Source organism: Synechococcus sp. W60.1 (assembly GCF_047461575.1).
Classification (GTDB): Bacteria; Cyanobacteriota; Cyanobacteriia; order Thermostichales; family Thermostichaceae; genus Thermostichus.
The window spans coordinates 114,748-229,432 of the sequence record NZ_JANSHL010000003.1; the positions used below are offsets into that span (position 1 = coordinate 114,748).

At 59.0% G+C, this 114,685-nt stretch carries 101 protein-coding genes, 2 tRNA genes, 1 pseudogene and 1 other annotated feature (2 of these 105 running past the window's edge); of the genes and pseudogenes, 48 read left to right on the forward strand and 56 right to left on the reverse strand.

What is annotated here, in order from left to right; genetic code table 11:
• Together NW805_RS04435 and NW805_RS04440 are read left to right on the forward strand one after the other, a co-directional pair.
• Positions 1–1,170 carry the 3' portion of an ATP-binding protein gene (locus tag NW805_RS04435; protein WP_414421771.1) on the forward strand. It extends 54 nt beyond the left edge of the window, so 1,170 of the gene's 1,224 nt are visible here — the last part of the coding sequence; the start codon falls outside the window, past its left edge; the stop codon is at positions 1,168–1,170.
• A gap of 49 nt (positions 1,171–1,219) precedes the next feature.
• Complete coding sequence (locus NW805_RS04440) at positions 1,220–2,896, forward strand: NAD+ synthase (RefSeq protein ID WP_414421772.1); 1,677 nt, start codon at positions 1,220–1,222, stop codon at positions 2,894–2,896.
• Between the two features lie 236 nt (positions 2,897–3,132).
• On the opposite strand, the gene NW805_RS04445 is transcribed toward NW805_RS04440, so the two are convergent.
• Both NW805_RS04445 and NW805_RS04450 read right to left on the reverse strand, forming a co-directional pair.
• Complete coding sequence (locus NW805_RS04445) at positions 3,133–3,285, reverse strand: chlorophyll a/b-binding protein (RefSeq protein ID WP_011429120.1); 153 nt, start codon at positions 3,283–3,285, stop codon at positions 3,133–3,135.
• Positions 3,286–3,401: 116 nt separating this feature from the next.
• Positions 3,402–4,286, reverse strand: coding sequence for a penicillin-binding transpeptidase domain-containing protein (locus NW805_RS04450; RefSeq protein WP_414350373.1), 885 nt, complete (start codon positions 4,284–4,286; stop codon positions 3,402–3,404).
• Positions 4,287–4,405: 119 nt separating this feature from the next.
• Here NW805_RS04450 and NW805_RS04455 point away from each other — a divergent pair, with 119 nt between their 5' ends.
• The 9 genes from NW805_RS04455 (at position 4,406) to carA (ending at position 18,247) form a co-directional block, all read left to right on the forward strand.
• Positions 4,406–4,630 carry a photosystem I reaction center subunit IV gene (locus tag NW805_RS04455; protein ID WP_011432873.1) on the forward strand — a complete coding sequence of 75 codons (225 nt, stop codon included), beginning with the start codon at positions 4,406–4,408 and terminating at the stop codon, positions 4,628–4,630.
• Positions 4,631–4,676: 46 nt separating this feature from the next.
• Complete coding sequence (locus NW805_RS04460; protein WP_414421773.1) at positions 4,677–5,516, forward strand: DNA-formamidopyrimidine glycosylase; 840 nt, start codon at positions 4,677–4,679, stop codon at positions 5,514–5,516.
• An 86-nt stretch (positions 5,517–5,602) separates the two neighbouring features.
• Positions 5,603–6,226, forward strand: a complete 624-nt coding sequence (locus tag NW805_RS04465; RefSeq protein WP_414421774.1) for a pentapeptide repeat-containing protein — start codon at positions 5,603–5,605, stop codon at positions 6,224–6,226.
• Between the two features lie 104 nt (positions 6,227–6,330).
• Positions 6,331–6,927, forward strand: coding sequence for a response regulator (locus NW805_RS04470; RefSeq protein ID WP_414421775.1), 597 nt, complete (start codon positions 6,331–6,333; stop codon positions 6,925–6,927).
• Positions 6,928–7,082: 155 nt separating this feature from the next.
• On the forward strand, positions 7,083–14,432 hold the full coding sequence (gene hpsA, locus NW805_RS04475) for a hormogonium polysaccharide biosynthesis protein HpsA (RefSeq protein WP_414421776.1): 7,350 nt from the start codon (positions 7,083–7,085) through the stop codon (positions 14,430–14,432).
• A gap of 57 nt (positions 14,433–14,489) precedes the next feature.
• Positions 14,490–15,242 (forward strand): prepilin-type N-terminal cleavage/methylation domain-containing protein, encoded by a 753-nt coding sequence (locus tag NW805_RS04480; protein WP_414421777.1) that lies wholly within the window; start codon positions 14,490–14,492, stop codon positions 15,240–15,242.
• Between the two features lie 50 nt (positions 15,243–15,292).
• Positions 15,293–16,438, forward strand: coding sequence for a type II secretion system protein J (locus tag NW805_RS04485; RefSeq protein WP_414421778.1), 1,146 nt, complete (start codon positions 15,293–15,295; stop codon positions 16,436–16,438).
• A 14-nt stretch (positions 16,439–16,452) separates the two neighbouring features.
• Complete coding sequence (locus tag NW805_RS04490; RefSeq protein ID WP_414421779.1) at positions 16,453–16,998, forward strand: Tfp pilus assembly protein FimT/FimU; 546 nt, start codon at positions 16,453–16,455, stop codon at positions 16,996–16,998.
• Between the two features lie 61 nt (positions 16,999–17,059).
• Complete coding sequence (gene carA, locus NW805_RS04495; RefSeq protein WP_414421780.1) at positions 17,060–18,247, forward strand: glutamine-hydrolyzing carbamoyl-phosphate synthase small subunit; 1,188 nt, start codon at positions 17,060–17,062, stop codon at positions 18,245–18,247.
• A gap of 2 nt (positions 18,248–18,249) precedes the next feature.
• Here the strand turns inward: carA and NW805_RS04500 are convergent, their stop codons facing one another.
• The 6 genes from NW805_RS04500 to NW805_RS04525 all read right to left on the reverse strand — a co-directional run bounded on the left by NW805_RS04500 (position 18,250) and on the right by NW805_RS04525 (position 24,946).
• Positions 18,250–19,782 carry a UDP-N-acetylmuramoyl-L-alanyl-D-glutamate--2,6-diaminopimelate ligase gene (locus NW805_RS04500; RefSeq protein WP_414421781.1) on the reverse strand — a complete coding sequence of 511 codons (1,533 nt, stop codon included), beginning with the start codon at positions 19,780–19,782 and terminating at the stop codon, positions 18,250–18,252.
• A 60-nt stretch (positions 19,783–19,842) separates the two neighbouring features.
• On the reverse strand, positions 19,843–21,606 hold the full coding sequence (locus NW805_RS04505; RefSeq protein WP_414421782.1) for an ABC transporter ATP-binding protein: 1,764 nt from the start codon (positions 21,604–21,606) through the stop codon (positions 19,843–19,845).
• A gap of 59 nt (positions 21,607–21,665) precedes the next feature.
• Entirely contained in the window at positions 21,666–22,844 is a 1,179-nt protein-coding gene (locus NW805_RS04510) for a 1-deoxy-D-xylulose-5-phosphate reductoisomerase (RefSeq protein ID WP_414382951.1), read from the reverse strand.
• Between the two features lie 388 nt (positions 22,845–23,232).
• Complete coding sequence (locus tag NW805_RS04515; RefSeq protein ID WP_414421783.1) at positions 23,233–23,727, reverse strand: RNA-guided endonuclease InsQ/TnpB family protein; 495 nt, start codon at positions 23,725–23,727, stop codon at positions 23,233–23,235.
• Entirely contained in the window at positions 23,699–24,568 is an 870-nt protein-coding gene (locus NW805_RS04520; RefSeq protein WP_414421784.1) for an RNA-guided endonuclease InsQ/TnpB family protein, read from the reverse strand. Before NW805_RS04520 ends, NW805_RS04515 begins: the two co-directional genes overlap by 29 nt.
• 78 nt (positions 24,569–24,646) lie before the next feature.
• Entirely contained in the window at positions 24,647–24,946 is a 300-nt protein-coding gene (locus NW805_RS04525) for an AAA family ATPase (protein ID WP_414382948.1), read from the reverse strand.
• 199 nt (positions 24,947–25,145) lie between these two features.
• Here NW805_RS04525 and NW805_RS04530 point away from each other — a divergent pair, with 199 nt between their 5' ends.
• The 3 genes from NW805_RS04530 to NW805_RS04540 all read left to right on the forward strand — a co-directional run bounded on the left by NW805_RS04530 (position 25,146) and on the right by NW805_RS04540 (position 28,379).
• A complete protein-coding gene (locus tag NW805_RS04530) occupies positions 25,146–26,423 on the forward strand; it encodes a trypsin-like serine protease (protein ID WP_414421785.1) in 1,278 nt (425 codons plus the stop codon).
• Between the two features lie 358 nt (positions 26,424–26,781).
• On the forward strand, positions 26,782–26,967 hold the full coding sequence (rpsU, locus tag NW805_RS04535; protein WP_011432857.1) for a 30S ribosomal protein S21: 186 nt from the start codon (positions 26,782–26,784) through the stop codon (positions 26,965–26,967).
• Positions 26,968–27,185: 218 nt separating this feature from the next.
• Positions 27,186–28,379, forward strand: a complete 1,194-nt coding sequence (locus NW805_RS04540; protein WP_414421902.1) for an RNA-guided endonuclease InsQ/TnpB family protein — start codon at positions 27,186–27,188, stop codon at positions 28,377–28,379.
• Here the strand turns inward: NW805_RS04540 and NW805_RS04545 are convergent.
• The gene (locus NW805_RS04545) at positions 28,351–29,586 is read right to left on the reverse strand and encodes a TonB family protein (protein ID WP_414421786.1); all 1,236 of its coding nucleotides are present in this window, start codon (positions 29,584–29,586) and stop codon (positions 28,351–28,353) included. The two genes, NW805_RS04540 and NW805_RS04545, sit on opposite strands and share 29 nt — an antisense overlap.
• Before the next feature lie 373 nt (positions 29,587–29,959).
• Here NW805_RS04545 and NW805_RS04550 point away from each other — a divergent pair, with 373 nt between their 5' ends.
• A complete protein-coding gene (locus NW805_RS04550; protein WP_414421787.1) occupies positions 29,960–31,042 on the forward strand; it encodes a Rieske 2Fe-2S domain-containing protein in 1,083 nt (360 codons plus the stop codon).
• A gap of 57 nt (positions 31,043–31,099) precedes the next feature.
• Here NW805_RS04550 and rplL read toward each other — a convergent pair whose 3' ends face one another.
• The 10 genes from rplL to NW805_RS04600 all read right to left on the reverse strand — a co-directional run bounded on the left by rplL (position 31,100) and on the right by NW805_RS04600 (position 36,676).
• A complete protein-coding gene (gene rplL / locus NW805_RS04555) occupies positions 31,100–31,510 on the reverse strand; it encodes a 50S ribosomal protein L7/L12 (RefSeq protein WP_414329114.1) in 411 nt (136 codons plus the stop codon).
• 63 nt (positions 31,511–31,573) lie between these two features.
• The gene (gene rplJ / locus NW805_RS04560) at positions 31,574–32,137 is read right to left on the reverse strand and encodes a 50S ribosomal protein L10 (RefSeq protein WP_011432851.1); all 564 of its coding nucleotides are present in this window, start codon (positions 32,135–32,137) and stop codon (positions 31,574–31,576) included.
• Between the two features lie 58 nt (positions 32,138–32,195).
• Positions 32,196–32,355 (reverse strand) — a sequence feature (ribosomal protein L10 leader region).
• Between the two features lie 78 nt (positions 32,356–32,433).
• Complete coding sequence (gene rplA / locus NW805_RS04565; RefSeq protein ID WP_414421788.1) at positions 32,434–33,144, reverse strand: 50S ribosomal protein L1; 711 nt, start codon at positions 33,142–33,144, stop codon at positions 32,434–32,436.
• A gap of 106 nt (positions 33,145–33,250) precedes the next feature.
• On the reverse strand, positions 33,251–33,676 hold the full coding sequence (gene rplK, locus NW805_RS04570) for a 50S ribosomal protein L11 (RefSeq protein ID WP_011432849.1): 426 nt from the start codon (positions 33,674–33,676) through the stop codon (positions 33,251–33,253).
• Positions 33,677–33,685: 9 nt separating this feature from the next.
• Positions 33,686–34,351 (reverse strand): transcription termination/antitermination protein NusG, encoded by a 666-nt coding sequence (gene nusG, locus NW805_RS04575; RefSeq protein ID WP_011432848.1) that lies wholly within the window; start codon positions 34,349–34,351, stop codon positions 33,686–33,688.
• A 62-nt stretch (positions 34,352–34,413) separates the two neighbouring features.
• Positions 34,414–34,686 carry a preprotein translocase subunit SecE gene (secE, locus tag NW805_RS04580; RefSeq protein ID WP_414407344.1) on the reverse strand — a complete coding sequence of 91 codons (273 nt, stop codon included), beginning with the start codon at positions 34,684–34,686 and terminating at the stop codon, positions 34,414–34,416.
• A 103-nt stretch (positions 34,687–34,789) separates the two neighbouring features.
• Positions 34,790–35,167 carry a hypothetical protein gene (locus NW805_RS04585; RefSeq protein ID WP_414421789.1) on the reverse strand — a complete coding sequence of 126 codons (378 nt, stop codon included), beginning with the start codon at positions 35,165–35,167 and terminating at the stop codon, positions 34,790–34,792.
• A gap of 3 nt (positions 35,168–35,170) precedes the next feature.
• Positions 35,171–35,926: a tRNA (guanosine(37)-N1)-methyltransferase TrmD gene (gene trmD, locus NW805_RS04590; protein ID WP_414342776.1), complete on the reverse strand. Its 756-nt coding sequence runs from the start codon at positions 35,924–35,926 to the stop codon at positions 35,171–35,173.
• A 5-nt stretch (positions 35,927–35,931) separates the two neighbouring features.
• The gene (locus NW805_RS04595; protein ID WP_414329472.1) at positions 35,932–36,330 is read right to left on the reverse strand and encodes a hypothetical protein; all 399 of its coding nucleotides are present in this window, start codon (positions 36,328–36,330) and stop codon (positions 35,932–35,934) included.
• Positions 36,331–36,481: 151 nt separating this feature from the next.
• A complete protein-coding gene (locus NW805_RS04600; protein WP_414329471.1) occupies positions 36,482–36,676 on the reverse strand; it encodes a hypothetical protein in 195 nt (64 codons plus the stop codon).
• Between the two features lie 156 nt (positions 36,677–36,832).
• On the opposite strand from NW805_RS04600, the gene NW805_RS04605 reads away from it, so the two are divergent.
• From NW805_RS04605 to NW805_RS04620, 4 genes are all read left to right on the forward strand, one after another.
• Positions 36,833–37,975: a 5-(carboxyamino)imidazole ribonucleotide synthase gene (locus NW805_RS04605; RefSeq protein WP_414421790.1), complete on the forward strand. Its 1,143-nt coding sequence runs from the start codon at positions 36,833–36,835 to the stop codon at positions 37,973–37,975.
• On the forward strand, positions 37,972–38,421 hold the full coding sequence (locus NW805_RS04610; protein ID WP_414351012.1) for a hypothetical protein: 450 nt from the start codon (positions 37,972–37,974) through the stop codon (positions 38,419–38,421). The genes NW805_RS04605 and NW805_RS04610 overlap by 4 nt, the downstream gene beginning before the upstream one ends.
• A 6-nt stretch (positions 38,422–38,427) precedes the next feature.
• Entirely contained in the window at positions 38,428–38,961 is a 534-nt protein-coding gene (gene rimI, locus NW805_RS04615) for a ribosomal protein S18-alanine N-acetyltransferase (RefSeq protein WP_414421791.1), read from the forward strand.
• A gap of 559 nt (positions 38,962–39,520) precedes the next feature.
• The gene (locus NW805_RS04620) at positions 39,521–41,107 is read left to right on the forward strand and encodes a mechanosensitive ion channel (protein WP_414421792.1); all 1,587 of its coding nucleotides are present in this window, start codon (positions 39,521–39,523) and stop codon (positions 41,105–41,107) included.
• Between the two features lie 87 nt (positions 41,108–41,194).
• Here the strand turns inward: NW805_RS04620 and cydB are convergent, their stop codons facing one another.
• Both cydB and NW805_RS04630 read right to left on the reverse strand, forming a co-directional pair.
• Positions 41,195–42,244, reverse strand: coding sequence for a cytochrome d ubiquinol oxidase subunit II (cydB, locus tag NW805_RS04625; RefSeq protein WP_414421793.1), 1,050 nt, complete (start codon positions 42,242–42,244; stop codon positions 41,195–41,197).
• 193 nt (positions 42,245–42,437) lie between these two features.
• Positions 42,438–43,871 carry a cytochrome ubiquinol oxidase subunit I gene (locus NW805_RS04630; RefSeq protein WP_414421794.1) on the reverse strand — a complete coding sequence of 478 codons (1,434 nt, stop codon included), beginning with the start codon at positions 43,869–43,871 and terminating at the stop codon, positions 42,438–42,440.
• A gap of 490 nt (positions 43,872–44,361) precedes the next feature.
• Here NW805_RS04630 and mfd point away from each other — a divergent pair, with 490 nt between their 5' ends.
• The 3 genes from mfd to NW805_RS04645 all read left to right on the forward strand — a co-directional run bounded on the left by mfd (position 44,362) and on the right by NW805_RS04645 (position 49,667).
• The gene (mfd, locus tag NW805_RS04635; protein WP_414421795.1) at positions 44,362–47,838 is read left to right on the forward strand and encodes a transcription-repair coupling factor; all 3,477 of its coding nucleotides are present in this window, start codon (positions 44,362–44,364) and stop codon (positions 47,836–47,838) included.
• 120 nt (positions 47,839–47,958) lie between these two features.
• Complete coding sequence (locus tag NW805_RS04640; protein WP_414421796.1) at positions 47,959–48,897, forward strand: ABC transporter ATP-binding protein; 939 nt, start codon at positions 47,959–47,961, stop codon at positions 48,895–48,897.
• Positions 48,888–49,667, forward strand: coding sequence for an ABC transporter permease (locus NW805_RS04645; protein WP_414421797.1), 780 nt, complete (start codon positions 48,888–48,890; stop codon positions 49,665–49,667). The genes NW805_RS04640 and NW805_RS04645 overlap by 10 nt, the downstream gene beginning before the upstream one ends.
• Positions 49,668–49,685: 18 nt before the next feature.
• Here the strand turns inward: NW805_RS04645 and NW805_RS04650 are convergent, their stop codons facing one another.
• Positions 49,686–50,213 (reverse strand): TM2 domain-containing protein, encoded by a 528-nt coding sequence (locus NW805_RS04650; protein ID WP_414421798.1) that lies wholly within the window; start codon positions 50,211–50,213, stop codon positions 49,686–49,688.
• A 252-nt stretch (positions 50,214–50,465) separates the two neighbouring features.
• Here NW805_RS04650 and NW805_RS04655 point away from each other — a divergent pair, with 252 nt between their 5' ends.
• Both NW805_RS04655 and NW805_RS04660 read left to right on the forward strand, forming a co-directional pair.
• Positions 50,466–50,741 (forward strand): hypothetical protein, encoded by a 276-nt coding sequence (locus tag NW805_RS04655; RefSeq protein ID WP_414421799.1) that lies wholly within the window; start codon positions 50,466–50,468, stop codon positions 50,739–50,741.
• 80 nt (positions 50,742–50,821) lie between these two features.
• Positions 50,822–51,796, forward strand: a complete 975-nt coding sequence (locus NW805_RS04660) for an ABC transporter permease (RefSeq protein WP_414421800.1) — start codon at positions 50,822–50,824, stop codon at positions 51,794–51,796.
• Between the two features lie 13 nt (positions 51,797–51,809).
• On the opposite strand, the gene NW805_RS04665 is transcribed toward NW805_RS04660, so the two are convergent.
• From NW805_RS04665 to NW805_RS04675, 3 genes are all read right to left on the reverse strand, one after another.
• Positions 51,810–52,352, reverse strand: coding sequence for a MarR family winged helix-turn-helix transcriptional regulator (locus NW805_RS04665; RefSeq protein WP_414421801.1), 543 nt, complete (start codon positions 52,350–52,352; stop codon positions 51,810–51,812).
• Positions 52,353–52,595: 243 nt separating this feature from the next.
• Positions 52,596–52,913: a hypothetical protein gene (locus NW805_RS04670; RefSeq protein WP_414421802.1), complete on the reverse strand. Its 318-nt coding sequence runs from the start codon at positions 52,911–52,913 to the stop codon at positions 52,596–52,598.
• Positions 52,914–53,079: 166 nt separating this feature from the next.
• The gene (locus tag NW805_RS04675) at positions 53,080–55,446 is read right to left on the reverse strand and encodes a DUF3488 and DUF4129 domain-containing transglutaminase family protein (RefSeq protein ID WP_414421803.1); all 2,367 of its coding nucleotides are present in this window, start codon (positions 55,444–55,446) and stop codon (positions 53,080–53,082) included.
• 183 nt (positions 55,447–55,629) lie between these two features.
• Here NW805_RS04675 and uvrA point away from each other — a divergent pair, with 183 nt between their 5' ends.
• The 5 genes from uvrA (at position 55,630) to NW805_RS04700 (ending at position 63,148) form a co-directional block, all read left to right on the forward strand.
• Positions 55,630–58,533, forward strand: a complete 2,904-nt coding sequence (uvrA, locus tag NW805_RS04680; RefSeq protein WP_414421804.1) for an excinuclease ABC subunit UvrA — start codon at positions 55,630–55,632, stop codon at positions 58,531–58,533.
• 223 nt (positions 58,534–58,756) lie between these two features.
• Positions 58,757–59,530, forward strand: coding sequence for a hypothetical protein (locus NW805_RS04685; protein WP_414421805.1), 774 nt, complete (start codon positions 58,757–58,759; stop codon positions 59,528–59,530).
• Entirely contained in the window at positions 59,527–61,002 is a 1,476-nt protein-coding gene (locus tag NW805_RS04690; protein ID WP_414421806.1) for a WD40 repeat domain-containing protein, read from the forward strand. Before NW805_RS04685 ends, NW805_RS04690 begins: the two co-directional genes overlap by 4 nt.
• Before the next feature lie 50 nt (positions 61,003–61,052).
• The gene (locus tag NW805_RS04695) at positions 61,053–62,372 is read left to right on the forward strand and encodes an NAD(P)/FAD-dependent oxidoreductase (protein ID WP_414421807.1); all 1,320 of its coding nucleotides are present in this window, start codon (positions 61,053–61,055) and stop codon (positions 62,370–62,372) included.
• A gap of 65 nt (positions 62,373–62,437) precedes the next feature.
• On the forward strand, positions 62,438–63,148 hold the full coding sequence (locus NW805_RS04700; RefSeq protein WP_414421808.1) for a glycerophosphoryl diester phosphodiesterase membrane domain-containing protein: 711 nt from the start codon (positions 62,438–62,440) through the stop codon (positions 63,146–63,148).
• A gap of 58 nt (positions 63,149–63,206) precedes the next feature.
• On the opposite strand, the gene mnmA is transcribed toward NW805_RS04700, so the two are convergent.
• Positions 63,207–64,313, reverse strand: coding sequence for a tRNA 2-thiouridine(34) synthase MnmA (gene mnmA, locus NW805_RS04705; protein ID WP_414421809.1), 1,107 nt, complete (start codon positions 64,311–64,313; stop codon positions 63,207–63,209).
• Between the two features lie 103 nt (positions 64,314–64,416).
• Positions 64,417–65,166 carry a HEAT repeat domain-containing protein gene (locus NW805_RS04710; RefSeq protein WP_414421810.1) on the reverse strand — a complete coding sequence of 250 codons (750 nt, stop codon included), beginning with the start codon at positions 65,164–65,166 and terminating at the stop codon, positions 64,417–64,419.
• A gap of 226 nt (positions 65,167–65,392) precedes the next feature.
• Here NW805_RS04710 and NW805_RS04715 point away from each other — a divergent pair, with 226 nt between their 5' ends.
• Complete coding sequence (locus NW805_RS04715) at positions 65,393–66,277, forward strand: hypothetical protein (protein WP_414421811.1); 885 nt, start codon at positions 65,393–65,395, stop codon at positions 66,275–66,277.
• 188 nt (positions 66,278–66,465) lie between these two features.
• Here NW805_RS04715 and NW805_RS04720 read toward each other — a convergent pair whose 3' ends face one another.
• On the reverse strand, positions 66,466–67,053 hold the full coding sequence (locus NW805_RS04720) for a hypothetical protein (protein WP_414421812.1): 588 nt from the start codon (positions 67,051–67,053) through the stop codon (positions 66,466–66,468).
• 307 nt (positions 67,054–67,360) lie between these two features.
• On the opposite strand from NW805_RS04720, the gene NW805_RS04725 reads away from it, so the two are divergent.
• Positions 67,361–68,302 (forward strand): hypothetical protein, encoded by a 942-nt coding sequence (locus tag NW805_RS04725; protein WP_414421813.1) that lies wholly within the window; start codon positions 67,361–67,363, stop codon positions 68,300–68,302.
• Positions 68,303–68,349: 47 nt separating this feature from the next.
• Here NW805_RS04725 and NW805_RS04730 read toward each other — a convergent pair whose 3' ends face one another.
• From NW805_RS04730 to selD, 3 genes are all read right to left on the reverse strand, one after another.
• Positions 68,350–69,486 carry an ABC transporter permease gene (locus NW805_RS04730; RefSeq protein WP_414421814.1) on the reverse strand — a complete coding sequence of 379 codons (1,137 nt, stop codon included), beginning with the start codon at positions 69,484–69,486 and terminating at the stop codon, positions 68,350–68,352.
• A gap of 142 nt (positions 69,487–69,628) precedes the next feature.
• Complete coding sequence (locus NW805_RS04735) at positions 69,629–70,126, reverse strand: hypothetical protein (protein ID WP_414421815.1); 498 nt, start codon at positions 70,124–70,126, stop codon at positions 69,629–69,631.
• A gap of 143 nt (positions 70,127–70,269) precedes the next feature.
• Complete coding sequence (selD, locus tag NW805_RS04740; RefSeq protein WP_414421816.1) at positions 70,270–71,337, reverse strand: selenide, water dikinase SelD; 1,068 nt, start codon at positions 71,335–71,337, stop codon at positions 70,270–70,272.
• Between the two features lie 117 nt (positions 71,338–71,454).
• Between selD and NW805_RS04745 the strand changes: the two genes are divergently transcribed.
• Complete coding sequence (locus tag NW805_RS04745; protein ID WP_414421817.1) at positions 71,455–74,952, forward strand: DNA polymerase III subunit alpha; 3,498 nt, start codon at positions 71,455–71,457, stop codon at positions 74,950–74,952.
• Positions 74,953–74,989: 37 nt separating this feature from the next.
• Here NW805_RS04745 and NW805_RS04750 read toward each other — a convergent pair whose 3' ends face one another.
• The 9 genes from NW805_RS04750 to NW805_RS04790 all read right to left on the reverse strand — a co-directional run bounded on the left by NW805_RS04750 (position 74,990) and on the right by NW805_RS04790 (position 81,277).
• On the reverse strand, positions 74,990–75,256 hold the full coding sequence (locus NW805_RS04750; RefSeq protein ID WP_414381901.1) for a glutaredoxin family protein: 267 nt from the start codon (positions 75,254–75,256) through the stop codon (positions 74,990–74,992).
• A gap of 9 nt (positions 75,257–75,265) precedes the next feature.
• Positions 75,266–76,093: a carbon-nitrogen hydrolase family protein gene (locus NW805_RS04755; protein WP_414329233.1), complete on the reverse strand. Its 828-nt coding sequence runs from the start codon at positions 76,091–76,093 to the stop codon at positions 75,266–75,268.
• Positions 76,094–76,133: 40 nt separating this feature from the next.
• Positions 76,134–76,355, reverse strand: a complete 222-nt coding sequence (locus NW805_RS04760) for a DUF2839 domain-containing protein (protein WP_414329235.1) — start codon at positions 76,353–76,355, stop codon at positions 76,134–76,136.
• 133 nt (positions 76,356–76,488) lie between these two features.
• Positions 76,489–77,244, reverse strand: coding sequence for an anti-sigma factor domain-containing protein (locus NW805_RS04765; RefSeq protein ID WP_414421818.1), 756 nt, complete (start codon positions 77,242–77,244; stop codon positions 76,489–76,491).
• The gene (locus NW805_RS04770; protein ID WP_414421819.1) at positions 77,241–77,822 is read right to left on the reverse strand and encodes a sigma-70 family RNA polymerase sigma factor; all 582 of its coding nucleotides are present in this window, start codon (positions 77,820–77,822) and stop codon (positions 77,241–77,243) included. The genes NW805_RS04765 and NW805_RS04770 overlap by 4 nt, the downstream gene beginning before the upstream one ends.
• 298 nt (positions 77,823–78,120) lie before the next feature.
• Positions 78,121–78,921: a DUF4394 domain-containing protein gene (locus NW805_RS04775; RefSeq protein ID WP_414421820.1), complete on the reverse strand. Its 801-nt coding sequence runs from the start codon at positions 78,919–78,921 to the stop codon at positions 78,121–78,123.
• A gap of 254 nt (positions 78,922–79,175) precedes the next feature.
• The gene (locus NW805_RS04780; RefSeq protein ID WP_414349888.1) at positions 79,176–79,958 is read right to left on the reverse strand and encodes an ABC transporter permease; all 783 of its coding nucleotides are present in this window, start codon (positions 79,956–79,958) and stop codon (positions 79,176–79,178) included.
• A 17-nt stretch (positions 79,959–79,975) separates the two neighbouring features.
• Positions 79,976–80,719 (reverse strand): class I SAM-dependent methyltransferase, encoded by a 744-nt coding sequence (locus NW805_RS04785; RefSeq protein ID WP_011432803.1) that lies wholly within the window; start codon positions 80,717–80,719, stop codon positions 79,976–79,978.
• 30 nt (positions 80,720–80,749) lie between these two features.
• On the reverse strand, positions 80,750–81,277 hold the full coding sequence (locus tag NW805_RS04790) for an FHA domain-containing protein (protein WP_011432802.1): 528 nt from the start codon (positions 81,275–81,277) through the stop codon (positions 80,750–80,752).
• A 391-nt stretch (positions 81,278–81,668) separates the two neighbouring features.
• Here NW805_RS04790 and NW805_RS04795 point away from each other — a divergent pair, with 391 nt between their 5' ends.
• The 5 genes from NW805_RS04795 (at position 81,669) to NW805_RS04815 (ending at position 85,412) form a co-directional block, all read left to right on the forward strand.
• Positions 81,669–82,313 carry a DUF3038 domain-containing protein gene (locus NW805_RS04795; RefSeq protein WP_414341745.1) on the forward strand — a complete coding sequence of 215 codons (645 nt, stop codon included), beginning with the start codon at positions 81,669–81,671 and terminating at the stop codon, positions 82,311–82,313.
• Between the two features lie 73 nt (positions 82,314–82,386).
• Positions 82,387–83,334, forward strand: coding sequence for a DUF4335 domain-containing protein (locus tag NW805_RS04800; RefSeq protein WP_414421821.1), 948 nt, complete (start codon positions 82,387–82,389; stop codon positions 83,332–83,334).
• A 398-nt stretch (positions 83,335–83,732) separates the two neighbouring features.
• Entirely contained in the window at positions 83,733–84,770 is a 1,038-nt protein-coding gene (locus NW805_RS04805; protein WP_414421822.1) for a CobW family GTP-binding protein, read from the forward strand.
• A 91-nt stretch (positions 84,771–84,861) separates the two neighbouring features.
• On the forward strand, positions 84,862–85,188 hold the full coding sequence (locus tag NW805_RS04810; RefSeq protein ID WP_238376924.1) for a hypothetical protein: 327 nt from the start codon (positions 84,862–84,864) through the stop codon (positions 85,186–85,188).
• Positions 85,189–85,190: 2 nt separating this feature from the next.
• A complete protein-coding gene (locus NW805_RS04815) occupies positions 85,191–85,412 on the forward strand; it encodes a hypothetical protein (RefSeq protein WP_011432797.1) in 222 nt (73 codons plus the stop codon).
• A gap of 45 nt (positions 85,413–85,457) precedes the next feature.
• On the opposite strand, the gene guaA is transcribed toward NW805_RS04815, so the two are convergent.
• Complete coding sequence (guaA, locus tag NW805_RS04820) at positions 85,458–87,008, reverse strand: glutamine-hydrolyzing GMP synthase (protein WP_414421903.1); 1,551 nt, start codon at positions 87,006–87,008, stop codon at positions 85,458–85,460.
• A 420-nt stretch (positions 87,009–87,428) separates the two neighbouring features.
• Between guaA and NW805_RS04825 the strand changes: the two genes are divergently transcribed.
• The 3 genes from NW805_RS04825 (at position 87,429) to NW805_RS04835 (ending at position 89,681) form a co-directional block, all read left to right on the forward strand.
• Positions 87,429–88,418 (forward strand): hypothetical protein, encoded by a 990-nt coding sequence (locus tag NW805_RS04825; protein ID WP_414421823.1) that lies wholly within the window; start codon positions 87,429–87,431, stop codon positions 88,416–88,418.
• The gene (gene rsmG, locus NW805_RS04830; RefSeq protein ID WP_414421824.1) at positions 88,415–89,197 is read left to right on the forward strand and encodes a 16S rRNA (guanine(527)-N(7))-methyltransferase RsmG; all 783 of its coding nucleotides are present in this window, start codon (positions 88,415–88,417) and stop codon (positions 89,195–89,197) included. The genes NW805_RS04825 and rsmG overlap by 4 nt, the downstream gene beginning before the upstream one ends.
• 196 nt (positions 89,198–89,393) lie before the next feature.
• On the forward strand, positions 89,394–89,681 hold the full coding sequence (locus tag NW805_RS04835) for an RNA recognition motif domain-containing protein (protein WP_414329140.1): 288 nt from the start codon (positions 89,394–89,396) through the stop codon (positions 89,679–89,681).
• Between the two features lie 75 nt (positions 89,682–89,756).
• On the opposite strand, the gene NW805_RS04840 is transcribed toward NW805_RS04835, so the two are convergent.
• The gene (locus NW805_RS04840) at positions 89,757–90,590 is read right to left on the reverse strand and encodes a metal ABC transporter permease (protein ID WP_011432792.1); all 834 of its coding nucleotides are present in this window, start codon (positions 90,588–90,590) and stop codon (positions 89,757–89,759) included.
• 24 nt (positions 90,591–90,614) lie between these two features.
• Positions 90,615–91,376, reverse strand: coding sequence for a metal ABC transporter ATP-binding protein (locus tag NW805_RS04845; RefSeq protein ID WP_414421825.1), 762 nt, complete (start codon positions 91,374–91,376; stop codon positions 90,615–90,617).
• A 63-nt stretch (positions 91,377–91,439) separates the two neighbouring features.
• Between NW805_RS04845 and NW805_RS04850 the strand changes: the two genes are divergently transcribed.
• The 4 genes from NW805_RS04850 (at position 91,440) to NW805_RS04865 (ending at position 96,430) form a co-directional block, all read left to right on the forward strand.
• Entirely contained in the window at positions 91,440–92,375 is a 936-nt protein-coding gene (locus tag NW805_RS04850) for a metal ABC transporter solute-binding protein, Zn/Mn family (RefSeq protein WP_414421826.1), read from the forward strand.
• 72 nt (positions 92,376–92,447) lie between these two features.
• On the forward strand, positions 92,448–94,253 hold the full coding sequence (gene aspS / locus NW805_RS04855; protein WP_414421827.1) for an aspartate--tRNA ligase: 1,806 nt from the start codon (positions 92,448–92,450) through the stop codon (positions 94,251–94,253).
• 219 nt (positions 94,254–94,472) lie between these two features.
• Positions 94,473–95,249: an enoyl-ACP reductase FabI gene (gene fabI, locus NW805_RS04860; protein WP_011432788.1), complete on the forward strand. Its 777-nt coding sequence runs from the start codon at positions 94,473–94,475 to the stop codon at positions 95,247–95,249.
• 32 nt (positions 95,250–95,281) lie between these two features.
• Positions 95,282–96,430 (forward strand): AI-2E family transporter, encoded by a 1,149-nt coding sequence (locus tag NW805_RS04865; RefSeq protein WP_414421828.1) that lies wholly within the window; start codon positions 95,282–95,284, stop codon positions 96,428–96,430.
• Positions 96,431–96,583: 153 nt separating this feature from the next.
• Here the strand turns inward: NW805_RS04865 and NW805_RS04870 are convergent, their stop codons facing one another.
• From NW805_RS04870 to NW805_RS04880, 3 genes are all read right to left on the reverse strand, one after another.
• Positions 96,584–97,483, reverse strand: a complete 900-nt coding sequence (locus NW805_RS04870) for a sulfatase-like hydrolase/transferase (RefSeq protein WP_414421829.1) — start codon at positions 97,481–97,483, stop codon at positions 96,584–96,586.
• Positions 97,471–97,881, reverse strand: coding sequence for a hypothetical protein (locus tag NW805_RS04875; RefSeq protein WP_414421830.1), 411 nt, complete (start codon positions 97,879–97,881; stop codon positions 97,471–97,473). Before NW805_RS04875 ends, NW805_RS04870 begins: the two co-directional genes overlap by 13 nt.
• A gap of 298 nt (positions 97,882–98,179) precedes the next feature.
• Positions 98,180–98,251 (reverse strand) — tRNA-Val (locus NW805_RS04880).
• 156 nt (positions 98,252–98,407) lie between these two features.
• Between NW805_RS04880 and NW805_RS04885 the strand changes: the two genes are divergently transcribed.
• Positions 98,408–99,166 (forward strand): segregation/condensation protein A, encoded by a 759-nt coding sequence (locus NW805_RS04885; protein WP_414421831.1) that lies wholly within the window; start codon positions 98,408–98,410, stop codon positions 99,164–99,166.
• Here NW805_RS04885 and NW805_RS04890 read toward each other — a convergent pair.
• The 3 genes and pseudogenes from NW805_RS04890 to NW805_RS04900 form a co-directional block, all read right to left on the reverse strand.
• The gene (locus NW805_RS04890) at positions 99,163–100,356 is read right to left on the reverse strand and encodes an RNA-guided endonuclease InsQ/TnpB family protein (RefSeq protein WP_414421832.1); all 1,194 of its coding nucleotides are present in this window, start codon (positions 100,354–100,356) and stop codon (positions 99,163–99,165) included. The two genes, NW805_RS04885 and NW805_RS04890, sit on opposite strands and share 4 nt — an antisense overlap.
• A 286-nt stretch (positions 100,357–100,642) precedes the next feature.
• Positions 100,643–100,933, reverse strand: a pseudogene (locus NW805_RS04895) (DUF6679 family protein); the annotation flags it as partial.
• A 115-nt stretch (positions 100,934–101,048) separates the two neighbouring features.
• Positions 101,049–102,476 (reverse strand): folate/biopterin family MFS transporter, encoded by a 1,428-nt coding sequence (locus NW805_RS04900; protein WP_414349870.1) that lies wholly within the window; start codon positions 102,474–102,476, stop codon positions 101,049–101,051.
• Positions 102,477–102,935: 459 nt separating this feature from the next.
• On the opposite strand from NW805_RS04900, the gene NW805_RS04905 reads away from it, so the two are divergent.
• Positions 102,936–103,847: an alpha/beta fold hydrolase gene (locus NW805_RS04905; protein WP_414421833.1), complete on the forward strand. Its 912-nt coding sequence runs from the start codon at positions 102,936–102,938 to the stop codon at positions 103,845–103,847.
• On the opposite strand, the gene NW805_RS04910 is transcribed toward NW805_RS04905, so the two are convergent.
• Entirely contained in the window at positions 103,844–104,299 is a 456-nt protein-coding gene (locus NW805_RS04910; RefSeq protein ID WP_414381947.1) for an HHL1-like protein, read from the reverse strand. The genes NW805_RS04905 and NW805_RS04910 overlap by 4 nt on opposite strands.
• 144 nt (positions 104,300–104,443) lie before the next feature.
• On the opposite strand from NW805_RS04910, the gene NW805_RS04915 reads away from it, so the two are divergent.
• A tRNA-Pro gene (locus NW805_RS04915) sits at positions 104,444–104,517 on the forward strand.
• A 42-nt stretch (positions 104,518–104,559) separates the two neighbouring features.
• On the opposite strand, the gene NW805_RS04920 is transcribed toward NW805_RS04915, so the two are convergent.
• The 5 genes from NW805_RS04920 to NW805_RS04940 form a co-directional block, all read right to left on the reverse strand.
• Entirely contained in the window at positions 104,560–107,151 is a 2,592-nt protein-coding gene (locus NW805_RS04920; protein ID WP_414329859.1) for a DUF3536 domain-containing protein, read from the reverse strand.
• 295 nt (positions 107,152–107,446) lie between these two features.
• Entirely contained in the window at positions 107,447–108,493 is a 1,047-nt protein-coding gene (mraY, locus tag NW805_RS04925; RefSeq protein WP_414421904.1) for a phospho-N-acetylmuramoyl-pentapeptide-transferase, read from the reverse strand.
• A 148-nt stretch (positions 108,494–108,641) separates the two neighbouring features.
• On the reverse strand, positions 108,642–111,017 hold the full coding sequence (locus NW805_RS04930) for a phosphoketolase (RefSeq protein WP_414421834.1): 2,376 nt from the start codon (positions 111,015–111,017) through the stop codon (positions 108,642–108,644).
• A 111-nt stretch (positions 111,018–111,128) separates the two neighbouring features.
• Positions 111,129–112,244, reverse strand: a complete 1,116-nt coding sequence (locus tag NW805_RS04935) for a pentapeptide repeat-containing protein (RefSeq protein WP_414421835.1) — start codon at positions 112,242–112,244, stop codon at positions 111,129–111,131.
• Between the two features lie 23 nt (positions 112,245–112,267).
• Positions 112,268–112,642: a DUF1257 domain-containing protein gene (locus tag NW805_RS04940; RefSeq protein ID WP_011432773.1), complete on the reverse strand. Its 375-nt coding sequence runs from the start codon at positions 112,640–112,642 to the stop codon at positions 112,268–112,270.
• Between the two features lie 918 nt (positions 112,643–113,560).
• On the opposite strand from NW805_RS04940, the gene NW805_RS04945 reads away from it, so the two are divergent.
• Positions 113,561–114,520, forward strand: a complete 960-nt coding sequence (locus tag NW805_RS04945; RefSeq protein ID WP_011432772.1) for a sigma-70 family RNA polymerase sigma factor — start codon at positions 113,561–113,563, stop codon at positions 114,518–114,520.
• 9 nt (positions 114,521–114,529) lie between these two features.
• Here NW805_RS04945 and gcvT read toward each other — a convergent pair whose 3' ends face one another.
• Positions 114,530–114,685: the 3' portion of a glycine cleavage system aminomethyltransferase GcvT gene (gene gcvT, locus NW805_RS04950; RefSeq protein ID WP_414421836.1), read on the reverse strand. 969 nt of this gene lie beyond the right edge of the window; only the last 156 of its 1,125 coding nucleotides appear in the window; its start codon lies beyond the right edge, outside the window — the gene reads right to left on this strand; the stop codon is at positions 114,530–114,532.

Genomic DNA, 114,685 nt, shown 5'->3' on the forward strand with positions numbered 1-114,685 from the left:
CGGGCAACTCTGGACGAAAAGCAGATCTTGCAGACGGTTGTGAACGAGCTGGGAAAATTTTTGGGTGTTCTTTTTTGCAATGTCGGCCTTTACGATAGCCGCCGAACCTACTCCCTGATCAGCTATGAATACACGACGCTTTCGACCTCTGGGGTCGGGGCTCGGGTTTGGATGAGAGATTTTCCCCTCTTCTACGAACAGCTATGGCGAGGCTGGTGCTTTCAACTGTGCGCTCGGGATCGCCAACGGGATCCCAACACTCTGCCCCCCTATCTGACCAAGCTGGCCTGCCCCATTGCGGACGATCAGGGCATTCTTGGGGATCTGTGGCTGGCCCGGCCCCCTGAGGAGAGTTTTAGCGATTGGGAAATTGATTTGGCTCAGCAAATGGCGGCCCAGTGTGCGATTGCCCTGCGACAGGCCAGGCTCTACCTCAGCAGCCAGGCTCAGGTGACGGAATTGAAAAAACTCAGCCAAATTAGGGATAACTTCCTGGCCGCCGTCTCCCATGAGCTGCGCACTCCCCTTACCAGCATTAGCCTCTCGGTTCACCTGCTGAAACTGAGCCATCAAGTTTCTCCTCTCACCCCCAAGCAAATCCAGTATCTTGAGGTTCTGGAGCAGGCGTGCGAGCGAGAGATCTCCCTAATTAACGATCTTCTGGATCTACAAACTTTGTTGGGCGATAGGCTTAAGCTGCCCTCTGAGAAGGTTAACTTGCCTTTCCTTTTGGCACCTCTCATCAATCGGTTCCAAGACCAGATGCGCAAGCGGCAGCAAACTCTACAAGTTCACTGGGATCCCCACCTGCCCTATCTGCACACCCATCCCCGCCTGTTGGAACGCTTGGTCTGTGAGCTTTTGACTAATGCCCACAAATTCACGCCCGCCGGCGAACACATTGTCCTAGAGGCTGTTGCTTTAGGTTCCGACCGCTGGGAGCTGCGCTTGACCAACACGGGCACCACCATTCCCCTCGAAGAACAAGAACGCATTTTCGAGCAGTTTTATCGCATCCCCCACTCGGATCCCTGGCAGCAGGGGGGAACAGGCTTGGGATTGGCTCTGGCCCAAGCCATTGCCAACCACTTGGGCGGCTCTTTGCAGGTGGAAAGCACTGCCCACCAAACCACGTTTATTCTTCGCTTGCCCGCAGCAGAATCTTGTTGACGATTCGGTTTGGGCCACTTATGGTGAGATTTACCATATGGGGGGCAGGGTGAAGGTAGCGCTGTTGCAGTTGAACTACACTGTCGGCGATCTGAGCGGAAATGCTGAGCGCATCCGTTCAGCGGTTGAGGCAGTGGCGGCGGCGGGAGCAGAGTTGGCCATCACCTCCGAGCTGGCGTTGCTGGGATATCCACCCCGCGATTTGTTGCTCTATCCGGCCCTGGTCGAGAGGGCAAGCCAGGTTTTGCAGCACTTGGCCAGCCGGTTACAGGCCAGCATTCCGGTAGTCGTGGGATCCGTGCAGCCCAATCCTCTGCCTGAGGGTCGGCCCCTTTACAATGCTGCTGCCTGGCTGGAGGGGGGCCAGATCCGCCATTGGTTCCAGAAGTCGCTCTTGCCCACCTACGATGTCTTCGACGAAGATCGCTATTTTGAGCCGGGATCCCAGCCCCAACCCATCGAGTACCGTGGCCGCCGCCTGGGCTTTACCATTTGTGAAGACATTTGGAACGACCGCGACTTTTGGCAGCACCGCCGCTACCACTGGGATCCGGTGGAAGAGATGGCCCGCTGCGGTGCCGACCTGCTGATTAACCTCTCGGCCTCCCCCTTCAGCCTAGGCAAACAGAAGTTGCGGGTGGAGATGCTGGGATCCCTGGCCCGCAAGCACGCCCTGCCCATTCTCTACGTCAATCAAGTGGGGGGCAACGACGACCTCATCTTCGATGGGGCCAGTTGTGCCGTGGATCGCCGGGGTCGGGTTGTGGCCCAAGCCGCTGCCTTTCAGCCGGATCACCTCATCCTGGATGTGGACGAGTTGACCCAGTCTCCCAACCCAGACCAGAATCCACCAACTACGGGATCCCGCTGGCCGACCGAGCCGGAAGCTGAGCTGTACGAGGCGTTGGTTTTGGGCACCCGCGATTACGTCAGCAAATGTGGCTTTCGCGAGGTGGTATTGGGCCTGTCGGGAGGGATCGACTCTGCCGTAACTGCTGTGATCGCCGCCGATGCCTTGGGGCCGGAGCGGGTGCTGGGGGTGCTCATGCCCTCTCCCTATTCCAGCCCTGGCAGCCTGACCGACGCCTACCAACTGGCGCAAAACCTGGGGATCCCGACCCTGAAGCTGCCGATTCAGTCCATCATGGAGAGCTACCACCAGCTTTTGGCAGAGCCCTTTGCCGGCCTCCCCCCAGACATCACGGAAGAAAACCTGCAATCTCGCATTCGCGGCACCCTCCTCATGGCCCTTTCCAACAAGTTCGGGCGGCTGCTGCTGACCACAGGCAACAAATCAGAGCTAGCAGTGGGCTACTGCACCATTTACGGGGATATGTCCGGCGGCCTGGCGGTGATTTCCGATGTGCCCAAGACCTGGGTGTACCGCTTGGCTCGCTGGATCAACCGACAGCAGGAGCGGATCCCGCTTGCTACTCTGACCAAGCCCCACTCAGCGGAATTGCGACCCGGCCAACAAGATAGCGACAGCTTGCCCCCCTACGATTTGCTGGACAAGATCCTGCAGCGGCACATCGAGCAGCATCAATCCAGCCCCGAGTTGGTGGCTCAAGGGTTCGAACCCGACATCGTGCAGCAGGTGCTGCGGCTGGTTCAAAAAGCCGAGTTCAAGCGACACCAAGCTCCCCCTGGGCTACGCATTACCGATCGCGCCTTCGGCACCGGCTGGCGGATGCCAATCGCCAAGCGTCAAGAAGGGATCATCTAATGGAACTAGTGGGATACCCTCACACCAGCTCCTCCCTCAGAGGGAGAAAGGGAAAGATTCGGCGCTGTCGGAATTGCTTGGAGTAGTTGGTGCCCGCTCAAGCCTTGTTGCCATTCAGAACGGCTACAACTGGTGCAGTCACGCTTCCTGCTCAATACCCTGCTCAATACAATAAAGAAAGGGCCTGCAAGCCAGCAGACCCAAGGAAAAGCCAAAAGGCGGTAAGTTGAGGTCTCTCAGATCAGGCCCAGCCAGGAAGCAACGCCTTGGCCCGTCACCGCTTCGATGACAATGGCCAACACGAAGCCAATCATGGCAGCCCGACCGTTGAGGCGCTCGGCATACTCGTTAAAGCCAAACTTGGGCTCAGACAAATTGGGGTTAGACATGAGAACCTCCAGGGTAGATGGGAACGATGGCGAGTGGGATCCGTAAAGAACGAAAACGAGAACGGCACTTGACCTTCAGTATAGTTTGCATTTCTTCATGATCGCAAGCAAGGCGGTCACCCGCTGCCGATGGCGGCGATGATCTGCCGCGCCAGGGGAATGGCCGCCTCATAGGCTTTGCCCTGATGCAGGTGCAGCACCAGCGTCCAGTTGGGATCCGGCAGGGGCCAAAAGGCCAGCAACCAGGCTTGAAAATCTTCTGCCCAGAGAATTGGTCGTCCTCGTCGTTGAGGATTGAGGATGGTGCCAGACTTGGCTGCCACTGGGATCCCTTCTGGGGCAATGCCGCGACAGGTGCCCGCTGTTGCCGCCAGGCTCATGCCAGCATGGAGAGCCTCCCAAATCCAAGCCGGTAAAGAGAAAGCGGGCAGAGAGACCTCGCCAGAAAGGGGTACACCTCGGCGGGCAATCACGCCCCCATAAACCAACAGCTCCCAGGGATCCACCGGCCCAGCCAGACCGGTCGCCAAGAGCGGAGCCGGAGTTGTATTCTGCACACTCCCTAGGCCGAAGCGCCGCAGCCACTCCACCAGGGTATCGGCCCCCAGCTCCCAGCCCAACTGGTAAAAATGCACGTTGCAAGAGTGGGCCAGGGCCTGGCGCAAGTTCAAAGCCCCATGGCCGCGGGGATCCCAGCAGGGTAGCCGGCCCAACCCCAATTGCGGCGGCGGATCCCACCAACCCGGGCAGTGGATCAAGCGCTCCCCAGAGCTGATCCCGGTCTGCAGAGCAGCGGCGGCAACGGCGCATTTGACGGTTGAGCCAGGGCTGGCCCTGATTCTGGAAGCCTGCTCCGGCTGCCAAACCCTTGTTAAACGACCGGTGTTCAGGTTGAGGACGGCGGCAAAATCGCGCGGATGGGGCAGCCCTGCAGATTTCCCCTGCAAGCCCCAGGTCAAAGCAGAACCCAACAGCCAGGCTCCACAGGTGCGACGGTTCATCTGCTGTTGGCCCCGAAAACCCAGCCAGACAAAAGCGGATCCCTGTTACAAAAATTCGGAAATCGCAGCCTTCTCACGGACTAGGGTAATCTGAGTTCAGGTCAATGGAGATAACCCTCATGGCAATTCAGCGTGGTGCCAAAGTCCGTGTGCTGCGGAAAGAATCCTACTGGTACCGGGATGTGGGAACGGTTGCGGCGGTGGATACCAGCGGCATTCTCTACCCGGTGATCGTCCGCTTTGACAAGATCAACTACTACAACATCAACACCAACAACTTCCGCGAAGATGAACTGGAAGTGTTGGAAGCTCCCAAAGCCAAGGCCAAAGCTGCGGCCAGCTAAGCCAAAGTTCTGATGCCGGGGACTGTGTTCTTGAGCAAGTCGTTCTGTGCCTGAACTGCCGGAAGTTGAAACAGTTCGGCAAGATTTGCAACGCCTCACCTTGGGGCCGCGGATACTTGCGGTGGAGGTGCTCCTGGCCCGCACCATTGCCTACCCTGCAGGGGAGATGTTTGGGCGGAGCTTGATTGGCACCCGTTTTACCCAGTGGCAGCGGCGAGGAAAGTATCTCCTGGGATCCCTGGATTCGAGAGCTGTTCTGGGTGTGCATCTGCGCATGACCGGGCAGTTGCTCTGGGTGCAGGGATCCACCCCTTTATCAGCTCACACTCGTGTTCGTTTGGCCTTCGAGGAAGGGTGGGACTTGCGCTTTGTGGATCAGCGCACCTTTGGCCAGATGTGGCTGGTGCCTGCCGGTGTTGAGCTGGAGGCGGTGATCCCCACCCTGCAGACTTTGGGGCCGGAGCCCTTTTCGCCAGCTTTTTCTGAGGCCTATTTCCAGGCTGCCCTGCAGAAGAGCCGCCGTCTTATTAAAACCGCGCTGCTGGATCAATCGCTGGTAGCCGGGGTGGGCAACATTTACGCCGACGAAGCCCTGTTTCTGAGCGGCATTCACCCTTTGACGCCAGCAGTTCAGCTTTCGGATGTGGCCAAGGCACGCCTGCGAGAAGCTTTGATCGAGGTGTTACGGGCCGGGCTGGAGCAGCGGGGCACCACCTTGCGGGATTACCGGGATCTGCGTGGGCTCAACGGCAACTATCAAGGGCAAGCGTGGGTGTACGGTCGGGAAGGGGATCCCTGTCGCGTCTGTGGCCATCCGATTCGGCGGATCAAGCTGGCAGGGCGTTCGGCCCACTTTTGCCCCCGCTGCCAGCCGCAACAGAGCTAGTGGCGCTCCTCAAGATATGGGGGATCCCTGGGGAAATGGGCCAGAGCGGCTACCATCAGCAGTAGGAGGGGATCCCGGTGAAAACCATGGGATGGGCACGGCTCCAACCTGTAAAGCCCTTGATGAGGGGAAGTCGCCTCTGGTCGGGAGCGCTGTTGGCGCTGGGGATCCCGACGGCTGCGGCCTTTGCCCAACTGGAGTTGGATGCCCAACTGGGCCGATCCCAAATTGTTTCTCCCAGCAAAGATTGCCCCGCCTGCGACCTGACGGGGGCAGAACTGCCGGGAGCTGACCTCAGGGGGGCCAACCTAAAAGAAGCGATCCTCAGACAGGCCAATCTCCAAGCTGCCGACCTCTCCCAAGCGATCCTCAACTTGGCCGATTTGAGAGGGGCCAATCTGAGTGGCTCAGCTCAGGCAGGGGCTTTCTTGTGGGAAGCCGATCTGGCGCAGGCCAACCTGCAGCAGACAGATCTGACGGGTGCCAATCTGCAGGTGGCCAACTTAAGCGGGGCCGACTTGCGTCGAGCCATCCTCACCGGCGCCGACCTCACAGGGGCCAAGTTACACAATGCCGATCTGCGGGGGGCCGACCTGCGAGGCGCTTTTCTGGAGGGGGCGGATCTGACCGGCGCCCTGTACAATGCCCAAACCCGGCTGGATCCCACCTTTGACCCCCAGGCCCGCGGCATGGTCTTGGTGAAGCCATAACCCCCCTCTCCCCAAGGGAGAGGGGCTGGGGGTGAGGGCGCTTTATTTGGGATCCCCCCTTGGGCAGATTAAAACCAGCACCCCCTCGGCTGGGATCCCCTGCCATGACTTCCCCTGTCCGCGTTCTCATTGCCGACGATCATCCCCTCTTCCGGCTGGGGCTGAAGTTTGCCCTGCAAGCCCAAGGATTTGAGGTGGTGGCCGAAGCCGAGACGGGATCCCAGGCCGTCCACCATTGTCGCAGTTGCCCCATCGACGTAGCCATTTTGGATGTGCGCATGCCGGATGGGGATGGGATCGCCGCCTGCCAGCAAATCACCGAGCTGGGCCTGCCGGTGGTGGTGGTGTTGATGACCACCTTTCAGGAGCCTGCCCTGATCGAGGCAGCTCGCCGTGCTGGGGCCAAAGGCTACCTTTCCAAAGAAACCGACCCGGCGGAATTGGCCCGCGTCATCCGGCAAATTGTGGCTGCTCCCCAGCAAGACTGGCTGCCCGCCCAACAAGAGCTGCCCAAGCTCACCCCCCGCGAGCTGTGTGTGCTGCAACTGATGAAGGAGGGCCTGGCCAACAAGCAGATTGCCCGCCGCCTGGGCCTGAGCATCGAAACTGTCAAAGAATACGCCAGCACCGCCTACCGCAAGCTGGATGCCAGCGACCGCGTCACCGCCCTCCTCAAGGCGCAACAACTGGGGATTTTGTGAAAGGATATTGAGGATTCTTAAGAATCTTGCAGAGAGGGGGCTGGCAGCTCCCCCCAGCGGTGGGGATGTCCGAAACTCCGGATCCCTTGCATACTGTTGCTATCTTGGCATCTGCCCAAGTGCCCCTTCTCACCTGCGTTATCTGAGATACGGCCATGTCTGCTCCTTCCCCGCTGCTGCTCAAACTTGTCTTGCGCCTGCTCAGCTCCTTGAAGGTAGAGGTGAAGCGGCGCCAGATGCGAGAGCGCGGTTTCGTCCTGCCGGTCGCTATCTTGATCGTGCTGGTCTTGAGCTTGGTGACGGTGGGTCTGCTGACCCGCTCGACCCAGCGCAGCATCCAAACCCAGGTGGAACGGGCAGGGCAAACCGTCAGCCGGCAACTGAATGCCGCCATCGACCGGGCCAGGGCCAAGATCGAATATCTGGTACGGGATCCTCGCCTTCCCGCCGGTACCCCCACCGATGCGCAGCTTGTCGCAGCCTTGATTAATGACGGGGAGGAAGAACTAATCCCTAGGGATGAGAATAATCCCTACATCCTCCCCGATGAAACTCAGTTTGTGATCGGAAGCAACATTCAGCAAGTGCGGGCGCCAGCCTGGTGGTTTTTGGTGGACACCGACAACAACGGCGTCAACGACTCCGTAACCGCCTATACCATCCTTAACACCCGTCGGGCTGCCGGCATCGGCTTTGAGGCTAACCTGACGGATACCGAGCGGGCGCGGCGGCTGCTGATCCGCAGTGGGCCACTGCAGGGTTCGGCCTTGGCGGGGTGTACCGATTCTCCGGCTGAACAGACGGTCAACCCCAACGTGGGGGATTGGTTCCAGGTTGGCTCTGCGTTGTACAAGCCCTTTCAAGTCTATGCCGTCACCTTGCCTATTGCGGGTGCCGACTCCACCACCCGCGCCATTTCGGCTTTGCAATTCCAGCAGGATCGGAAGCGGGATCTGCTGAACAAGTGGGGGGCCTTCAGCCGCGGCGACCTAGAGTTTTTCTTCACCCCCGGCTACAACTGGAACGGCGCCATCTACGCCGGCGGCAGCCTTTTCTTCCGCTATGCCCCCAACAACTTGTTCCGGGCTTTCACCATCAGCTCGGAGCAATCCTGCTTCTACATGCCCTCTGACAACTCTGAGATCACTGCCTTTGGAGAGCTGGTGGCAGGGGCCATTGGCTACGCCGGCCAGCAGGTGAGCGATACTCTGATTTTCGATGTTCACTCTGGCCAGCAAAACGTAGCGCCAAATGTGCTGGCTCGGTTGAACAACCAAAATTTTGACTCGGTGCAGAACCAGGTAGAGCCAGAAAATGTGGCGCTGGATCCCTTGGAGCTCCACCTTTTCGGTCGCATTCGCACCCGGGGATCCTATGCTCCAGATGCGGCGAGGTGGGCGGCTTCTCCTCTCAACGCCAAGAACCCTCTCAGCCCTGGGCGGATCAAGGCCGGTGGTTTTCAGGCTGGTGCCGACCAGGTCTGCCCTCCCTATGTAGACGATGTCTATCGGGCCGACAACCGCTTTGGCCCCAAGGCCAGCTATGACCGTCCACCGGTCGAACCTGACCCGCAGAGGGGCTGCGACGTGGACACCTTTGCTCAGAGGTTTGGTGTCGGTGCCGGTAGCCCGATTCCTGCTGATGCCAGGAACAACCAGAATGAGTCTTTGACCGAGGACAACCCACCCCCAGGCGCCCTTTCCGAGGTGGGCTTGGATGGCTATTGGGAGCGGCGGGCCCGTGTGGAAGGTCTGCGGGTGATTGTGGGGCAGCGGCTGGAACTAACCCGCACCGATTCTTTGCCTTTGCCTCTGGTGCCGTCTGGGGATCCCAACGATCCCACCAAGCTGCAGGCCATTTTCATCAGCAACGAGGCGCGGCAACGGCTAACCCTGCGAGATAACCCAGCGGCAGTGCAGGCTACAGCCGTTTACCACTACAGCCACCGAGATGGGCGCTTCCCCATTGCTTGCCTGGCCACGGTAGCCCACCCCGGCTCTCCCTGGAGCTTGCAGCGGGCTTCTACTTTCCCCACCGGCGACCAGCGCACCCAACTGGGCATCAACTTCTTCACCGGGCAGGGCACCAATGTCTGGGAATATGACCCAACCCCGATGCAGGCTCGGCTAGCTCGGGGCACCTCCTTGTGGACGGCCCTCACCAACCTGGCCAATTTTGCCGGCGATCCTGACGGGGCCTATCCACCCAGACAGGAGCCAGTCCGCATTCACCCGGATCCGTTTATTACGGCCTTTGGCAACTTCTCGGAGCTGCGGCGGGTTATTGATATCGTCAACCGAGGCACCTCTGTTAACCAACTGAGCCTAGCTGACCAAACCACCCTGCAAACGGCAGGCTGCATGTTGGGCATGCTGGCCGACAACATGCTCCGCATTGAGGCGGCTGCCAATGCCGGGGATCCAGCGGCTCAAACCCTCTGGAACGACATTCAAGCCAGCCGAGCTGGGAACCGAGAGGCGGCCAATCGGTTTTATCTGCCGCTGCGCTACATCTTCCCGACCACCAGTTTCAACCAGACGGATACCCTGGAAACGGAGCGGCGCAGCGCTTACTCCTTCCTTCCGAGCACAGTCAGCTATCAGGCTGTAACCAACTTAAACGAGGTTGCTCTGGAGCCCCGTTCTGGAATTGGCAACTGGGCTTTGCCCCATGCCCCAGCCAATTGCACTGCTGCTGGCCCCAATAGCAACCAATTTGATCTCATTCGGATTGGTAACGAGTGTCATCGCGTGCCCTTCAAAGATTCCGTCTTTTACGATGGCCGCGAGGCAATGGCGGTGCGGGCCCTCAACATCGACCTGGCCCTGCTGACCAACAACGTCAACGGACAGAAGAACGGGTTGATCAACGGAGATACTTGGCTGCCTGCCGGCATTGGCGAGAACCGAGAAGGGGGGATTTTCTACACCTTCCGGGAAGATGCCGTGCGGGAAGATGCCATTGCCCGCCCACCTTTGGGCACCTTTAGCACTTATCTGACCAACTGGCGCAACAAGAATGCCAGCGGCGACTTGGGTAGTGCTGGCATCATGAACGCCGGCCAGCCGGGTCGCGACACGGCCAATGGCCAAACGGTCTGGGATCCCCCTGTTTCCGATGCCGGACTTAGCCCTAAGCCGGTGGACTACTACGCGGATCCGGATCGGCGGCCCTACGGCTTCCGGCTGCGCAACGGGGCAGTGTTGGCCCGCAGTGTGTTTAACCCCAGTGGCGACATCAAGCCTACTGAAGCTCTCTTTGGCTTGTCCTTCATTTCCGATAACCCTGTCTACATCCAAGGGGACTTTAACCTGCATCAGACAAGGGACGGGAGACGGCTAGAGGAGTTCACCACCCTCCTTGAGTTCGACCCGCAAACTGGCCTCTACAGCAACTTCTACGGGCGGCGGCGGGCCAATGAAAACCGGCGCTTTGCTCGGGTGGTAGACCCAAACAATAGCCGGGAGCCTGCCGATCTCTGGCGGCCCAGCGAGGTCTTGGGCGACTCGGTGAACATTCTCTCTGCCGACTTCTGCGATGGCAGCATTGATGATGCCTTTGTCCAGGATGGCACCCTCAATGGCGGCGGCAGCAACTATGTGGCTGGCCAAGACTTCGCCGATGGACGGGCCTCAGCACCTCGCCGCAGCGACTACTACGGCTGCAGCGGGGATAACCTAGGGGCCAACACCTCCTTCCTCAACCAAGCGCTGGTGATCCGGGGCAACAACTGGCCGGCTCCGGATCCGAATAGCGCTGGTGCTGGCGTTCTGCGCTTTGACAACACCAACGGGGCCCAGAACCTGGGCGACAACCTCAACCAGCCGGGTTGGCCGGATGTGTTTGCCCGCGACACCATTCTGGCTCCCTTCGACAACGCCGATTCGGATCCCAATAACGATGACAGAACGGCGGGCGGTGGCGTGCCGGCAGTGCGGCTCTTGCGGGCACCCGATACGGGCTATGCCAACTTTGGGGTGCGCATCTCGGCTTTGGGCAACCCGGTGCTGGATACCTCCCGCTGGCTGCTGGTGGCTCCACTTGGGCCTTGCCCCGAGCCTGAAGGAGGCGGTGGCCTATTGGCCGAGTACTACAACGGCTGGCTGACCAGCCCGCAGAACCAGTACAACCGCAACACAGGGTTTGCCACCAGCGGAGCCGTAGGCCCCCTGCCTCCAGCCGCCCAAGAGGCCAACCTGCCCTACCTGCGGGCAGTGCGCTGGCCGGATCCGGTGTTCCCGGCGCAAGGAGTGCCTAATGCCATTGGTCAGTACAACAATGGCTATACCACCAATGCGCCTACCTGTAATCCAAGTGGCACCAACGACCAACGCTGGGCCTGCGTGCGCAATGCTATCGATAACCCGACCAACCTGGCCCCCTTTGCCCGCAGCGGTAGCGGTTTCCCCTCTTGGGGAGGCTTCCAGTACTTTTTTGGCACTAGCACATTGCTGAACTCTCACTCGCCTTTCAAGCGTTTGCTATATAGTAACTTCCCCACTTGCAACGGCTCTTTGTCTGACATCCTGCAGCCCCTTTGCCGCTTGTCGGCGCCGGCTGGCACCCCAGATCGACGGGATCGCGGCGACTGGTTCTGGATGCCCAGTTGTGGGGAGGCCGGTGGCAACAACAGCCTCATCGACGCGGATGACCTCAACTTTCCAAGTCACTTCAACTTCCAGCGTTCCTGTTGGCGGCGTAGAAGTGGGGGCGGGCCAAATGGCAACAACAACGGCAACGACTTTTTCGTGGTGCGCTGGGTAGGGGAGCTGTATCCCCGTTGGCCTGGCCTACAGAGCTACCGCATTCTCAACGGCGACGACGGCGTGCGGCTGATCATTCGACGGCGGGACGGCTCCAGTGCCACTTTTGTCAACAATGGAGCCTGGAACGGAACTCCGCTCAGCCTAGGGCCCAATGCTGCGGGTGCCGAAGCCTGGCAGGATAGCGGCAATAACCTGGTCACCCTGCGATTAGAGCTGGAGTGCGCGGATCCATCCCAGCCCTCGCCCTACTTAATAGAGATCCAAACTTACGAAAATACCGGCGGTGCCTCCCTGCGCTTTGCCACCCGCGATGGCAGCGATCTAGAAGACTACGACCTGCGGTACCTGAAGCCGCTGCAGGGGGTAAACCAACCTTGCCAGCCGGATCCGCTGAAGCCTTTGGCACCCAACCAGAAGTACTGCGCAACCCCCCTCAACTGCGATCCCATCTGGACAGGCTGGACTCCTGCGTGTGACCCCAACATCTGTCAGCAAACCACTATTACCCAAACCAGAACTGCCACCTTGCCTGCCGGTTGCCCTGGCACTCCGCCAACACCGCAAACTCGGACGATCACCTGCTACCCTCAGTACAACTACGGGCCTTGGTCAGAGTGGACGCCTCAGTGTACCCAGCAGCAGCAGTGTAGCGGCACCAGCATCACCCAAACCCGCAGCCGCACGGTAACGCCGCTCTGTACCAGCCAAAGCCCCTTCACCGAAACCGAAACCCGAGCCTTTACCTGCCAGCCTCCGGGGGCTACCTGCACCTACACAGACTGGACTCCTCAGTGTACGGTGGCCAACGGCGGCCTGACCATAACTCAGACCCGCACCGAAACCTGCACCTCGATTTGCGGAACCACCACCAGGCAGCAAACCCAGACGGTCACCTGCCAGAAGATCTGCAACTACAACTGGGGACCTTGGTCGCCGGCCAGTTGCGATGAGGTCATCGACCAAATCGCCTGCGGCACAACCAAAACCTTTACCCAAACCCAGACGGGCACCCTCATCGCCAGCACCAGCAGCCCAACCTGCTCGCGCACTGCAACGAAGACCCAATCTTTGACCTGTCAAGGGCGGCCTTGCGGGCCGGGTACTTTTGCGCCTGAGGCTCCCGGCAAGAGCCCCTTCGGCGAGTGGATGGCGGCCAAGCCTAACACGGTGGAGCTGCGCCCTGTCCACGAAATCCAAGCCGATCCAGAGCCGGAGACGATCGGCGTGAACACGGTGGCCAAGGCTTCTACTGAAGGCGTGACCATTGCTCTGGAGCCGCAGCTCTCGCCGGTGCTGGAGGTGAAGGCGGGAGTGCCCAAGCCGCCCAAGTGGCCCAACCCTGCCGAGGCTCTGCAGGCGGCCTTCAATTGGATGTTTGGTGAGCCCGCCTATGCTGCCCGCGCCGGACTGAGAGGCAATTTGCTCTCCAGCCAGATCGCCAACCCCAGCAAAGAACCCGGCATTCGCCCTGCCGAGAGTGGTGCTTCTCCGATTTCCGGAACTCTTAGCCTAGGCACCGACGACTGGGCGCGGCAACTGCGGCGGCGATTGCTCAATCCCAATGGAACTGTTCGCTGTGACTCAGAAGAAAAGGTCACTCCCACCGACGGTGGCTTCTGGGTGCCGGGGGTATTTCGCCCCAACTTCAACGACCGCTTCAAGTACACCGCCTACACCGGTGACAGCCGACCCAGCACTCTGCGTACCTCTCCTAAAGGTGCCGATCCTACCTTCGAGGATCTCAACAAGAATGGCATTTGGGATCTGGAGGAGCCTTCAAATGTTTTGGAGCGGGATCCACTGTTTGGGTTAGACTTGCCGGATCGGCCAGAGCTAGAGATCCAACCCCAGATGGCGCTCAACCCTTACGCCCGCGTCAACAAAAGCGCCGCGACCCAAGCCTACACTCCCGCGTCCAAGTATGCGGACGGATACTACATTAACCACAAGGGCAGTGAAGATATTCGCAATGGCCTCTGCTTCTACGTCAAGCCCAACGGCAACACCATCCAGGTGCAGGTTGATCGGGATGGCGGCAGTGGCAATAAACCGGAGTGGGTGGACGTAGAGCCCTTCACCCTGGATCTGAACAAGCCCACCACCGGCTTTGCAGGCAGCAACCCCGTGCTGGGGGTGATCCTGGACGAGGTGACCCGTCGGCCCATTCCGATCCCGCGCTTCCAGGAGCTGGCCCCAGCCGCAGCCGACTTGAACCAGCGCCGCCGCAACGACAACGGCACCCAAAACCGGCAGCTCCAGCCGGCCAGGGAAACGCGGGTAAATGCCATTGCCATCAGCGGTGTGATCCCGTCTCGGCGGGATCAGACGGGCGGGGGCATGCACAACTTCCTGCGCCTCAACGAGCTGTGGAGAGATGTCAACCTCTTTTTCAGCGGCTCGATGATCCAGCTCAACTACAGCACCTATGCTACCGGCCCCTTCCTGCAGCACAGCTTTGAGCCACCCGATCTGGTAGCCGATCCAACCTTTGTGCGGGGCTACGACTACTACTACCCACCCAACCGCCGCTTCGGCTACGATGTGGGCCTGCAAATTGCCCGTCGTCCCAGCGCGGTGTCGGCTCGCTTCCAATTCCCCTCCAATGCCCGCACTGAGTTCTTGCGGGAGTTGGATCCTCAGGATCCGTACGTGCGGCGGCTGCGCTGCGCACTCCAGAATCAGCCGGGTGTGCAGTTGGATCCGTCTGCCCGGATTGGTGGCTGCGAGGAGTTTAACTGATATTGACCTGGCCGGTCAGGGGCAGATTTAGGGTAGGGGCAGAAGAGGGAGGGATCCATGAACAAGTGGCGGCTTTGGCAGCAACACCAAGCGGAGGGTTTCACCCTCATTGAAGTCTTGGCTTCGGTCGTCCTCGTGGCCCTGGCCATGGCCGCCCTGGCCCCTACCCTCACGGTAATTGCTTACCGGCGCGCCATGAGCGAGCGGGTGGAGCTGGCCAACCGCCTAGCCCAGGAAGAGGTAGACCGCATCCGCACTCTGGTGGATATCGAGCTGGCTGCCAACCCTCGCGCTTTTGAGGATCCGGATCAACTGGCCCGTCTGCCCAGGGTGGGAGCCAACCCGCTGGCAAATACCCCACCTCCCACCAACATGGACACAGAGGGGAACAACTATTCCATTCGCGTGGCTCGGGTTCAAGTGCCGGGGCGTAACCCCGAAGAATACGTCATCCAAACCTTCCGCGACGCAGGGGCACCTTGCATCGACCGGCGCGAAAACAGGGTCATTCAGGGGGTTCCCTGCAGCTTTCGCATGGGGGTGAGGGTTTACCACCGCTTTTCTTTTGATCCAAACACTCGGCAAGCTCTTCCTGGCCTGCGCGCTGAGACGGTCTCCGCCAATCAGAACTTGGCCAATGCCGATGTTTGGCTCTTTCCCATGGCCAGCTCGATTGTAGAAGTCAACCTGGCCGCCAATTTGGGGGATGTTTGCCGCGCCGTTTTGGCCGATGTTCAAGCCAGAGGTGGAACACCGACCAACAACTGCAATGCCTTCCCGCTGCCCAGCCCAAGCCCTACCTCGCTTTGAAGCGACGGGTAAGCTCCTCCTGCAGGCTCACAAAAAGGTGGTGTTTTCCTATGTTCAAGGTTTTTCGCCACAGGGTTTACCAGAGTGCGGGGTTTACCCTCATTGAGCTGTTGGTCTCACTGCTGGTTGCCTCCATCTTTCTCCTGGCCACCGCGATGATTGTCATCGAGACGATGCGGCTGGATCGGGAAGAGACGGGCCGCACCCAGGTGCAGGCGGAGCTGACGCAGGCCATGGAATATATCCAGCAAGATCTGGCGGAGGCTCTCTACATCTATAACGACACCGAACGGCCCAGTGACCCTCAACAGCCCCCCGGAGATGGGATCCCGGATGTTATCCAGCGGCTTTACGAGCCGGGCTGGATCCGGCGACCCGCGGGCGCTATTCCGGTTGTTGCTTTTTGGAAGCTGGAGCCGATCCCGCAAGGATGCTACGCGGGCAACCCCACCTTACAACAGATCCGAGAAGGCCGTGCCACCTTGCCCGCCGAACCACCTCCTGAGTTTCCGCGCACAAACGGTAGAAATGCGGATTGGGAAACCCTTGTCAGCCGCCGCGGCATCTACACCTTGGTTGTGTACTACCTGCGCCGCAACTACAACAACGCTGGCAACTTGGAGGATGGTTCAACAACTCCCTGGGAGGGCAACGCGCGGATCGACCGTTTTGAATTGCGACCCTTCAACATTCAGGGTCAAAACAACTGCGCCGGTCGCAGCCCGTTCTTTGTTGAGGATCCCGATCCGTTCCGAGATGGTTTCCTTGCTTGGCCTTCCGAGCAAGCTCGAGCGCGCCAAATCCCCATTGCCGGCAGGGCAGATGGCCCCCGCCTGACAACTTTGGTCTCCAACATCTTCAGCAGCCGGGAGGGAAGTCCGCAGGTTGCGCCCCTCTGCCCGCAGGGCTATGCCTTTGGCGGCGGCAGACCCAACGGCGTCACCTTCTCGGGGTTGGGAAATAACCAAAACGACGTGGGCTTCTACGTTTGCGTGCGGCAAAGCCCCGGTGCTGACCGACCGCAGGATGTGATCATCAACATCACTGCCACGGCCATGGAGCGTGCCAATCCCGGTCTCTTCCGCCGCTACATCCAGGACGCTACCAGCGTCGATATCTCACAGGTGTCGCGCTACCTGCTGCCGCTGCAAACTCGGGTCTTCGCTCGTGGTGTTATCAACCGTCCGCTCTCCTAGGGGGAATGTCCACCATGTTGGCCTTGGAGAAAAAAGCAATTGGCCGAGCTCAGCCTTTTCGATCCCGGGGCTTTACGCTGACAGAAGTCCTAGCGGTGGTGGTCATCATCGGCATCCTGGCCGTGCTGGCCGTTCCCTCTGGGATCAACATCTGGGCGCGGATCCAGCTTGAGGATGCGCAGAACAGGGTGGAGCGAGCCTTGCGCACTGCCCGCACTAACGCCAGAGCCTCTCTCCTGGGCCGAGCTTGGGTGGTGGGGGTGGACAATTCAGAGCCAAACGTGCCGACTCTGGTTATCCAGGATGAGGAGGGCCTCTGCGATGAACCTACCCCCTGTCAGCGGCTACGCCTGAACAATTTTGTAACTGTAGCCAACACCTTCAATGACGGAAGGGCGGTTTTTGAATCCGATGGCCGCGCCCGTCAACTGGGTCGCTTTGTGGTCAGCAGCACCTACTCTCAGGGAGAAAACCGCTGCGTGGTGGTGATCACCTTGATAGGCACTATCCTCAAGGACAACGACCCGGCTTGTGCAAGTAGAACAGATGCAGAAGACTAGCCAGGCTTGCAACCTTCTTGAAAGAGGGTAGGATGGTCAGGCCGATGTTTTTGGGTGGAGCATGGCTTCTCCTTCCCTGATCCCTCAGGAAAAAACTTTCCCTTGGCAGGCTCGTCAGCCTGCTTTGCTGGTGCTGGCGGATGGCACTTCCTTTGCCGGTTGGTCTTTTGGGGCGCCGGGCACGGCGGTGGGCGAGGTGGTGTTTAACACGGGCATGACCGGCTACCAGGAGGTGATTACCGACCCTAGCTACCGGGGGCAGATGGTTACCTTCACCTGTCCGGAGCTGGGAAATACCGGAGTCAATGAGCTGGACGAAGAATCGGCTCGGCCCCAAGTCGCGGGGGTGATTGCCCGCAATGTGTCTCGCCTGGCCAGCTCCTGGCGGGCTACATCCACCCTCCCCGAATACCTGCAACGATATGGGATCCCGGCCATTGCTGGGTTAGATACGCGGGCTTTGGCACGGCGGCTGCGCTCTCAGGGGGTGATGAACGGGGCCCTTTCCACGGAGACTTTGGATCCCCAGGTTTTGTTGGAGCGGGTGCGCCAGGCTCCTTCCATGCAGGGGTTGAGCTTGGTGGCGGAAGTTACTACTCCCCAACCCTACGAGTGGCTGGAGCCTACGCCTGCCGATTGGGACTATGGCCGCAGCCAAGGGATCCCAGTGCCGGAGCCGCCCCTGCGGGTGGTGGCCTTGGATTTCGGCGTTAAGCGCAACATTCTGCGCCGCCTTACCCGCTATGGCTGTCGGGTGATGGTGTTGCCGGCCAATGCCAGCCCGGAGCAGATTTTGAGTTACAACCCCGATGGGATCTTCCTCTCCAATGGGCCAGGGGATCCCGCCGCTGAGACGACTGCCATCCGCACCACGCAAGCGCTGCTGCAAACCGGGAAGCCCCTATTTGGGATCTGCCTGGGCCATCAGATTCTCAGTTTGGCCCTAGGGGGATCCACCTACAAGCTCAAGTTTGGCCATCGGGGCCTCAACCATCCCTGTGGGCTGGACAAGCAAGTGGAGATCACCAGCCAGAACCACGGATTTGCGGTGGATGCCGCTTCGATCCCCGCCGATGGGGTGGTAATCACCTACCTCAACTTGAATGACCGTACCGTGGCCGGGATCCGCCACCGTCACCTGCCCCTGTTTTCCGTGCAGTATCACCCGGAAGCCAGCCCCGGCCCCCACGACGCCGATCACCTCTTCCGCGAGTTCGTGGAGCTGATGCTGCAGCACCGCTCCCGTTAGCCTCACCCCCGGCTTTTTTCCCTCAGGGCCAGGGCGGCGCGGGCTTCTTCTCGGTCGTCGAAGTGAATCTTCTCGGTGCCCAGGATCTGGTAGTCCTCATGGCCTTTGCCGGCAATGACCACCGTATCCCCTGGCTGGGCTGCGAGGATGGCCAGGCGAATGGCCTGCCGCCGATCCACCTCCACCGCCCTGGGGGATCCAGGGATCCCGGCCAAAATATCCCGTAGGATCTGCTGGGGATCTTCGGTGCGGGGGTTGTCGGAGGTAACGATCACCTGATCGGCCCAGGTGGCGGCAATGCGGCCCATCTGCGGTCGTTTGCCCCGATCCCGATCCCCGCCACAGCCAAAGACGCAGATAAGTTGCCCTTGCACCTGGGATCGCAGGGCCTTGAGCAGGTTTTCCAGGCCGTCGGGGGTGTGGGCGTAGTCCACAACTACCGCGATATCCTGCCCCGGCAGGGTCACCCGCTCCATCCGCCCCGGTACGCCCGGAAAGTGGGGCAGGGCCGACTGGATGATCTCGACAGGGATCCCCAAGTGCAGGGCTACCCCCACCGCCGCCAGCAGGTTGGCCAGGTTGAAGGATCCCACCAGGGGGGCTGCCACGGCAAAGGCGCCAGAGGGGGTGTGGAGCGTCGCCTGTAAGCCGTTGGGGTGCAATTGAACGTTGCTGGGCCAGAGGCCGGGGATCCCTTCCAGAGGCTGCAGCGAGTAGGCCCAGGGCTGCAGATCGGGCCGAATGGCTTGCAAGAGCCGCCGTCCCCCAGCATCGTCGGCGTTGATCACCGCCCGCCCTTGGAGATACTCCTGTCGGAAGAGGGTGGCTTTGGCCTGCCAGTAGTTCTCCATGCTGCCGTGGAAATCCAGGTGATCCTGGGTAAGGTTGGTCCAGACGGCAGCGGCAAAGGAACACCCCCACACTCGATCTTGAGCCAATGCGTGAGAGCTCACTTCCATCACGGCCACCTCTGCCCCGACTTGGTGGGCCTGCCGCAGGCTGCGCTGCAGCTCTAGGGGAAAAAGGGTGGTGTGGGAGGCCACTTCGCCATAGCCAGGCCAGCGGTTGTACAGAGTGCCCAGCAAAGCCGCGGAGCGGCCGGCAGCTTGCACCAAATGTTCGATTAAGTGGGTGGTGGTGGTTTTGCCATTGGTGCCCGTCACCCCCACCAAGGTCAGTTGGCGGGCGGGAAACCCATAGAAAGCTGCCGCCACCTGGGCCACGGCCCTGTTCAGGCTGGCGCGAGGCAAAACCAGGACGGGCTGACTTCCCCATCCAGCCTCTCCGCTGACGCTCTCCCACGCCTCTTGGGAAATGAGGGCCGCCACTGCCCCTGCCGCCAGGGCTTGGGCCACGAAGCTACCTCCATCCACGCGGGATCCCGGCATCCCCAAGAAGAGATCCCCCGGCTGTACCTGGCGAGAGTCGGCACAGAGGCCCCAGACCTGCACCCCCTCCAGGGATCCCTGGGCCAATTGAGGCTGGATCCCAGCTTGGTGGAGCAATTTGGACAAAGTGATCCCAGCAGTTTCCATTGTTGCCACTCCCCACAGCTTTGCCGGTTAGGGTAGCGGCCAGGGATTGCCGCCGTCAAATTAGGCCAGGGCTTCCTCCAGCTTTTGCTTGGCCCACAGAGAAGCGTAGAGGCCCTTCTCGTCCGCCAGCAATTCGGCATGGGATCCCTTCTGCACAAGGCGGCCCTGGTCCATCACCCAAATCTGATCGGCCTCCACCGCAGCCGTGAGGCGATGGGTGATGAAGATCACCGTTTTCTGGGCCGTGGTCTGGCGCAGATGGCGGAGGATGGCTTGGGCCGTCTGATTGTCCACGCTGGAGAGAGAGTCATCCAGGATCAAGATGGGAGCATCCACCAGCAAAGCCCGGGCCAAGGCCACCCGCTGTCGCTGGCCACCGGAGAGGGTAATGCCCCGCTCTCCCACCAGAGTGTCGTAGCCCTTGGGAAAGTTGAGGATCTCGGCGTGGATGTGGGCGGCTTTGGCAGCCCATTCCACCTCCCAATCTTCGGCATCCGGCTTGCCGTAGCGAATGTTATCCCGGACCGTGGCGCTGAACAGGAAGCTCTCCTGGGGCACATAGGCAATGGCCCGCCGCAGGGATCCCAGTTGCAGACGGGTGATATCCCGCCCATCCAAAAACAGTTGCCCCGGCTGGATCTCCAGCAGCCGAGGAAGGGCATTGGCCAGAGTGGACTTGCCCGCCCCAATCGGCCCCACCACCGCCACCATCTGGCCCGGTTCTATGCAAAAGTGCAAATCCTCTAGAGCCGGAGCTGCCGCAGGGCCGGCGAAGGCAAACGCGAGACCTCTGGCCTCGAGGCGACCCTGCACCCTCTCCAGAGGCAACGGCAAAGCGCCTGGGGCGTCTCGGATGGTGGGTTCTACCCCCAACAGAGCATCGATCCGCTCCAAGCTGACCTGCCCCCGCTGGTAGGCCGTGATGGTGAAGCCCAGCAGGGCGGTGGGAAATACCAACCGTTCCACGTAGAGGGTGAGGGCCGAAAAATCCCCGATGGTCAGCGTCCCTGCCGCAATCTGCGGCCCCCCCACCGCCAGCAGTAGCAACAAACTGAGGCTGACCAGCGCCACCAAAGAGGGGAAGAGCAAGTTGCGGGTGAGGGCTAAGCGTAAATTGGCCTGCAGCAGCCGCTGGTTCTGGCGGCGAAACCCCTGCTGCTCGTGCTGTTCCTGGCTGTACACCTTGATCAGGGCAATGCCGTTCAGGTCCTCTTGAATGAGATCGCTCAGATCCGCCAACTCCTGCTGCACCTGGAGCTGCTCCTGCTGCAGGCGGTTGCTGCTCAACTTCACCAGCACCAACATCACCGGAAACACCGACAGCGCCAAGATGCTCAGACGGGGCTCGATGCCAAACATGGCGGGCAAGGTGGTGGCATAGGCAAAGATCGTGTTGGCCAAATTGAGTAGGGCAAAGCCCAACAGGCGGCGGATGTTTTCCACATCGCTGGTGATGCGGGTGAGAATGTCCCCAATGGTCTGCTGGGCAAAGTAGGAAGGCTGCAGGGTGAGCAAATGCTCGAAGATGGCTTGCTTGAGGTGAAACTCCACCTGCCGTCCCACCCCAAACATCCACACCCGCGAGGCAATGCGAATGCCCATCATCAGGCTGGAGACGACCAGCACCGTCAAGGCGTAAAGGGCAATGCGCCGGGCCGACAAAGTGGCCAGGTTCTGGCTGAGGTCATCGATGACCAGCTTGACGTACCAGGGCAGGAACACCCCCAGGCCATTGACCAAGAGCAGGGATCCAATGCCCAACCCCACCTGTCGTCGATAGGGGCGCAGATAATGGGCCAATTGTCGGAGATGGGATCCGGTCACTCACTTGCTCCCTGCATCCTCTTCCACTCTAGCGTTCAGCCGGATCCCCCCGGTAGGGATCAGACCAGAACCTGAGCCGGGGCTTGCTGGGCCAGTTGCGCCGTTTCCCGCCGTGCCCAGGCATCTGCCTGCAAAATGTCCTCCAGGCTGGGATCGGCAATGACTTGATGCCGCTCACAAACCCGCTCCAAGAGACGGGGAATATCCAAAAAACGGATGCGCTCCTGCAAGAACAGGGCCACCGCCGCTTCGTTGGCCGCATTCAACACTGCCGGCAGCGTTCCCCCCCTCCGTCCAGCGGCATAGGCCAACTCCATGCAGGGGTACTTGCGGTGATCCGGAGCCTTAAAGGTGAGGGATCCCAGCTTGACCAAATCGAGGGGATCCCAGGGGGTGGCCAGGCGTTCCGGCCAACTGAGGCCGTAGAGGATGGGCAGGTGCATGTCCGGCCAGCCCAACTGGGCCAGAACCGAGGTATCGGCCAGCTCGATCAGGGAGTGGACAATGCTCTGCGGGTGGATGAGGATGTCGATGTGGTCGTAGTCCAGGCCGAAGAGCCAGTGGGCCTCGATCACCTCCAGGCCCTTGTTCATTAGGGTAGCCGAGTCGATGGTGATTTTGCGCCCCATCACCCAATTGGGATGCTTGAGGGCATCGGCCAGGGTGACCTGATCCAATTTTTCGGCAGGCCAATCCCGAAAGGCGCCACCCGAGGCAGTCAACAGGATTCTTCGCAGGGATCCCGCGGGCACCCCCTGTAAACACTGGAAAATGGCCGAATGCTCAGAGTCGACGGGGATCAGGTTCACCCCGTACTGCCGCACCAAGGGCAGCACCACCGGCCCCCCTGCCACCAGGGTTTCTTTGTTGGCCAGGGCAATGTCTTTGCCGGCACGGATGGCCGCCAGGGTTGGCAACAAACCGGCGCAGCCGACGATCCCCGTCACCACCCGCTGGGCCGCTGGGTGAGCCGCCACCTGACACAGCCCCTCCGTTCCGGCCACCAACTCCGGCAGCGGTCGGATCCCCGTTAGCAGCGACCGCAGCTCCGGCAGCAGCTCCTCCCGGCCAATGGCAACCATCTGGGGCCGAAACCGCCGCACCTGCTCGGCCAAGAGGTCAACGTTGCTGTAGCTGGTCAGGCCAACAACCTGAAAACGCTCCGGATACTGGGCCACCAAGTCCAGAGTTTGGGTGCCAATCGAGCCGGTGGAGCCGAGCAAGGTGATGGCTTGCATAAAGGATCCCTTTGCACCTGAAAGAGCGTGACATCCTCCCAACGCAGACTTCCCCTCGCGCAACTTGCCCAAGGACTCCGTCCCGCTATTGCGAACGGTCCCACCTCGCGTTCGGGGATCCCTGCCTCACGCCCCTTCATCTTATTCTTATCTGGTTCTGATCTGGAATCTGTGTGCTCCCTCCGATCCCCGACAGCGGGATCCTATGCGGCTGTGGGGTCCGCGATGCCCCCCTTCCCCAGATTTTGGTTTCAAACCTTTCCCGACTGAGAACGCAGCCACTGGCTGAGCAGCGCCTCGATCAGCTCCGAAAGATCTTGATCCGATTCCAACAGGATGCGCTTCACGGCTCGGTGAGTCTCTTTGGGGATTTGACATACTCCCCTGCCTAAAGGCAGGGGATTCTGGTTCCTGGTTCTGCGACAGCACTTACCGTATTGGGTTGCCCCTCCACGACAGCGGTGCTCATCGCGGCAGCGGGCCGTAGGCCTTTCTCCCCAGGCGTTCCCCCTTTCGGGGCGGTTCCCTTTTGCCCAAAGGTACCGTTGTTCCACTCCCCACCCAACAACTCCAACCCTTTGCGCAGGATGTTGATGGCCGCATTCTCATCTCGGTCAATCTCGCTACGCGACGCTAACGCGAACACCACCCCACACCGCGGGCAGCGGTGAGTGCGAGTGGACAGCGTCTTCTTCACCCGATGGCCACAATGAGAACAGTCCTGCGAGGTGTACTCCGGCGGCACTGCCACCACCACCTTGTTCAAGACCTTCCTGTAGTAGTCGAGCCAGCCGGTGAATAAACTCCAACTCGCGTCGTGAATCGACTTGGCCAAGTGGTGATTCCGCACCAAGTTACGCACCTGCAAGTCCTCGTACACCACGACAAAGCGCTCCGCGCCGCTGCAAGCGAACGTTAGATGCCACCACGCACCGGGCCAGCTTCACAGCCCAGTCTCTACGCTGGCGTTGAACCTTCAGGTGTACCTTGCCCAGTCGCTTCCTCTGCTTGTGGTAGTTCTTGGATTGAGGTTTGGCCCCTCTCCGAAACTTCCGACTTAACCTGCGTTGCTCTCGCTTCAACCTCCTTTCAGCACGACGCAAGAATTTCGGGCACTCTACCTTGTTTCCGTGGCTGTCGGTGTAGAAGTGCATCAAGCCCACATCCAGCCCCACCACCTGGCCGGTGTACTCCACCTGCTCTTGGCGTTCTACATCCAGGCAGAACTGGGCGTAGTACCCATCGGCCCTGCGTATGACCCGCACCCGGTTGATTTTCAGGGTGAGGATGTCCCGCCGTGCCTCGCCGTTGCAGTACAGGGCAAAGGTGCCCGCCTGGAAGCCGTCCGTGAAGGTGAGGAACATTCCATCCTGGGAGAGCTTCCAGCCGGAGACCTTGTACTCCACGGAGCGACAGTGTTTCTGGAACTTGGGATAGCCCTTCCGGGCTGCCTTCTCCTTGCAGCGGCGGTAAAAGTTGGAAATAGCAGACCAAGCTCGCTCGGCACTGGCTTGTCGGGCAGAGGAGTTGAGCTTCTGGGCGAACGGGAACTCTCTGGCTAAGTCCTTGCAGAGGGAGTACAACGTGGCCCTGTTCACCCCCTGATGATCCATCCAGTGGCGCAGGCACTTGTTGCGCACAAACTGGGCAGTACGAATGGCCTCATCCAGGGCTTGGTACTGCTGGGCTGTGCCGTTGAGGAGCTTGGCTTCGAGGACGCGCATGGGCCCACTCTAGCGCAGGTTAGCAAGATAAAAGCCGCCCTGGTCGCGTCAGCGGGCCGTAGGCCTTAGGGCGGGGCTTTAGACCCAGTTTTTTGGTAACTGTTCCGAGGTGGGGCGGGCAGGGGTGTCAATCACCGTGTGCTGAAAGCCTGTGGGCGTGGGAGTGGTGGGATCCCCGGCCAATACCTTGATAGGAAAGGATGATCCCCGTTCTGCCCAGCGAGAGGCCGAGCGATTGGGATCGGCGTCGATCAACAGGGCCATCCCCGACCCACCCAAAGGGGCTGCCCCTTGTTTTTGCTGAAGGTAGAGGGCCAGGTGTACCGCCGTGGTGGTTTTGCCCACGCCCCCTTTGAACCCCAAGACCGCGATATTCATCTGCCACACACCCTCCCACCCTGGTTTTACTGCCCAGTTGCGCAGGCGGCAAGAGGCTAAAGTGCGCATCGCCACGTTGGGTCTTGGGGCAAATCGGAAGAGCCGGGCGCGGGGGGAAGCGTTCCCGGTTCCGCAATCTTTAGGCTTCGCCGGTAGGATATCCTTGGCTAGCATAACCGTCTGGCCTTGGAGAATGACCATGCTTTATCCTTTGCGCTCCCATTTTCCCTTTGGCCTGGCCCACTTTTGGTCTGTTCTGGTGGGGTTGGGTTTGGCCCTGAGCATAAGCGCCTGTGGCGGCGGGGGTTCCAGTCGCCCGCTTCCCCCAGTCTCAGCTCCTCCCACAGGACGAATTGAGGGATCCCATTTCGACGATCTCAACGGCGATGGGCTGCGGGATCCGGGGGAGCCGGGGCTGCCGGGCATCGCCACGTTTTTGGACTTAAACGGCAATGGCCGCCTCGACCCGGGGGAGCCCAGCACCGTCAGCGATGCCAGCGGTAACTTTCGCTTCTCCAACTTGCCCCCTGGCACCTACCGCGTCACTGCCCTTTTGCCCCCGGGGCGAGTGTTCACCACGCCGCGCTCAGGCTTGGGGCTGGAGCGGATTGTGGGCGGCAGACCTGCTCCCGAAGGGGCCTTTCCCTGGATGGTGGCTTTGCTGAGGGCGGCTGAGCCGGATCCTTTTCAAGCGCAGTTTTGCGGCGGATCCCTGATCGCGCCGGAGTGGGTAGTTACCGCTGCCCACTGCTTTTTCGACGAAGGCCGGCAGGTGAATCCCCAAGATCTGGATCTGCTGTTGGGTACCAACCGCCTACAAATCGGCGCCGGCCAACGCATTCGCGCCGCGCAAATTGTCCTCAACCCCGGCTACAACCCCCAGGTGGGGCAGCTTGGGGGGAATGACATTGCCCTGGTACGCCTTTCTCGGCCAGTGGCTTTGGCCACCCTGCCACTGGTGCAGCCCAACCAAACCAACCTGACGGCCCCTGGCACTGCCGCCACCATCCTCGGCTGGGGAGCCACCTTCCCCCGCGCCCTGGATCAAGAACCCAGCGGCTTTCCCCGAGATTTGCAGCAGGCCACCGTTCCCATCGTCTCCAATGCGGTGTGCAACGCGCCCCAATCCTACAATGGCACCATTTTAGATACCATGCTCTGCGCCGGCTTTCCTCAGGGGGGAGTCGATACGTGTCAGGCTGATAGCGGTGGGCCTTTGATTGTGTCCAGTGGCACGGGTTTTGCCCTGGCCGGGATCACCAGTTTTGGCAGAGGCTGCGCCCAGCCCAATTTCTATGGGGTGTATACGCGGGTGTCTAGCTTCGCCGGTTTTGTGCAATCGGTAATCGGCAGTGCCCCCAGCCCAACTCCAGCACCCTCTCCCCCGCCCCCCACTGGGACAACGGCCTCATTTGTTGTGAATTTGAGGGAAGGTGAGGTGGTTTCGGGGCTCAACTTTGGCAGCCGGGCGCAGTGAACACGAACTGTGGCAGCAAGCAGTGGTGTGGCGATCGTTTAGCTAGGCCGCCGTTCGCGCTAGCGGGACGGAGTCCTTGAAGCCCCGCCCTCTGTCCGTAGGACGAGGGTCGGAATGAAAGGCGGACATCCCCTGTTCTATAATCAGCCTGGCTGTGCAAAACGGCATTGCCGGAATCTGGTACAGCTACGCGGTGGGGTATCCCGTGTCTGCTCGTGGAGGGTTCTTGCACTAGCTCCCCAATGAAGCGAGAAGCCCGCTCCGTACCGCCAGCAGTCGGAGTCGGGAGTATGTCACGATAGGGATCCCTGTTGTAACCGAGTCCATCCCATTGATTGACGGAGGAGATGTCTTGCTTATGACCCAAGTGACGATTGGCGAAAACGAAGGGATCGAATCGGCGCTGCGTCGCTTCAAGCGCCAGGTTTCTAAGGCAGGCATTTTGCGGGATTTGCGCAACCATCGGCACTTTGAAACCAACCTAGAAAAGCGCAAGCGCAAAGCGGTGGCCGTCCGGCGCAACCGCCGCAAGTCCATGGCCTAGGCTACTGCCGACACTCGGAAATCTGAACCCCTCTGAACAGGGCTTGTGGCCTTGCCTGAGGTTCTGACGTTAGTTTCTCGGAATCTGGGTTGGGCCAGCCTGCAGGGATCCGCTCAACACGTTAATTTCCAGCATCAGCTAGAAATCGCAGGAGCCCCGCACTGTACCCGTAGGGTCAGTGCCGGGAGGAATGCGCTTTGATGAAGTACAATGAACTTATGAGCCAAGTCCTGACCGTCTCCTGTAAGCTCAAGGCGTCCCAGTCGCAAGCCGCCAAATTGGACGCGACGATGGAGGCTTTTGGCCAAGCCTTGAACTGGGTCAACCAGAACACGCCGGAGAAGATCGTCAACGCGGTCAAACTGCAATCCCTTTGCTACTACGAGATTCGAGCCCGGTTCGGCTTGTCCAGTAACTTGGCTCAACAGGTGTGCAGACGGGTGGCAGGCGCTCGCAAAGTGGCGAGACAGCGCAACCGTCCGGTTAAAGAGTTCAAGCGTAGGTTCGTTACCTACGACGCACGTATCTTTTCATTCCGCGAGAAAGACTGGACGGTGTCGCTGACCACGGTGGAAGGGAGAGAACGCTTTGAGCTAGCCATTGGTAACTACCAGAGGGGAATGCTGGCTGGCTCTAACCCCAAATCGGCCACCCTGGTCAAGCGCAAAGATGGCTCCTACTACATCCAGATTTGCGTAGAGAAAAAACCACCCAAGCAACAAGATACCGACAAGGTGATCGGGGTGGATTTGGGAAGGATAGATATCGCTCATACCTCAGAGGGGAAGAACTGGAATGGACAGCAGTTGAACAGAGTCCGAGACCACTACTCCCGGTTGAGGGCGGCACTCCAACGCAAAGCCAGTAAGGGCACACGCAGTTCGCGGCGCAGATGCCGTCAACTGCTGCAACGGCTGTCTGGCAAGGAGAGGCGCTTTCAGGCGTGGGTCAATCATCGCATCTCCAAAGCTATTGTCTCTAGGGCAAAGACCACAAACAGCGCTATTGCCCTGGAAGACCTGACAGGGATCCGGGAAAGGGTCAATCAACAGCCACGCAGCAAAACCGAAAGGCGCAGGGCCAACAGTTGGGCGTTCTACCAACTACGTCAATTTCTGGAATACAAGGCGAGGGTTGCAGGGGTTTCTCTGGTTCTTGTGCCGCCTGCTTACACGTCGCAGACCTGCCACCGGTGTTTGCACATCCATCCCGACCCTGCGCAATCCTATCGCAGTGGTAAGTCGTTCAAGTGTGGGCACTGTGGATGGGAAGGAGATGCGGACTGGAATGGGGCCAACATGATTGCCAAACTTGGGGCTGTCGTAAACCAGCCTAGAGGTTCGGGCCTGTTTTGTTCTCTGGTAGAGCAGAGCAGGCCCAGGGCTACTGAAAGCCCGCTCCGTACCGCTTAGCGGTCGGAGCCGGGTAGTTTACTTCTTCGCCAACATAGCTCTCGGGCAAAGGAGCAAAGGGGGCTGAGCGCTGGATGGCACTGAGCACGGCTGCATCCAACAGGGGATCTTCTGAGGGGGTTTGCAGGCGCAGTTCCCGCAGGGATCCCTGTCGATCCAGACGCACCTGCACCACTGTTACGTAGGAGCCGGATGCTCGCCGTACCATCCAGTGTTGGCGAACCCTTTCTTGAAATTGAGCCAAGTAGTCTCCCCAATCTGGATCGGCGACGGCATTAAGGCTGGGTGGGCCTGCCCGCGAGGACTCTATCCCACTGGTGCGACCAAGGCTGGAGCTGTGGGATCCGGTAGGAAAAGTCGGGGGCAAGGTGGGAGAAGGCTCTTCCAACGGGGCTGCGATCGGCTCTGGAGAGGGCAAAGTTGGATGCGGATCCGCTGGAGCCGACAGGTAGGGTTGTGGCAAAACCTCAGGAGAACTTGCTGCTCTTTCGGGTTGAGGCTTGAGGGATTGAGCAGGAGAGATCTGAGCCGATTTGGTCTCCACTGCTGCTGCCGAGGAGGTAGCCAGTAGGCTTTGCAGATGCTGACGATAGTCCTGCAGTTGCTGGCGCTGTGGAGAGGACAGAGGCCAGTGATCCAGCCATTCTTCCGTCAGATGTAGCGCCTCCGCCCAATTGTGATCGGCAACTGCCTGCTCCAGAGCTGCTAAACCCGCTGATAGATTTTCTAACCTGGCCTTTGGCTGCTGCTGAGGAGAGGCAGAGTCGCGGTTGGGTTGGGGCATCTCAAGCTCCCTTGGGGATGGGGGGAGGATCCCAGGGACAGGACTCCCTGCGGCTGAGGCGAGCAGAGGCTGTGCCGTTGCAGAAGTGACCTCTACCCATTCACCTGGATTGGCCACTTGCGACTGCCGCACCGATACGTGATCCCGAGGTTCAGAGACACCGGACTCACGGGCGGAGACGGGCGCAATCCACTGCGGCTCTGGGGGCGGCTCGTCTGCCACCTCCACCCACTGAAAGGGGAGGATCTCCTCCTCTTCCCGGATCCTAGGCTGCCAACCCACCCAGCTCATCGCGATGAAATGCAACCCTGCCGAGAGCACATTGGCCAGCCCCAGACGCCAAGGTAAGGAGCGGCGTTCCTGCTGTCGTTCTTGTTGAGAACGGCTGAGGCGGGGCTCTGGATCCACCTCTCCGTCTGTCAAGCAATTTGCCTGGCTCTCAGCAGCCGGTTCTGGTTTGGGGGAGGTGGACTCTGCAGTAGGTTGGGCCGGGATCCCTGCGCTACAAGGATCTCGAGCGGGGTTCAATTCGTTTTGCACCTTTCCACCTTTCCTCACAGCCACATGCCAACAGAAGCCCACCGACGCTTCTCTGCTTCCTTCGATCAATAGCCCATCCCCGGGCAGAGGGGTAGCCATCGATGCACAAACGCGCCCAGGGCAAAGCTGTGTTGGCTTATACGGACTTCTGCCATTTCAACGCCTATCTTTTTCACGGGGGGCGGTGCTTTGAGCCACCTAGGCTCACGAAAAGCCAGCTCATGATTCTCCGAACTAGAGCTTGTGGAGCGGGTTTATGCTTGTTACCCAGCAACCTGTCCTGAGGCGGTTTTGGTACCCCGTGATCCCGATGTCGGCCCTGGAAACCGGCCCACAAGCTTTCACGCTGCTGAAGACTCCTCTGGTGCTTTGGCTCAATGAGTCAGGGCAGCCTTGCGCCGTTTTGGATCGCTGTTGCCATCGCTCCGCTCAACTCTCCAAGGGGGTCGTCTGCAATGGCCACATCCGCTGCCCCTATCACGGCTGGGAATTTGACGGCTCTGGCACCTGTGTGAAGGTGCCCCAACTTACAGACAACTTCATCCCCCCTACCTACAAGGTGGAGGGGTTTCGCTGCCAAGAGCGCTATGGCTATGTTTGGGTGGCATTGGCGGATCCCTTGACCGATATTCCCGAGATCTCAGAGGTGGCGGATCCCCGGTTTCGCCAAATTCATCAGTTCTATGAGGTCTGGAAATGTGCTGGCCTGCGCCTGATGGAAAACTCCTTTGACAATGCCCATCCCCACTTCGTCCATCAGCAGAGCTTTGGGGTGATCTCCGAGCCTGTACCCCCAGATCTGGACAGCCTTGAAGAACTGGAATATGGCCTTCGGGCCACCTCTGTTTTGCCGGTGTTCAACAGCGACCTGCAGAAGCAAAACTTGCGGATGTCGGAGGATCGCACCGTGCGTATCCTAGAGAGCACTTGGTTTATGCCCTTCAGTCGCAAGCTCAAGATCACCTATCCCAACGGCCTTGTCCACATCATTTTCACAGGGGCTGCCCCCATCGACGACCAAACCTCACAGGTGGTGCAATTCTGTTTGCGCAACGATTCAGAAGCAGAGGTGAGTGCTGAGAGTATCATCGCCTTCGATCGACAGGTAACCCTTGAGGATCAATGGGTTCTGGAAAGCACCGACTACGATGTTCCCCTCGATATCAAGGCGGAGCAGCACATGTTCACGGATGAACCCGGCATTGTCATGCGTCGCAAGCTGGCTGCCCTCTTGAAAGCTCACGGAGAGGTGGAAGCGCGGCGGAGCAGGGATCCCGAACCCACGCCAATGGTCGGGCAGACCCAAAAGAGGGGCCGGAGCAGCCCCCCTTGGGTTTGAGAGTCTTGATTAGATTCCTCGTCAGAGCAGGGAGAGGCGCTCTCCTCGTAACTGGAACTACTTGATCTTGACGGTGGCGCCGGCTTCTTCCAGCTTCTTCTTGATGTCGTTGGCTTCCTCTTTGGCAACCCCTTCTTTGACGGGTTTGGGAGCCGCCTCGACCAGATCTTTGGCATCCTTCAGACCCAAGCCGGTCAACTCGCGCACCACCTTGAGGATGGCGATCTTCTTGTCGGCTGGCACAGCCTCGAGGATGACATCAAAGGCAGTTTGCTCTTCCACCGGCTCAGGGGCTGCCGCCGGAGCTGCCGCCGCCGCTGCCACAGGAGCTGCCATGACCATGCCGCCGGCTGGGGCTGCTGCACTGACGCCAAAGGTTTCCTCGATGGCTTTCACCAGCTCGGAAGCTTCCAGCAAGCTCAAGGCTTTCAACTCTTCCAAAATCTTTGCAACGCGCTCTGAAGACATGATGGTTTCTCCTTGGGGGTAACAGAATCGATACACAGGTTTGGGCTGATGAACTGAAGCCCTTTATGCGGCCTCCTTGTCGGCAATGGCCCGGATGGCCCGCCCCAGAGAGGCTGGGATCTCGTGGATACCGCGCGCCACTTGCGTGGGCACAGCATTGAGCCCGACCGCCAGGCCGGTGGCCACCGACTTGAGGCTGCCCGCCACTTGGGCCATGAGCACTTCCTTGGGCGGTAGCTCGGCGATGGCCTTGGCCTGCTCCAAGGTCAGGGATAGCCCTTCAATGCCAGCACCGCGGAACTCGGTTTTCTTGGTTTGCTTGGCAAAATCTTGATACGCCTTCAGGGCGGCTGAAATATCGCCCCGAATCAAGATAAAGGCCGTCGGCCCCGCCAAAAAGGGAATGATCCCTGCCCAAGCTTTTTGGTCGGCAATGGCTCGCCGCATCAGGGTATTCTTAACAACCATGCAAACCGAATCCGACTTGCGCAGCTCTGCCCGCAGTTGGTCCATCTCCGCAACGGTCAGCCCCTTGTAGTCGATCACCAGCACCATTTGGCTGGCCTGCAGCAGGGATCGGACTTTATCGACGATCTCCGCTTTCTTCGCTAAAGGTTGCTTGCCCATGCGCTCACCTCCTTTGTTGTCAATGGTCACCCAGGGTTAACGGGTGGTGAATCTGGGTTCTGCCAAACAGAATGCGTCCCAGCCGTGGCCGAGACGCATGGAGATAAGCGCACCCTCAAAAGCGATCCAAGAAGGGATCCCTTTGAACTTCGCTCAAACCTCGGCAGGACATTAAGCCCGCGGGCACCTGCTGTCTTCGGCTTGCTATTCGACTGGGGAAAGATGTTCTGCCGGGATCCTCCTCCAAATTCACTCACTCAAACCCTTTTCAACCCATCGCAGCGCCGAAGCCAGGCTTAGGTCGCCAACTTCAGCTCCCGCAGGGCATTGATATCAACCTCAATCGAGGGGCCCATTGTAGCAGAAACGTGTAGGGTTCGCCAATACTTGCCCTTGGCTCCAGAGGGACGGTTGCGATCGATGGACTCCTGCACTGCCTTTAGGTTCTCCAGCAGAGCTTCGACGGGGAACTTGCACTTGCCGAAGATCAAATGCACAATGCCGGTGCGATCCGCCCGGTACTCCAGCTTGCCGGCCTTGAACTCCTTAATCGCTTGGGCCAGATCCATGGTTACCGTTCCCCCCTTGGGAGAGGGCATGAGGCCGCGCGGCCCCAACAGCCGCCCCAGCTTGGCCACTTGGGGCATCACATCGGGGGTGGCGATCAGAAGGTCAAAATCTATAACTCCCTTGCCGATTTCCTCGATCAGGTCTTCATAGCCAACCCGATCCGCCCCTGCATTTTGGGCCTCCGTCACTTTCTCGCCACGGGCAATCACCGCCACCCGGATCTCTTGGCCGGTGCCCCTGGGCAAGACTACAGTGGTGCGCAGTTGTTGGTCGGCGTACTTGGGGTCGATCCCCAGGCGGATGTGAACCTCTGCCGCCTCTTCAAATTTGGCGGTGGCCGTCTCTTTCATCAGGGCCAAAGCCGCTTCGGGAGCATAGGCAATGGGCTTCACCTTCTCCCGCAAAGCCTGCATACGTTTGGAAAGCTTTCGAGCCATCGTTTCTCCTCGGGGTACTGGCGAGAACTTCTCTCCCCCACAGTGGTTTGCTAGAACAACTTTTTCAAGACCGTGAACACCTCAGACCGGGCAAGGGATCCCTCTATCAATCCACCACCGTCACCCCCATGCTGCGAGCAGTTCCGGCAATAATTTTCATGGCCGCCTCCACATCGTGGGCATTCAAATCCGGCAGCTTCTGCTCGGCGATCTGGCGCAGTTGAGCTCGGGTCAGGGATCCCACCTTGGTTTTGTGGGGCTCGCTGGAGCCAGACTCAATGCCCAGGGCCTTCTTGATCAACACCGAAGCCGGCGGCGTCTTGAGGACGAAGGTAAAGCTGCGATCCTCGAAGATGGAGATCTCAACCGGTACCACCATCCCGGCCTGATCCGCCGTCTTGGCGTTGTACTCCTTACAAAAGGCCATGATGTTGACCCCGTGTTGACCCAAGGCTGGGCCAATGGGGGGAGCGGGGGTGGCCTTGCCCGCTTGAATGGCCAACTTGACCACGGCCACCAACTTCTTAGCCATGAAACGCAGTTACACCTCTTTTCGCACTTGACCAAACTCTAATTCTACAGGGGTATCGCGCCCGAAAATCGAGATCAACGCCTTGAGCTTGCCCCGTTCTGGGCTGACCTCCACCACCTCGCCGTAGAAACCTTGGAAGGGGCCGGACAGCACCTCGATGCGATCCCCAGGGGCCATGTCGATTTTGAGGGGCACTTCCTCCACCTCGACGCTGCTGAAGATGCGCTGGACTTCGCTTTGGCTGAGGGGACGCGGTGTAACATGCCCCCGACCGCGACCGTAGGCCCGCTTTTCTTCGGTGCCGACAAAGTTGATCACGTTGGGGGTTGTTTTCACCACCATCCAAGTGTCGTCGTTCATGTCCATGCGCACCAGGACATAGCCGGGAAAAATCTTCTCCTCTTGCTCCTGGCGCTTGCCGGATCGATCCAGCTTGAAGCCCGTCCGCTTCGGGATCACCACCTCGACAATTTGATCCGCCACATCCAAAGCAGCCGCCCGTTGCATCAGGGTGCTCTTCACTTTGTTCTCGCAGCCTGAGGCCACCTGCACGGCGTACCAGCGCAGGTTGCGACGCTCTTGACCTTCCCCCTCGTCTGGTTCCGGGATCGCGTCTGCAGGCTCAAAGTGCTCCACACGGCCCCCACGACGTTTTCGCTGCTGCTCTGGCCTCATCACCTCACATCCTCCCTGTAGCCATCCTTGAACATGACTCTCTTGCCCCTCAGGACAGAACATCACAAGAACAGCTGAGTGGCTACCCAAGCAAACACTTGATCGACCAGGTAGATGAAGGAAGCAAAAGCCAACACAATCAGTAAGACCCCTACCGACTCGCCGATCAATTGCCGGCGGCTCGGCCAAACGATCTTGCCCAATTCCACACGGGTCTCGTGAATGAAGCCCGGGATCCCTTTGAGTTCGGTGGAACTGTCTTTGGAGTGGCCCCGGCTGGCGGGATCCAAACGCTGTTCCGTATCGGCTTTGCTGGAGGGGGTGCTCTTAACCACGGCGGTGTTCTCCTAATGGATCCCGAAAACGGTGTACCGCATTTCAGCAGGCACGGGATCGGCTTTGCGATCCTAACAGATTTACCGGGAATGGGATCCAACCTTAGGGAGTGGGGGTGGGCTCAGGTGCCAAGGAACCGGGAGAAAGCGGGAGGGAGCGGCGGCGGGATTGGTTGAATTGCTCCACAGCAGCATCGACGCTGGCCTTGCCGTCCCAACGGGAAGCGGCACTTTGGCGAGAGAGGAAGTCGGCAGCCCGGAAGAGATCGTTGACGTTAATGCTGGTGCCATCGAACAGAGAGGGATTGCTGTCGCGGCGAATGGCATCGTTGACACTTCCGCTTTGGGCCAGGGCCACCCCAGAACCGCTCAGAACCGAGCTCAAGGCCATTCCCACCAGAAGCAGCACTGGGGGCGAGGGGATCCCACGCCAGCAGACGGGCGATGGATTCAGGAGACGGTTGAGAAGCTTGCCGAGCATGATTTATTTCTCCGCTTCGTTTACACGAGGGTGCTGCTCCGCCAGCCCCTCTACCAACAACTGCTGCTCTTCGGCGGTCAAGGGGCGCTTGGCCAACAGGTCTGGCCGCCTTTGCCAGGTTCGAACCAGCTGCTGCTGCAGACGCCAACGGGCAATGGCTTGATGGTCGCCTGAGAGGAGTACCGGCGGCACCTTGTACCCCTGAAACTCTGGCGGGCGGGTGTACTGAGGATAGTCCAGCAGCCCCGCCTCGAAGCTTTCCCTCTTTAACGAGTCTACCTTGCCCACAGTGCCCGGCAAGAGCCGCACCACGCCGTTGATCAGGGCCAGCGCCGGAATTTCCCCCCCGGTCAGGACAAAATCCCCCAGCGACACCTCGCGGGTGGCCAGGTATTGGCGGATGCGTTCGTCAAAGCCTTCGTACTGGCCACACAGCAGGATCAGCTGCGCCTTCTGGGCCAGCTCCTGCAGCAGCGCCTGGTTTAGCGGTTGCCCCTGGGGCGTCAGCAGAATGATCTCGCAGGGATCCAACCGGGGCAGGGAGGCGACAGCAGCGAAGAAAGGCTCTGGCTTGAGCACCATGCCCACCCCACCCCCGTAGGGCTCATCATCGACACGGCGGTGCTTATCGGTGGCGAAGTCGCGTGGATTGGTGCAGTGGACTTCGGCGATCCCCTGCTGTAGGGCTTTGCCCACCAGCCCAATGCGCAGCGGCGTTTCAAAAAATTCGGGGAAAAGGGTAAGGATATCGAACCGCACAGGACTCAGGACGAGGTGCGCAACCGCTCCAAATCCAGGCGCAAGGACTCAATCTGATGGATCAGCTCCATCAACTCAGCCATCTCTTCTCTGGAGATAGCCGGCTTGTTGGGGGAGGAGGCTGGTGTCGGGGGAGCATTCTCGACAGGCGCTTCAGAGTCAGGACTTGCCGAGGGGGCGTTGGCGGCTGGATCCCTGAGACTCTCAACGTAACGAACTGCCTCCTGCTCGATCAACTCTCCCTTTTGCTCCAGCTCCGCCGCCAGTTGTCCCAAGTCCATCGAAAGGCGGTTGAGGTTTTCGGTGCGCTTTTCCGGGTCTTGCAGGATCTCCACCAGAGCGGTGGCCGTGCCGTAAAAAATGTGGCGAGCCCGCGTGAACCAATCTGAAGAGTGAGAACTCATGGCAGCAGAAAGAGGTGGGTTGTGGATTATTCTAGGCGATCCACCCACCGGGATTGACCCAAGCATTGCAGACTGAATACCCAGCGCCGAAGGACAGACTGGGATCCAATTCTCCAAAATCCTAGGGACACTCTCAGTCTTAAGGCAGGGCTCAATCGACAGCGCGGATCTCGCCACTGTTTAGGCGCTCCACAATCGATTCCAGCAGTTCGTGCTCTTCTGGGGAAATTTCTTGATCGGCCATGACGGCACTGAGAATCTGCTGTTGCTCGGCGCGAGTCAAGACTTTGTCCGCCAAAGCCCGGTTGATTAGAGCTCTCAGCTCAGAGGGTTGAGAGGGTTCCACCGTTTTTCTCCTAGCGCTGGAGGGCAAGGGGTCCCATAATGGGGTTCTGGATCCAAGAAGCAATGGACAGCGGCCCACTACCCAGTATACCAGTATAACGGTACGGCTGTGGAAACCCAGGTATCCTCAAAAGACCAGAGCCAGAGATCCCAACCTGTGGGGGTGATTGGCGGCGGGCAGTTGGCGCAGATGTTGGCCTTGGCAGCTCGCCAGATGGGGATCCCGCTGGTGGTGCAGGCTGCTGCTCCCACCGATCCGGCGGTGGCAGTGGCCGATGGGGTGGTTTGGGGATCCACAGCCGACAGCCAGGCCACGGCCCAGTTGTTGGAGCGCTGCCCGGTGGTTACTTTTGAAAACGAGTTTATCCCTCTGCCGGAGCTGAAAAAACTGGATCCGGAGGGATCCCGCTTTCGTCCCAGCCTCAGCACGCTAGAGCCGCTGCTGGACAAGTTGCACCAACGGCAGTTTCTGGCGCGGTTGGGGTTGCCGGTGCCGACTTTTTTTCCGCTGGAGGCGGTGTTGGATTCGGCAGACCTGGCCGGGTTGGGCTTTCCGGTGGTGCTCAAGCGACGGCGACAGGGCTACGATGGGCAGGGCACCCGCATCTTGCACGAGCGAGCGGCTTTGCAGCAGGCCCTTAGCCAATCTGAGGGGATCCCGCTATTGCTGGAGGAATGGATCCCGTTCGAGCGGGAGCTGGCGGTGATGGTAGCGCGGGGGCTGAAGGGAGAGATCCGGGTTTATCCGGTGGTGGAAACTGTGCAGATTGAGCAAATCTGCCGCCATGTCCTGGTGCCTGCCCGCATCCCCCCAACCACCGAGGCCGAGATCCGGCGCTTGGCAGCCGATCTGATGGAAAAATTGGGTGCAGTTGGCGTGTTTGGCATCGAGCTGTTCTGGGTGCCGCCGCCCCACCCCAAGGCCGGGATCTGGATCAACGAAATCTCGCCGCGGGTCCACAATTCCGGCCACTACACCCTGGAAGCCTGCCACACCTCACAATTCGAGCAACACCTGCGGGCCATCCTCGGCCTGCCTTTGGGGGATCCCTCCCTCAAGTGTGGGGGGGCAGTGATGGTCAATCTCTTGGGCTATGAGCATGCCACCGGCGATTACCCAGAAAAGCGGCAGCGCCTGGCCCAGCTCCCCAATGCCACGGTGCATTGGTACCACAAAACCCCTGCCCGCCCAGGGCGGAAACTGGGCCATGTAACCGTCTGTCTGCCGACCGCTTCTTCCCTACAGCAAGCAGAGACCATTGTTCGCACCCTCGAATCCCTCTGGTACCCCCAGCCATGAGCCAAGTGTCGGATCCCTCATTTTCTCCAGCCACACAAGCCCTGATCCAGGCGATGCAACGGCGGGATGTGCCCGCGGTAGCTCAGCAGGTGAACGGCTTGTCCCCTCAAGAGCGCCCTGCTGTGTTGACCCCTGCCCTCCAATACCTGGCCGAGGTGGATCCCGCCAGTGCCCAGTGGTTTGTTCGCCACCTCATGGCCCCTGCGGTCAAAGCGCAACTGCGAGAAGGGATCCTCAAAGCCGCCCAAGACTACCTACAGGAAGCCGGCTTCACCGAAGGGATCGACTACGAACTCAAGCCTGTTCGCGAAAGCGGTGCGGAGCACCATCCCCAATCAGGGGGCAACATCTTGAGCATTAGCCGCAGAGCCTTGCCCTACGCGGCTCCCGATGACGATCCCTTGGGGCAGTTGTTGTTGGCGGAATTCTGCGAATTGCGGGACTAGGCCACTATGAGCAGTACGAGTTATCGGCTGCAGGTGCTGGACATCACTGCCCTGCCCCAACTGCTGGAGCTGGATCGACGGTGTTACGGAGGATACTGGGGAGAACAGGGGTATCGAGCGGAGCTGGAACGACCCACAAGCACGGTGATTGGTGTAGTGGCGGAACCCGTTGCCGTTGGCGCCCCGTGTGGCTTGGGCCAAACGGAGTTCCCCCTTCCCTCTCCAAACCCCACTTCGCCGACGCAGGTGACAAAAGAGCTGGTGGGCTTCGGCATTCTCTGGCGTATTGAAGAAGAAGCACATATCATCTCTCTGGCGGTGGATCCCGAGCACCGGCAACAGGGCTTGGGCCGGCGGATTCTGGAAGAACTGCTGAACCAAGCGAGAGCAGCAGGCTGCCGCTGGGCCACTCTGGAGGTAAAGGCTTCCAATCAAGCGGCAATCCGCCTGTACGAATCGGCAGGGTTTCAACGGCTGGGACGTCGCAAGGGGTATTACAACGGAGAAGATGCGCTGGTGTATTGGAAGAAACCGATTTAGAAAAGCGTCAATTGTATATAAATTGAAGGGCTGTGAACGTTTTTCGGGATACACCTCAAGCCAGACAACAAGCAAGCCAATGGGCTAAGAATATCAAGGCTGCGGGCGATACAATGCAATACAACACATTGACCGGGCGCCGATTGCGTATTTGATTCTTTTATAGATCATCAAAGTGCTCTCGTTTTGTGGATGCAAACTGCTCGACACAGCTCCTTCCGGCAACATTGGCTCTAGCCAATGCAGGCGCATCTACCGTGCAACGGAGACGCTGACTTGATCACGGAGCTCCTGCTCGGTGGGGAAAAGCTATAGCCTGCGATATCAACACCTTGAATTCGATCCTTGCCGTTTGGTGGCCGATCAGAGCTTCAACTTACGGCTGGAGTCCTTGGGCTAATAAGATGTAAAGTTTTATTTCGAGATCCAACATTTCTGCTTCAATATATATTTTTCATATCGTATCCCCCCTCTGGCCAGCTTGCCTGAAAAAACACTTCAGGTTAACCTACACTTGTTATCTGTCCATCCTGAGCATTTTCAAGCTGTGAGGATCATTATGGACACCTCTGGAAACACCATTGGAGATGAGGCCATCTCTTTTGTCGTCAGTCTTTGGTCTAGGCTTATCGATTTTATGCCCAATCTCCTTGCGGCGATTGTCATCTTAATTCTGGGTTGGATAGTGGCCATGGCAGTAGCCTTCGGCGTTAGAGGACTGCTCAAAAGGACGCAACTGGACAATCGCTTGGCTGCTTGGGTTTTGGGCCAAAAGCCCGGCGAGAAGCTGCCCCAAACGGAGCGCTGGGTGGCCGCTGCCGTCTACTGGGTGATTCTTGCTTTTGTGTTGGTGGCGGTACTGAATGCCCTGCAGCTTCAAGCTGTCTCCGATCCGCTCAACAGGTTTTTGGGGGAAATCTTCGTTTATCTGCCACGGGTGGGTGGGGCGCTGGTGCTGCTGGCTGTGGGCTGGGTGGTGGCCACTGTTGCTCGGCTGGCGGTCATCCAGGGGCTGCGGCGTTTCAACCTCGATGAGCAGTTGGCCCGGCCTCTGCAACAGGAAAGCACTGGCGGTGAGGCAGGTGCAGAAGGAACCCCAACCGGCCAAGAGGGAGGTACAGAGGTCACCCCTTTCCTGCTGAATGAAACTTTGGGCAATGCCCTTTACTGGCTGATTCTGCTGTTCTTTTTGCCGATCATCCTGGATACCCTGAACCTGCAGGGGCCGCTGCAGCCGGTGCAAAACCTGCTGGATCAGTTGCTGTCGATGGTGCCGCGGATTTTGGGAGCGCTGATCATCGGTGCAATGGGCTGGTTTTTGGCCCGCATCGTGCGTGGGATCGTTTCCAATTTGTTGGTGGCAGCGGGAGCTAACCGCTTGGGGGCACGCTTTGGCATTCCCCAGCTGGCCCAAACGGTGGGCACAGTGGCCTACGTCTTGGTGTTGATCCCGGCAGTGATTGCCGCCCTCAAGGCCCTGGAAATCCGGGCCATCTCCGATCCAGCGGTGGCGATGCTGGAGCAGGTGTTGCGGGCCATTCCCCGAATTGCAGGATCTGCTCTCATCCTGGCCGTGTTCTACTGGCTGGGGCAGTTTTTGGCTGGCTTGGTGACCCAGTTGCTGCAGGCGGTGGGTTTTGACCGTCTGGTCGCGGGGCTGGGCTTGCCCCTGGCCGCTGCTCCTGAGCCTGAAGGGGATCCCGCTGCCAAACGTCGCACTCCCTCCGAGATTGCCGGCTTGGTGGTCTGGGTAGGCGTGGTCTTGTTTGGGGCGGTGCCGGCAGTGGAGCTGCTGCAGTTTGCTGCTTTGACCGACATCGTGGAGGGGCTGTTGGTCATTTCCGGGCGGGTGCTCATCGGCGCTTTGGTGTTTGGGATCGGTCTTTATTTGGCCAATTTGGCCCACTCTATGATCAAGAGCTTGGGTAGCCCTTCCTCAGGGGTACTGGCCCAGGCGGCGCGGGTGGCTATCTTGGTTTTTGTTGGCGCCATGGCCCTGCAGCAGATGGGCGTGGCCACCGACATTGTGGTGTTGGCTTTTGGTCTGGTTCTGGGGGCGATTGCCGTGGCGGTGGCGTTGGCTTTTGGGTTGGGAGGTCGCGATGTAGCTGCCGAGCAAATCCGGCAATGGCTCAAGAGAGAGTGAGAGCCGATCTCTGTAGACGTTCGATTGCACCTAAAAAATTGCCCCGCCCATCATCGGGCGGGGTTATTGCTGCATCCTCAGGCCAGCTTAAACTGCCTCTGGAACTTTGGCCTCTTCCGCCGCCACTTCCTGCACCACGATCTTGCCCCGGAACACCACGTAGTTGTAGATGTTGTAGGACAAGATAACCGGGATCAGAAAGCCGATAAAGGTGAGCATAAACACCAGGGAGCTGGGGGAGGCCGCCGCTTCGTAGATGGTGACGCTGGGGGGAATAATGTTGGGGAAAACCATGAACCCCAAGCCGACAAAAGAAAGTGCAAAAATCAAAAAGGTGTAAACCAAAACGCTATTTTCTTCCCGCCGGCGCAGGCTGCGCAGCAACAACGCCACAAACAAAAGCCCCAGCGCCGGAATGGCGGCAAAGATGTAGAAAAGGGGAGGCGAGAAGAGCTGGGATCGCGCCTGCTCGGACATGATGGGCGTGCTGACAGTGATAAACAGCGCCCCAAGCAGGGTGGTCCAGGTGGCGATGGTTGCCGTCCTGTAGTAGGTTTTTTGGAGTTCCCCGGTGGTTTTCACAATCAAGTAGGCCGAGCCGATCAAGACATACCCCTGGATGAGGGTAAGAGCTACCAACAGCGTGCGCCAGGTCAGCCAATCCCAGGGGCTGCCGGCAAAGTGGCCGGCTTCGTCCACGCGGATCCCTTCGAAGACGCTGCCCAAGGCAAATCCCTGGCCCAAGGCTGCCAAAAAGCTGCCCACTCCAAAGGCCAGGTTCCACACCAACTTGTTGTCGGCGTTTTCCCGAAACTCGAAGGAAACGGCCCGCAAGATCAGGCCCACCACCATGATCACCAAGGGTATGTAGAGGGCATTGAGAATGGTGGCGTAGGCGAGAGGAAAAGATCCAAATAGGGATCCCCCCATCAACACCAGCCACGTCTCGTTGGCATCCCAAACATTGCCCAAGCTGGTCATGAGAATGCTGCGCCGCGTCTCGCTGGAGGCCGTCAGGGAGAGGATACCAACTCCCAGATCAAACCCGTCCAGCAGAACGTAGAGAAATAGGAATAGGCCCAGGATAAAAAACCAAACCTGGGGCAGAAACCGCTGTAAAGGCTCAAAAGATTCCATCGCTGTTCCCTCTGCTTTGAGTATTTCTGACCAGTGCGAGACAGTTCCCGATGGCGATCCCCAGTCCCTCTCCCTCTAGGGAAGGGAAGTTGGGAGTTGACGTAGCGAAGGGTTTCACTGCTGTGGGGAATGGGCCTGCTACGTTGCCCTGTTGCTACTTGGAGTCACCAGTTAGATGGCTACCAAACTGCTGCTACCGAGCTTCTGCAGGACGGCGATCTGGCTCGTGGCGGGCAGGCTCGACCACGATCACCGGCTGCGTTGCCGGGACAGGGGCGGGCAACTCCAGGTTTGGCCCTTCGCGGATGATGCGGCTGCCAAAGTAGAGAGCGGCAACGAAGAACACAGTGTACAACGCGGTCAGGCCAACCAGAGAAAACAGCACTTCTCCTGCCGGCAGGGGCGAAACCGATTCCACCGTGCGCAGTTGTCCATACACAATCCAGGGCTGCCGACCCACACAGCGGACGATCCAACCGGTTTCAACGGCGATGTATCCCAGGGGTGCTGCGAAGATCCAAGCTCTCATCAGCCACTTTTGCTGAGAAAGGGCCTCCACTGAGAGCTTGCCCCTCAGCCATTGCACAAGGGTAACTCCGACAAGCCCGGCTAGGAGGAGGCCAATGGCCACCATTGTCCTAAAGGAGTAGTAGATGAGGCCAACCATGTGGGGACGATTTTGGGGATCCCAGCTTTTGAGCCCTTGAATGGGTCGATCCAGCCTGGGTTTGAACTCCAGCAGATAGCCCAGCGCGCCAGGGATCTTCACCTCCCACTCGTTGCGCTCTTCGCGGTCATTGGGCACAGCCAACAGGCTCCAGTCTGCCCGCTCGCCGGCAGGGATCGTCTCCCACTGGGCCTCCATGGCCGCCAGCTTGGCCGGCTGATAGCGATAGACTTGCTCCGCGCTCAGATGGCCGACGAACACCTGCAAAGGGGCGACCACCAGGGTCATTGCCAAGACCACTTTGAGGGAGCGGGAGAAGAACTCGCTGTGCCGCCGCTTGAGAATGTACCAGGCACTGATGCCACCGATAACAAACAAAGAGGTTTCCAAGGTGGCAAAAAACATGTGCAGAAAGCTGTTGACCATGAAGGGATTGACAATGGCCTGCAGGTAGTCCCGCACCACAAACTTCCCATCCACAAATACACCACCTGCCGGTGTCTGCAGCCAAGAGTTGGCCGTCAGGATCCAAAAGGTGGAGAGGTTGGCGCCAAAAGCCACCAGGATCGTCGAGATCCAGTGAATCACTGGCGGCACCCGATCCCAGCCGAACAGCATGATCCCCAGAAAGCTGGCCTCCAGCATAAAGGCCATCGTGCCCTCAAAGCCCAGGATGGTTCCAAAAAAATCTCCCACTGCTTCGGAAAAGGGTGCCCAGTTCATGCCAAATTGAAAGGCCATTGGCAAGCCTGAGGCCACGCCAATACCGAAGTTCAACACATAGAGTTTTGACCAGAAACGGGCGTGGCGGTAGTAATCTAAGTTGCGGGTTTTCAGCCAAAGTCCCTCAACAACAACGAGATAAATGGCCATCCCTGTTGTTAAAACCGGCCACAACATGTGAAAAATGGCCGTGAGGGCAAACTGTAGACGAGAAAGGGCAACGGTATCTAGAAACATGATTTGTACCAAGCTTAGATGAATTGGCCAATACAGCTTTTTCCGACAACATCCTCTGCAGTTGATGCAGCCACACCTCTTGCATGAAAAACATCTTGCTCCCTAGCAGACATCAGATGAGGCCGGGAAAGCCGCGCTTTGTGGTTCCTTCTAACATCGAATCTTGGCTAAGACAATCGACAAGCCGTCCGACTCTAAAGGTTAATTTTAGGATTCTGTGAGATATAGACCTTTTTTTGTAATTTGGACTACAAAGCAAAAAGCCCTCTGTGAACCTAGCGGCCAAAAACTGGCAGGCCATTGACATAGGGTTCTGGTTTTCTTCGTCTTTAAACAACAAAACTGTTGTCCCAATAGATCGAGGAGCAATTCCCAGCAAGGGGCGACTTCCCGTCTACAGCGCCAGCAGACGGCTGCTGATTGTCCCCGGAGCCTGCCAGAATTGGGATCCCTGCTTGTTGGGATCGCAGTTTGCAGTGTGGGGTGGAAGATGTCGTTTATCCCGCTGGTGCGCTTTCTGGCCCAATCTGGCTTGATGCAAGAGTTGGCCGCCCGGTTGAGATCACGGCGACAGGCAGATCTGCAGGGGGCAGGGCGGATCCCGAAGGGGTTGATCGCCTCGGCTTTGGCCCAGCAGGAGGGAAGATCCCTGCTGGTGGTCACCGCCACCTTGGAGGAGGCAGGCCGCTGGACAGCGCAATTGGAGGGCATGGGCTGGGAGACGGTGCAGCTCTACCCCACCTCCGAGGCTTCCCCTTACGAACCTTTTGACCTGGAACCGGAGCTGGTGTGGGGTCAGTTTCAGGTGCTGGCCGATGGTCTCCAGGGCAGGAAGGACATGGCCATTGTAGCCACGGAGCGGGCCCTCCAACCCCACCTTCCCCCTCCAGAGGTGTTTCGGGCCTTTTGCCTCAAGCTGGAACCCGGCCTGGAGATGTCGCCGCAGCAGTTGGGGCAGCAGTTGGCTCGTCTGGGCTATCGGCGGGTAAGCCTGGTGGAAAGCGAAGGGGAGTGGAGCCAGAGAGGCGATATTCTCGACGTTTTCCCGGTGGCCTGCGAATGGCCGGTGCGCCTAGAGTGGTTTGGCAACGAGCTGGAGCGACTGCGGGAGTTTGACCCAGTCAGCCAGCGCTCCCAAGATGGGATCCCCTACGTCTGGCTGACCCCCACTGGCTACGGACCCATCCTCTGGCCAGCTTTGCAGGAAAAAGCCGATCAGCTCTCCCAGGGCCTACGGCAGCAGTTGGAGCAGTCGCCGTCTCCTCCGGAGGGCTTGCGCCGTTTTCTCGGCCTGCTCTACGATCCGCCAGCCAACCTGCTGAGCTATCTGGATCCCGAGGCTTTGATCCTGATCGCGGAGCCGGAGCAGTGCCAAGCCCACAGCCGGCAGTGGCTAAGCCACGCCCAGGAGCAGTGGCAGCTGGCCCGGGCCAGCGAGCCAGCTCTGGTGCCTTTCCACCGCCCCTTTGATCTCAAGGCTCCCGACTGGGATCCCTTCCCCTGCCTGTTGGCCCGCACCTTTGCCCCTGCTGGCGAAGCCGAAGCTGCCCTTGACCTAAAAAGCCGGCCTGTGCCTACTGCTCCCCACCAGTTTGGATCCCTGGCCAAAACCCTGCGCGAGTACCGCAAGCAGCAGTTGCGGGTGTGGATCCTCTCCGCCCAGCCCTCCCGCACGGTGGCCTTGCTGCAAGAACACGACTGCCCGGCCCAGTACGTGCCCAACCCCAAAGATTTTCCAGCCATTGAACGCCAGCTCCAGTCCTACACGCCGGTGGCCCTGAAGTACTCCGGCTTGGCTGAGCTGGAGGGGTTCCTGCTGCCCACGCTGGGGTGGGTAGTGCTCACCGACCGGGAGTTTTTCGGCCAGCACAGCCTGGCCACCCCTACTTATGTGCGCAAGCGCCGCCAGGCCAGCTCTCGCCAGGTGGATCCCAACCTGCTCAAGCCAGGGGATTTTGTCGTTCACAAGGCCCATGGCATTGGCCAGTTTCTGCGCTTAGAAAGCCTCACCATTGGGGGCGAAACCCGCGAGTACCTGGTTATTCAATACAGCGATGGCCTGTTGCGGGTGGCTGCCGACCAGGTCAACTCCCTTTCCCGCTACCGCGCCAGCGGGGATGGACCACCTGCCCTGCACAAGATGTCCGGCAGCACCTGGGAAAAGACCAAACAGAAGGTGAAAAAGAGCCTGCGAAAAGTGGCCTTTGACCTGCTGCAGCTCTATGCCAAACGCGCCGAACAGGAGGGCTATGCCTTCCCGCCCGATTCTCCTTGGCAACAGGAGCTGGAAGATTCTTTCCCCTATCCCCTGACGCCGGATCAACTCCGAGCTGTCCAGGAGATCAAGCGGGATATGGAATCTCCACGCCCTATGGATCGGCTGCTGTGTGGGGACGTGGGCTTTGGCAAAACAGAGGTGGCAATCCGTGCCATTTTCAAAGCCGTAACCGCCGGCAAGCAAGTGGCTCTTTTGGCGCCGACCACCATTCTCACCCAGCAGCATTATCACACCTTAAAAGAGCGCTTCGCTCCCTATCCTATTCAAGTGGGGCTGCTCAACCGCTTCCGCACCTCGGAGGAGAAAAAAGAAATCCTATCCCGTCTCAAGAGTGGCGAACTGGATGTTGTGGTGGGCACCCACCAGCTTTTGGGCAAGGATGTGCAATTTCGGGATTTAGGCCTTTTGGTTATTGACGAAGAGCAGCGCTTTGGCGTCAACCAAAAAGAGAAAATCAAACTTCTCAAAACCCAGGTGGATGTACTCACCCTCACCGCCACCCCTATTCCCCGCACTCTGTATATGGCCTTGTCGGGTTTGCGGGAAATGAGCTTGATCCAAACTCCGCCTCCTTCCCGCCGGCCTATCAAAACTCACCTTTCTCCCTACAACCCCGAAGTCATCCGCACGGCTATCCGCCAAGAGTTGGATCGCGGCGGTCAAGTCTTCTATGTCGTCAACCGCATTGAAGGCATCGAAGAAACCAGTGCCAAATTGCGGGAGTGGGTGCCCGGTGCTCGCATTGCCATTGCCCACGGGCAGATGCCGGAAGGGGAGCTAGAGGCAACGATGCTGGCTTTTAACAATGGGGAAATCGATATCCTGGTCTGCACGACGATTATCGAATCCGGTTTGGATATTCCCCGCGTCAACACCATTTTGATTGAAAATGCTCAGGAGTTTGGATTGGCTCAGCTATACCAGCTGCGGGGGCGGGTGGGCCGGGCTGGGATCCAAGCCCATGCTTGGCTGTTTTACCGAGAAGACGGGATCCTCACCGAGGAGGCCCGCAAACGCCTACAGGCCATTCAGGAATTTACCCAACTGGGATCCGGCTATCAGTTGGCAATGCGGGATATGGAAATTCGTGGCATTGGCAACCTGCTGGGAACGGAACAATCCGGGCAAGTCAATGCGGTGGGCTTCGATCTTTACCTGGAAATGCTGCAAGAAGCCATTCGAGAAATTCGCGGCCAGGAGATCCCACAGGTGGAGGACACACAAATTGACCTCAATGTAACCGCCATGATCCCGCAAAGCTATATCCCCGACGAAGATCAAAAGATGCAGGCTTATCGACACCTGGCTGCTGCCGGCTCTCGGGTCGAGCTGTTGCAAATTGCCCAGGAATGGCAAGACCGCTTTGGCCCCCTGCCCAAGCCTACCCAGGAGCTGCTGCGGGTGATGGAGCTGAAGATCCTGGCCCGCACGCTGGGCTTTTCCCGCATTAGGCCAGCCAAGGAGCATGTCCTTTTGGAAACCCCCATGGAGGAGCCGGCTTGGAATCGCCTGAAAGAGGCTCTGCCCACTCACCTGCAGCCTCGCTTTGTTTACCAACCGGGCAAGGTGACGGTGCGGGGTCTGGGGATGGTGCCGGCGGCGCAGCAACTGGAGAACCTTTTGCAGTGGCTGGACAAGATGAGCCTGGCCCTGAGCCGGATGGAGGCTGGGATCCCAATGACCCCCTAGATCTTGCCGGATCCCTCTCGAGGCGGGCCCATGCTCTGGTGTGAGAGAGTGGAATGGCCGGCCCTCCTCTCTTCAGCGCTCCTTTTTGCATCGGCTTCGCGTTTGCATCGGGTTCGCGTCATGAAAGTTCTAGAAGCTCACCACCTCCAAAAAACCTACCGGCAAGGAGGCAGGGAGGTGCGGGCGGTGGTGGATGTCTCCCTGACGCTGACAGCAGGGGAGATCCTGGCTTTTTTGGGGCCCAACGGGGCCGGCAAGACCACCACCATTAAGATGATTGCCGGCCTGATCCAACCCGACGCGGGCACAGTGTGCGTTCTCGGACGGGATCCCCACAGGGATCCTGGCACATTGGCCCAAGTAGGGGCGGTGCTGGAAGGCAACCGCAACCTCTACTGGCGGCTGACCCCCCTCCAGAACTTGGAGTACTTTGGCGTGCTGCGGGGGCTACCCCCCAGAACCGCCCGGCAACGGGGGCTAGAGCTCCTGGAGACCTTTGGCCTGTGGGAAAAGCGGGATGTTGCCGTGCAAACCCTTTCGCGGGGTATGCAGCAGAAGGTGGCCATTGCCGTTGCCCTCCTGCACCAGCCGGCCCTGTTGTTGCTGGATGAGCCCACCCTAGGGCTGGACGTGGAAGCCGCCCAAGCGGTGAAATCCCTCATCCGCCAAATTGCCGCTTCGGGTCGAGCCATCTTGCTCACCACCCATCAACTGGATATTGCGGAAGCGCTCTCGGATCAGGTAGCCGTTATTCGACAAGGGGTGATCGTTGCCCAAGCCCCCACGCGCGAGTTCATCCGGAACTTTGCCGGCGCCGTCGGTACTTACCGGATCGAGCTGGAACAGGGGCTGGATCCCTGGAGGGTTGAACAACTGGCCCGCCAAGGGGTGGAGATTCTCGGATCCCATCAGATGCGCTTCAGCGGCCCGCCAGAGAGGCTTTATCAGGTGCTAGAGATCTTGAGGCCTTTGCCCTTGCTGGGCCTCAAACGAGAGGAAGCCGATCTCACCCACATCTTCCTCAAGTTGTTGAAAAGAGGGGATAGACAATGCCAGTGATCCACCTGTTTTGGGCCGAACTAAAGCGGGCCTGGATCCAGTACATCCGCTATCCGGCAGAGGCCCTGGGCGGCATCCTAATCACCGCCTTTTTCTTCTATGCCCTCTTTGCCGGCGCTCAGTACGTGGCAGGGCCGGCTTCCCAGTTTGGCAAACGGCTGGACGCGGTGGTGATTGGCTATGTGCTCTGGACGCTGGTCATTTTTGTGGTCAACGATATTGCCCTTAACCTGCAGGTGGAAGCCCAGACGGGGACGCTAGAGCAGGTGCTGCTTTCGCCCTTTTCCGCGGCCACCCTGTTTCTGGCGCGGGCTTGTGCCAGCTTGGTGTTGCGCTTTTCTGTTGTTGTCGTCATTTTGGGTGCCATTTTGCTGCTCACGGGCAGCCGGTTGCGGTTTCCCCCTGCTCTGGTGTTGCCTTTGGTGAGCGTGGTGCTGGGGGCCTACGGTTTTTCGTTTTTGCTGGGATCCGCTGCTCTAATTTGGAAGCGAATTCAGCAGCTTTTGATCATCAGCCAATTCGGCCTGCTTTTCCTGTTGGCTGCTCCCACGGAAGAATGGCCGGGATCCCTGAAGGGGCTGGGGCAGATGCTACCCATGACAGCGGGGGCGGGGCTGTTACGCGACGTAATGGTGCGCGAGGTAGGGCTGGATCCCCTGCGCTTGGCCATGGCTCTAGCCAGCGGCATTTTCTACTTCGGCCTGGGTCTGCTGGCCTTTCGCTGGGCAATGCGGCTAGCCAAACGTCAAGGGATCCTGGGATCCCAGTAGAGGTCTGCAGGAGGGCATCTAGAGCGAACGTTGGTCGGGGGAGCGGTGCAGCAGGTGAGGGAAGTGGTATTCTACCGCTCCAGTGACCGGGTTGTTTTCGGGGAAAGCCATGCTCCGCCGGCTCAGCTCTTGCAGCGCCTTTTCAATTTCGTCAAAGTCGGCAGGTAAGTCGATAGCTATCTCCGCAAGGGTGAGGATCCCTTGCCGCTGTTGGGCTAGCCGCAGGATCTCCCGCATCAGAGCTTGACCTTTCAAGGGCTGAGAAGGCGCTGAAACGGCCTTTGCAGGCGTTGGGGAAGGCTGGGATCCCTGTAGAACTGCCAGTTTGAAGTTGTGATTTTCCACCATGCCTGGGATCAAAAACAGGTCAATTAACTGGCCAAAGCCCAGCAGGCCAAAGGTGAACAGCCAGAGGATGCCTGTTCCAGTCTTGCCCAGGTAGAGGCGATGGACGCCACAGATCCCGAATATGCCCAACGCCCAGAGGATGTAGGCGGTACCGACGGATTTGGGTTCGGCGGGGGGCAGCAGGTAGCGAGAACTCATGGGGATTTGACGAGATAACTTTGAGCGGGTACTCCAAGTCTAAGTCTGTCATCTCCTGGCCTGGACGGGCAGAAGAGAACCGGCGTGATCTCTGCAAGCAAGCTGGGATCCCTTCTACGCTCTTGTCTGAGGGAGGGCAGCCTCAACGGGAAAACAACCGGAATAATGAGATCCAAGTCCCCCAGGCTCAAAGAACTCCGTCTCCCGCTCACGCAAGCAGTGGACATGCCTATAGAAGGCAAGGGAAAGTCGATGTTTGAGCCAATTTTAATCGGGTTGAGCGCTGTGCTCTGGGGCCTCCTCTGGGGCTACGCCACGCTGCTGGTCGTGCTGGTGAACTTTAAAGAGCAGGGATCGGTTTATGCCTATCCGATGCAAGCGGTGTTGGATCGCTTCGTGGAATCCTTGGGGTTAGACTGGCTCAAAGCTCTCCATGCTATGCAACTGAGGCCGCTGCGCCAGATCAGCTATGCTCTGTTCGGCGCCGTCACCTTGGGGGTGGCTTTCATGCTCTGGGTGTTGGGGTGAGGCGATGACCAGATCGACAGGCGCATTCGCGCAGCAACTGCAAATGCGTTAACCCAACCCGAGTTCTCGACAGGCTCATAATGACCGCTGCCCAACTGGTTGCTATTCTCTCCACTGCCATTGCCACCGCCACACCGTTGGTCTTTGCCTGCATAGGGGAAACCATCACCGAGCGGGCGGGGGTGATCAACCTCTCCGCAGAGGGGACGATCATGCTGGCGGCCATGGTTGGGTTCGCCGTGGCCAAGCTGACGGGAAGTCTGGCGTTGGGCTTTTTGGCTGCCGCCGCTGTGGGAGCGCTGTTTGCTGGGATCGTGGCCTTTGGCTCGCTGACCCTGAAGGGATCCCAAATTGCCATTGGTTTCGTCTTGACCCTATTGGGGGCGGATTTGTCTTCCTTTTTGGGCAATCCGTTCGTGCGGATCCCAGGGCCAACGGTGCCCAGCCTGCCCATCCCCTTCCTGAGAGAGGTGCCGCTGCTGGGGCCACTCCTGTTCCAAGGGGATCTGTTGCTGTACGCCAGCTACGCGCTCATCGGGGGAACTTGGTTCTTTTTGTATCGCACTCAGCCTGGCCTGATGTTGCGGGCTATGGGAGAACAGCCGGCGGCGGCTTTTGCCCGCGGCACCAATGTCATTTTCTGGCGCTATGTTTACACCCTTGTGGGGGGATCCCTATTGGGCTTGGCGGGGGCTGCCTTTTCTCTGGATTTCAAGGCCGGCTGGAGCCACCGACATACAGCAGGGTATGGCTGGATTGCCTTGGCCATCGTCATCTTCGGTGGCTGGAACCCCTTGCGGGTAGCTCTGGGGGCCTACCTGTTCGGCATTTTGCAGTCCTTCGCTGGGGTTGCCCAGACCACCATCCGCGCCGTGCCCACCCAAGTTTTCACGGTGGCCCCCTTCGTGTTGATGATTTTGGCGCTGGTGCTCACTTCTGGGGAATGGTGGGAGTACGGCTTGCGCGGGATCCCACCTCGGCTGCGGCGCTGGATTCAGCAGGCGGTGAAGGCCACGCCGCCGGCAGCTCTAGGGCAGCCGTTTGAACCGGGCTAGAGGGGATCCCTCCTCAGCAAGGGGGGATCTGAAAGGGCTGGAAAATAGCGTGCAGCTTTTTGAGGCAAGCCTGGATCTGCGCCATCTCCGAGGGATCCAGCTTTTGGAAGCGCTCTTTCAAGTAGGCGACGTGGGCCGGGAAAATTTCCTCAAACAGTTTTTCCCCCGCTTCTGTCAGCACGACCTTAAAGCAGCGTCGGTTTTCCGGGGGCACTTCCCGGCGCACCAGCCCTTTTTGTTCCAGGCGATCCACAATGCCGGTCAGTGTCCCTTTGGTCACCAGCGTTTTTTGGGCCAAGACATTCATGGTCATCCCAGGGGTATTGCCAAGGGTAACCAACACATCGAATTGGGGGGCCGTCAGCCCCATTTGCCGAATGTGAACCCCGGCGTAATTTTCAAAAGCTTGGTAGGCCCGCGCCAGATCCCGCAACAGCCCCAAAAAAGGCTCACGGGCCGCCAATACCGTCCCCCTCAGCGGAACAGAGTCCTCAGGCTTGAGAACCTCGTCGCTTTGGAGAAGGGGGGATGGAGAGGAGTCAGCGGGAGTGGGCATGGTTGAAGATCGCAGTTCGCGTTGGTGGAACAAACTCAAACCCAAAGGACAGTCTCGGCTCCATGATAGCCCACTGTAGTACAGTTCTAACGCAAAATGAACTACGTCTATCTGCTTTGCTGAGCTAGCCCCTTCGCCGTTATGTGGTTCTCATAAAAAAAGGGGATCCACTGGATGGATCCCCCGTGACGGACAGAGCTTGTGGGGCAAACACCCGCCCAAGGCAGGTGACCACAGCAGACACTAGGGCTTCAGCTCGCTGGGGATGCGCTCCCCGAAGAGCACGAAGTAGAGAATCCGATAAATGTCCGTGTTCAGGATCCCGGTGGTCGGCACCAACTCTTGGGCGTTCAAGCCCGCAGCGCGAGCAATGACTCCACTGCCGACGTCATCTCCGGTAGCCCAAGCCACGGCAAAGGGATAGCGCTTGCCATTCTTGTCAGGAGCAGAAATAAACGGCTTTGTGCCCGTGCCGTCAACTCCGTCAATGGGGGCACCACTGCCTTCGGGGTCAGTAGGGGGCAGCGGCTCCTCGGCGGATTCGATATCCACCAACTGCATCCCGCCGGCGTTGCTAGTGAGTACGCCGCCTCTTATCCCGCTATTCTGGCAGGCCAGCTTACGGGGTCCATAACTGTTGTTAACTATCTCTTAACTATCTCATAACTGTCAAGGTTTCTCGCAGGGCTTTTGGGGTACCTGCTCCAGGGCATAGCCGTCCTTCTGGTCAGGCGGCTCTTCTGGGGGTTTTGGCCAGTGGCTGCCATGCTCGTCTGAGCTGTTTGAATTGCTGTTGCCAGCGCTGCAATTCGCCCGCCTCCAACGGGATCCCACCGAAGCGCACCTCCAGGTAGCGCTCCAAGAACTGGATGGCCACCTGGGCTTGTGGTAAGTCGGAGTGGCGCAAGTGTTCCAGGCAGGCCTCAGGGCCTAGGTGGGCTGGGATCCCCACCGCCGTCGCCAGATCCCGCAGTTGCAGATAAAGCCTTGAGATAAGCTGGCGGCGCTGCTGCGACTTGGGTAGAGCCGCCGGGATCCAGCGCATCCCAGCAAAGGCCAGACTCGGTAGCAAGAGGCCAACCATCCAGGTGGGCCAGGGGGGCGGAGGCTGCCACAGGGATCCCATCACCACCCCATTGGCGGCAGTGGCTAGGAGAATCCACCCCCCATCCTGCCAGCGCACGGCCTGATAGCGGCGGCGGCGACCCCAATAGGCCATGGATCCGGTGATCAAAACCACCCCCAACACCGGCAGGCCATTCTGCTGCAACGTTTGCCCCAAGGCAACCAGGCTGCGACGGAAGCCAGCACCGACATCCTCTCGATCCGGAGAGGCGGCTACAGCGCTGGCCATCTCCTGAATCTGCCGCCAGATCTGCTGCTGGGTGGATAGGTCGTACTGGATGACGTACTTAAACCAGCGGAAGCGCAAGCTGTCGTAGAAATCTTGAAGGGGATCCCACCAGGTTTCCCGCCGGCTGACATTGGCCTCTGCCGGTGTGGCATCGAAAATGATCCACCCGTAGGAGCCAAAGGGGATCTCCGTCCAGGAATGGGCGTCGGCATTGCGTACTGCCAGATAATTTTCCTGCGCCACCCAGCGCCCGCCCAAAAAGCCATTCACCATCCGGGCCGGGATGCCAATGCTGCGGGCCAGCACCGTCAGGGCTGTGGCGAAATATTCGCAGTGGCCCCGCCGATGGGTGAACAGAAAGGCTTCCAAAGGCGGTTCAGGGCCGGGATCCGGCAGATCGGTGGTGTAGGCATAGTTCTCCAGCAGGTAGTTCTGCAAAGCCGTCACCTTGCCAAAGACATCGGGGATCCCAGCGGTAACGTCTTCAGCCAAGGCGGGAATGCGCGGATCCAGGTCTGCTGGCAACTGCAGATAGGCTGCCTGTTGGACTGGGTCGAGAGCACTGAACAGCTCCGCGTGGCCTAGCCGGCGCAAGCGCGGGCTTAACTCCCTTGAGATCCGGCTCCGGGCACGGTAGAGATGGGGCACCTGCCGAGGCAGAGAATGGCCGATATCTCCGGTCTCGCTCAAGATGAGGCGGCGATTTTGCCGTTGCCAGGCTTGTTGCACCGTCGCCGCTCCCCCCCGCTCCAGCCATTCAACTTCCACCAGTGGGGCCACCCCAAAAACGGTGTTGGTGGCCAGCGGCTCCAGATAGATGAGCTGCTCCAGCGGGAAGAACTGGAGTTCGGGGGCTGTGGGGATCAAGCTGGAGGCAGAGAGATCAAATACCCCTGCTGCGTTGGGGAAAATGGGGATGAAGCGGTCTAGCGTTCGCGACCAGGCTCGTCCATCGTAGCGATCAAAGCTGATCCCCCGCCAGTAGAGGGACTCCACACGGGGCGGCACCCCTGCCGGAAATTCCACCCGCATGACAACGGTGTTGTCGGTTTTGAGGGTGCCGAATTCTCCCAGGCTGACTTCCTCGGCAAAGCCGGTGGTCATCACCGGGGAGCGGGCCTGGCGACCCAGAATTCCTAAACTGACCCGCGGGAACAAGAAAAACAAAGCCACGGACAGGATCACCGCCAGCAAAGCCAGGGATCCGAGAAAGCCCAAAAAGTTGAGGTTGATGCCACGGGTTTGGCTGGCTGCCTGCGGGTGCTGCTCTGCTTGCAGGCGCAGGTGGTAAAGGGTGAGGTTGATTAGCCCTACCCCCACGTACAGCAAAAACAGCAGCCCAAAGCTGATGTCTTCGTTGAACAGAGTGGCAATGGCCATCAGCAGCAGAGACAGCACCGCCAACTGGATGTGATCGGCTGCCCGTTCCCGCTGAAACAGCTTGGCCCCTGTTAGGTAAAGCACCAAGCCAATGGCCCCATCGGAAAAGGCAAGGATCCCGGAGATGACCAAAGCCAGCAGGCTGAGCAACACCGCCACCGTCAGGGGCATCCACAGGGGGGCATAGCGGGCAAAAGCAATCCTTGGCGGCTCCCAAAACCAACTGCAGGCCCCTGCGGCCAAGCAAACGGCAATGACCGGTGGCGACAGAGCCTGATCCCCCAGACAAAGGGCCGTGAAGGCGATCCCCACCAACAGGTAAACAAACACCTTTTGAACGGATGGCAGTGTCCAGGTCATGGCCCTTGGGATTCAATCCTTTCCAGCATAGCCAAGTCTTTTTTGCTACCGGTTTGCCCTCCCTGGGATCCCCTTTTGGACAAAGCGAAGAGCATTAGAATCGTTAACTAAGAATCGTTAAGATTTTGTTACTCGCCGGTCTCGACGGGATGCCTGTGACACGCTGCGCGAAAAGGTGGTGAGATGTCCAGCCAAAACGAAATTCATGTGGTGGGGGCGCGGCAGCACAACCTCAAAAATGTCAACCTGCGGATCCCGCGGGATCGCCTGGTGGTATTCACGGGCGTCTCCGGATCGGGCAAGTCCTCCTTGGCTTTCGACACCATCTTTGCCGAGGGACAGCGGCGCTATGTGGAATCCCTCAGCGCCTATGCGCGACAGTTTTTGGGGCAACTGGACAAACCGGATGTGGATCGCATCGAAGGGCTGAGTCCGGCCATCTCCATCGATCAAAAGTCCACCAGCCACAACCCCCGTTCCACCGTCGGCACCGTTACCGAAATCTACGACTACCTGCGGCTTCTGTACGGAAGAGCTGGGATCCCGCACTGCCCCCATTGCAACCGGGTGATCGCCCCCCAGACTGTGGATCAGATTGTGGATCAGATCATGGCTCTGCCGGATCGGACGCGGTTTCAGTTGCTCTCGCCGGTGGTGAAGGGGAAAAAGGGCACCCATGCCAACCTGTTGCAAAGCTTGCGCCAGCAAGGGTTTGTGCGCGTGCGCATCGACGGCCAGGTGCGGGATCTGAGCGAGGAGATCGAGTTAGCCAAAAACAAAACCCACACCCTTGAGGTTGTGGTGGATCGGCTGGTCAAGAGCCCCGACATAGCGGAGCGACTGGCCGATTCTCTGGCAACCTGCCTGCGCCAGTCGGGAGGAATTGCGGTGGTGGAGCTGCTGCCGCGGGAAGAGGAGCGAGAACAGCTGCTGCAAAAGGTGGCCGAGTCGGCGGGGCAATACCTGAACAGCAAGCCAACGGAGCTGATTTTTTCTGAGCAATTTGCCTGCCCGGAGCACGGTTCGGTGATGGGCGAGCTGTCGCCGCGCCTGTTTTCCTTCAACTCGCCGATTGGGGCCTGTCCTGTCTGCCACGGGCTGGGTTTTGAGCCCATCTTCGACCCCGAGCGGATCGTGCCCGATCCCAAGCTCCCCTTGTACGCGGCCATCGCCCCTTGGGCAGAGCGGGAGAACCCCTACTATCTGGCTTTGTTGGCGGGAGCCGCCAAGGCTTTTGGCTTTGACCTCAGCAGCCGCTGGTGTGATCTCACCCCCCAGCAACAGCAGATCATCCTCTACGGCGCCGACCAGGAGGTCTACATCGCCGAGGTAGAATCTCAGTACCGAGGCCGGGGGTACTATCGCCGCTATGAGGGGGTGATTCCCCAATTGCAGCGGCACTACCAGGAAACCACTTCCGAAATCTATCGGCAAAAGCTGGAAGCCTACCTCACCTACCGTCCCTGTTCCGCCTGTGGGGGATCCCGTCTCAAGCCGGAAGCTCTGGCCGTGCGCATCGGCGGCTACCGCATTACCGATCTCACCGAGATCTCCATCCGCGACTGCCTGCACCGCCTGGAGCAGTTGAAACTTACCCCGCGACAAGTGCAGATCGGCGAGCTGGTGCTGCGGGAGATCAAAACCCGGCTGCAGTTTTTGGTGGATGTGGGCCTGGACTACCTAACGCTGGCCCGCCCGGCCATGACCCTCTCCGGCGGCGAAGCGCAGCGGATCCGGCTGGCCAGCCAGATGGGCTCCGGCTTGACGGGGGTGCTCTACGTGTTGGACGAACCCTCGATTGGCCTCCACCAGCGGGACAACGAGCGCCTGTTGCAAACCCTGTTTCGCCTGCGAGATCTGGGCAACACCCTGATCGTGGTGGAACACGACGAAGAAACCATCCGTGCCGCCGACCACATCGTCGATATCGGCCCTGGGGCCGGCATCCACGGGGGGGAAGTGGTGGCCCAGGGATCCCTGGCGGACATCATGGCCTGCGAGCGCTCCATCACCGGAGCTTATCTTTCGGGGCGGCTGCGGATCCCTACCCCTGCGCAGCGGCGGGCTGGGAAAGCGGTTGCCCTCAAGCTCACCAATGCCCACAAAAACAACCTCAAGCACATTGATGTAGAGATCCCCCTGGGCAAGTTGGTCTGTGTTACAGGCGTCTCCGGCTCCGGCAAATCCACCTTGGTCAACGAATTGCTCTACCCTGCCCTGCAGCACCATCTTGGACACAAGGTGCCCCAACCCGCGGAGATGGGAGAACTTGAGGGCATCGAACACATCGACAAGGTGATCGTCATCGACCAATCTCCCATTGGCCGTACCCCCCGCTCCAACCCTGCCACCTACACGGGTTTGTTTGATCCCATCCGCCAAACCTTTGCCCAAACCTTGGATGCCAAGGCCAGAGGCTACCCATCCGGCCACTTTTCCTTCAATGTCAAGGGGGGGCGCTGTGAAGCCTGCAAAGGGCAGGGGGTGAACGTGATTGAAATGAACTTCCTGCCCGATGTGTACGTCACCTGCGAAGTCTGCGGGGGCAGCCGTTACAGCCGCGAAACCCTGCAGGTCAGGTACAAGGGCAAGAACATCGCCGAAGTCCTGGATATGACGGTGGGGGAGGCGCTGGAGTTTTTCGCTGCCCTGCCTCCTGCCGCCAAGATCCTGCAGACCTTGGCCGATGTGGGCCTCGATTACATCAAGCTGGGCCAGCCAGCTCCTACCCTCTCCGGTGGGGAAGCGCAACGGGTCAAGCTGGCCGCAGAACTGGCCCGCCGCTCCACCGGCAAAACCCTCTATCTGCTGGATGAGCCCTCCACCGGCTTGTCTTTTTACGATGTCCACAAGCTCTTGAACGTCCTGCAACGGCTGGTGGATACAGGCAACACCGTGCTGGTGATCGAGCATAACCTGGACATTCTCCGCTGTGCTGATTGGATTATTGACTTGGGGCCAGAGGGCGGCGACCGCGGCGGCCAGATCATCGCCGTTGGCACTCCAGAACAGGTGGCTGAGCACCCCGGATCCCATACAGGGCGCTATTTGAAGCAGGTTTTGCAACAACATCCCCCAGGTCGCTGAGCAACTCAGCCTGCTCCAGGGAGAAAGTTGACCGAAAGCGGCTGTCGGGATCCCCTTTCGCTTTTTGCTCTGCTCACCTCAGCCATGGCGGTGGAGGACTGATGCGGCGAGGACTCTATCCCACCCAGGCGCTCCGCACCGTGAACGCAAGGGTGAACGGTTAGCCTGAGTCTCACGTCGCTATGGCATGATGGGTCGGAAGGAAAAGGTTCGCACTCTCCCCATGGTAGGGCAGACCCTGGGTGGCCGCTATCAGATCTTGGAAGCACTGGGATCCAGCGGACAAACCTACTTGGCACAGGATAGCCATCATCCTGAGCGGCTTCGGGTGGTGCTCAAACGCTGGCAGGCCGGCCAAAATGCTCCGCACCGCGAACACAGTGAGGACTCCGCCTCGCTACGGCATCTCTTTCAGCAAGAAGTGGCGCTGCGGGAGCACCTGGGATCCCACGAGGGTATCCCCCGCCTGTTGGCCTGCTTTGAGCAAGAGGGGGAGTTTTATTGGGTGGAAGAATGGGTTGAAGGGCCCACCCTGGAACAAGCTCTATTGCTAGGTAACGCAACCGAGAGGGGCCAGCTAACGACTCCTTCCCACCAAAGTGCCATGCACCGCTATTGCGAACGCGACTGGACGGAGGCTGAGGTACGGGCCTTGTTGCAGGATGTGCTGCAAACCTTGGCCTTCCTGAATGGGGAAGGGGTGAGCTGCTGCAACCTGCAGCCCTCTCGCTTGATCTACCGTCAGGCGGATGGCCGATGGGTGTTGTTGAAGTGGGGGGGTGAGGAACAGGGTCTGGCTTTTTCCGGCTCTGGCTTCGGGAACCCCTATGGCCCCAGGCATTGCAGCGACCTCTATGCTCTTGGGCTGATTGCCCTGCAGGCCCTCTGCGGGATCCCGCCCCAGAAGCTGTTTCGCGACCCGTTGACGGGGGAGTTGCGCTGGCATGATCTGGTCTCCACTAGCGCTCCTTTGCTGCTTTTCTGGATCGTTTGGTGAGCTGCAACCCACAACAGTGCTTTCCTTCAGCAACAGCAGCTCTGGCCGCTTTGCAGGCTTTGCCCCCCGCCGAGAGCCCCCCTGCCGCCGAACTCCTGTCCCAGCCCAGCCCTGTCGCCGCCGAGCCCTTACAGGAGCCAACCACCCCACCGCGTTCTCCGGTATCGCTGCGGGCGCGTCCCCGGATCCCACCGGTTTGGGCAGGAGGCAGCTTGGCGGCTTTGCTGGCGTTGACGGTGGCAGGGGTATGGCAGATGAGGGCGAACCTTGGCCTGCGGGGGGAGCCCAAGGATTCTGTCCCCCTCACGAGAACGGGATCCTCTGGCCCGGCAAAGCGCAACGGCCTGGGACTCCGTCCTACTCGCGAGAACGGTTCTCATGCCTCCGTCCCCACCGCCGTCACGGTCGCGGAAGCGTCGCGTAGCGATAACGACCCGGCAGACTGGGCCAAGTCTTTGCAGCTCAAGGCTACGCTGGAAGGCCCTGTCGCCGTCACTGCTCTGGCCATCAGCCCGGATGGAAATCTCCTTGCTGCCGGGGGAGACGACGGCGTGATCCGGCTTTGGGATCCCCAGGCTGGCCAACTGCTCCAGAGCTGGGCAGGCCACGAGGGATCCGTTGAGGCACTGGCCATCAGCCCAGATGGTACCTTTTTGGTGAGTGGGGGGGCAGACAAGACGGTACGGGTCTGGGATCTGGCGACCCTGGGGGATCCGGCTCTCTCGCCTGGGGATGTGCTGGCGCGGCTGCAGTTGCAAGGGCACATCGGGTTGATCAACAGTGTCGCCATTAGCCCCGATGGTCGTTGGATTGCCAGTGGCAGCGCCGACCGCACCATCCGCCTTTGGCAGGCCGACAACGGCCAGTTGATCCGCACCCTGGCGCCTCCCACTGCTGCCGCCCAGGAGACCCCTCAGAGGGCTGGCATTACAGCAGTGGCCTTTGGCCCAAGACCTACCCGTATGAATACTTCCCACCAATCTGAAGGGATCCCCCCTTGGATCTTGGTGGCCGCCAATGGAGATCCCACCGTTCACCTTTGGGATCCTGGCAGCGGGGCCTTGCTGGAAACCCTAAAGGCCGACTACCCCATCGAGCAGGTGCTTCTGAGCCCAGATGGCCGCTATTTGCTCGCTGGCAGTACCGGTGGCATCTTGGTCTGGAACTTGGGCACGGGATCCTTGGAGCGCACCTTGCCCCAGACTTTGTCCGGCTTGGCCGCCCTTGCCCTCAGCCCTGATGGCCGCTTGCTCGCCAGCGGCACCGATTACCGCGCTCACCAGATCAAGCTCTGGGATCTGCGCAGCGGAGAACAGTTGCGCACCCTGGGCGGCCAGACTTGGATGGTGAGCGTCTTGCTGTTTGGCCCCGGTCGCGGAAGCGTCGCGCAGCGATATGGGCAGACCCTTCTCAGTGGTGGCGCCGATGGCTCAATTCGCATTTGGGGGCCAGCCGACCCAGCTCAGCCCTAGTGGGATCCAAGCAGATAAAATACTCGACGAAGAAGGGATCCCGGCAGAGCATGGGCAAAGTTGTCATCATTGGGGCGGGGCTGGCCGGCTTGGCTTGCGCCAAAGTGCTGAGCCAGGCGGGGTGGAGGGATGTCCTGGTTCTGGAAAAAAGCGACGGCCCTGGGGGGCGGGTGCGTACCGACAAGGTGGATGGCTTTCGCCTGGATCGCGGTTTTCAGGTGCTGTTCACCGCCTATCCCAAAGTGCGACAGCATTTGGATCTGGGCAAGCTCGATCCCCGTCCCTACCGGCCCGGCGCTATTTTGGCTCAACCCGGTCGCTGCTGGCTGTTGGGGGATCCCCTACGGGATCTGTCCAGCCTTCTCCCCTCTTTGCTCAACCCCTTGGCCAGCTTTGGGGACAAGCTCAAGGTGCTGCAATTGCGATCCGAGCTGGCGCGCCGCAGCCCGGAGCAGGTTTTTCAAGAAGGGCTAGGGGGATCCGATTGCTCGCTGCGGGAGTTTCTGGAGCAGTACGGCTTTTCCCAACAGATCTGCCAGCACTTTTTCTACCCCTTTTTCCGCGGGATCCTTCTAGATCCGGATCTGGGCAGTAGCGCCCGCCTCTTTGCCTTTTATTTCAAGATGATGGCCGAGGGATCCATTGTCACCCCGGCCTTGGGCATGGGAGAACTGGCCCGACAACTGGCCGGTCACCTGTCCCCCGAACAGATTCGCTACCAAACCCCGGTGGAGCGCATCCTGGCAGAAGACGGGAAAGTGCGCGGGATCCGCACCGCCAAGGGTGAAGAGATCCCTGCCGAGTGGGTAGTTTGTGCTACTGATGCCCCTCAGGCACGGGCCTGGCAGGCGGAGCTGTGCCCTCAAGCCCCCACCCCCATTCCCACCCAGGGGCGAGCGGTGACCTGTCTCTACTTCTGCGCCCCCTTTTCCCTCAGCCGCGGCGCCTACTTGTACCTCAACGCCACCGGCCAGGGCTGGATCAACCATTGGGTCCAACTTACCCGCATCAGCCCGGCGCTGGCTCCTCCTGGCCAACACCTGTATTCGGTGGTGGTGCTAGGGGATCCCCCCTTGAGGGACGAGGAACTGGCCCAAGCCTGCCGGGCCGAGCTGCAAACTTACTTCCCCGTCGCGGCAGCGTCGCGTAGCGATAAAGCCCCCTTGGAGCAACTGCGCCTGCTGCGGGTGTACCGGATCCCTTTTGCCCAGTTTGTACAACCCCCCGGCTTTCAGCAGCATCTGGTTCCCACCTTTAGCGGCCTGCCGGGCCTCCTTTGGGCCGGGGAATACACCCACCAGAGCAGCCTCGAGGGATCCCTGCGCAGCGGCGAACAGGCAGCGGCGTGGATTCTCCAAAAATCGGCGTAAATCTGTACAAAGCAATACAGACTTTCTTAAGCCTATTCCCAGCAACAAAGCTGGGATCCCGTGGTATGAAGGGGGTGGACTTGGTTGCCCACGAGGATCCCTCTGTTATGCAGAATGTTACCCTCAACCCCTTCTCCCTTTTGCAGCGCTCGCTGGAACTGGTAGGCCCTATCTATGGGCCGCTGCTGATCCTGGCCTCTCCTGGCTTTATCATTTCCATCGTCGCGGAGCTGATCCCGCTTGCTGGGGGGATCCTCAACTTGGCCTATGGCCTGATCGGCCTGCCCATCCTGGCAGGGGCAGCCTTTTGGCTGGTGGATCAGCACTTGAAGCAGCGCACTCCTCCCCTGGGCAACAGTCTGGATCAAGCTGTCTCCAAGGCAGTGCCTCTGGTATTCGGCAGCATCCTGCTGGTGCTGATTGTCTCGCTGGGGATGCTGCTGCTTGTACTTCCCGGCATCTACTGGGGGATAAGGCTGGCTTTCACGCTCTGCGCGATTGTCCTGGAAGACAAAGGGGCCACAGAAGGGTTGGGCTACAGTTGGAACCTCGTCAGGGGCCGTTGGTGGGGGGTGTTTTGGGCATTTCTGGCCGTGGGTTTGATCTTCGGCATCGCGATCCTGATGATTTCGTTTTTTGTTGGGGGGATCCTGGGAGATACCCTAGGTGCGGCTGTGGTTGGGAATGCTGCCGCCACGGCAGTTGCGCCTATCCTCAATATCTATGCAGTGCTCCTGTTCCGATCCCTGCAGCAGCTGCAAGCGCAAGCAGCGTAGTTTGGCTTGCCCTCACCCCCAACCCTTCCCCCCTGGAGAGAGGGAAGTTGCAGTTGGCCTAGGGAGAAGGGCGCTCCAGGATCCCTCCCCCCAGCAGGAGATCCCCGTGGTACCAGACGGCGGCTTGGCCAGGAGTGACCCCAAACTGCGGCTCGGCAAACTGCAGCTTTACCCGCTCTGGCGATTCCGGGATCACCATGGCGGGCACTGGGGGGGTACGGTAGCGCACCTGAACCTCAACAGCCAAGGATGCCGTCGGCGCCGGGATAGAGACCCAGTTGACTTGGCTTACCCACGCTTCAGCCTGGGTAGCCTCCTCCCGTTCCCCCACGACAACGCGGTTCATGGCCGCATCGATGCGCACCACGTAAAGCGGACGGGAAGAGGCAATCCCCAACCCCTTGCGCTGGCCCACCGTGTAGTGGTGGATGCCCTCATGGGATCCCAGCACTCGCCCCTGGGTATCGACGATTTCCCCTGGCCTTTGCCCAAGGTACTGATCCAAAAAGCTCCGCATCGAGCCATAGGTTTCAATCAAGCAGAGATCCTGGCTTTCGGGCTTATCGGCTGTAACCAGCCCATAGCGGGCGGCCAACTGGCGGGTTTGGGCTTTGGTGTATTCCCCCAGGGGAAAGCGGCTGCTGGCCAGATGGTCTTGGCTGAGGTCGTAGAGGAAATAGGACTGATCCTTTTGCCGATCCACCGCCCGCAGCAGTTGATAGCGCCCCGATTCGGTGTCCAAGCGCACCCGTGCGTAGTGGCCAGTGGCAATCTGGGAGATGCCCAGCTTTTCGCGGGCATAGGCCAGCAGGGGGCCGAACTTCACCGTTTTGTTGCATTGGGAGCAGGGTAGAGGGGTAATGCCCTCCGCATAGCCGGCTACCAGGTAATCGACAATGTTGGCCTGGAACAGCTCGCGGCTATCCACCACATGGTGCGGGATCCCCAGCTGCTCACAAACAGCTGCCGCATCCACCAAGCCTTCGGTACAGCACTGCCCCTTCCCCCTCATGAGCCAGAGGGTGACCCCCTCCACGGCGTAGCCCTGTTCCTGCAAAAGGGCCGCCACCGTAGAGCTATCCACACCCCCAGAAAGGGCCGCCACAATGCGGGGCCGCGACGGGGATGCAACAGGTGAAACCGATGAGTGGGGGCTGATAACCATTGAGACAAGGGATCCTAGGAAAAGAAAGGCTCAGCCGGAAACAAGAGGAGGCCTCTCTCTGGGGATTGGGGAACCCGGAACAAGCTGAGCCGGGATCTTTACTTTAGCCTTCCTCAGAATTGGCTGGCCCGGATCCCTTCTCAGGGGTGGTTTCTGAGATGCCCTTTTGCCGCAAGCGCCGCAGCGAATCCAGAGCCGCCGCCGCAACGCTATCGTGGGGATCCCTGGCCAGGTAGTTGAGAGCAGAAACGCTCTTGGGGGAAGGCAAATTGCCCAGCGCTTGGGCCAGCCGCTGCCGCACCAGCCAGTCTTCCGATTGGGCAAACCGCAGGATGTGATCCAGGGCCCGCGGATCCCCCAGTTCTCCCAAAGCTGCGATGGCCGCCTGTTGTAGCAGCTCTTCTGGCCCCTCCAACGCCCGCAGCAGCACGTCGTAAGCCCGCGGATCCTTCAAGTTCCCCAAGGCCACCGCGGCACTGAAGCGCACCAGCCATTCTACATCCTCGTAGAAAGCACGCACTAAAGCTTCAAAAGCCCGCGGATCTTCCAAGTAGCCCAGGGCACCTGCCGCGTCGGCGCGAATGCCATAATCCGGGTCTTGGGTGAGGATTTCCAGCAATTTGGGCAGACAGGCGTCCGTTTGCTTGATCCCCAGGGCAAAGACGGCAAAAGAGCGCACCTGCAGGTTCTCATCGTCGATGACCTGCAAAATCAGCGGCACCGCCTGCTCTGCCGGCACATCCCGCAACTGGGCCAAGGCCACCATCCGGTCCGCAGAACGCGGGCTGCGCAAGCGTTGAGCGATCTCCTGTAAACGGGCGGGGTTGGCGGGATCCAAAGCAGAGACAGTCATGGCGTTAACAAATATTTACAATCTTTCTTCAGTATGGCAAACGAGGCTGCGCTTGGACAGAGGCCGTCTTTGTCTGGCCCGGTCGGGATCTCTGGGGACATGGTGCCACTGTTTCGATCGACAAATCCTAGCACTGTTGTCGAGAAAAGCAGGTTGACTTGGCCCCATCACGAAGATTTTGGATATTTTGGTGGAGAGGATACGAGGCTCTCTCCCGGTGGTCTCTATGCTGAAATCGCTGCCTGCTCGCCCATTGTCCTGCTTTCTTGTAGCCGGCCTGCTGTTGGCAGGGGGCGTTGCGTTTTTGGCCCCCCGTTGGTTCCCGGCTCTGGCCAACGAACAGGCTGTTCCTGAGGCCGAACTGGCGCTTCGGCCCCTCTTGCCTCCGGGATCCCGGATCCTCAGCTCGCGGCGATTGAGCGACACAGAAGCGGAAATTTGGGTGGAGTCTCGGGGGGGAACCAGCCCTGTGATCATGCGGCTGAATGCTGCAGGGACTTGGGAACAGGATATGAGCGCCACCTTGGCCCGCGGAGCCAGCCAGATGCAAGCTCTCGCCCGGCAACAAACGGTGAACTTGCCTGCCGGCTTTGGCCAGACCGCCCCCGATCAACCCCCGCCGCCGGTGCCCTCCCTTCTGCAGGCTACCCAAGCTGCCTCTAGCCTGATCCCGCCAGTGGATCGAGAGCAGGAAACCCAGCGGGCCTTGAGTGGGGCTGGCCGTGTGGATCCCTTTGTGCCTCAAAACGTGCGTGCTCCTGAACCGCAGATTGTCCTGCCGCCCCTGCCTCCACCTCCGGTTTTGCCCCCTCCTGGCAGCGGCAATGGCGCCCCTGTAGCCGTGGCCACCCCGATCCCAACGCCTACCCCCGACCCGGCTGCCTTTGCCCGCAGTGTACAGGTTTCCGGGATGATACAGATCGGCGGCGAGTCCTTTGCTCTGGTTTCTGGCCCAGGTGTCATTCCCGCTGTGGTGCAGGCCGGGCAAAACTACCAAACCGCCAAGGTGGCCGGAGTATCGGTGCCAGAGCGACGGGTTGTGCTCTCGGAAGGGGGAGAAACGGTCGTGAAGCAAATGGAAGACACCAGCGTGATTGTAGGTGCGCCCTAGCGTCAGCGGTAGCAAGACACCGGTGGTAGAACAGGCTTATTTCCAGCAAAACGGTTAGCTGGGTTGATTCCCATTGAACGGGCTTAGAGCAGCCGTAGCTCTCAAGATCTGAGCTGGGAAGAGCGGAGTTGCCAGATCTCCAGATTTTGAGAAGATTTTGAGACCTGGGCAGCAAGGCCCAGAAAACATCAAAAGCGGGGTTCACTGCTGAGGCGGGAGGGCTGCTGTTTGAGATAACGCAAAAACTCCCGCAGCTCGGCGTCGCTGAGTTGGTGGCGAGATTTTTTCTGAAAGCGGCGCTCCAAAAACTCTTGTCCTTCCTTGCGACCCCAGCCGATGCGCTGCATCTCCACATCCGTTTGGGCAATGATGTCCGACAGATCATCCCCATAGGCCGCCGGCTCGCTCAGACCGGGCAGCTCTGGGGGAGTCGGCTTTGCAGGGATCCCTATCGACTCGGGGGCTGGAGAAGCAGGGGAAGACTGAGCGTGTCCGTTGGCCAACTCAGGAGTTGGCAGATAAGGCACCCTGGCGGCAGCAGAATCCATGCCCAAACTCAAAGAGGAAGTGGGGCGACCAAATCCTGCGTGGTGGAGGGCGCGCTTCAAGGCAGCATCTTCCGCCTCTTCGACGGTGTTCGAGCCAGCCATGCCACTGCCCAAAACCGTGTTGTTCACCACCACCTGGGCTTTGACAATGTAGATCCCTTCTTCCACCCGCAACAGATCGGTGAGCAAGCTGCCCATGGGGTACCGCTCTCGAAAGTCTTGGATCATGTTGGCGTCAGAACCTGTTGCTGCTGAAGCTCTGACTACAAGCTAGCCCGAAAGTTAACTTGGCATCCAGATCTCAATCCAATCCCACCCTCAATATCGACATTGAATTGATATAAAGCGAGAGATCTCAACAAGAGGGAGCTGTCCGAGCAGATAACATCCCGGCTGGTGAGGGTATGCTATGGCCAAGGAATCCAGTTATATTAAGCAAGCGTCAACCCACGTGGCTGGCTTGGAAAACATGAATTATCAGCAGCTCAGCCTTGACTCTTAGCTCTATTGTCGGCGCCAAGACAGATGGGGGACTATGGCCAGCGATACCATCGGGGTCAGCTCAGCGAGTTTGGGACGGGCAGCCATTCGAGAGCGCAACTACGGCACTGCTTTGCAGTTGCTCCGGCGAGCTTATCGTGCGGATCCCAGCCCAGAGAATGCCCGTTGGCTGGCCACTGCCTATGAAGAAGCGGGGTACCTGCAATTGGCCGCTCTGTACCGAGAATTGGCCCAAGAGCGCAGGAAGACTCCCAAAGCGATTCAATTTCAAGCCCCCAAACCTCCCGGCATCCTTGAAGAGCTGAAACAGCCACCGCTTGAACCGCCGGATCGCAAGACCATTCCCTTGCCGCAGCCGATCCCACGCCCAACCCCGCCCGCATCTCCTCCGGATCAGCCAATTTGGGTTTACAAGCCCACCCCCATCGATCCCAAAAGCATCAGCCGCCAAGCGCCCCTTCGACCTCAAGCTGCAGAGCCTGCCCCTTCCCCTCAACCATCGGCGGAGAGGGACGACTATCTGCCGGTTCAGCACGCCCCGGATTTGAAAAACCCGCAGCAGGGATCCCCCTTTGTGCGGCGACTGAACCAACTGCATCGTCAGTTTAAGGATCAGCCCACGGCAGAGCTAGCGCTACAACTGGCGGAAGCCTACGACGAGCAGAAGAACTTCAAAGAAGCCCAGCGCTACTACCGAGAGGTTTTGGATCTGGATGACTCTTGGCTGTTACGACCGATGGTGCAAGAGCGCCTAGAAGAGCTGCGGCAACTGCAGGAGCCAACAGCCGAACAGAATCCTTGGGCAGATCTCTCAGCCCAAAACTTGCTCAAGCTAGGAGAAAAGTTGGAACAGGAAGGGGAAGTGGCTCGTGCCGAGCAAGTTTACCGGCAGATCCTGAAAATGGATGTCACCCTGGATGTCCATGCTAAGGCTCGCAAGGGTCTAAACCGGCTCTATCCCGACGGAAAGCGGTGATTTGCAGGCCACTCCATTCCCCTCACTCGGCGCAATGGGGAAGCAGCTCACCCTTCCCGAGGATCGAGGGCGTCCCGCAAACCATCCCCCAGCAGGTTAAAGGATAGAGAGGTCAGCACCACCATCAAAGTGGGGGCCAGCACCAGCCAGGGCTGTAGGATGATCACCGAAGCGTTGGTGGCCAGCGAGAGCATGTTGCCCCAAGAGGCAGCCGGCTGTTGGATCCCCAACCCGATGAGGCTCAGCACCGACTCTGCCGCAATGTAGCCGGGCACCGCCAAGGTTGCCGAGATCACCACATAAGTAGCTGTCTGGGGCAAAATATGCCGCACCAGCAGATACAGGGATCCCGCCCCGGCCACCCGCGCTGCCTGCACAAAGTCCCGCTCTCGCAAGGACAGCACCTGCCCGCGAATCACTCTGGCTAGGCCCGCCCAACCGACAAAAGAGAGGATCACCACAATCACCAAGAAGCGCTCGGCATTGCTGAAGGGCACCCCGGTCAGCGGATTTACCTGCAACACCGCTGCCAGCGACACCAGCAGATACAGCGTCGGAATCGACATCAACACCTCTGCCAAGCGCATCAGGAGCGTATCCACCCAGCCCCCAAAGTAGCCGGATATGGCTCCCACCAGCAGGCCAATGGGGAAAGAGATGCCAATGCCCACCAAGCCGATAAACAGGCTGACGCGCCCACCATAGACCAAGCGACTGAAATAGTCTCGACCTTGATCATCGGTGCCCAGCAGGTGTAGCCGTGCCACAGAGGGCTCTTCGCCGATTGGGGATCCCACCTGTCCCTCTTCTGCAACAGGCCGCAGCGGGACGGTGCCGAACAGATGCCGATTGGAGGGGATCAACCCCAACCAACGGTAGGGGGTGCCGACCACAAACAAGCGGATCCCGGCGGGACGGCTGGTATCCACCAAGAGCGGGCGTTCTCCCGTTTCCAGATCCACTGGCCCCTGGCGGGTTGGATAAACGTGGGGCCCAATCCAAGCGCCCGATTCATCCCAAAAGTGAATGGCGGTGGGCGGCAGAAGGGATCCCCCCGGTTGAGATTCCAGTGGGCTGTAGGGGGCAACGAACTCGGCAAAAATGGCGCAGGCGTAGAAAACAAGAAGAATGTAGGCTCCTGCTTGGGCCCATCGATTGCGGCGAAGCCGTTTCCACCACTGCATAAGGCAGAGATTCCAGTCGAGTCCAGTTGAACCAAATGCCAGCAGTGTAGCTGATCGTGTCTTGTTCCAGTTGCAGAGAGGGCTGCAAGGTGTCACCGATTCATGCTGGCAGGACGAGTCCCTTCCCCAGTCCAAGACAAGCTCAGCCTGCCAAGGAATAGCTGGGGCTGTAGAGGGCCGTCATCTCCATCCGCACCGCAGCAATCGTCTGGGGCAGCACCCCCACCAGCCGTGCCAAAATGTCATCGGGCAATTGGCTAACCAAATCCGCAGAGAAAAATTCCTCTAAGCTAAAGAGCAAAACCCGCGCCCGCTGGGCCGGCAAAGGATTGTCGGTGATTTGCTGCAGCCAACGCATCCAGTGCAGTCGCTTGGCATAGGCATTTTGCCGCTCTTGGTAGTCTTGCGGATGCAGCAAAACCACATCCCCAATGGGGACAACGCCGCTGGACTCCACATCCAATGGCCCCCCAACAGCAGCACCCGGCCCGGCAAACTCGGCATGAAACGTCTTGCAGATGATCAGGGCGTTGTGCCGCTGGGGATCCACCATCAGCAATTGCCCACTGCTGAGGGTTCGAATCAGCTGGCCAGGCTCAACTCGCTGAACCAGACTACGGCTGGGGGGAAGCTCGCTCATAGATCTCAGGATATCCTAACCTTCCCTTGCCTTACATGGTATCTTTAACTTTCTCAGAGCTGCTTGACGCAATCTTCATACTGAGCCCTCTATCGAGACTTTGCATGAGACTTTGCATGGTGAGTATTGCCAGAGGGTCTTCTTCAGGCTGCCGTTGGGCTGAGGCTGATCTTGCCGGTAACATGGATTCTGGTGTCTCCAGCTTGGCAGCGGCCAATGCGACGGGCGTAGGGGTAGCCGGCACTGTGCAGCTCTTGCAAGAGGTCTGAGGTGTAGCCGGGATCCACCGCCACCAGCAAGCCCCCGCTGGTTTGGGGATCTGCCAGCAGCAGTTGCTGCCACTCGGGCAGGGATTCTGCCTGTACCCCCTCATAGCCCTGCCAATTGCGACGAGCCGCCCCTGGAAAGATCCCCGCCTCTGCCAGCGAGAGCGCTTCTGCCAAAAACGGAATGGAAGCCAGATCCAAACTGGCCCCCACCCCCGAGCCGCGACAGACTTCCAGCAAGTGTCCCACCAGGCCAAACCCTGTTACATCCGTCATGGCGTGAACTTGCGGTCGCCGAGCCAGTTGCGAGCCGATGCGATTCAGCTGGGTCATCACCTGCAAAACTTCCGCGTAGCCTGCCGCACTGAGCTGACCCTTTTTCAGAGCGGTGGTCATCACCCCGATCCCCAGCGGCTTGGTCAGGATCAGATCGTCCCCGGCTTGGGCCGTGGCATTGCGGCGAATGTGGTGTGGATGGGCCAAACCTGCTGCTACCAAGCCGAAGATGGGCTCCGGCGAATCGATGGAGTGCCCCCCGGCCAAAGGGATCCCGGCTTCTTGGCAAACCTGGATCCCTCCGGCCATGATCCCTTGGATGGCCTGCATCGGCAGGGTATTGACCGGCATGCCCAAAACTGCCAAAGCCAGAATGGGAGTGCCCCCCATCGCGTAGACATCGGAAAGGGCATTGGTCGCCGCGATCCGACCAAAATCCACCGGCTCATCCACAATCGGCATGAAGAAGTCGGTGGTCAAAATTAGGGCTTGGTGGTCGTTTAGTTGATAGACAGCCGCATCATCGCTGGTTTCAGCTCCCACCAACAAAGCCGGATTTGGGGATAGCAGGGGCACATCCCTGAGAATTTGTTGCAGCAGGGCCGGGGCAATTTTACAGCCGCAGCCACCGCCGTGGGAGTACTGGGTGAGGCGAATGGGAGCATCCATAGATTCAAGAAAAGGGAAAAAACATCAGCTGACTTTACTGTAGCGGCATCTGCAGGCAGTCGAGAAATGGACACGCTGAGTTAAGGTTAAAGGGATCCCACTATCCATAGCGTTGCCATGTCTTTTGTTCCTTTGCATCTCCACAGCGAATACAGCCTCTTGGATGGCGCCAGCCAATTGCCGCGTCTGATCGAGCAGGTGGTCGCTATGGGTTTGCCGGGGCTGGCCCTGACGGATCACGGTGTCATGTATGGGGCGTTAGAGCTGGTGAAACTGTGTAAAAGCAAAGGGATTACTCCAATCATCGGCAATGAAATGTATGTAATCAACGGCGATATCCGCGACAAAAGCCGCAAGTACCCCAAGTATCACCAAGTGGTTCTGGCCAAAAATACCCAGGGCTACAAAAACCTAGTGAAGCTAACCACCATTTCCCATCTACATGGCATTCAAGGGAAAGGGATTTTCTCTCGCCCCTGCATCAACAAAGAGTATTTGGTGCAATACAAAGAAGGGCTGATCGTCACCAGCGGCTGCTTGGCAGGAGAAGTGCCTCAAGCTATTTTGCAGCGGCGGCCAGAAATTGCCCGTGAAGTTGCCGCTTGGTACCAAGAGCAGTTTGGGGATGATTATTACATCGAGATTCAGGATCACGGTTATCAAGAAGATCGCTTTGTCAATGTGCAGTTGGTGCGCATCGCCCGCGAATTGGGGATCCCGATCATCCTCACCAACGATAGCCATTTTATTTCCTGCTGGGATGTAGAGGCCCACGATGCGCTGCTCTGCATTCAAACAGGCAGATCCCTTACTGAAAAAAATCGCCTTCGCTACACCGGAACCGAATACCTGAAAAGCCCAGAAGAGATGCGCCGTCTCTGCCGTGACCATTTGGAACAGGAGGTGATTGACGAGGCCATCGCCAACACCCTGAAGGTGCTGGAAAAGATCGAGGGCTATGACCTATTTGGGGAAATGCGCATGCCCGACTACCCGGTTCCACCGGGCCATTCTGCCGATAGCTATCTCACAGAATTGGCCTGGCAGGGGCTGGCGAAGCGCTGCGGTGTTGCTCAGCCGGATCAGATCCCCCAAAACTACCAGGAGCGCCTGCGCTTTGAGCTGAACATCATCCAACAAAAGGGCTTCTCCAGCTATTTCCTGGTGGTCTGGGACTACGTTCGCTATGCCCGCGAGCAGGGGATCCCGGTGGGGCCGGGACGAGGCTCGGCAGCAGGATCCCTGGTGGCCTATGCCCTACAAATTACCAACATTGACCCGGTTAAATACGGCCTACTGTTTGAGCGATTTCTCAATCCAGAGCGGCAATCGATGCCGGATATCGATACGGATTTTTGCATCGAGCGGCGGGGAGAGCTGATCGACTATGTGACCCGCAAATATGGCCAAGAGCGAGTCGCCCAGATCATCACCTTTAACCGCATGACCTCTAAAGCCATTCTCAAAGATGTCGGTCGAGTCTTAGACATTCCCTACTCAGAAGCCGACAAAATGGCGAAATTGATCCCGGTATCCCGAGGCAAGCCCGCAAAATTGGAAGAGATGATTGGCGAGGATACTCCCGCTCCAGAGTTCAAAGAAAAATACGAGAAAGACCCAACCACCCACCGCTGGATCGAGCTGGCACGTTTGTTGGAGGGCACCAACAAAACCTTCGGGGTTCACGCTGCCGGTGTGGTGATTGCTAAGGATCCCTTAGATGAGATCGTGCCTCTGCAGTACAACAATGAAGGCCAAATTATCACCCAGTACTCGATGGAAGATATCGAGTCTTTGGGCTTGCTGAAGATGGACTTTTTGGGTCTGCGCAACCTGACGATGATTCAGCGGGCGGTGGAACTGATCCGAGAACACAATGGCGTCAACATAGATCTGGATAACCTGCCCCTAGATGACAAGAAAACCTATCAACTGCTGGAAAAGGGAGAGCTGGAAGGGATCTTCCAACTGGAATCTTCTGGCATGAAGCAGGTGGTGCGGGAGCTCAAACCTTCCAACCTGGAAGATATTTCTTCAGTATTGGCCTTGTACCGGCCAGGCCCATTGGATACGGGAATGATCCCCGACTTTATCGATCGCAAGCACGGTCGCAAACCGGTAACCTATGCCCACGAACTCCTCAAGCCCATTCTTCAGGATACCTACGGAGCCATCCTCTACCAGGAACAGATCATGCGCATTGCCCAAGACATGGCCGGATACACCTTAGGCCAAGCCGATCTGCTGCGGCGAGCGATGGGGAAAAAGAAAGTCTCCGAGATGGAGAAACACCGCGAGCAATTTGTGCAGGGGGCAGCCAAGCGGGGTGTAAGCCAAGAAGTTGCCACAGAATTGTTTGATCAAATGGTTGCTTTTGCCGAGTATTGCTTCAATAAATCGCATTCTACTGCCTATGGGTTGATTACTTTTCAAACAGCTTACCTCAAGGCCAATTACCCAACGGAATATATGGCAGCCTTGCTCTCTTCTGTGGGGGGAGATCAGGACAAGGTACAGCGCTACATTACCTATTGCTTGTCAATTGGGATCCAAATTCAGCCGCCGGATATCAACCGTTCTGGAATGGACTTTACTCCCCAGGGATCCAGCATTTTGTTTGGCCTGGGGGCAGTGAAGAATGTAGGGGAGGGGGCCATTCAAAACATTTTGGCTGCCCGTCAAGCTGATGGCCCCTTCACCTCTCTGGCGGATTTTTGCCAGCGGGTGGATCTGCGCATTGTTAACCGTCGTGCCCTGGAGGCCCTGATTTGTGCGGGCGCTTTTGATTGTATTTCTGGAAATCGTAAACAACTAATTGCCGATTTGGATCCCATCCTCAGTTGGGCAGCGCAGCGAGCCAAGTCCAAAGCCATCGGCCAAGCCAGCTTGTTCGATCTACTGGGGAGCAATAGCAGCGCCGGCAATGGATTTGTGGAGGCTCCGCGTGGGCCGGCTACTGAAGATTTTCCACCCCAGGAAAAGTTGAGGCTAGAACGGGAGCTGCTGGGGTTTTATGTCTCGGATCATCCGCTGCGGCGCATTCAGGAGCAAGCGCGGCTGCTGGCCCCTGTAAACCTAGCTGACTTGGGCGGCTGCGCAGCCGATGCCTCTGTGGGCGTTCTCGCCCTGGTGACTGCTATTAAAAATGTCACAACCAAGAAAGGGGATCGCATGGCCATTTTGCAACTGGAAGATCTCACCGGCAGTTGTGAAGCAGTGATCTTCCCCAAAACCTATGAACGTTTGCGCGGTTGCCTGGAGGTGGATCAACGGCTATTGGTTTGGGCCAAAGTGGATCAGCGGGATGAACAGGTGCAACTGATTGTGGAAGATTTACAACCGATTGAATCTGTTAGTTGGGTAACGGTGGAGATCCCTCTCGACTCTGCTGGGACACTGGAGGATCGATACCGTTTACAGACGCTAATCGCTCGCCAACGCTCGGAAATTAAAGAAGAAAATCGCATTCCTGTCGTGGCTGCCATCACCGCCCATCCCCATACCCTTTGGGTGAGAATGGGATCCCAATTTTGGGTTAACAATGCCCAAGCCGCCGTTGAAGCCCTGCGTCAAGCCGGCTACACCGCCCGCAGCGAATCGCTGCTCTCTCCATAGGCATGGCAGAGAAAGCTCCGGCAGCAGCAGGAGAAATTCAACGGAGCTGTTTCTCAAGCCAAGCCCGCAACTGGCTCACCGTCAGCCGAGGGGAAGGACGTGGCAAAGGTCGCTCGGGATCCCCTGCCAGGGTGAGCACGGGAACTTCCAGTTGGTATTGCTCCCACCAACTCGGGTTGGAGGTGATGTCGCGGACTTCCAGATCACGGATTTCGGGGATCTGCCGCAACTTATCGGCCAAGCCTTCGCACAGGTGGCAGCCGGGCTTGCTGTAGAGAATCAGCGCAGGCCAAGGGGATGGCATAGCGGATCCCTAGCGAGTGACGCTACAGGCCAGCCGCCGGTGTTGTAGGGAAGGCATCTGCCGCCTGACCAACTGGAAACGCTCTGGGTTAATTTCAGCAATGGCCACCCCCGGTTTTTCGCCACCCGCATCCGCCAAGATAGTCCCCCAGGGGTCCACGATCATGGCATGGCCGTGACACTGTCGCCGCTCGTAGTGGGTGCCCACCTGGGCGGGGGCTATCACGTAACAGGTGTTCTCAATGGCCCGGCATTGCAGCAAAACCTGCCAGTGATCCCGACCCGTGTAGGCCGTGAAGGCGGCAGGGATGAGCAAAATCTGGGCTCCGCGATCCACCAGGGATCGGTACAGCTCTGGAAAGCGTACGTCGTAGCAGACCGACAAACCGAGGTTCCCCAGTTGCTCTTGCTCGCAGGTGACCACCTCATCTCCGCTGACCACCGTGTTCGACTCGCGGTAGGTATTGCCGTCGGGCAGATTGACATCGAACAGGTGGATTTTGCGATAGCGGGCCAGCTCTTTGCCGTCAGGGCTGTAGAGGGCAGCGGTATTGTAAACTTTGCCCTGCCCGTCCGGCACAGGATACCCTCCTCCCAAAATAAATACTTGGTAACGCTGGGCCATCTTGGCCAAAAACTCCTCCGCCCGCTCCGCAATCTCAGGAGCAAGGCGGGCTTTCTCGGCTTCCGGCCCCATGAAGGCAAAGTTTTCTGGTAGCGTCACCAGCTCGCATCCCTGGCGCACTGCAAAGTCGATCCACTCTTCCGCCTGCTGCAAGTTGCTGGCCAGATCGGGAATGCTGGTCATTTGAATGGCGGCTGCCAGATAAGAGCGCATAGACGGAAACTCCAAAGGATGCTAAAGGGGATCCGGCCGGCTAGCCGACCAGATGCCACCAGCCGAAGGCAGGCCCTACAAATCGGATCACCACCCAAATGATGGCCAGGAGAATGATGCCTGCCCAAGCGCCACGGGTTGTCCAATTGTAGATGGCGCGAGCTTGCCCTTTGGTGAGGGGAATATCCTTGAGGTTGGGAAACACCAGCTCTTGGTCGGGATCTTGGCTGATGCGGGTTTTACGGCGCTTCGCTTCGCCCATGGGGTGGCCTCCAAGTTCTTCGCTGGGGTGGCGACTTTTATCTTAAGGCCTTCTGCCTTGGTCACAAGACTGGGTTGACATCCATCTGCATCACAATCGCCTACTTGTGCCATCGGGCCACGCCAATCCATCCCTAGCCGGAAATCCACAAAGGGGATCCCTGGTGCTCTTGGGGACGATTGCCATCCTCTTCGGTAATGGCCACAGCCCGCACCCATTCTGTAGATTCAAACACCGGCGGTAGGCGCAGCTCCTGTTGGCGATTTCCTGTTTCATCCACCGGAAAAGCTGCCACGAGAACGGCCCCCGCCCTATCGGTGGTAAAGGGCGCCTCCGGTTCCAGCACCACCCACAGGGCATAGACCCGGCCTTCCGGCAAAGGCGGCAACCCTTGGGCCACCAATCGCCCTTGCAGGCGCTGGGGATCCACCTCAAGCTTGACCGAGCCGGCCAGGTTCTCCGCAGTCGGCTGCAATTCATAGGTCAACACCTCGCCAGGGATCCCTTGCGTCTGGGCTAGCTGCAGCCTGCGCCACAGGTAGAGGTTCCCCAGCCCCAAAGCGACGATCAAGCCTGCGGCCACTGCCCCCAAGCCCCGCTGCCAGAGACGGGATCCCTTGGCAATCCAGGCGGGGGTGCGCATCGGTTGGGCCGCCTGCTCCGCATGTGCCTGCAACAGAGAAGCCCGCAGGGCGGGGGGAGGTTGCTTTTCCTCCACGCCGTAGGCTGTCTCCAACGCCCGTTGCAACGCTTGCAGTTCTCGGTGCAGCTCCGGGCGCAGCTTGAGCAAGGCTTCCAGCCGCTCGGCCTCTTCCGGGGAGAGATCCCCCAGCACGTAGCCCGCCAGCCACAGTTGCAGTTCTTCGGGAGACACAGATTCGGCTTTCATGAGGGGCCTCCCAACAACTCGCGCAGCCGCAGCAGAGCCCGCCGGGCTCTGGCTTTGACCGTTCCCAAAGGCAGATCCAGTTGCTTGGCAATTTCCGTTTGGCTCATGCCTTCGTAATAGGCCATCTTTAAGACTTGCCGTTGACTTTCGGACAACTCGGCCAAGGCCGTTTGCACCTCGGCCACCCGTTCCGCTTGGGCCAACTGCTCCAAGGTGGGATCCGCAGCAGGACTACCCTGCAATTCCACTCTGCCCTGTTCCAGGGAGCGCTGTCGATTCCGCCAAGAGCGCAGCCGATCCAAACAGCGAGAGCGAGCCAAGATGCTCAGGTAGGTGCGCAGGGATCCCCGTTTGGGATCAAAGGAGGAACGAGCCAAGTTCAAAAAAATATCCTGGGTGAGATCTTCGGCTTCGGCAGTGTTGCCCAGCATTTTGCAGGCAATTCCGTACACCAAGCCGGCATGTCGGTCGTAGAGAATGGCCAGAGCTTGTGACCGGCCTGCTTTTAGGGCTGCAAACACCTCTGCATCGGTTTTTTCCTGCAGGGATCCCTCAGCTTTGTCACCCTCGATCTTCATGAGTGGGAAGAGGAAACGGGATGGAAAAGAGAAAGAAACTGCAGAGGCACAAGCATCGCCCAGAGTAATCCAAGCAGGGCAGCGGCTCTCATAATTTATCGTCTGCATAGGCGGAGGTCAACCCCGAGCTAAGGGGAGATAGAAGACCCAATCCTGAGCTGGGATCGGGCCGGGTCAAGGATCAACAGCAGCAACGATCTCAAAACGATTCCAACAATTGGTTCCAAATCAATGAATCCAAAACATTGATTAATGTTGATTAACCTTGATTTAGATAGGCAAATGGGAATCGGCTTTCCTAGAGGGCGGCCAAGCCAAAGAACGGCCCACCCGGCAGGGTGCCCAGGGATGTGGCCCGACCGGTGTTGAGGTCAATTCGATACAAGGTGGAGCCGCCGATGGCAAAGCCGGTATCCACCCCATCAGCAGTACGGATGTCAAACCCGCCCACAGGGCCGAAGTTCACCCCCAGGGGGCCAATGGGCACCTGAACCCCATCGTTGGGGGGATTCTGCAACACCAGCAGGTTCCGTTGCCCGTCGATGTTCAGCAGCCGCGTGGATTGGGCACCCGCCACATTGTTGGTGTAGGCGGCGGCGGTGATGGCCGGCTGGGATCCCTGTAGTTCCATTGGGCCAAAGGCCAAAGGTCTATCTTGGATCACTTCGCCCGTATCCACATTGATGCGGAAGTTCTGGCCATTGGCTCCCACCAAGCGCAGCCGATCCGGAACAGGGTTGAAATCCATGCCAGAAAGCGTGCCCGCGGTGAAGGGAACCGACAGAGTGCTGGCCACGGTAGCGACACCGGTCTGCAAGTTGATGGTGTAAAGGATGCTGGTGTCGGTGAGTCCATAGAGCAGTCGGTTGGCAGGACGCACATCGATACCAATGAGGTTGCCGTTCACTCCTGTTACCGTCAGGGATCCCTGCACAAAGGCATCGGCAGAGCGGATGAAAGTGAGGCGGTTGCCGCTGCTCAAAGCCACCAAATCCGCTTGGGAAGGCATCATCGAAGACGAAGTGCTGCTGCCGCAGCCCAACAGGGCAAAACCACCGGCTACCACAGAGGCTGCTACAAAGCTCGGGTGTTTGTGCATTGAAAATGCTCCTCAAAAGATCGACAAACCATCAAAACCACTGACAGACAAGCCCCCCTAAACCACAGAGCCTGTGGCTGCAAAGCGCTGCAGTGAAAACTTTTTTGCCCTCAACCCAGAGAACTCTGCGATTCCCTCTGCCTTGTACTGAAGGCAGTTGTTCTCCGCGATGTCAGCGCGTGGGGCGCGTCTGTAGAAATTACTCAACTCCTGGAAACTCGGATGCGTGGGATCCAAGCTTTTTGGCCCAGACTTTAACTGGAAGCGCTGGTGTAAAAGCGCAGGGCAAAGCGCCAGAAGAGATGGGATCCCCACAACAGCCCTGCCGCCAGCAGAGCGGATCCCAGCAGCCACGGCCATTGGGCTCGCCCCAGCAGGGTCTCCGCCGGGATGGTGGTCAGGAAAGCCACCGGCACGACGAAGGTGAAAAACACGCGGTAGGCCACCGGATAGGCCACTATCGGAAATCGTCCTGCCTCTACTAGGCCCCGCAGCACCTCGGTGACGTTGTAGATTTTGACAAACCAAATGCTGGTGGCTCCCAACATAAACCAGAGGCTGTAGAGGATGATCAGCCCCAGCAGCAGAGGCAGCAGCCCCAGAGCATAGGCCCAAGCAGGCAAATGGAGCTGGATCCCAGCGTAGAGAATCAGCAACAGGCCAAAGCCGATATCCACCAGGCCCCAGGGGGAAAACACCCTGGCCGACAGCCAAAACTGGCTGCTTATTGGCTTTAGCAAAACAAAATCCAAGGTGCCTTCCTGCACCTGCTGCACAATGCGATTGAGGTTGACGTTAAAGAGACTGGCCGACACCCCCTGCAGAATGGTGAACACCCCCAACACGATGAGGGCTTCCGGCCAACTCCAACCGCCCAGCCGGTGCCCCTGCTGGTAAAACAACGACAGCCCAAACAGAGCGGATCCCAAGCCACCCAGACTGCTGAGGCTGGCAAAGAAAAAATTGGCACGGTACTCCATTTCTGCCGCGATTGAGGTGCTCCAAAACAGCCACAATATCCGCAAATAGCGCAGCACCTTGGTTTTCTCCAATCTCAGCTTTTATCCCACTTGCGGTAACAGCGGGCGGTAATGAAATAGGGGTGAAACACCTCCAAAAAACAGCTTTGCAGCACCTGAAAGAATTGCTCTACCTTTTGCGGGTCGTCCAGGTGAAAAGGAAACTCGCCGTTAAACCCCTTGAAAAAGTACCAGTTGATCAAAAGCTTACCTGACGGCTTGAGCCAGTCGTAAAACTGCCGCAACTGCGCTGCTGGATCCGCCAGATGTTCCACCACATCGAAGCAGATGACCGTGTCAAAAAAGATCTCTTCTGGGAAGTTTTCTGGACAGTGGATGCGCTCGGTTAAGCCCAGCTTTTCCGCCCGCCATTGCACAAACTGCCGATGGATGGGGTTGATATCCCAGAAGATCACCTGATCCACCGCTGCGCAGAGGGCCGCCCCGATAGCATGGGTGCCGATGCCGCCGCCAAAATCCAACACCAACCCGCGGGCATGATCCGCCACCAGGCGTAAGGTATCGCCGATGTAGTCGGTGCTGCTCAGGTGCCAAGCCGCCAAATCCAGCAGATAGGCGGATCTCACCTGATCCCGATAAAACGCATCTGCCCGATCCCAGCCAAAGTCTCGCCGGCCCAACTCCGCCAATTGCTGCTGCCCTGCCCGCAGTTTCTCCCGCAGATCGGCAGCCCCAAGGCCCAGGAAGGATCCCAGATGGGCTTCTAGGTCAAAGGCATTTTGCCAGTAGCCGCTCAGAGCAGGTGGGATGGGGGGCACAGGAGGATTCAGAAGACTGGTTGGGTTGGCTTAGGCAACAGTGAAATCCTCTTCCTCTGGCTGAGCCAGGTTTTCCGGGTTCGGCTCCGTGTCTTTATTAAAATCAAAGGTGGATGGGGATGTAGAGCTAGCAGCATCCAGAGGCTGCAATAACTTGGCTAGGGTTTCCGGGCTGAGTCGATCCGTTGTCTCCACAATTGCTGTTACGTTCGGCCCAAACCTTATCTTATCTAGGAGCTGAAGGCGATGGGACAAAACCCGTTTTCCGTTGACGAATAGGCCATTGGTGCTGGGCCTGGATCCCGGACTGCCATCGAATACCATGTAGCTGTACTGCAGGGATCCCTGTGCAGTTGGCCCTGAACCTGGGATGCGGATGAGGGAAGCGTGTTTCCGAGAGACGCAGGGATCGTAAAGGCGAATATGATTGTCTTTAGACCGTCCCACTGAGTAATAGATACTATCCAGAACAACCCCCCTCTGCCCCAATCGATCCCTGAAGATCAAGACCCAGTGAACAGGGACAGGCTGAGTACTGCAGCGAGCAGAAGAGGCCATGATGAATCAAGCTGCACCTAGAGTCGCTGGTGTCAACAAAAGGGAAACTCAATAAAGGTGGGTAGTCACTTAGCTCTTAAAGGCCAAAGCAGCAGCTGCTTTCCCCATTATAAGTAGCCATCCCCCTGAGTCCAAAAGCCCAAGTTCAGCTAGGAGTAGGGGTGTTGCCGAAACAGAAACCGGCCCAGAAAACCCATTCTTATTGGTCTAAGATGCATCCAGAGTTACCCCGTTTTGGGGAAGAACCCTGAGAGCTCAACTCTCGGCAGGCTGGCGAGCAGTCTAGCATGCCCAAAGTCTTTTAGACTAGAGCGCAGGGAGGTAGGTTGCAGGTTTGGCTTGGACAGGAGATCATAGAGTTTCGTCGAAACCCAAAGCTCCCATTGACAGCGTGACGGTGGAACACAAGCACATTCAGTTAGACAGTCGGCCCGTTGGCCTGAACACAGCCACCGGTACCATCAAAGCCCAGTTGGACTTGCTACTGCTGGGGTTGGAGTCCCTGAGCGGAGAAAGTTCCGAAGCGGTTCTGGCCGCAGCCAAAGCCCTCAACTTGGAAGAGCAGATTGGCGACCGGGTGACCCTCTGGCGACTGCGCAATGCTAACCCCTTGCGCCGCAGCAGCGGTGGGCGCAAAAAGGTCGATATCGAAGAGGCCCGCGCCCTGGTGATGGTGATTGCCTATCTGGCTGCTCAGCAACAAGCCCGTATCCGCAGCACCTTGGAGCAACTGGAAGCCGCTGTCGATCAAGAGCTCAGCCCCTTCCGTCAGCCGCTGGTGGGAGATTACTTGGATGAATTCCTCTCTCACTACCGCAGCCGCATGGTGGATGGGGACGTGCGCGATGAGAATAGCCTCACCGAGCTGGCCCTGCGCATCTTGATTGAGCTGATGTTCTACAGTAGCCCGAAAGGCGCTCAGCGCCTGTGGAAAGCTTTGCTCAGCCGTCCTGAGATGGATTTGCCTGCCGGCAGCGATCTGGAAGAAGAGGGGGTAGCCCACAGCTCCGGCCCCGATACCTCACCCTCTTCTTGAGGCAGGTTCGTCAATTATCACCTCTGTTATCGCCTCTGTAGCCCTCTGCCCGTGTTGTTTGCCCGCAGTTGCCATGCCCAGCCTCACCCTGATTAGCCACACCTATCAACAACCCACTTCTACGCTGACTGTACGGGGAGAAGCCCCTGCCGATTCCAATTCTTCAGACTCCTCTGCAACGCCGCCGCTGCAAGCCATCCAGCGCAGCTTCGAGTGTCAGTTGGAAATCCGCCAGGGGGAGATAGTCAAAACTTTACACGGCGATAACGTTTGGCTCAACGATTTGATCACCGTAATCGACCGCTACGTGGGATCCCACTTGAGTGGGGAACCCAAGGGAACCTTCAGCGGTACCGTGGCCATCCGTCCGCTTGATTTTATTTTTCATCGTCTCACGGTGCGCCAAGGGGAAGATCGCATCGCACAAGTAGATCTGTCGATGACGCAGTTGTACGACCTGCTGGAGAACCTCTCCCAGGTGGCCGACGATATTCCCCAACTGGCCAGTCTGGGAACTTCGGTGGCGCGGGCTTGGTATCGACAGCCCACTGGGATCGCGGCCCTGCTGGTGGGAGGGATCGCAGTTGTGGCCGGTGTTGGGATCTGGGCCAGTCGCCCCCCTAGGGATCCCACAGCTTCCCCTTCCCCGCAAGAGCAGCTCACCATCCCTGACTTGACGGGTCAATCGCAGCCTTTGGCCACATCCCTCCAAGAATCTGACCCAACAGCGGGAAGAGAGGCAGCAGGGGCGGATCCCCTTTCCCGTCTGCGAGACATTTTGGCAGAGCAGTGGCAGTCTCCCCCCGATTGGCCAGAGAGCTTGGTCTACCGGGTAACGGTGGATAGGACGGGATCCCCCCTGGCCGCCGAGCCGGAGAATGAGCTTGCCCGAGAGCGCCGAGCCGAAACCCCCTTTGCCAACCTGCCCGATCTGACACCGGATCCCTTGCCAACAGGCGCACAACAGTTCCGCGTCAGCCTAGAGCCGGGCAACCAGGTGGAAGTAACCCAGGACAGGTAGGCATCCCGACAGGCCAAGCTGGGGTGGGTCAGCACTATAGTCTACCTAGGGATGTTATCGATAGTCACTTCAGGTTAGGGTGAGACCCGTGGGCCACTGAGAACAGCTCTCTGGCCCCCTGCGTTCAACGTTTTAGGTGTTGGGTGCATTGTCCCAGTTTGAATCGAAATAACCCTACTTTCAGGGCTGGGGGATTAGAGGAAGCGATCTGACCCTGGAGGATTAAGCCGGAAAGAGAGAGACCATCCAGTTCAGACAGCCAAGGCTGCCGCCAATGCCGAGGCGCAAAGGCTCTACTGATCGCATCTGAAGGGTTTAATCGGCTTCAGACAGCTAGGGCAATGAGGACAAGAGGATAAAGTGGAAGAGTTCCCTCTATATCGGATCGCTGCCACTCTATGACCGCAACCATCGAAGTGCCTAAGCGAGGCTTACCTGTCACCATCATCACAGGTTTTTTGGGCAGTGGGAAAACCACCCTTCTCAACCACATCCTCAACAACCAGAAAGGGATGCGCACAGCGGTGCTGGTCAACGAGTTCGGCGAGATCAGCATCGATGCGGAACTGATCGTCTCCAGCGAAGAAGACTTGGTGGAGCTGAACAACGGCTGCATCTGCTGCACCATCCGGGACGACATCGCCGAGAGTGTTTTGCGGCTGATGGAACGCTCTGACCACATCGACTACTTGGTGGTGGAGACCACGGGATTGGCCGATCCCTTGCCGGTTGCCCTCACCTTTTTGGGGCCAGAATTGCGAGATCTGACGCGGCTGGACTCGATTATCACCCTGGTAGATGCCACCAACTTTGCCCCCGATCTGTTCAACAGCGACGTGGCCTATAGCCAAATTGCCTATGGAGATGTGATTCTCCTCAACAAAACCGATCTGGTCGAGGAAGCTGAAATCGAGCGTCTGGAAAAACGCATCCGCGAGATCAAAGAAGATGCCCGCATTTTGCGCACTGTCAATAGCGCAGTCCCCCTGGAGCTGATCTTGGATACCGATTTGTTTCAGGCCAGTTCCTTGCCCCGAGAAGAGGCCCACGTTCACGACAGTCACGACCACCATGACCATGAGCACGATCATGACCACCACCACTCCCATCACAGCCACATCGAGGCTGACGGCTTTAACTCCCTAGCCTTTGAGAGCGATCAGCCCTTCTCTTTGGATGCTTTCCAAAATTTTCTCAACGAGTTGCCCGATGCAGTCTTTCGTGCCAAAGGGGTGTTGTGGTTCGAGGAAAGCCCAGAGCGACATATCTTTCACCTCAGCGGTCGGCGCTATACCCTCAGCAGCGATGAGTGGCCTCGCCAGCCCAAAAACCAGTTGGTGCTCATCGGTCAGCGGCTCGATACAGCCCGGTTGCGGGAAAAACTCCAGGCCTGTATTGCCCGTCCGGCCACGCGGGGTCGAGGGTTTGGTCGCTGAATCAGGGATTGGCGGCAGTCCAGGCTCAAAACAGTCGGGCAATGTTCCAGCAGCCTCGATCATGAAGCCCTGAGGTGATGGCGCACCCTCCATGTCCGACATCTTCGTGATGATCCGCAACCAGGCCAACAACGCGCTCACCTCCATCGATGGGATCCCTTTTCTCAGTTTCCTGGAGCGAGAGGGGCAGTTGATTGCAGAAGAAACCATTGAGTTGATCTATGCAGACGCTGGATTTGATGACCTGCCGATTGGAGAATACACTGTGGGGGTACGGCATGAACGGGTGGAACCCCCGAAAGCCACCTGCCCGGTCAGTATTGCCTCTGAAGACGAGGTTGTTTTGGTAACATTTGTTTACCTTGAGCCCGAGCGGGTTTTGCTGACTATTCACGTCTCTGTGGAGAAGAGGTTGTAGCCATGACTGTCAAGGTCATCCCATCGCGCTCGATCAAAGCCTTTCGCTATCGGGTGTTCTGTTTGGGACAGGATCTCTGGAATGCCCGGGATCCGATTAGCCGTGCCAACCTTGCTCTGCAACTGGCGGATGCCGCTACGACTTTGGCCCGAATGGAAGTCCAAGCCGCTCAGCCCTTCAGCTCAAGCCCTTCCTATTCCCTGCCGGAAGCTGGCCATAGGTAGCCATCGATCCAGCCGGGAATCGAGGCCAGACGCAAGGGATCCCGCCTACTCCCACTCGATGGTGCCAGGGGGCTTGGAGGTGATGTCGTAAACCACGCGGTTGATGCCGGGCACCTCGTTGACAATGCGGTTGGAAATGGTGGCTAAGAGATCGTAGGGAACCCGCGCCCAATCGGCGGTCATACCGTCTTCGCTGGTAACCAGCCGCACCACCACCGGGCAGGCATAGGTGCGCTTATCCCCCATCACCCCCACCGACCGCACCACTGGCAGCAGCACGGCAAAGGCTTGCCAAAGTTTGGGATAGTAGCCGGAGCGGTTGATCTCCTGCCGCACGATCATGTCCACTTCTCGCAGGGTTTCCAGCCGTTCTTTGGTAACCTCGCCTACAATGCGGATGGCCAGCCCCGGCCCCGGAAAAGGATGGCGGCCCACAATCTCTTCCGGCAGACCCAAAGAGCGGGCCAGTTGCCGCACCTCGTCTTTGAAGAGCTTGCGCAAAGGCTCTACCAGCTTAAAGCGCAGATTTTCGGGCAGGCCGCCGACATTGTGATGGCTTTTGATCTTGACGGCAATGCGTTCTCCAGTAACCGGATCCACATGGGTATTGGCAGACTCGATCACGTCTGGGTAGAGAGTGCCTTGGGCTAAGTACTCAAAAGGACCCAGCCGCTGGGATTCTTCCTCAAACACGCGAATAAACTCTGCCCCAATTCGTTTGCGTTTTTCTTCGGGATCGGTAACCCCCTGCAACTGCCGGAGAAACCGCTCCTGGCCATCCACGTAGTGGACGGGAATGTGAAATTGCTCTTGGAAAAGGCGCAGCAGCCGCTGGGGCTCTTCCTTGCGCATAAACCCTTGGTCGATGAACACGCAGGTGAGCTGGTCGCCGATGGCCTTGTGCAGCAGAAAAGCCAAAGTAGAGCTGTCTACCCCCCCCGAGAGGGCCAACAGCACCTTCTTATTGCCCACACGGGCACGTACCTCTCGAATGGCTTCCTCCAGAAAAGCTGCCGTTGTCCAGGTGGGCTCGCAACCGCAGATGTGATAGACAAAGTTGCGGATGAGAAAGGCGCCAGCCTCTGAGTGGGCCACCTCCGGATGAAATTGCACCCCGTAGAGACGACGCCTTGGATCGGCAATGGCGGCACAGGGGGTGTTGTCGGTAGAGGCCAAGGTGTGAAAGCCCGGCGGCAGTTCGGTAACCGAATCCCCGTGGCTCATCCACATGATGCTGTTTTCCGGCAGGTTGGTGAGCAGGTCGGTGGGATCCAAAATGTGCAGAGCGGCACGGCCATATTCCCCCTTCTGGGCTGCTTCCACCTTGCCCCCCAACTGCTGCACCATGAGTTGCATGCCGTAGCACACCCCCAGAACCGGGATCCCTAGGTTCCAAATCTCGGGGTCACACACCGGAGCGGCTGGCTCATACACCGAGTTGGGGCCCCCAGAGAGGATAATGCCCTGCGGTTGCAGTTGCCGCAGTTGCTCAGCAGTGGTGCGATAGGAAAGGATTTCCGAATAGACGTGGGTTTCGCGAATGCGGCGGGCAATCAGCTCAGAGTACTGGGATCCAAAATCGAGAATGACGATCATCTGGCGCTGCACTTCGAGGGGGGAAAGGCCGGAACTGGGAGGAGATGCAGAAGGGATCACAAAACCTGGCACAGTGCACAATAAAAAAGCCGGTCCAAGAGACTAGCTTGGCTATGGATACGATGGATACGAAAGAAACATTAAGGGCTCTTCCATGGTAACAGGGGTGGAGAGCTTGCACGCGGCTGCCTGCTCTAAAAAGCCTCTGTCAGGCTTGCCGAGAAAACAGCGCTTCTCGGAGGAGTCTCGCCGAAAAACCGCCTGATGAGCCCCTGAAAAAGCTGGCCACCGGCTGGGCATGACTCCCGCCAACAACGCAATACAGAAGCCAGATGACCTAGCAAAGTTAAGACTTATGATCGTGAAGGAGCGCTCCAGGCCGGTGGGGGTATTGGTAGGGATCCGCAGTGCCATTTTTTTATGTCGATTGTTGCCGAGTCCTTTCAAACCTATCTGCGCCGCCGCCGTCGTCTTCTAGCCCGCCGTCTCAAGCGACAGCAGGGCTGGGTCGTGGTTTTGGCTCTGCTGGCTTTGTACTTGCTCAGTTGGGATGCGCTGGGCGAAGATGGGTCACTATCGCACCTGTGGAGGGGACAACCCCTGTGGCTGGTGGTGATCCCGCTGTTGGGGGGAGGGCTGTACAGCTTGGGCGCCGGGGTGATCTGGATGCTGCGCCAGCGCTGGTCTGCCCAGCTGTTGGCCGAGATGATCAGCTTGCCCCATTTGACTTTGGCTGCCCTGATCTGGCTGGGGTTAGCCGTTTGGGGAGAGCACCTTTCGCCTTTCCTGTTGCGACAAAAAAACCAATTGTTGGCGGGCCTGTTGATCAGTTGGCTGTTGGCCCAGGGGTGGAGTTTTTTCCAGACAGGTTGGGTAGTAGAGGCTGGGCAACTGTGGGCCGACTATCTGCAGGAGCTGCGCGGTTCTGTATTACAGCCCTGCTACCAGCGCCTGGAAACCTGTCGTCTTTCGCTCCATCTTTACCACGCCATTTGGCAAGACCTGCAACTGGAAGAACTGGAGGCCCAGCACCTGATTCAACTGTTGTCTGAGTCGTTGCTGCCGCTGACCCTGCCGCTCAAGGTCTATGCTCAGCGGGTTCACCATTGCTGTCAGCAGTTGGCAGCCCTGCTGGCGCAAATGCAGGAGCGGGTAGAGCGGTTGGAGCAGGTGCTTTTGAATGTAGAGCTGGAGTTGGCCTCTCATCAGTTGCTTCAGGCTCAGCCGCAGCCGATTAACTTGCTGGCGGAAGATTGGGCCAGCTGTCAGGAGCTGGATTTGCAGGAGTTGGTTTGCTTAAACCAAGAGCTGCTGGGCACCGACCGTTCTTTGCAGGGCTTGACCCAAGAGCTGAAAGGCTGGGCCGACAGAGCCATCCCCGCTGGATTGAAACTGGGATCCCTGGGATGAAGAAGGCTGACGCTCCTTCCTCTGAGCCTCCAGAGCTCAAGGCCCTGTGGGAAAGCTGGCTGGCGGATCTGGGTTGGCAGCCCTCTGAGCAGCAGCAGCAGCAACTGCAACAGCTCTATCCCTTGGTGATGGCCGGAAACCGAACCCAGAACCTGACCCGCATCACCGATCCCATCGATTTTTGGGAGAAACACCTGTGGGATTCTCTGCGGGGCCTGCGCCTGCTGGGATCCTGGGAGGCAATCCAAGCTCAACCCTGGCGGGGGATCGACATCGGCACCGGGGCAGGGTTTCCAGGGATCCCGGCCCAAATTGCCCTGCCCCAAACCCGCTTTACCCTGCTGGACAGCACCCAACGCAAGATTGCCTTTGTACAGGACACCTTGCAAAGGCTCTCCCTCACCCAAGCGCGGGCAGTGGCTCAGCGGGCCGAAATTTGGGGGCAAGACCCGCAGGAACGGGGCAGCTATGATATTGCTCTGGCCAGGGCCCTGGCCTCGGCGGAGACCTGCGCCGAGTATTGCCTGCCTCTGCTCAAGGTGGGGGGACGCGCCATCCTCTATCGCGGCCATTGGACCGAGGCAGAAGCCCAAACTTTGGAGCAGGCCCTTGAGCTCCTGGGCGGAAAACTGATCCATGTAGAAGCCTTCACCACACCCCGCAGCCGTGGGGTGCGCCACTGCCTACTGCTGGAGAAAGTAGCCCCCACGCCGCCTCCTTATCCCCGCTCTCCCGGCACTCCCAAACGCCAACCGTTGGGCCAAAGCAATCGCCCATGAAGGTTAGGATCCTGAGTTTCCATCTTGCTACAAAAGCTTCTCCCAATTCTCGGACAAAAAGCTGCAAGGATAGCTTTGCAAATGCCATTGGGAAGACTAAGATGTGATTGGCATGAGGTTCGGATTGAGCGAATGGTTTAACCAGGTGAGCCTCCGAACTGAACGCTAAAGGGTAAGGTTCGGAGTTTGCTACACCATGACCATTTTTGTAGGTAATTTGTCCTTCAAGGCCAGCGAAGAAGACCTGCGGCTTGTGTTTGCCGAATACGGCACCGTTAAGCAAATTAAGCTGCCAGTGGATCGGGAGACTGGCCGTAAACGGGGCTTTGCCTTTGTGGAGCTGGAAAACGAAGCTGATGAGCAAAAAGCCATCGACGAGCTGGATGGCGCTACTTGGATGGGCCGGGATTTGAGGGTCAACAAGGCGTTGCCTCGGCAGGCCGGTGCAGGCGGCAGTCGGGATGGCCGCTCTTCCCGCTTCTGAGTTGACTACCTACCGCTTTCTACCCTCTCTCAGATGAGGTTCGAACCAGGGATCCCGACCTGCGATCCCTGGTTTCTAGCGCGTTCCTGAGAACACTCTGCCCAGAAAGGCCAGGCTAAACCAGGCGGAGGCCACCAGGACGATGGCCGGGCCAGAGGCCACATTGAGGTAGTAGCTGGCGTACATCCCCAGCAGGCTGGCGCTCACCCCAAATAGGGATCCCAACAGCATCACCTGGTGCAATCGAGGCACCACCAGATAGGCGGTTGCCGCTGGCGTGATCAGCATGGCCAACACCAAGAGCACGCCCACTGCCTTCATGCTGGCCACCAACGTCAGGGAGGTGAGCACCATCAGCCCCCACCCCAGCCGCTCGGTGGGCAGGCCGGCTGCTTTGGCCCCCAAGGGATCGAAGCTGTAAAAGGTCAATTCCTTGAAGAAGAGGGCCACTAACCCCAACACCAAAAGGGTGATGCCCACCACTGTCAGCACATCGACAGCATTCACCCCCAGGAGGTTGCCGAAGAGGAAGTGGTTGAGATCGATGCGAGCCCGCCGTTGGATCAAAGTGATCAACAGGATCCCCAAGGCAAAAAAGGCCGAAAAGACGATCCCCATGGCTGCATCCGGCTTGAGGGGGCTGGCGGAGCGGATCCATTGAATTAAGAGGGCGCTGAGGAGACCGGCCACAAAGGCTCCCACAAACAGGTTGAGGCCCAGCATGTAGGCAATGGCCAGGCCCGGCAGCAGCGAATGGCTGATGGCATCCCCCAGGAGGGCCAAGCTTTGCACCAGCAGATAGCTGCCCACCACGGCACAGAGAATGCCGACGGCCACCGCCACCAGCAGAGCCCGTTGCATGAAGGCAAAACTCAAGGGATCCGCCAGGCTGTGCCAGAGCCATTCCATAACGTTGTTGACCTCAAACTCTCCCTAGGCAGCTGAGTCCAGCAGCAGGGCTCGGCCATAGGCCCGCTGCAACACCGCTGGCTGCAACACCTCCCGCGGGGATCCCTGGGCAATTAAGACACGGTTGAGGAGGAGCACTTCGTCGAAGTAGGCCCGGGCCTGCCCCAAATCGTGGTGCACCACCATCACGATGTGGCCGGCATCTGCCAGCTCCCGCAACACCTGGAACAAAATAGCTTCGCTGGGCTGGTCGATCCCGGCAAAGGGTTCGTCAAGGGCGTAGATCTCCGCTTCTTGCGCCAAGGCCCGCGCCAGGAACACCCGCTGCTGTTGTCCCCCCGACAGCTTTCCAATGGGGCGATCCCGGTAGGCCCCCATCCCCACCCGCTCCAGGGCTTGAGCAGCCCGCTGCTGCCCCTTTTTCCCGATGCGGCGAAACCAGCCAGCAGCTCTCACCTGCCCCATCAACACCACATCCCACACCGTGGCGGGAAACGACCAGTCGATGGCCGAGCGCTGGGGTACATAGGCCACTTGCTCTCCCCGCAGTGCTTGTCCGCCGTAGCGCACTTCCCCCCGTTCCAGCGGCACCAACCCCAACAGCCCCTTGAGAAAGGTGCTTTTGCCGGCCCCGTTGGGCCCAAGGATGCCCGTGAGGCGGCCCGGCGCGATTTCAGCCTGGATCCCTTGCAGCACCTGCAGGCTGCCGTAACGCACCGTCAGATCCCGCACCACCAGGGATCCCCTGGCCGGGCGAAGAGGGAGAGGAGCAGATTGCTTTTTCATTTTGCTTTCATTTTCGAGTAAGTCCAGTATACCCTAAAGGGGTACCTAAATCATGAAACGATAATGAAAAGTCCTGTCTTCCTTTGGGGGCGGCGCCGTTGGGTAGCGGCCTTCGGCTTGGCGATCAGCAGTTTTCTGGCCCTAGCCGGTTCGGGTTGGGCGCGTCCCCGCGTTGTGGCCACCACCACACTGATCGCCGATTGGGTGGAGCAGGTGGGCCAAGATCGCATCCAGCTCACCAGCCTGCTGCAGCCGGGGATGGATCCCCATGTCTACGAGCCAACGCCGGCGGATGGGGTGGCCCTAGAGCAGGCAGACTTGGTGTTCTGGAATGGCTACAACCTGGAGCCGGGGTTGATGCGCCTCATCGAGGCCACAGCCCAACAGGCGCGGCGGGTTGCCTTGGCCGAGATCCTTGAACCTATTGTTGCCAACGAGGACGGGATCCCCACTCCCGACCCCCACGTGTGGGGCAATGTGGAAAACGTCATCCGCATGGTGGAGCGCATCGCCCAAGAGCTGGCGGAACAGGTGCCTGGCGAGGCGACCTTCTTCCAAACCAATGCTGCTGCCTATCGAGCAGAGCTGGAGGAGCTTCATGCCTGGATTGGGGAGCAAATTCAGACCATCCCCCCTCCCAACCGGGTTTTGGTGACCACCCACGATGCCTTTGCCTACTACACCCAAGCCTACGGCCTGAAAATGGGGGGATCCCTGCTGGGGATCAGCACCGAAGAACAGCCCAGCGCCCAGACTGTGGCCCGGTTGGTGGCCGAGATCCGCGCTCTACAGGTGCCGGCTGTCTTTGCCGAGACCACCCTCAACCCCGCTCTCCTCCAAACGGTGGCCACCGAAGCCGGGGTCAAGGTAGCCGAACAGAAACTGTACTCGGACTCTTTGGGGGAGCCAGGCAGCGGCACCGAAACTTACGTTGCCATGATGCGCCACAACACCTGCACGATTGTGGTAGCCCTGGGCGGATCCCCTGAATGCTCTTGAGAAGCTGAGTCGAGGCAGGAGGTCTGAGTTTTGTATGATAGGGGCTCAGACCCTTGTTCTCTCACCTCTTCCATGCCTGCTGCCATCCATCGCCCGGCCCGCTCTCTCTACTGTGGCGAAGTCCGCCCGGCCCACATTGGCCAGACCGTCACCCTCTACGGCTGGATCGACCGCCGCCGCGACCACGGGGGGGTGATCTTTCTGGATTTGCGGGATCGCTCTGGCATTGTGCAACTGGTGGCGGATCCGCAGAAAACTCCGCAGTCATATCCACTGGCGGGGGAAGTGCGCAACGAATATGTGGTGCGGGTAACGGGAACTGTCCAGCAACGGCCCCCCGACTCCTTCAACCCTCGCCTGGCCACCGGCGAAGTCGAGATCTACGCCGAACAGTTGGAAGTGCTCAGTCCAGTCGGCAAGCAGCTCCCCTTCAGCGTCTCGGGAGAAGAAGCAGAGGAAGTGCGAGAAGAGATCCGCCTGCGCTATCGCTACCTGGATTTGCGGCGGGAGCGCATGTCCCGTAACCTGCAACTGCGCCACCGGGTCATCCAGGCCATCCGCCGTTTCCTAGAAGACGAGGAGGGCTTTGTCGAGGTGGAGACTCCCATTCTCACCCGCTCCACCCCAGAAGGGGCCAGAGACTACCTGGTGCCCAGCCGCGTCAACCCCGGCGAGTGGTTTGCCCTGCCGCAGTCGCCCCAGCTCTTTAAGCAGCTGCTGATGGTGGCTGGCGTGGATCGCTACTACCAGATCGCCCGCTGCTTTCGGGATGAGGATCTGCGGGCGGATCGGCAGCCGGAGTTCACCCAGTTGGACATGGAGATGAGCTTCATGGATCAAGAAGGGATCCTGGAGCTCAACGAGCGACTGATCTGCCATATCTTCAAAACTGTCAAAGGGATCCACCTGCCCCGTCCCTTCCCGCGCCTAACCTATGCCGAGGCCATGGCCCGCTACGGCTCCGACAAGCCTGACACCCGCTTTGGGATGGAGTTGGTGGATGTTTCGGAGGTGTTTCAGGGATCCCGATTCAAAGTCTTCGCCAAAGTGCTGGCTGAGGGCGGTTTGATCAAAATCCTGCCAGTGCCCGGCGGCGATGAAAAGATCTCCAACACCCGCATCAAACCAGGCGGGGATCTGTTCAAGCTGGTCACCCAGTATGGGGCGGGCGGCTTGGCCTTTATCCGGGTGCGGCCCGACAGCCTCGATACCATCGGCGCCCTGAAAGAGAGCTTGAGCCCCGAGCAGGAGAAGCGGTTGCTGGATCTCACCCAGGCCAAGCCAGGGGATCTGTTGCTGTTTGGGGCAGGGCCGGCGGCAGTGGTGAACGAGTCTTTGGGCCGGCTGCGGCTGCACCTGGGCCAGGAGCTGGGTTTGATCCCAGAGAACGCCTTGAATCTCCTCTGGATCACCGACTTTCCCATGTTTGAGTTCAACGCCGAAGAAAATCGCCTGGAAGCCCTGCACCACCCCTTTACCGCCCCCCACCCCGACGACTTGGCCGACCTGAAAACGGCGCGGGCCCAGGCTTATGACCTGGTGTGGAACGGCGTGGAAGTAGGAGGGGGATCCCTGCGGATTTACCAGCGGGAAATTCAGGAGCAGGTTTTTCAAGCGATTGGCCTCACCCCCGAACAGGCGCGGGACAAGTTTGGCTTTTTGTTGGAAGCCTTTGAGTATGGCACCCCGCCCCACGGCGGCATTGCCTACGGCCTGGATCGGCTGGTGATGTTGCTGGCCGGGGAAGATTCCATCCGGGATGTCATCGCCTTTCCCAAAACCCAGCAGGCGCGATGTTTGCTCACCGGCGCTCCTTCTAGCGTTGAGGCGAAGCAGCTCAAGGAACTGCACGTTGCTTCCACCTATCAGCCCGGTTGAGGGAGGTATCTTCCAACGACCACGGGTGCTCGATGATTTCGGCACGGGTAACAGGGCTGCGGAGATCCAGCAGACAATATTCCTTTTCAACCAAAAGGACTTTCATTGTGGAAGCCGGGCCTTTTTAACGGGAGTTCAGGAGTGCCTGGGATCCCTTCTCCCAGCCCCAGCTCCCACCTGTGGGAGGATAGAAAGGAATACACCCCTACTTTTTTTGCCATGCTACAGCTGACGGGAAAGAAAGCCTTGGTAACCGGCATTGCCAACGAGCGCTCCATTGCCTGGGGCATTGCTCAGCAACTGCACAAAGCGGGGGCCAGTCTAGGGGTTACCTATCTGCCGGACGAGCGGGATCGCTTCAAAACCAAAGTTCAGCAACTCACGGATCCCTTGCAGCCAGATTTTCTCCTCCCCTGCGACGTGCAAAGCGATCAGCAGATCAGCGATCTGTTTCAGGGGGTAACCGAAAAATGGGGTCAGGTCGATATTCTGGTTCACTGCCTGGCCTATGTCAAAAAAGAGGAGCTGAGCGGCAACTTCAGCGATATCTCGCGGGAGGGGTTTGCCCTGGCCATGGATGTGAGCACCTACTCCCTGATTGCCCTCTGCCGGGCTGCCAAGCCCCTACTGAGATCCGGCAGCAGTGTCCTCACCTTGACCTACTTGGGAGGAGTGCGAGTGGTGCCCAACTACAACATGGCTGCCGTCACCAAAGCGGGCCTGGAAACCTGTGTCCGCTACCTGGCTGCCGAGCTGGGCCCTGCCGGGATCCGGGTGAACGCCATTTCTGCCGGCCCAATCCGCACCTTGGCCTCATCGGCCATTTCCGATTTTCATGCCATGCTGCATGCTGTGGAGGAGAAAGCTCCCCTACGGCGCAATGTCACTCAAATAGAGGTGGGCAATGTGGCGGCTTTTCTGGCCAGCGACCTGGCCAGCGGCATTACCGGCCAGGTGATCTACGTGGATAGTGGGTATAGCATCCTGGGTTTTTAAGCGCTTTGGGATCCCTTGGGGATGGCTCCGGCATGAATCGCTTCTCACCCTTGCAGCGGTTGCTGCTCACCTGGATCTTGATCGTCATCAGCGGCTGGCTGGCCATACAGGTGGGTCGGCTGTTTGGGCATTTGCTCACCACCATCCTGACAGCGGCGGTGCTGGCCTTTTTGCTCAACTACCCGGTGCAGGTGCTGCGGCGCTATCGGGTCAGTCGAGGTTTGGCGGTCACCCTGGTCTTTGCTCTCTCGGTGGTGCTGCTGGTCTTGGTGGGGATCGCCGTGGTGCCGGTCTTGGCCAAGCAAGTGGTGCAGCTGGGGGCGCGGATCCCAGAGTGGGTGGACACCTTACAAAATTGGCTCGACCAGATTAGCCTTTGGGCCGCCGAGCGCAACATCAACCTTGGCCAGACGGAGCTGGTCAATACCCTTCTCAACCGCCTGCAGGCCAGCGCCGAGAAAATTGCCGGCCAATCCCTGGATCTCCTTCTGGGTACGTTCAACCAGGTGATCGACTTGGTGCTGGTGCTGGTGTTGGCCCTCTACATGCTGCTCTACGGGGGCCAGTTCTGGCAGGGGTTGCTCAGCCTCTTCCCCAAACCTTGGGGGCCGCGCATTGGCGAAGCCCTAGCCCTCAGCTTTCAGAACTTCCTCATCAGCCAGTTGGTGTTGGGGTTCATCATGGCCCTGATGCTGGTGCCGGTTTTTGGGTTTTTGCGGGTACCTTTCGGGCTCCTGTTTGGCCTGCTGATCGGCCTGCTGGAGGTCATCCCCCTGGTGGGGGGGGTGATTGGCATTGGGGCGGCGGCGGTGTTGCTGGCCTTTCAGGACATTTGGCTCAGCCTTAAAGTGGTGCTGGTTTCCCTGATCGTGCAGCAGGTGAAGGATCGGGTCATCGCCCCCCGCCTGATGGGAGAGCTGATCGGGCTAAATCCAGTGTGGATCTTGATTGCCCTGTTGGTGGGGGCGCAACTGGGGGGCATCCTGGGCGTGATCGTCGCCATTCCCCTCAGCAGTGTGGTGAAAAGCCTTTACGAGATCGCCCGCTCTGCCGACCTGGCCGCCGAAGATGGGTTGGGTTCCGGTGTAAAAGGATCCCCCCACGGACTCCGTCCAGGTAGCGCGAACGGTGAAGCCCGCCGGGATCCTACCCTGCCCAAGCCGGAGACCCAGCAGATCTAGCTGCTCCAAAAGGGAAGAGGCTCTGCCCATGCGATTCAGGCGATCGCGTTAACCGGCAGGCAAACAGAGGCTCAATCCTGGTAAGCCCAGTTGCTGGGCTATCGATGGCCGCCCTTGTCCTCAGGGAGAGGGGCTGGGGGTGAGGGCCTCATCCTAGCGAATTTTGCCCTCGATAAAGGGCACCTCCAGCACCTTTTCGTGGTGGATAGGGCCGTGGCCGAAGTAGCCTCCCTCCCCAAACAGTTCGCCGTGATCGGCGGTAACCGTGATGTAAGTGTTTTGGGGAACCAGGTCAAACAATTGCTCGAAGATCCCGTCCAAGTAGCGCACGGCTTGGATCTGTCGCTGCCGCAGCTCTTCCAACTGGGCCGAATTGAAAAAGGGGATCCCGTCCTCTTCTCCTTCATCCAGCCGCTTCAACACCCCATTCACCCCCGAGATGCGGGGCCACAAGCTGGGATCCTCATCGGGCAGCGCGTAGGGATAGTGAGTTTCGCCCACGTTTAACAGGTAAAAGCTGGGGCGATCCGGCTCGAAGCGCAACTGTTCCACCATGGCCGCCATATCGTTGTGCTGGGGCATGAGGCGGTAGGAATCGAAATCCCGATTCAGCAGCGTGCTGGGGTTGAGCACCGGCATGGAGACCATGGCGTGGGTGGTGTAGCCCAGTTGATGCTTCAGCAGCGTCGGCAAATAGAGATGAGGCAGCAGATGCTTGAACTCAATGGGTTGCCGGGTGCCGAGCCGCTCGTTGTAGCGCAGATAATCTTGCTTGTAGTGCTCGGACGCAAAAACGTGGATGGGGCTGGTGTGGGGCAGCAGGCCCATGAGCAGGTTGTAATGGGCAGGGGCCGTCCAGGAAGCATAGCTCCAGCGCTTTTCCAGGGATCCCAGCTTGAGCAGATGCTTGGGGTTGGCGGCCAGCAGGCTGTCGAAGCGGCAACTGTCCAAGACGATCAACAGGTAGTGATTTTGTCCCTGCGGCTCAGGTCGGGGAGCGGGCTCAGGCAAGGAAGCCGCAGAAGAAGATTTCCACCAGTTTAAGAGTCCCATTCTTCCTCCTCGTCAGAGCGCCAGTTGGGAGCAGAAGCATTGCCGACCTCCTCCTCTCGAATGCGTTCCGGCGGGATATTGGAATAGGAATAGCGGCCTGCTTGGGGATCCGGCTCGTACTCCGGCAGATCTTGGGGCAAATAGTGGTCGGGGGAGATCATCTGGGCTTCCAAAAAGCGAACTCGGTCGCTCAACTGAGTTAACTTGCGGATTGCCTGTCGCTGGAACACCCGGTCGTGCAATCGCCAGGAGCCTACATACAAAAATCCCAGCCCCATCCCTGCCCCATAAGAGGCCAATAGCACCAACGATAGAGGAAGCGGGGATCCCGATTGCCCACCCACCACAACCCTTGCCGGGGATCCCCAGTTTTGGATGAGGAGAACGAGCAGGCTCAAGATCCACAAGCCCAGGAGTATGAAGCGAAGGTTTCTGATCGCGTTAGCGGGACGAAATTCTTGCATGGCCTCAACCCTACCCTTTATTAGGCTACCATTCTTCCCTTTCTCCACTGGCCTGGCAGCAAAGACGCTGGAAGCTCAAGCGGAGTTGTTCTCAACAGCCATTAGCCCTCTCCCTAAGGCGCGCTTCAGGGAGACCCCGGGGCGGAAAAAGTCGTTTCTAGCCGCCTGTATCTCTCCTTCAGGAGAAGGACTTGGACTGTTGAACCTCGCTGCAGGAGCAGATTTGCGGGTATGGGCGGTACAAGATTCGAACTTGTGACCCCTTCCGTGTGAAGGAAGTGCGCTACCACTGTGCTAACCGCCCGCAGATACCACTCTAGCAGCTATCGACTAGAGCAGGATCTCTATATTACCACGTCAGCGATTGAGCCAGAGGATTCGGATCGGCATGGGAGATGGCTAGAGATAGCCGGGATCCGGCCTGAGGGCTACAGTAAGGGTCAGGGAGCTGTGGGGTGCTATGGCCTACTCACCGACTGAAGAGGCAATTGCTCTGCTCATTGATTTGGCAGAACGAGGCGAGATCGATCCCTGGGATGTGCAGGTCATCGAGGTTATCGATCGCTTTCTGGCCCGTATGGCTCCCACCAGCAGCAGCCATGACCTGTCTGAGTCGGGACAAGCCCTGCTCCACGCTGCCATGTTGGTCTATCTTAAGGCGATGGCTTTGGCAGAACCAGAAGCAGAAGAAAGTGAGCCCAGCTCGGTGGAGGTAGAAGTGGATCCCTGGCCAAGCTGGTCTTTGGCGCACTTGGATCGCGTGTTGCAACCCAGGGCAGCACCCCGTCTTCAACGTACCCGGCCCATCACCCTCAAAGAACTCATCGCCCACCTGCAAGAGCTGGAAACCCTGCTGGAACACCAGCCCGAAGCTGCCCCAAAGCCGCTGGCCCAACGGATTTCTCGCCAGCAAGCGCTGTCGGCCATCACTCAGCTAGCCCACCCGGAAAACCTTTTGGAAACCACCGCCGAGCTAGAATCTCTGCTGGCTCAGCTTTGGCAGCAGGGTCTGACCCAGATCAGCTTTGTCGATCTCCAGCAACACTTTTGCCAAAAAAGCTATCAAAACGGCAGCAGCGGGACCATTCACCCCATTCAAGTCTTCTGGTCATTGCTGCTAATGGCTGCCCGCTCTCAGGTAGAGCTGTGCCAAGAGGAGTTCTACGGCCCACTGACCATCCGACCCTGCACAAGTAAACTACCCGGCTCCGACCGCTAAGCGGTACGGAGCGGGCTTTCAGTAGCCCTGAGCCTGCTCTGCCCTACCAGAGAACAAAACAGGCCCGAACCTCTAGGCTGGTTTACGGCAGCCCCCAAGAGCGCAATCACATTCGCACCATTCAAATCCGCATCCCCTTCCCATCCACAGTGCCCACACTTGAACGACTTACCACTGCGGTAGGATTGCGCAGGATCGGGATGGATGTGTAAACACTTGTGACAGGTCTGCGACGTGTAAGCAGGCGGCACAAGAATCAGAGAAACCCCTGCAGCCCTCGCCTTGTATTCCAGAAACTGCCTCAGTTGGTAGAACGCCCAACTGTTGGCCCTGCGCCTTTCGGCTTTGCTGCGGGGTTGTTGATTGACCCTTTCCCGGATCCCTGTCAGGTCTTCCAGGGCGATAGCGCTGTTGGTAGCTTTTGCCCTAGAGACAATAGCTTTAGAGATGCGATGATTGACCCACGCTTGAAAGCGTCTCTCCTTGCCAGACAGCCGTTGCAGCAGTTCTCTGCATCTGCGCCGCGAACTGCGTGTGCCCTTACTGGCTTTGCGTTGGAGTACCGCCCTCAGCTTGGAGTAGTGGTCTCGGACTCTGTTCAACTGCTGTCCATTCCAGTTGTCCCCCTCTGACGTATGGGCAATATCTGTCCTGCCCAAGTCCACCCCCAGCACTCTACCCGTGCGTTGCGGTGGGGATGGCTCCGCTTCCACACAGATTTGAATGGAGTAGGAGCCGTCTTTACGCTTGACCAGAGTGGCAGATTTGGGATTGGAGCCCGCCAGCCGTTCTCTCTGGTAGCGGCCAATCGCCAGCTCAAAGCGCTCCCGACCCTCCACCGTGGTCAGCGACACCGTCCAGTCTTTCTCGCGGAACGAAAAGATACGAGCGTCGTAGGTAGCGAAGCCCCCTTTGAACGTTTTGACGGGGCGGTTTTTCTGTTGGGCAACTTTACGGGCACCGGCCAGCCGTCTGCAGACCTGCTGAGCCAAGTTGCTGGATAAGCCGAACCGGGCACGGATTTCGCGGTAGCACAGAGACTGGAGCTTAACGGCGTTGGCGACTTTCTCCGGCGTGTTCTGGTTGACCCAGTTCAAGGCTTGGCCAAAAGCCTCCAAAGTCGCGTCCAATTTGGCGGCCTGCGACTGGGACACCTTGAGCTTGCAGGATACGGTCAGGACTTGGGTCATGGTTCTATTGTGACTTCCGCATTCCTCCCGGCACTGACCCTACGGGTACAGTGCGGGGCTCCTGCGATTTCTAGCTGAGGATGTCAAGCGCTCTTCTGCGCCGCTCTGGCAAACGGAGAACTCAATCCGTGCCTTCAGCATCGTGCCGGGCACGATCCGCCCGTTTGAGATCTTCCCCACTGGAGCGCACCGGCAGCTCGGCAGGAGCCTCCCGATCCAGGTAGTAATCCTCCACGAGGCGCTCGCTGCTGGGATGATCTTCTCCTTCGGTAGGCAACAGTGGCGGATGCAGCAATTCAGCCGGAGGGCAGTCTTCTGAGGTGAGCAAATCTGACGTGCTGAGCATCCCCTTGGGAATGGTGGAAAGGCGCTGAGCAACAGCTCCAATGCTTTCCAGGCGAATCATCTCCTCCCAGGAGCAGATCTCCTCCTCATCTTCTGTCTCGTAGCGAACTAGGATGGTGTCCCCTTCGATATCGAGGATCTTGGCCCGTTCCAGCCAGCGTCCCTGATCCCGCAGATAGATCCACACATCCTTGCCTTCGCGGCTGAGTTGATAGATCCTACGATGAAGCACGGTCCCCTCCTGAAGTGAAAGATCCGAGTGAGTTGTGGGGGCTACCCAGCTCATCCCTCCATCTTAGCGGCTGGACACCGAGGCTGTATGCCTTTCCCAAAGCCAGACAGAGTCTTTAGGTTGGGTCGGTTTCGGCCAGAGAGACCCCTTCCATCGCCAAGGCTGTCTCCGCTTCTTCTGCCTGCACATCCCGCAGAAAGGATTCCAGAGAGGCATGGGCTTCCGCCTCCAGTTCTGCTCCGCCAAGGGTTATGCTCTCTTCCGGCAGCCAGCCCAAAAACGGCAGGGGCAAGAGGGTAGAAAGGTTGGTCAGGATCAGCAGCAGCCCCAGCCGGCTGAAATCGGTCTCCGTTACCCCCAGCCCATGCATCAGCAGGGATCCCAGCTCTTGGGAGAGAAACCCCGCCAAATTAAAGGCCGACATCAGCAGAGCAAAGAGGGTGGCCTCGATCCCAGGGGGGCAGAGGCGGGCGGCCAAGACCAACACCGGCATAAAGGCAATTTGTCCTGCCACCGTCAGCACCAGGCTGTCCCCCAAGCTAAACCAATGATCGTCGATACCCCAATCCCGGTTGAGGTGATAGACCAAGATAAGGCTGGTCAGGCCCAACCCTGCCGAGATCACGGTCATCCAGCCGAACAGGGGCCGCAGTGGGATCCGCCGCAGATACACCTGGAAGATCCCTACCCCCAGCAAACTGGCGATGCTGGTTACCAAGCGCACCTGACCCAAAAATTCCGGCCCAAAGCCGAGATCGTTGGTGACAAAGTAAAAAAGAGCCGCATCGGCGCTGGGAGTGGCCTGCCAAACGAACACAAACAGCACCGGCAGCAAAATGCTGGGTTGCCGCAGCGCCCGCCACACCTGCCCCACCTGTTGTTGCAAGGGATCCCAGCCCTGAGACAACACCACCGGTTGATCGGCGATAACCCAAGCTGCCAGAGCGATGAACAACGGCAACAAGGCTGTCAGGCCAAACACCACCTGCGGCGGATAATGGGCCAAGAGCGCTCCTCCCAAATAGGCGGTGAGCAGGGATCCCAAGGCCGTTGCTCCCCAAGTTAAAGATTGCAGCGTGCCCGTCCCCGCCCAGTCACTGCCGTGTACCCGCTCCACCACCAGCGAATCTACGATTACATCCCCTACCGCCACCGCCAGGGATCCCAAAACCATCCACAGGGTGGCCAGACCAGCCGTCGGTGCCCACAGGGCCATCCCCAGCCAAGCCCCACACCCCAGAAGCCCTGACAACAAGAGGTAGGGACGACGCCGATAGCCCGCCACCGGTACGGTATCCGACAGCAGGCCGTAGAGGGGCTTGAGGATCCAGGGGCTCATGGCAACGCCCATCAACGCCGCCACCTGAGACGGGCTGAGGCCCAAGCTATCCTTCAGGTAAAAGCTGGTGGCCAGCCGTGCCAGCCCCACCGCCCCCTGCACAAAGTACACCAAGAGGATTCCGAACAATTCCGGCGTCCAGTGGATATCCCGCAGCGGGGTCAGGGTGGATTGGTGCAGCCGTTGCAGCAGAGGATGAATCATGAGCGGTCGCAGTGTAGCGAGATGTTAGTTGGTGCGGTGTTGCCTTGGCAACAGCAAAACCATAAGAATCTTAACAGTCTCTTCACCTTAACCTGTCCAACTGGCTTCCGGCTCCGACCTCCTTGGACGGGTTGCGCTTCCCAGCGCTCTTTCTGCTCAACCCAGCCGAGCTACAAAATCTACAAAATAATGAGGTCGAAATGAATAATGAGGTCGAAATGAGGTCGAAAGCTGATCCCCGGGTGCTATGCCATCCAGCCAAGGGCGGGGATCCCAAGAAGTCCAGCATGCTTTCGTCCCATGTTGACCGGCCCAACCCCACCTCGGCGGCACCTGAACCCGCAACTGCAGCAGCAGGCAGGGCAGTAGAGACGGGAGACAAAGGCATTCCGAAGCTATGATGAACAGGGATGGCTCTGAGTTTCTACCTACATCTTTAACTGGGTCTGTTTTCAGGCTGTGCTGACTGCTTCTTCTGCCGGTTCTGCGGTTGATGCCATTGCTCCTTTTGCTCCCCAAGTCTGGAGCTGGCGCGGACATGCCATTCGCTATGTGGTGCAGGGATCCGGATCCCCGCTGGTCTTGGTGCATGGATTCGGGGCTTCCATCGGCCATTGGCGGCACAACATCCCCGTGCTGGCTGCGGCAGGATACCGGGTCTATGCCCTGGATTTGCTCGGGTTTGGCGGCTCGGCCAAGCCTGCTCTCCCCTACACCCTGGATCTGTGGGCGGAGTTGCTGGTGGATTTTTGGCAGCAGCACATTCAGCAGCCTGCTGTGTTTGTCGGCAATTCCATCGGTGCCTTGCTCAGCTTGATCATGGCCGCCCGGCATCCCCAGTTAACGGCAGGGGCGGTGCTGCTCAACTGCGCCGGGGGATTGAACCATCGCTCCCATGAGCTCAGCCCGATTTTCCGCCTTTTCATGAGTGTTTTCACCGCTCTGGCGGCTTCTCCGGTGACGGGGCCGTTTTTGTTCGATCGGGTGCGGCAGCGGCAGCGTATCCGCGCAACTCTCAAGCAGGTGTACCGCAACCCCGCCGCCATTACGGATGAGCTGGTGGAGATTCTCTATGCCCCTTCCTGTGATGTGGGCGCTCAGCAGGTGTTTGCCTCGATTCTCACCGCTCCCCCTGGCCCAACTCCTGAAGCCCTATTGCCTCAGGTGCGCTGCCCGCTGTTGGTGCTCTGGGGAGAGGGGGATCCCTGGACACCCATTCAACGGGGCCGCGGCTTTCAAAACCATGTGCAAGGGATCGACTACCAGTTTCTCCCCATCCCCGATACAGGCCATTGCCCCCACGACGAGCGCCCAGAGGTGGTCAACCCTCTGATTTTGGGCTGGCTGCCCAGGGCCTTTGCGGCGGTCTAAGCTTTTTTGGAGGTTCCTTTGCCGGAGAGGCCCAACCAACCTCGGATTTTGGCCATCCAGACTTGAAGGGGTGAAGGCTGGGGACGGATCGCCACCTGGATCGGCTCGTCTTGGAAGTCCTTGTCCTTGAGGCGAAACCCAAACTCCAGGTCATCTTTCACCTTGCCGAGACGGGGAAACAGCCTGACGGCTGCTTTTTTGAGTTCTTCCTCGTTTTGGAAAATGGCCTGGTGAATGGCGCTGGAACGCCCCACTGCCAGGGATCCCACCGGCAGCCAAGGGTTGGGCTGGCCAGGCGCGGGCTGGCGACGGCGGGCAAAGATGTTGAACTCCGGCATCCCCTTGGCTTTCAGCTCGTCGTACCGTTTGGCGGCTTCCTTGCGCTTGGCAGTGTTGGAGCTGGCCGGTTTTTTCTCAGGCTTGGATTTGCGAAAACCCTTAGACTGACTCATACTTGGGCTGACGAGAGGGGGGATTTTTTGCAGCTTAGCGCAGATCGGATCCCCTTCTCTGCCGGGGATCCCTTGTCCTCATTGTCCGTAGCCGGCGTGCTATACTTGTTGAGATTCGGCGGGCGGTTAAAGGGGCCTGTCAGTCGGGATGTAGCGCAGCTTGGTAGCGCACTTCGTTCGGGACGAAGGGGTCGCAGGTTCGAATCCTGTCATCCCGATGGCTTTAAAGTTCACTGAGCTCTCAACTTAATCTTGGGGGTTTAATTTTGGGGGTGTAGGTGACGCAGCCAGGCATTGACGTTGACCCGAATTCGCTGCCCAACCTGTAAGAGGCGGTGCAGGTTTTCGGCAGAAATGTCTCGGCAGTCTTCTTGGGGCCAAGCTGGGCAACGCGGGCCAATTTGACGCTCCAGCGCTGTCAGATAGAGCTCTTGCAGGCGATCCAAGTTGATGGGCAGGCGCAGGTCTGCAGCCAATTGCAGCCATTCTTCCAGGTTGTAGAGCTGTTCGCCGAAGGTCTCCGGCTCAAAAGCGTGGGCAAGGTGCCACATCCCCCGCTGTAGGAGCCGATCCAGAACCCGGGCTGCCTCTTCCCGCCGCAACTGACACCCCAACTGCTCGGCCTCGCGCACAATTGCCCGCAATTCCAGCAGGTGATCCCGCTTGCCCTCTTCCATTTCCATCGCCCGCAAACTGGTCAACAGGCGTTGGTTGAGGGTGATCTGAGCGGCAGCCAACAACTCTTCCGGGATCGGCAGGCCGTCGGCCCGAAAGGCCATCAAGACCCCGTAATTGTCCAGGTAGGTTTGGCGGTAGAGCTGGGCCAGGCGGTCTAGGGTATCTTGAGTGAGCCAGCGCATCATCTGCTGCCGATCTTCGTCGTCGAGGGCGTTCAAGTCGAAGGTTTCCGGCCCAAATAGGTCTTGCAGGGTCAGGATCATCTGTATCCGACTGTGGGATCCGGCCAGCAGCCGCGCTTTTATCTGCTCGTAGATGCGCCGCCCAGCAAACGGCTTGACGCCACATTGAAAGTCCCAGCCGCCGAGGTGGAGCACGGCGTAGATTAGATCGTGCTCTTCGCGGGTGGTGGGAAAAGTGAGCTTCACCCGCCCGATAGCCAGTGTCGACCCGCCTATCGTCAGGCGCTCTTGATCCACTTGATCCAGCACATATCCTTGGGAACGGGGGATCCCGTTAAACAGGGAAAACATGGCGTGCTGAGCCACCAGCCGTTGCGGGCTGATCAAGCTGGGGCGCACCAAGGCGCAATAGACCCCCTTGCCGTCTCTGTAGAGGTCGAGGTTGCTGGGGGCCTTGCTCAGGCGCTGCAAAAACTCCTCTTCTAGGTTGACATCCGCCACTGCTGCTGCCAACTGGATAGCCCGTGCCGCGTAACGCAGGATCTGCACCCCTTCAGGACGGGATAGCTCCTCGAAAAACCAGCCACAACTGGTGAACATCAACTGGCTGTAGCGCTGCATCTCCAACAGGCGCAGCACTTGCACCCGATCTTCGGCGGTGAGGCGGTGGCTTTGGTGCTCCTGCAAAAAGGCATCACAGCGCTCCCGATCCAAAATCACCTCGATGTAACGATCCCGCGCCAGCCAGGGATCCCGCAGGTAGGCTCTGGCCTCCGTCTCGTAGATCTCGGCCAGCTGATCCCGCAGCCAGTTGAGGGCCTCCCGCAGCGGTTGCCGCCAGCGTTGGTGCCACCCTCCCACCGCTCCACAGCCACAGTCTCGCGACCACCGTCCTACCCCGTGGGCACAGCTCCAGGCGGTGACCGGTTTCAGTTGCACCTCCCAAGTGGGGGGATGTTGGCTGAGAAAATGGCTGTAATTGCCCACCTGCCAGCCCCGGCGGGGAAATTCCTCGCAAAAGGCATAGGCCAGCGTGCGTTCTACACCCCGCTTGTGGTGGCCAAAAGTCTCGCCATCGGTGGCACAGTTGATCAGATAGGCTTCCCCCTCTTTGTCCGGGCGCAGAGCGGAACGGATCCGCTCCGCCAGAGAGTGGGTACTGTAAACGATATCCCCAAAGCCCAAGTCACGGGAAATGGGGCCATCGAAAAAGAAAATATCCAAGTACCCCTCCCGGTCGGGGGTAAAGCAGCGGTAGGGCCGACGGGGATCGATCTGGCCTTGGCTAACGTCGATCCACTCCGTTTGTCCCAAGGGGCGAATGCGCTGCGCTTGGCTGGGGGCCAAAATGACGAAGCGGATCCCACATTCGACCAAGGCCGTGACCGTTGCTGCATCGATAGCGGTTTCGGCCAGCCACATCCCCTGGGGATGGCGCCCAAAGCGGTGTTGAAAATCGGCAATTCCCCAGCGGATCTGGGTGTACTTGTCTCGCTCGTTGGCCAGGGGCAGGATGACGTGGTTGTACACTTGGGCGATGGCATTGCCATGACCCTCAAGCCGCTCGGCGCTGAGACGGTCGCCGGCCAAAATGCGTTGGTAAACTTCAATGTCATGCTCCTCTAGCCAAGAGAGGAGAGTAGGGCCGAAGTTAAAGCTCAAGAATTCATAGTTGTTGACAATGCGCACCACCCGTCCTTGGTCGTCCAGAACGCGGGCAAAGGCGTTGGGGCGGTAACATTCCGCCCAAATGCGCTCGTTCCAGTCGTGAAAGGGGCTGGCGCTCGGCTGTCGCTGAATGCGGTTGAGGCAGGGATCCTCTCGGGGCGGCTGATAGAAATGGCCGTGCAACACCACGTACGGCCGCGCAGAGGAAAGCTCAGCAGCACCTGCCGGAGAAGGAGCCGCTTGCATCGGCGGGTCGGAGACCAAATCGCTGTGCCCTGACTGTGCCGCTGGCCTATCGGAATTTTTGGAGCCACTCGGCATCATGAGATTACACTCCTTTTAGAGGCCTCCAACTGGGTTACAGGGGAAGGCAATGTTAACTTAAGTTCATATCCATACGTTACAGCGATCCCCGATCTGCAACGGTGAATGTAAAAGATTCAGTTGGAAATTTGACAGGGAACAAACATCGGTCAGTAATCTTTGCGTTTTCCTCACAACAGAAGGGATCCCGGGACTTAGCGGGTGGGGGCCGATCTGCCGGTGGCCATTTCCCACGCCGAACAACCCGTTTGAGGTCAGGCCCCCATTGGAATCCCGGTGGATCCCCAGCTCGAACTCACATTCCGGTCCAGTGCCACCAGGCCCAGCCCAGCCCCACCAGCAGCGCCGTTATCCCATAGAGGGATCCCACCACCTGCACCTCCGACCAGCCCCCCAGCTCCAGATGGTGGTGCAAGGGCGACATGCGCAACAGCCGTCTGCCTGTGCCGGTTTTGCGTTTGGTGTATTGGAAGTAGCCCACCTGCAGCATCACCGACAGCGCCTCTGCCACCAGCACTCCCCCCATCAGGGCCAAGGCCCAGAGCTGATCCCCCAGCAGCGCCAACCCGGCCAGAGCGCCCCCCAACCCCAGGGATCCGGTATCGCCCATGAACAGCCGCGCCCGGTGGTGGTTGTGAACCAGGAACCCCAAGCAGGCACCGCTCAGGGTGAAAGCCAACACCGATAGCTCTGGATCCCTGTGAAGGAGCCCCAGCCCAATCAGCAGGATGGCCACCACCCCTGCCGCCAAGCCGTCCATACCATCGGTGAGGTTTACGGCATTATTGGTGCCCACCAACACAAACAGGGCCAAGGGCCAGAACAGCCAGCCCAGAGAGAGGGTGCCTATCCCCGGCAAGGTCAGACTGGTCGGGATCCCCTGCCAGGCCAGGTAGACACAAAACCCAAGGGCAACTCCCACCTGGAGCAACAGCTTGTGTTTGGGAGACAACCCCTTGTTGGATTGCTGTCGGATCACCAGCCAATCGTCCAGCCAGCCGACAAAGCTGTAGGCCAGCGTGAGCAGCGCGACGGCCAGCCAATGGGGATCCCAGCCGTTCGCGTAAGCGGGCCGTAGGCCTTTCCAGATCCCGGCCACCAGTAGCCCCACGGGCAAAAAGCTGATCCCGCCCATGGTGGGTGTGCCTGCTTTTTTCTGGTGGGATTGGGGCCCCTCCTGGCGGATCACCTGCCCTGCCTTCCAGCGCCGCAACCCGGGGATGAGCAGGGATCCCAGCAGGGCCGAACCCAACGCGCTCAACCCAAAAGGAACGACCACCTGGGGGCGGATCCCAATCACAAGGGCCGAGAGGGCTAAACCCAGCCCCAGCGAGAGCGCCATCCCGCCCCACTCTGTTTCTTCCAGCTCCAGATCAGGAAGTGTATCCGCATCCACCCTTTCTGAACCCCTCACACCCTCAACCTCCAAACCCTCAAAAACTCTATCCTGCCAGAGCTCAGAGGCGAAAGTTAGTTGAGTGGGGATCCCTTCAATAGGGCCACTTCCAGTTGCGCACCTCCGGCAGATCTTCCCCGTGTTTGCAGATGTACTGCTTGTGCTCCACCAGCTTGTCCCGGATAAGCTGCTGGACGTGATCCCGCCGGTACTTGAAGCGATCCACCCGCTCCAAGACGTCGTTGGCCAAGTTAAAGCGATCCACCTGGTTGAGAACGCACATGTCGAAGGGGGTGGTGGTGGTGCCTTCCTCCTTGTAGCCGCGCACGTGCAGGTTGTGGTGGTTGGGACGGCGGTAGGTGAGGCGGTGGATGAGCCAAGGATAGCCGTGGAAGGCAAACACGATGGGCTTGTCGGGGGTGAAGATACTGACAAACTCCTTGTCGCTAATGCCGTGGGGGTGTTCGCTGGGCGGCTGCAGCTTCATTAGGTTCACCACGTTCACCACCCGGATCTTGATCTCCGGCAGGTGCTGCCGTAGGAAGTCCACCGCCGCCAGGGTTTCCATCGTCGGCACATCGCCGCAGCAGGCCATGACCACATCCGGCTCTGAACCCTGATCGTTGCTGGCCCATTCCCAGATGCCCAAGCCCTGGGTGCAGTGCTTGATGGCCGCATCCATATCCAGGTACTGCAGGGCCGGCTGTTTGCCCGCCACGATCACATTCACGTAGTGGCGACTGCGCAGACAGTGGTCGGCCACCGAGAGCAAAGTATTGGTATCCGGGGGCAGGTAGACGCGGATGATTTCGGCCTTTTTGTTGACCACGTGATCCAAAAAGCCGGGATCCTGGTGGCTGAAGCCGTTGTGATCCTGCCGCCACACGTGGGAAGTCAGCAGGTAGTTGAGGGAAGGGATGGGCCGCCGCCAAGGAATGTGACGGGTGGTTTTCAGCCACTTGGCGTGTTGGTTGAACATGGAGTCCACTAGGTGGATGAAGGCTTCGTAACAGGAAAAGAACCCGTGTCGCCCGGTCAGCAGATAGCCTTCTAGCCAGCCCTGACAGACGTGCTCGCTGAGGATCTCCATCACCCGTCCATCTGGGGAGAGGTGCTCGTCGCAATCGTAGATGGGAGCTACCCAGGTGCGGTCGCTGGCCTCAAACACAGCATCCAAGCGGTTGGAAGCCGTCTCGTCGGGGCCAAAGAGGCGGAAGTTGTGGGGGTTGAGCTTCATCACATCCCGCAAAAATTGCCCCAGCACTCGCGTGGCCTCGGCTTCGGTGGTGCCGGGGCGGGGAACAGGGACAGCGTAGCGGCGGAAATCCGGCATTTTCAGCTCCTGCGTCAGCAGGCCGCCGTTGGCGTGGGGCAAAGCGCCCATGCGTTTTTCCCCTTTGGGGGCCAGCTCTTGCAGCTCCGGCAGCAGACGGCCATTTTCATCGAAAAGTTCTTCCGGCTTGTAGCTGCGCATCCAGTCCTCCAGAGCCTTGAGGTGCTCCGGTTTTTTGGCCAGATCCGCCAGAGGCACTTGGTGGGAGCGCCAGAAATCTTCCACCTTTTTGCCGTCCACCTCTTTGGGGCCGGTCCAGCCTTTGGGGGTGCGCAGGATGATCATCGGCCACTGGGGACGAGTGGGATCCCCTTTGCTGCGGGCATGCTGCTGGATTTCTTGGATCTCGTGGATCACCGTGTCCAAAGTGGCGGCCATCAACTGGTGCATCTCTGCCGGCTCGCAGCCTTCTACGAAGTAGGGTTTGTAGCCGTAGCCCACAAACAGGCTTTGCAGCTCTTCACGGCTGAGGCGGGCCAAAACAGTGGGATTGGCGATCTTGTAGCCGTTCAGGTGCAGAATCGGCAGCACTGCTCCGTCGTGGATGGGGTTGAGGAACTTGTTGGAATGCCAGGAAGCGGCCAAGGGGCCGGTTTCCGCTTCTCCATCCCCCACCACACAGGCCACCAGCAGATCGGGGTTATCAAAGGCCGCCCCAAAGGCATGGGCTAGGGCATAGCCCAGTTCTCCCCCCTCGTGGATGGAGCCGGGGGTTTCCGGGGCTACATGGCTGGGCACGCCGCCGGGGAAGGAGAATTGCTTGAACAGCTTGCGCATGCCTTCGGCGTCTTGGCCGATGTTGGGATACACCTCGCTGTAGGTGCCTTCCAAGTAGGTGTTGGCCACCAGAGCAGGGCCACCGTGGCCGGGGCCGGTGATGTAGAGGATGTTGAGGTTTTCCCGTTTGATGATGCGGTTGAGATGCACGTAGATGAAGTTCAACCCGGGTGTGGTGCCCCAGTGCCCCAGCAGGCGTGGCTTCACATGTTCCAGTTTTAGGGGTTCTCGCAGCAGCGGGTTGTCCATCAAATAGATTTGCCCGACCGACAGATAGTTGGCGGCCCGCCAGTAGGCATCCATTTTGCGAAGCTCGTCGGCGGTGAGCGGTTTTGTCGAGAGCTGTTCTGCCAGAACCATAGCTGTACCCCATAGGTATCTCTACTCCTATGGTGATCCGGGTTTGCCCAATTGCCGGGGGATCTTGGGATTCCTTTGGATTTGGCTCATTGGGTGAGCGGTAGGCACCTGTTACCACCACCAGGGCTTGATCGGGGTGCCGTCGGGAAAGATCAGGCCGGCAATCCGGGATCCGCTGTGCTTTAACCCTTCGATCTGAGCTCCTTCCAGGTTGGCTTGGGTTAGGTTGGCCCCGCTGACATCGGCCCGCCGCAGGTTAGCCCCCTGAAACTGGGCCTGACGCAGCTCGGCGCCGCTGAGATTGGCCCCTTCCAGGTCGGCATTTTGCAAGTTGGCCCCCCGCAAGTCCGCCCGCTGTAGGTTGGCTCCCCCCAAATCTGCTCCCTCTAGGTTGGATCCACGCAGATCCGCCCGGTTCAGATCCGCTCCCCTCAGCCGGATCTGACAGAGCACCAGTTCTCGCAGATCGGCTTTGCTCAGGTCTTGGCCGGAGAAATCCTGTCCCTGTCCCCCCCAGTTCTGCAACTGCCAAATGTGGCGCACCCGTTCTTCCAGGTGGGTCTCTTCCGAAAGCCGGGATCCCCGCAGGCTGGTGCCGCTAACTTTTACCCCCCTCAGGTCGGATCCCCGCAGGTCGGCTCCCTGTAAGTCGGCTCCGCGCAGCTTGGCCCCTTGCAAATCCGCTTGGCGCAAATCCGTTTGCCGCAGCCGGGCGCCGTTGAAGTTGCAAAAGCGCAAGTTGGCCCGCCTCAGGTTGGCCTCCCACAGGTTGAACCCCCCCAGCCGTGCTTCTTGCAGGGCGGCTCCCTCCAGGTCTGCATAGGCAAAATCCCGCTCCCCCCGCCGATAGGCCACGATCACCCCTTGCGCTCCCCCCACCGGGCGAAAAGGGCTGTAGGTGCGACAGGCCCGTTCTGCCTCCGGCTGGCCAAGCTGAGACAACAGCCGCCAAGCTGCCAAGCGGACTGCCCAAGAGCTATTGCCGGCGAGGGCTTCAATGAGTTCGGCCAGGCCCGCCGACCCGTACTGCAGCAACTGGGGCAGGGTGGCCAAGCGCACGGCTTCATCGCTGTGGGTGAGTCGTCGCCGCGCCCCCTCGATACCTCCCAACACCAAGGCATGGGCCGGGGCGCTCCCGGTTGCCGTTTGCCCCCCCAACACCAGATCCCAAGGTTGGGGCCGGGATCCCTGGCCAGTTCTGACAGCCGGCTGAGGCTTACCTACCATGGGCAGATCCCGATGAACCTGGCTTATAGCCAACGCCCCACCACCACGCGGATGGTGCCATCCTCCAGCACTTCTTCGGCCTCGATGGTATAGCCCTGCTCACGGGCTGAGCGCAGCAAACTTTTGTGGGCGTAGCGCTGCAAAATCGGCTCCAGGAAGGTCTTGGGATCGATGCCCGCCCCCCACAGATCGGCCACCAGCTCGTAGTGATCCCCGTTGCGACGAAACCCGATGTCGAAGCCATTCTTTTGCCGGATCACCAGATCGGCGCGGGTGCGGTTCCAGAGATAGCCCCGCAGGCTGGCATTCCGCTGCACAGCGTAGCCCAATTCCTTCAGAGTCTCTTCCAGGAGATCGGCGTCTTTGATTTGCACTTGCAGGGTGGTGAAGTGAGACATGGCCCTTCCAATCCTTTGACCGATGGAGACCGGATCCTCACTATAAAGCGCCCTTGGGGTGGTGGAAGAAATGTAAACCATCCTGCGGTGGGTCGAGCGAGCGGAACACAGCTCCCCCTTTCTCCCGCAGGAGTGCAACACACCCTGGAGGGTCGCTGGGCTGGCCTGACCTGCCTTCTTATGTAGGCGCGCGCTGCGGCATTCGCGATAGCGGTACGGAGCACCAAGGCTGAGGCATCCGCGCCTGGCGTGTTCGGTAACACAGAAATCTTGGATCTACATCTAGCGTCTAAAGTCAAGAATTGACGATAGTCTCCACTATTTTTGGAGGCAGCAGCAAAAATCTGTCCCACAGGGATCTGTTCTCGTCTGTCTCCGGCTGGAATTGCCGGCGATGAGGTACCAAACCAGCCCCAAGCCGTTCCAAAAACCCGCCGATGACCCTTGCTGTGCCTTGCCAAGTAAGCTTTTCCGATGGCTCTGCGAACAAAAATACTCATCTCTAGTCCCACAAATTGGATGAAAAAATTGCTTTTTTGTCTCTTGAAGATCTGATTTGGTACCAAAAACTGGTCAAGCAAGTGGAATAATTTTTTCAATCTATCTAGAACTTAAGATTGAGTTTATAAAATAGTTGATCTCTTCCCTCCTACTTAAGGTAGAGTTACTACTCAATAAAAAAGGACTTAAAGCACTGCCGGTAGTGTCTAGTGAAGCAGCCTCAATAAATTTAGTGAGTCAAACACCGAGTTCTGGATTAGATTTTTCGAAGTCAAAGCCTTTACGAAAAGGCTTTTGTGCTGGTATGAATAAGGTGCTGTTTGCAGAAAGGTCAGCTTCGTGTGTAGGAAGAGGGCCCGATGCAGCAGGAGAAGTAGAGATTCTGACAGGACATGAATTTATGGTGTGGGGTTTGATATGTCAGAAAGTCTTGACTTGCAAGATGCGGTGGGGCGTTTCTTAAAGACGATTGGCCGCTACTCGTTGCTCACCGCTGAAGAAGAGCTCCGCCTGGCTCACCAGGTGCAGCGGATGGTGACGCTCTTGGAGCAACGGCAGCCCCATGAGTCTGTGGAAGGTTGGAGCCAGCGGCTGGGGATCCCTTTAGCAGAGCTGCAGCAGATCCTGCGGCAGGGGGAAGCAGCCAAGAAACGAATGGTGGAGTGTAACCTCCGCTTGGTGGTGTCGATTGCCAAGCGCTATCGCAATCGAGGCTTGCCGTTTCTGGATCTGATTCAGGAAGGCACCATCGGCCTCACCCGCGCCGTGGAAAAGTTCGATCCCACCCGTGGCTACAAGTTCTCCACCTATGCCACTTGGTGGATCCGGCAAAGCGTGAACCGGGGCATCCAAAACAAGGGGCGGATGATCCGTCTGCCGGCCCACATGTACGAAAAGGTCTCCCAGGTGAAGCGGCGCTACCGCGAGTTATCTGCCGAAAGGGGATCCCGTCCCCAAGCGGAAGAAGTTTTTGATTCTCTGGATATTGGCGATAACTACCGGGAGCTGATCACCCGCCACATGGCAGAGATGCGTTCCTTGAATGTGGGGGTAGGGGATGAAGACGGCACCGAGCTGCAGCACTTCATCCCAGATGAAGACAACGACCCTGTTGAACACCTAACCCAGCTTGCCCGTCGAGAGGAAGTCCGCGCGCTGGTGGGCCAACTGAGTGAACGAGAACGACAGGTGATCGTGGCTCGCTATGGGCTGGATGGATCGAGGGGCCTAACGCTGCGGGAAATTGGGGAGCACATCGGCCTTTCGCGAGAGCGAGTCCGACAAATTGAGCGGCGGGCCTTGCGGAAATTGCGGCGGCTGCAACAGGAATACTCCACGCCCAAAGCTGCCAAACCCTGGGTTAACGGGAACCTGTAACCGTTTGCGTCAGCGGTGCGCAGCACTGTAGAAAGGTTTTTTCACCACTTCGGCAGGCTGGCGCTGCCCCCGAATTTCAATTTCCAGCCGGGATCCCACCTTGGCCCAAGCCGGAGCGACATAGCCCAAGCCGATGCCGTAGCCCAAACTGGGAGAATGGGTGCC

Bases quoted from the DNA above. Each gene is read 5' to 3' on its own strand.
- NW805_RS04470 (WP_414421775.1), top strand. From the start codon at position 6,331: ATGACTTCCCCTGTCCGCGTTCTCATTGCCGACGATCATCCCCTCTTC.
- NW805_RS04735 (WP_414421815.1), bottom strand. From the start codon at position 70,126: ATGAGCGAGCTTCCCCCCAGCCGTAGTCTGGTTCAGCGAGTTGAGCCT.
- carA (WP_414421780.1), top strand. From the start codon at position 17,060: ATGGCTTCTCCTTCCCTGATCCCTCAGGAAAAAACTTTCCCTTGGCAG.
- NW805_RS04790 (WP_011432802.1), bottom strand. From the start codon at position 81,277: ATGGCCTCTTCTGCTCGCTGCAGTACTCAGCCTGTCCCTGTTCACTGG.
- NW805_RS04525 (WP_414382948.1), bottom strand. From the start codon at position 24,946: ATGAATATCGCGGTCTTGGGGTTCAAAGGGGGCGTGGGCAAAACCACC.
- NW805_RS04510 (WP_414382951.1), bottom strand. From the start codon at position 22,844: ATGCAAGCCATCACCTTGCTCGGCTCCACCGGCTCGATTGGCACCCAA.
- NW805_RS04760 (WP_414329235.1), bottom strand. From the start codon at position 76,355: ATGGGCGAAGCGAAGCGCCGTAAAACCCGCATCAGCCAAGATCCCGAC.
- rplK (WP_011432849.1), bottom strand. From the start codon at position 33,676: ATGGCTAAGAAGTTGGTGGCCGTGGTCAAGTTGGCCATTCAAGCGGGC.
- NW805_RS04890 (WP_414421832.1), bottom strand. From the start codon at position 100,356: ATGACCCAAGTCCTGACCGTATCCTGCAAGCTCAAGGTGTCCCAGTCG.
- NW805_RS04835 (WP_414329140.1), top strand. From the start codon at position 89,394: ATGACCATTTTTGTAGGTAATTTGTCCTTCAAGGCCAGCGAAGAAGAC.
- NW805_RS04765 (WP_414421818.1), bottom strand. From the start codon at position 77,244: ATGAAAGCCGAATCTGTGTCTCCCGAAGAACTGCAACTGTGGCTGGCG.
- NW805_RS04775 (WP_414421820.1), bottom strand. From the start codon at position 78,921: ATGCACAAACACCCGAGCTTTGTAGCAGCCTCTGTGGTAGCCGGTGGT.
- NW805_RS04910 (WP_414381947.1), bottom strand. From the start codon at position 104,299: ATGAGTCAGTCTAAGGGTTTTCGCAAATCCAAGCCTGAGAAAAAACCG.
- NW805_RS04645 (WP_414421797.1), top strand. From the start codon at position 48,888: ATGCCAGTGATCCACCTGTTTTGGGCCGAACTAAAGCGGGCCTGGATC.
- NW805_RS04445 (WP_011429120.1), bottom strand. From the start codon at position 3,285: ATGTCTAACCCCAATTTGTCTGAGCCCAAGTTTGGCTTTAACGAGTAT.
- NW805_RS04700 (WP_414421808.1), top strand. From the start codon at position 62,438: ATGAAGGGGGTGGACTTGGTTGCCCACGAGGATCCCTCTGTTATGCAG.
- NW805_RS04685 (WP_414421805.1), top strand. From the start codon at position 58,757: ATGGTAGGGCAGACCCTGGGTGGCCGCTATCAGATCTTGGAAGCACTG.
- NW805_RS04630 (WP_414421794.1), bottom strand. From the start codon at position 43,871: ATGTTTCTAGATACCGTTGCCCTTTCTCGTCTACAGTTTGCCCTCACG.
- guaA (WP_414421903.1), bottom strand. From the start codon at position 87,008: ATGATCGTCATTCTCGATTTTGGATCCCAGTACTCTGAGCTGATTGCC.
- fabI (WP_011432788.1), top strand. From the start codon at position 94,473: ATGCTACAGCTGACGGGAAAGAAAGCCTTGGTAACCGGCATTGCCAAC.
- NW805_RS04450 (WP_414350373.1), bottom strand. From the start codon at position 4,286: ATGAACCGTCGCACCTGTGGAGCCTGGCTGTTGGGTTCTGCTTTGACC.
- rpsU (WP_011432857.1), top strand. From the start codon at position 26,782: ATGACCCAAGTGACGATTGGCGAAAACGAAGGGATCGAATCGGCGCTG.
- nusG (WP_011432848.1), bottom strand. From the start codon at position 34,351: ATGAGGCCAGAGCAGCAGCGAAAACGTCGTGGGGGCCGTGTGGAGCAC.
- rplJ (WP_011432851.1), bottom strand. From the start codon at position 32,137: ATGGGCAAGCAACCTTTAGCGAAGAAAGCGGAGATCGTCGATAAAGTC.
- NW805_RS04720 (WP_414421812.1), bottom strand. From the start codon at position 67,053: ATGATCCAAGACTTTCGAGAGCGGTACCCCATGGGCAGCTTGCTCACC.
- NW805_RS04750 (WP_414381901.1), bottom strand. From the start codon at position 75,256: ATGCCATCCCCTTGGCCTGCGCTGATTCTCTACAGCAAGCCCGGCTGC.
- mraY (WP_414421904.1), bottom strand. From the start codon at position 108,493: ATGGCGCTCTCGCTGGGGCTGGGTTTAGCCCTCTCGGCCCTTGTGATT.
- NW805_RS04865 (WP_414421828.1), top strand. From the start codon at position 95,282: ATGAATCGCTTCTCACCCTTGCAGCGGTTGCTGCTCACCTGGATCTTG.
- NW805_RS04520 (WP_414421784.1), bottom strand. From the start codon at position 24,568: ATGCGCGTCCTCGAAGCCAAGCTCCTCAACGGCACAGCCCAGCAGTAC.
- NW805_RS04745 (WP_414421817.1), top strand. From the start codon at position 71,455: ATGTCTTTTGTTCCTTTGCATCTCCACAGCGAATACAGCCTCTTGGAT.
- NW805_RS04455 (WP_011432873.1), top strand. From the start codon at position 4,406: ATGGCAATTCAGCGTGGTGCCAAAGTCCGTGTGCTGCGGAAAGAATCC.
- NW805_RS04620 (WP_414421792.1), top strand. From the start codon at position 39,521: ATGGACACCTCTGGAAACACCATTGGAGATGAGGCCATCTCTTTTGTC.
- NW805_RS04805 (WP_414421822.1), top strand. From the start codon at position 83,733: ATGACCGCAACCATCGAAGTGCCTAAGCGAGGCTTACCTGTCACCATC.
- NW805_RS04465 (WP_414421774.1), top strand. From the start codon at position 5,603: ATGGGATGGGCACGGCTCCAACCTGTAAAGCCCTTGATGAGGGGAAGT.
- NW805_RS04930 (WP_414421834.1), bottom strand. From the start codon at position 111,017: ATGGTTCTGGCAGAACAGCTCTCGACAAAACCGCTCACCGCCGACGAG.
- NW805_RS04870 (WP_414421829.1), bottom strand. From the start codon at position 97,483: ATGGGACTCTTAAACTGGTGGAAATCTTCTTCTGCGGCTTCCTTGCCT.
- NW805_RS04650 (WP_414421798.1), bottom strand. From the start codon at position 50,213: ATGAGTTCTCGCTACCTGCTGCCCCCCGCCGAACCCAAATCCGTCGGT.
- NW805_RS04840 (WP_011432792.1), bottom strand. From the start codon at position 90,590: ATGGAATGGCTCTGGCACAGCCTGGCGGATCCCTTGAGTTTTGCCTTC.
- NW805_RS04640 (WP_414421796.1), top strand. From the start codon at position 47,959: ATGAAAGTTCTAGAAGCTCACCACCTCCAAAAAACCTACCGGCAAGGA.
- NW805_RS04920 (WP_414329859.1), bottom strand. From the start codon at position 107,151: ATGATGCCGAGTGGCTCCAAAAATTCCGATAGGCCAGCGGCACAGTCA.
- rplA (WP_414421788.1), bottom strand. From the start codon at position 33,144: ATGGCTCGAAAGCTTTCCAAACGTATGCAGGCTTTGCGGGAGAAGGTG.
- NW805_RS04595 (WP_414329472.1), bottom strand. From the start codon at position 36,330: ATGAGTTCTCACTCTTCAGATTGGTTCACGCGGGCTCGCCACATTTTT.
- NW805_RS04815 (WP_011432797.1), top strand. From the start codon at position 85,191: ATGACTGTCAAGGTCATCCCATCGCGCTCGATCAAAGCCTTTCGCTAT.
- NW805_RS04695 (WP_414421807.1), top strand. From the start codon at position 61,053: ATGGGCAAAGTTGTCATCATTGGGGCGGGGCTGGCCGGCTTGGCTTGC.
- NW805_RS04770 (WP_414421819.1), bottom strand. From the start codon at position 77,822: ATGAAGATCGAGGGTGACAAAGCTGAGGGATCCCTGCAGGAAAAAACC.
- NW805_RS04800 (WP_414421821.1), top strand. From the start codon at position 82,387: ATGCCCAGCCTCACCCTGATTAGCCACACCTATCAACAACCCACTTCT.
- NW805_RS04825 (WP_414421823.1), top strand. From the start codon at position 87,429: ATGTCGATTGTTGCCGAGTCCTTTCAAACCTATCTGCGCCGCCGCCGT.
- NW805_RS04755 (WP_414329233.1), bottom strand. From the start codon at position 76,093: ATGCGCTCTTATCTGGCAGCCGCCATTCAAATGACCAGCATTCCCGAT.
- NW805_RS04710 (WP_414421810.1), bottom strand. From the start codon at position 65,166: ATGACTGTCTCTGCTTTGGATCCCGCCAACCCCGCCCGTTTACAGGAG.
- NW805_RS04660 (WP_414421800.1), top strand. From the start codon at position 50,822: ATGACCGCTGCCCAACTGGTTGCTATTCTCTCCACTGCCATTGCCACC.
- NW805_RS04670 (WP_414421802.1), bottom strand. From the start codon at position 52,913: ATGCAGTTGGTGGATATCGAATCCGCCGAGGAGCCGCTGCCCCCTACT.
- selD (WP_414421816.1), bottom strand. From the start codon at position 71,337: ATGGATGCTCCCATTCGCCTCACCCAGTACTCCCACGGCGGTGGCTGC.
- NW805_RS04485 (WP_414421778.1), top strand. From the start codon at position 15,293: ATGTTCAAGGTTTTTCGCCACAGGGTTTACCAGAGTGCGGGGTTTACC.
- mnmA (WP_414421809.1), bottom strand. From the start codon at position 64,313: ATGGTTATCAGCCCCCACTCATCGGTTTCACCTGTTGCATCCCCGTCG.
- NW805_RS04810 (WP_238376924.1), top strand. From the start codon at position 84,862: ATGTCCGACATCTTCGTGATGATCCGCAACCAGGCCAACAACGCGCTC.
- NW805_RS04935 (WP_414421835.1), bottom strand. From the start codon at position 112,244: ATGGTAGGTAAGCCTCAGCCGGCTGTCAGAACTGGCCAGGGATCCCGG.
- NW805_RS04845 (WP_414421825.1), bottom strand. From the start codon at position 91,376: ATGAAAAAGCAATCTGCTCCTCTCCCTCTTCGCCCGGCCAGGGGATCC.
- NW805_RS04730 (WP_414421814.1), bottom strand. From the start codon at position 69,486: ATGCAGTGGTGGAAACGGCTTCGCCGCAATCGATGGGCCCAAGCAGGA.
- NW805_RS04945 (WP_011432772.1), top strand. From the start codon at position 113,561: ATGTCAGAAAGTCTTGACTTGCAAGATGCGGTGGGGCGTTTCTTAAAG.
- rsmG (WP_414421824.1), top strand. From the start codon at position 88,415: ATGAAGAAGGCTGACGCTCCTTCCTCTGAGCCTCCAGAGCTCAAGGCC.
- rplL (WP_414329114.1), bottom strand. From the start codon at position 31,510: ATGTCTTCAGAGCGCGTTGCAAAGATTTTGGAAGAGTTGAAAGCCTTG.
- NW805_RS04480 (WP_414421777.1), top strand. From the start codon at position 14,490: ATGAACAAGTGGCGGCTTTGGCAGCAACACCAAGCGGAGGGTTTCACC.
- NW805_RS04940 (WP_011432773.1), bottom strand. From the start codon at position 112,642: ATGTCTCACTTCACCACCCTGCAAGTGCAAATCAAAGACGCCGATCTC.
- rimI (WP_414421791.1), top strand. From the start codon at position 38,428: ATGAGCAGTACGAGTTATCGGCTGCAGGTGCTGGACATCACTGCCCTG.
- NW805_RS04490 (WP_414421779.1), top strand. From the start codon at position 16,453: ATGTTGGCCTTGGAGAAAAAAGCAATTGGCCGAGCTCAGCCTTTTCGA.
- NW805_RS04585 (WP_414421789.1), bottom strand. From the start codon at position 35,167: ATGCTCGGCAAGCTTCTCAACCGTCTCCTGAATCCATCGCCCGTCTGC.
- NW805_RS04655 (WP_414421799.1), top strand. From the start codon at position 50,466: ATGTTTGAGCCAATTTTAATCGGGTTGAGCGCTGTGCTCTGGGGCCTC.
- NW805_RS04850 (WP_414421826.1), top strand. From the start codon at position 91,440: ATGAAAAGTCCTGTCTTCCTTTGGGGGCGGCGCCGTTGGGTAGCGGCC.
- NW805_RS04725 (WP_414421813.1), top strand. From the start codon at position 67,361: ATGGCCAGCGATACCATCGGGGTCAGCTCAGCGAGTTTGGGACGGGCA.
- NW805_RS04530 (WP_414421785.1), top strand. From the start codon at position 25,146: ATGCTTTATCCTTTGCGCTCCCATTTTCCCTTTGGCCTGGCCCACTTT.
- NW805_RS04550 (WP_414421787.1), top strand. From the start codon at position 29,960: ATGCTTGTTACCCAGCAACCTGTCCTGAGGCGGTTTTGGTACCCCGTG.
- NW805_RS04500 (WP_414421781.1), bottom strand. From the start codon at position 19,782: ATGGAAACTGCTGGGATCACTTTGTCCAAATTGCTCCACCAAGCTGGG.
- NW805_RS04540 (WP_414421902.1), top strand. From the start codon at position 27,186: ATGAGCCAAGTCCTGACCGTCTCCTGTAAGCTCAAGGCGTCCCAGTCG.
- NW805_RS04885 (WP_414421831.1), top strand. From the start codon at position 98,408: ATGGCCTACTCACCGACTGAAGAGGCAATTGCTCTGCTCATTGATTTG.
- cydB (WP_414421793.1), bottom strand. From the start codon at position 42,244: ATGGAATCTTTTGAGCCTTTACAGCGGTTTCTGCCCCAGGTTTGGTTT.
- mfd (WP_414421795.1), top strand. From the start codon at position 44,362: ATGTCGTTTATCCCGCTGGTGCGCTTTCTGGCCCAATCTGGCTTGATG.
- NW805_RS04665 (WP_414421801.1), bottom strand. From the start codon at position 52,352: ATGCCCACTCCCGCTGACTCCTCTCCATCCCCCCTTCTCCAAAGCGAC.
- uvrA (WP_414421804.1), top strand. From the start codon at position 55,630: ATGTCCAGCCAAAACGAAATTCATGTGGTGGGGGCGCGGCAGCACAAC.
- NW805_RS04715 (WP_414421811.1), top strand. From the start codon at position 65,393: ATGCTGAAATCGCTGCCTGCTCGCCCATTGTCCTGCTTTCTTGTAGCC.
- hpsA (WP_414421776.1), top strand. From the start codon at position 7,083: ATGTCTGCTCCTTCCCCGCTGCTGCTCAAACTTGTCTTGCGCCTGCTC.
- aspS (WP_414421827.1), top strand. From the start codon at position 92,448: ATGCCTGCTGCCATCCATCGCCCGGCCCGCTCTCTCTACTGTGGCGAA.
- NW805_RS04900 (WP_414349870.1), bottom strand. From the start codon at position 102,476: ATGATTCATCCTCTGCTGCAACGGCTGCACCAATCCACCCTGACCCCG.
- NW805_RS04675 (WP_414421803.1), bottom strand. From the start codon at position 55,446: ATGACCTGGACACTGCCATCCGTTCAAAAGGTGTTTGTTTACCTGTTG.
- NW805_RS04610 (WP_414351012.1), top strand. From the start codon at position 37,972: ATGAGCCAAGTGTCGGATCCCTCATTTTCTCCAGCCACACAAGCCCTG.